This is a genomic window from Proteiniphilum sp., from assembly GCF_034927365.1.
Classification (GTDB): domain Bacteria; phylum Bacteroidota; class Bacteroidia; order Bacteroidales; family Dysgonomonadaceae; genus Proteiniphilum.
The window spans coordinates 1-103,001 of sequence record NZ_JAYFQD010000021.1 but is presented as its reverse complement, the minus strand read 5'-3'; the positions used below and the strand labels follow the sequence as shown (position 1 = coordinate 103,001).

92 protein-coding genes, 1 tRNA gene and 1 pseudogene are annotated in these 103,001 nt (G+C 43.5%); 30 read left to right on the top strand and 64 right to left on the bottom strand.

Features of this window, described 5'->3' with window-relative positions; genetic code table 11:
- Positions 1-311 precede the first annotated feature (311 nt).
- From VB073_RS13655 to VB073_RS13575, 17 genes are all read right to left on the bottom strand, one after another.
- Positions 312-701 (bottom strand): WbuC family cupin fold metalloprotein, encoded by a 390-nt coding sequence (locus tag VB073_RS13655; protein ID WP_323404744.1) that lies wholly within the window; start codon positions 699-701, stop codon positions 312-314.
- A gap of 13 nt (positions 702-714) precedes the next feature.
- Positions 715-1,668 (bottom strand): glycosyltransferase family 4 protein, encoded by a 954-nt coding sequence (locus VB073_RS13650; RefSeq protein WP_323404743.1) that lies wholly within the window; start codon positions 1,666-1,668, stop codon positions 715-717.
- Between the two features lie 23 nt (positions 1,669-1,691).
- On the bottom strand, positions 1,692-2,636 hold the full coding sequence (locus VB073_RS13645; RefSeq protein WP_323404742.1) for an NAD-dependent epimerase/dehydratase family protein: 945 nt from the start codon (positions 2,634-2,636) through the stop codon (positions 1,692-1,694).
- A 262-nt stretch (positions 2,637-2,898) separates the two neighbouring features.
- A complete protein-coding gene (locus VB073_RS13640; protein WP_323404741.1) occupies positions 2,899-3,789 on the bottom strand; it encodes a hypothetical protein in 891 nt (296 codons plus the stop codon).
- 1 nt (position 3,790) lies between these two features.
- On the bottom strand, positions 3,791-4,828 hold the full coding sequence (locus VB073_RS13635) for a Gfo/Idh/MocA family oxidoreductase (RefSeq protein ID WP_323404740.1): 1,038 nt from the start codon (positions 4,826-4,828) through the stop codon (positions 3,791-3,793).
- Positions 4,825-5,832: a glycosyltransferase family 4 protein gene (locus tag VB073_RS13630; protein ID WP_323404739.1), complete on the bottom strand. Its 1,008-nt coding sequence runs from the start codon at positions 5,830-5,832 to the stop codon at positions 4,825-4,827. The genes VB073_RS13635 and VB073_RS13630 overlap by 4 nt, the downstream gene beginning before the upstream one ends.
- Entirely contained in the window at positions 5,829-6,911 is a 1,083-nt protein-coding gene (locus VB073_RS13625) for a glycosyltransferase (RefSeq protein WP_323404738.1), read from the bottom strand. The genes VB073_RS13630 and VB073_RS13625 overlap by 4 nt, the downstream gene beginning before the upstream one ends.
- A gap of 49 nt (positions 6,912-6,960) precedes the next feature.
- Positions 6,961-8,085 (bottom strand): O-antigen ligase family protein, encoded by a 1,125-nt coding sequence (locus tag VB073_RS13620; protein WP_323404737.1) that lies wholly within the window; start codon positions 8,083-8,085, stop codon positions 6,961-6,963.
- Complete coding sequence (locus tag VB073_RS13615) at positions 8,069-9,265, bottom strand: polysaccharide deacetylase family protein (RefSeq protein ID WP_323404736.1); 1,197 nt, start codon at positions 9,263-9,265, stop codon at positions 8,069-8,071. Before VB073_RS13615 ends, VB073_RS13620 begins: the two co-directional genes overlap by 17 nt.
- Positions 9,262-10,347: a glycosyltransferase family 4 protein gene (locus tag VB073_RS13610; RefSeq protein WP_323404735.1), complete on the bottom strand. Its 1,086-nt coding sequence runs from the start codon at positions 10,345-10,347 to the stop codon at positions 9,262-9,264. The genes VB073_RS13615 and VB073_RS13610 overlap by 4 nt, the downstream gene beginning before the upstream one ends.
- A 2-nt stretch (positions 10,348-10,349) precedes the next feature.
- Positions 10,350-11,675, bottom strand: coding sequence for a hypothetical protein (locus VB073_RS13605; protein WP_323404734.1), 1,326 nt, complete (start codon positions 11,673-11,675; stop codon positions 10,350-10,352).
- Between the two features lie 236 nt (positions 11,676-11,911).
- A complete protein-coding gene (locus VB073_RS13600; RefSeq protein WP_323404733.1) occupies positions 11,912-13,369 on the bottom strand; it encodes a lipopolysaccharide biosynthesis protein in 1,458 nt (485 codons plus the stop codon).
- Between the two features lie 6 nt (positions 13,370-13,375).
- Positions 13,376-14,353 carry a nitroreductase family protein gene (locus VB073_RS13595; protein WP_323404732.1) on the bottom strand — a complete coding sequence of 326 codons (978 nt, stop codon included), beginning with the start codon at positions 14,351-14,353 and terminating at the stop codon, positions 13,376-13,378.
- A complete protein-coding gene (locus tag VB073_RS13590) occupies positions 14,340-15,644 on the bottom strand; it encodes a polysaccharide pyruvyl transferase family protein (protein WP_323404731.1) in 1,305 nt (434 codons plus the stop codon). The genes VB073_RS13595 and VB073_RS13590 overlap by 14 nt, the downstream gene beginning before the upstream one ends.
- A gap of 310 nt (positions 15,645-15,954) precedes the next feature.
- Positions 15,955-17,238 carry a nucleotide sugar dehydrogenase gene (locus tag VB073_RS13585; protein ID WP_323404730.1) on the bottom strand — a complete coding sequence of 428 codons (1,284 nt, stop codon included), beginning with the start codon at positions 17,236-17,238 and terminating at the stop codon, positions 15,955-15,957.
- Between the two features lie 74 nt (positions 17,239-17,312).
- Positions 17,313-18,284, bottom strand: coding sequence for an SDR family oxidoreductase (locus VB073_RS13580; RefSeq protein ID WP_323404729.1), 972 nt, complete (start codon positions 18,282-18,284; stop codon positions 17,313-17,315).
- A gap of 213 nt (positions 18,285-18,497) precedes the next feature.
- A complete protein-coding gene (locus VB073_RS13575) occupies positions 18,498-19,172 on the bottom strand; it encodes a DUF6266 family protein (protein ID WP_323404728.1) in 675 nt (224 codons plus the stop codon).
- 324 nt (positions 19,173-19,496) lie between these two features.
- On the opposite strand from VB073_RS13575, the gene VB073_RS13570 reads away from it, so the two are divergent.
- From VB073_RS13570 to VB073_RS13545, 6 genes are all read left to right on the top strand, one after another.
- Positions 19,497-20,417 carry a hypothetical protein gene (locus VB073_RS13570; RefSeq protein ID WP_323404727.1) on the top strand — a complete coding sequence of 307 codons (921 nt, stop codon included), beginning with the start codon at positions 19,497-19,499 and terminating at the stop codon, positions 20,415-20,417.
- Between the two features lie 111 nt (positions 20,418-20,528).
- Positions 20,529-21,176 (top strand): DUF6266 family protein, encoded by a 648-nt coding sequence (locus tag VB073_RS13565; RefSeq protein ID WP_323404726.1) that lies wholly within the window; start codon positions 20,529-20,531, stop codon positions 21,174-21,176.
- A gap of 72 nt (positions 21,177-21,248) precedes the next feature.
- Positions 21,249-21,644, top strand: coding sequence for a hypothetical protein (locus tag VB073_RS13560; protein ID WP_323404725.1), 396 nt, complete (start codon positions 21,249-21,251; stop codon positions 21,642-21,644).
- Positions 21,637-22,755 carry a hypothetical protein gene (locus tag VB073_RS13555; RefSeq protein WP_323404724.1) on the top strand — a complete coding sequence of 373 codons (1,119 nt, stop codon included), beginning with the start codon at positions 21,637-21,639 and terminating at the stop codon, positions 22,753-22,755. Before VB073_RS13560 ends, VB073_RS13555 begins: the two co-directional genes overlap by 8 nt.
- 171 nt (positions 22,756-22,926) lie before the next feature.
- On the top strand, positions 22,927-23,724 hold the full coding sequence (locus VB073_RS13550; RefSeq protein WP_323404723.1) for a polysaccharide biosynthesis/export family protein: 798 nt from the start codon (positions 22,927-22,929) through the stop codon (positions 23,722-23,724).
- A 13-nt stretch (positions 23,725-23,737) separates the two neighbouring features.
- Complete coding sequence (locus tag VB073_RS13545) at positions 23,738-26,116, top strand: GumC family protein (RefSeq protein ID WP_323404722.1); 2,379 nt, start codon at positions 23,738-23,740, stop codon at positions 26,114-26,116.
- Positions 26,117-26,234: 118 nt separating this feature from the next.
- Here VB073_RS13545 and VB073_RS13540 read toward each other — a convergent pair whose 3' ends face one another.
- Positions 26,235-26,657, bottom strand: a complete 423-nt coding sequence (locus tag VB073_RS13540; RefSeq protein ID WP_323404721.1) for a BT0820 family HAD-type phosphatase — start codon at positions 26,655-26,657, stop codon at positions 26,235-26,237.
- A gap of 554 nt (positions 26,658-27,211) precedes the next feature.
- On the bottom strand, positions 27,212-27,736 hold the full coding sequence (locus VB073_RS13535; RefSeq protein WP_323404720.1) for a UpxY family transcription antiterminator: 525 nt from the start codon (positions 27,734-27,736) through the stop codon (positions 27,212-27,214).
- A gap of 183 nt (positions 27,737-27,919) precedes the next feature.
- On the opposite strand from VB073_RS13535, the gene VB073_RS13530 reads away from it, so the two are divergent.
- The 4 genes from VB073_RS13530 (at position 27,920) to VB073_RS13515 (ending at position 32,206) form a co-directional block, all read left to right on the top strand.
- On the top strand, positions 27,920-29,371 hold the full coding sequence (locus tag VB073_RS13530) for a glycoside hydrolase family 10 protein (RefSeq protein ID WP_323404719.1): 1,452 nt from the start codon (positions 27,920-27,922) through the stop codon (positions 29,369-29,371).
- 127 nt (positions 29,372-29,498) lie between these two features.
- On the top strand, positions 29,499-30,044 hold the full coding sequence (locus VB073_RS13525; RefSeq protein ID WP_323404718.1) for a transcriptional repressor: 546 nt from the start codon (positions 29,499-29,501) through the stop codon (positions 30,042-30,044).
- The gene (locus tag VB073_RS13520; RefSeq protein WP_323404717.1) at positions 30,041-31,300 is read left to right on the top strand and encodes an adenylosuccinate synthase; all 1,260 of its coding nucleotides are present in this window, start codon (positions 30,041-30,043) and stop codon (positions 31,298-31,300) included. The genes VB073_RS13525 and VB073_RS13520 overlap by 4 nt, the downstream gene beginning before the upstream one ends.
- A 228-nt stretch (positions 31,301-31,528) precedes the next feature.
- On the top strand, positions 31,529-32,206 hold the full coding sequence (locus VB073_RS13515) for a zinc metallopeptidase (RefSeq protein ID WP_323404716.1): 678 nt from the start codon (positions 31,529-31,531) through the stop codon (positions 32,204-32,206).
- Between the two features lie 19 nt (positions 32,207-32,225).
- Here VB073_RS13515 and VB073_RS13510 read toward each other — a convergent pair whose 3' ends face one another.
- Positions 32,226-32,945, bottom strand: coding sequence for a pirin family protein (locus VB073_RS13510; protein ID WP_323404715.1), 720 nt, complete (start codon positions 32,943-32,945; stop codon positions 32,226-32,228).
- A 173-nt stretch (positions 32,946-33,118) separates the two neighbouring features.
- Between VB073_RS13510 and VB073_RS13505 the strand changes: the two genes are divergently transcribed.
- Both VB073_RS13505 and VB073_RS13500 read left to right on the top strand, forming a co-directional pair.
- Positions 33,119-34,057 (top strand): TIGR01777 family oxidoreductase, encoded by a 939-nt coding sequence (locus tag VB073_RS13505; protein ID WP_323404714.1) that lies wholly within the window; start codon positions 33,119-33,121, stop codon positions 34,055-34,057.
- 52 nt (positions 34,058-34,109) lie between these two features.
- Entirely contained in the window at positions 34,110-34,538 is a 429-nt protein-coding gene (locus tag VB073_RS13500) for a VOC family protein (RefSeq protein ID WP_323404713.1), read from the top strand.
- Here VB073_RS13500 and VB073_RS13495 read toward each other — a convergent pair.
- The 3 genes and pseudogenes from VB073_RS13495 to VB073_RS13485 form a co-directional block, all read right to left on the bottom strand.
- The gene (locus tag VB073_RS13495; protein WP_323404712.1) at positions 34,515-35,750 is read right to left on the bottom strand and encodes a PQQ-dependent sugar dehydrogenase; all 1,236 of its coding nucleotides are present in this window, start codon (positions 35,748-35,750) and stop codon (positions 34,515-34,517) included. The genes VB073_RS13500 and VB073_RS13495 overlap by 24 nt on opposite strands.
- A gap of 102 nt (positions 35,751-35,852) precedes the next feature.
- On the bottom strand, positions 35,853-36,710 hold the full coding sequence (locus tag VB073_RS13490) for a KilA-N domain-containing protein (RefSeq protein ID WP_323404711.1): 858 nt from the start codon (positions 36,708-36,710) through the stop codon (positions 35,853-35,855).
- 14 nt (positions 36,711-36,724) lie between these two features.
- Positions 36,725-37,584, bottom strand: a pseudogene (locus tag VB073_RS13485) (site-specific integrase); the annotation flags it as partial.
- Positions 37,585-38,042: 458 nt separating this feature from the next.
- Between VB073_RS13485 and nhaA the strand changes: the two are divergent.
- A complete protein-coding gene (gene nhaA / locus VB073_RS13480; protein WP_323404710.1) occupies positions 38,043-39,362 on the top strand; it encodes a Na+/H+ antiporter NhaA in 1,320 nt (439 codons plus the stop codon).
- A 270-nt stretch (positions 39,363-39,632) separates the two neighbouring features.
- Here nhaA and VB073_RS13475 read toward each other — a convergent pair whose 3' ends face one another.
- A complete protein-coding gene (locus tag VB073_RS13475; RefSeq protein WP_323404709.1) occupies positions 39,633-41,513 on the bottom strand; it encodes a CotH kinase family protein in 1,881 nt (626 codons plus the stop codon).
- A 12-nt stretch (positions 41,514-41,525) separates the two neighbouring features.
- The gene (locus VB073_RS13470; protein WP_323404708.1) at positions 41,526-44,816 is read right to left on the bottom strand and encodes a S41 family peptidase; all 3,291 of its coding nucleotides are present in this window, start codon (positions 44,814-44,816) and stop codon (positions 41,526-41,528) included.
- A gap of 273 nt (positions 44,817-45,089) precedes the next feature.
- On the opposite strand from VB073_RS13470, the gene VB073_RS13465 reads away from it, so the two are divergent.
- The 6 genes from VB073_RS13465 to ovoA all read left to right on the top strand — a co-directional run bounded on the left by VB073_RS13465 (position 45,090) and on the right by ovoA (position 52,614).
- Positions 45,090-47,006, top strand: a complete 1,917-nt coding sequence (locus VB073_RS13465) for a biotin/lipoyl-containing protein (RefSeq protein WP_323404707.1) — start codon at positions 45,090-45,092, stop codon at positions 47,004-47,006.
- Between the two features lie 90 nt (positions 47,007-47,096).
- Positions 47,097-48,608 (top strand): DUF1538 domain-containing protein, encoded by a 1,512-nt coding sequence (locus tag VB073_RS13460; protein ID WP_323404706.1) that lies wholly within the window; start codon positions 47,097-47,099, stop codon positions 48,606-48,608.
- Positions 48,609-48,616: 8 nt separating this feature from the next.
- Positions 48,617-49,627, top strand: coding sequence for a hypothetical protein (locus VB073_RS13455; protein ID WP_323404705.1), 1,011 nt, complete (start codon positions 48,617-48,619; stop codon positions 49,625-49,627).
- Positions 49,628-49,629: 2 nt separating this feature from the next.
- Positions 49,630-49,767: a hypothetical protein gene (locus VB073_RS13450; protein ID WP_323404704.1), complete on the top strand. Its 138-nt coding sequence runs from the start codon at positions 49,630-49,632 to the stop codon at positions 49,765-49,767.
- Positions 49,768-49,880: 113 nt separating this feature from the next.
- A complete protein-coding gene (locus tag VB073_RS13445) occupies positions 49,881-50,423 on the top strand; it encodes a GNAT family N-acetyltransferase (RefSeq protein WP_323404703.1) in 543 nt (180 codons plus the stop codon).
- A gap of 85 nt (positions 50,424-50,508) precedes the next feature.
- Positions 50,509-52,614, top strand: a complete 2,106-nt coding sequence (gene ovoA / locus VB073_RS13440; RefSeq protein ID WP_323404702.1) for a 5-histidylcysteine sulfoxide synthase — start codon at positions 50,509-50,511, stop codon at positions 52,612-52,614.
- 100 nt (positions 52,615-52,714) lie between these two features.
- Here the strand turns inward: ovoA and VB073_RS13435 are convergent, their stop codons facing one another.
- Entirely contained in the window at positions 52,715-53,665 is a 951-nt protein-coding gene (locus tag VB073_RS13435) for a diacylglycerol kinase family protein (protein WP_323404701.1), read from the bottom strand.
- A 217-nt stretch (positions 53,666-53,882) separates the two neighbouring features.
- On the opposite strand from VB073_RS13435, the gene VB073_RS13430 reads away from it, so the two are divergent.
- Positions 53,883-55,340 (top strand): sodium:solute symporter, encoded by a 1,458-nt coding sequence (locus VB073_RS13430; RefSeq protein ID WP_323404700.1) that lies wholly within the window; start codon positions 53,883-53,885, stop codon positions 55,338-55,340.
- A gap of 293 nt (positions 55,341-55,633) precedes the next feature.
- Positions 55,634-56,230 carry a ribosome biogenesis GTP-binding protein YihA/YsxC gene (gene yihA, locus VB073_RS13425; RefSeq protein ID WP_323404699.1) on the top strand — a complete coding sequence of 199 codons (597 nt, stop codon included), beginning with the start codon at positions 55,634-55,636 and terminating at the stop codon, positions 56,228-56,230.
- A gap of 93 nt (positions 56,231-56,323) precedes the next feature.
- Here the strand turns inward: yihA and atpG are convergent, their stop codons facing one another.
- From atpG to VB073_RS13270, 32 genes are all read right to left on the bottom strand, one after another.
- The gene (atpG, locus tag VB073_RS13420; protein ID WP_323404698.1) at positions 56,324-57,190 is read right to left on the bottom strand and encodes an ATP synthase F1 subunit gamma; all 867 of its coding nucleotides are present in this window, start codon (positions 57,188-57,190) and stop codon (positions 56,324-56,326) included.
- A complete protein-coding gene (atpA, locus tag VB073_RS13415) occupies positions 57,168-58,784 on the bottom strand; it encodes a F0F1 ATP synthase subunit alpha (protein WP_323404697.1) in 1,617 nt (538 codons plus the stop codon). Before atpA ends, atpG begins: the two co-directional genes overlap by 23 nt.
- 61 nt (positions 58,785-58,845) lie before the next feature.
- A complete protein-coding gene (locus VB073_RS13410; RefSeq protein WP_323404696.1) occupies positions 58,846-59,385 on the bottom strand; it encodes a F0F1 ATP synthase subunit delta in 540 nt (179 codons plus the stop codon).
- A gap of 7 nt (positions 59,386-59,392) precedes the next feature.
- Positions 59,393-59,893 (bottom strand): F0F1 ATP synthase subunit B, encoded by a 501-nt coding sequence (gene atpF, locus VB073_RS13405; RefSeq protein ID WP_323404695.1) that lies wholly within the window; start codon positions 59,891-59,893, stop codon positions 59,393-59,395.
- A 15-nt stretch (positions 59,894-59,908) separates the two neighbouring features.
- Complete coding sequence (gene atpE / locus VB073_RS13400) at positions 59,909-60,178, bottom strand: ATP synthase F0 subunit C (protein ID WP_323404694.1); 270 nt, start codon at positions 60,176-60,178, stop codon at positions 59,909-59,911.
- Positions 60,179-60,216: 38 nt separating this feature from the next.
- Positions 60,217-61,905, bottom strand: a complete 1,689-nt coding sequence (locus tag VB073_RS13395; RefSeq protein WP_323404693.1) for a tetratricopeptide repeat protein — start codon at positions 61,903-61,905, stop codon at positions 60,217-60,219.
- 33 nt (positions 61,906-61,938) lie between these two features.
- Positions 61,939-62,973, bottom strand: a complete 1,035-nt coding sequence (locus tag VB073_RS13390) for a substrate-binding domain-containing protein (RefSeq protein ID WP_323404692.1) — start codon at positions 62,971-62,973, stop codon at positions 61,939-61,941.
- The gene (locus VB073_RS13385; RefSeq protein WP_323404691.1) at positions 62,958-63,173 is read right to left on the bottom strand and encodes a hypothetical protein; all 216 of its coding nucleotides are present in this window, start codon (positions 63,171-63,173) and stop codon (positions 62,958-62,960) included. Before VB073_RS13385 ends, VB073_RS13390 begins: the two co-directional genes overlap by 16 nt.
- A gap of 179 nt (positions 63,174-63,352) precedes the next feature.
- Positions 63,353-64,183, bottom strand: a complete 831-nt coding sequence (locus tag VB073_RS13380) for a TonB family protein (protein ID WP_323404690.1) — start codon at positions 64,181-64,183, stop codon at positions 63,353-63,355.
- 12 nt (positions 64,184-64,195) lie between these two features.
- Positions 64,196-64,876 carry a biopolymer transporter ExbD gene (locus tag VB073_RS13375; protein ID WP_323404689.1) on the bottom strand — a complete coding sequence of 227 codons (681 nt, stop codon included), beginning with the start codon at positions 64,874-64,876 and terminating at the stop codon, positions 64,196-64,198.
- Positions 64,877-64,895: 19 nt separating this feature from the next.
- Entirely contained in the window at positions 64,896-65,498 is a 603-nt protein-coding gene (locus tag VB073_RS13370) for a biopolymer transporter ExbD (protein ID WP_323404688.1), read from the bottom strand.
- A gap of 39 nt (positions 65,499-65,537) precedes the next feature.
- Positions 65,538-66,344: a MotA/TolQ/ExbB proton channel family protein gene (locus VB073_RS13365; RefSeq protein WP_323404687.1), complete on the bottom strand. Its 807-nt coding sequence runs from the start codon at positions 66,342-66,344 to the stop codon at positions 65,538-65,540.
- Between the two features lie 59 nt (positions 66,345-66,403).
- Positions 66,404-67,459 carry a TerC/Alx family metal homeostasis membrane protein gene (locus tag VB073_RS13360; RefSeq protein WP_323404686.1) on the bottom strand — a complete coding sequence of 352 codons (1,056 nt, stop codon included), beginning with the start codon at positions 67,457-67,459 and terminating at the stop codon, positions 66,404-66,406.
- 456 nt (positions 67,460-67,915) lie between these two features.
- The gene (locus VB073_RS13355) at positions 67,916-69,340 is read right to left on the bottom strand and encodes an NADH-quinone oxidoreductase subunit N (RefSeq protein WP_323404685.1); all 1,425 of its coding nucleotides are present in this window, start codon (positions 69,338-69,340) and stop codon (positions 67,916-67,918) included.
- Positions 69,341-69,358: 18 nt separating this feature from the next.
- The gene (locus tag VB073_RS13350; protein WP_323404684.1) at positions 69,359-70,816 is read right to left on the bottom strand and encodes an NADH-quinone oxidoreductase subunit M; all 1,458 of its coding nucleotides are present in this window, start codon (positions 70,814-70,816) and stop codon (positions 69,359-69,361) included.
- An 85-nt stretch (positions 70,817-70,901) separates the two neighbouring features.
- A complete protein-coding gene (gene nuoL, locus VB073_RS13345) occupies positions 70,902-72,821 on the bottom strand; it encodes an NADH-quinone oxidoreductase subunit L (protein ID WP_323404683.1) in 1,920 nt (639 codons plus the stop codon).
- 5 nt (positions 72,822-72,826) lie between these two features.
- Positions 72,827-73,168 (bottom strand): NADH-quinone oxidoreductase subunit NuoK, encoded by a 342-nt coding sequence (nuoK, locus tag VB073_RS13340; protein ID WP_323404682.1) that lies wholly within the window; start codon positions 73,166-73,168, stop codon positions 72,827-72,829.
- A gap of 3 nt (positions 73,169-73,171) precedes the next feature.
- Entirely contained in the window at positions 73,172-73,714 is a 543-nt protein-coding gene (locus VB073_RS13335) for an NADH-quinone oxidoreductase subunit J (protein ID WP_323404681.1), read from the bottom strand.
- 2 nt (positions 73,715-73,716) lie between these two features.
- Positions 73,717-74,190 (bottom strand): 4Fe-4S binding protein, encoded by a 474-nt coding sequence (locus VB073_RS13330; RefSeq protein ID WP_323404680.1) that lies wholly within the window; start codon positions 74,188-74,190, stop codon positions 73,717-73,719.
- Between the two features lie 93 nt (positions 74,191-74,283).
- Complete coding sequence (gene nuoH / locus VB073_RS13325; protein ID WP_323404679.1) at positions 74,284-75,405, bottom strand: NADH-quinone oxidoreductase subunit NuoH; 1,122 nt, start codon at positions 75,403-75,405, stop codon at positions 74,284-74,286.
- Positions 75,406-75,431: 26 nt separating this feature from the next.
- Positions 75,432-77,063, bottom strand: coding sequence for an NADH-quinone oxidoreductase subunit C (locus VB073_RS13320; protein WP_323404678.1), 1,632 nt, complete (start codon positions 77,061-77,063; stop codon positions 75,432-75,434).
- A 10-nt stretch (positions 77,064-77,073) separates the two neighbouring features.
- Positions 77,074-77,190 carry a hypothetical protein gene (locus VB073_RS17500; protein WP_416349547.1) on the bottom strand — a complete coding sequence of 39 codons (117 nt, stop codon included), beginning with the start codon at positions 77,188-77,190 and terminating at the stop codon, positions 77,074-77,076.
- Positions 77,191-77,229: 39 nt separating this feature from the next.
- Positions 77,230-77,862 (bottom strand): NADH-quinone oxidoreductase subunit B, encoded by a 633-nt coding sequence (locus VB073_RS13315; protein WP_323404677.1) that lies wholly within the window; start codon positions 77,860-77,862, stop codon positions 77,230-77,232.
- On the bottom strand, positions 77,853-78,206 hold the full coding sequence (locus VB073_RS13310) for an NADH-quinone oxidoreductase subunit A (RefSeq protein ID WP_323404676.1): 354 nt from the start codon (positions 78,204-78,206) through the stop codon (positions 77,853-77,855). Before VB073_RS13310 ends, VB073_RS13315 begins: the two co-directional genes overlap by 10 nt.
- Positions 78,207-78,421: 215 nt before the next feature.
- Positions 78,422-79,519, bottom strand: coding sequence for a F0F1 ATP synthase subunit A (gene atpB / locus VB073_RS13305; protein ID WP_323404675.1), 1,098 nt, complete (start codon positions 79,517-79,519; stop codon positions 78,422-78,424).
- A complete protein-coding gene (locus VB073_RS13300; RefSeq protein WP_323404674.1) occupies positions 79,516-79,947 on the bottom strand; it encodes a hypothetical protein in 432 nt (143 codons plus the stop codon). Before VB073_RS13300 ends, atpB begins: the two co-directional genes overlap by 4 nt.
- 2 nt (positions 79,948-79,949) lie before the next feature.
- Positions 79,950-80,192 (bottom strand): F0F1 ATP synthase subunit epsilon, encoded by a 243-nt coding sequence (locus tag VB073_RS13295; RefSeq protein WP_323404673.1) that lies wholly within the window; start codon positions 80,190-80,192, stop codon positions 79,950-79,952.
- Positions 80,193-80,309: 117 nt separating this feature from the next.
- Positions 80,310-81,827, bottom strand: coding sequence for a F0F1 ATP synthase subunit beta (gene atpD, locus VB073_RS13290; RefSeq protein ID WP_323404672.1), 1,518 nt, complete (start codon positions 81,825-81,827; stop codon positions 80,310-80,312).
- Between the two features lie 143 nt (positions 81,828-81,970).
- A tRNA-Thr gene (locus VB073_RS13285) sits at positions 81,971-82,043 on the bottom strand.
- 109 nt (positions 82,044-82,152) lie between these two features.
- On the bottom strand, positions 82,153-85,080 hold the full coding sequence (secDF, locus tag VB073_RS13280) for a protein translocase subunit SecDF (RefSeq protein ID WP_323404671.1): 2,928 nt from the start codon (positions 85,078-85,080) through the stop codon (positions 82,153-82,155).
- A 216-nt stretch (positions 85,081-85,296) separates the two neighbouring features.
- A complete protein-coding gene (locus VB073_RS13275) occupies positions 85,297-87,417 on the bottom strand; it encodes a M3 family metallopeptidase (protein WP_323404670.1) in 2,121 nt (706 codons plus the stop codon).
- Positions 87,418-87,592: 175 nt separating this feature from the next.
- Complete coding sequence (locus tag VB073_RS13270; RefSeq protein WP_323404669.1) at positions 87,593-89,467, bottom strand: SLC13 family permease; 1,875 nt, start codon at positions 89,465-89,467, stop codon at positions 87,593-87,595.
- Positions 89,468-89,650: 183 nt separating this feature from the next.
- Between VB073_RS13270 and VB073_RS13265 the strand changes: the two genes are divergently transcribed.
- The 4 genes from VB073_RS13265 to VB073_RS13250 all read left to right on the top strand — a co-directional run bounded on the left by VB073_RS13265 (position 89,651) and on the right by VB073_RS13250 (position 93,464).
- A complete protein-coding gene (locus tag VB073_RS13265) occupies positions 89,651-90,595 on the top strand; it encodes an SPFH domain-containing protein (RefSeq protein ID WP_323404668.1) in 945 nt (314 codons plus the stop codon).
- A 108-nt stretch (positions 90,596-90,703) separates the two neighbouring features.
- The gene (locus tag VB073_RS13260; RefSeq protein WP_323404667.1) at positions 90,704-90,865 is read left to right on the top strand and encodes an Arc family DNA-binding protein; all 162 of its coding nucleotides are present in this window, start codon (positions 90,704-90,706) and stop codon (positions 90,863-90,865) included.
- 287 nt (positions 90,866-91,152) lie between these two features.
- Positions 91,153-91,521, top strand: a complete 369-nt coding sequence (locus VB073_RS13255; protein ID WP_323404666.1) for a BlaI/MecI/CopY family transcriptional regulator — start codon at positions 91,153-91,155, stop codon at positions 91,519-91,521.
- A 5-nt stretch (positions 91,522-91,526) separates the two neighbouring features.
- Positions 91,527-93,464 carry a TonB-dependent receptor plug domain-containing protein gene (locus VB073_RS13250; RefSeq protein ID WP_323404665.1) on the top strand — a complete coding sequence of 646 codons (1,938 nt, stop codon included), beginning with the start codon at positions 91,527-91,529 and terminating at the stop codon, positions 93,462-93,464.
- On the opposite strand, the gene VB073_RS13245 is transcribed toward VB073_RS13250, so the two are convergent.
- From VB073_RS13245 to VB073_RS13225, 5 genes are all read right to left on the bottom strand, one after another.
- Complete coding sequence (locus VB073_RS13245; RefSeq protein WP_323404664.1) at positions 93,459-94,241, bottom strand: MBL fold metallo-hydrolase; 783 nt, start codon at positions 94,239-94,241, stop codon at positions 93,459-93,461. The two genes, VB073_RS13250 and VB073_RS13245, sit on opposite strands and share 6 nt — an antisense overlap.
- Before the next feature lie 274 nt (positions 94,242-94,515).
- Positions 94,516-95,427 carry a hypothetical protein gene (locus tag VB073_RS13240; RefSeq protein WP_323404663.1) on the bottom strand — a complete coding sequence of 304 codons (912 nt, stop codon included), beginning with the start codon at positions 95,425-95,427 and terminating at the stop codon, positions 94,516-94,518.
- Between the two features lie 271 nt (positions 95,428-95,698).
- Positions 95,699-96,154: a DUF6108 family protein gene (locus VB073_RS13235; protein WP_323404662.1), complete on the bottom strand. Its 456-nt coding sequence runs from the start codon at positions 96,152-96,154 to the stop codon at positions 95,699-95,701.
- Between the two features lie 44 nt (positions 96,155-96,198).
- The gene (locus tag VB073_RS13230) at positions 96,199-96,648 is read right to left on the bottom strand and encodes a hypothetical protein (RefSeq protein WP_323404661.1); all 450 of its coding nucleotides are present in this window, start codon (positions 96,646-96,648) and stop codon (positions 96,199-96,201) included.
- On the bottom strand, positions 96,645-97,160 hold the full coding sequence (locus VB073_RS13225; RefSeq protein WP_323404660.1) for a sigma-70 family RNA polymerase sigma factor: 516 nt from the start codon (positions 97,158-97,160) through the stop codon (positions 96,645-96,647). Before VB073_RS13225 ends, VB073_RS13230 begins: the two co-directional genes overlap by 4 nt.
- Before the next feature lie 267 nt (positions 97,161-97,427).
- Here VB073_RS13225 and VB073_RS13220 point away from each other — a divergent pair, with 267 nt between their 5' ends.
- From VB073_RS13220 to VB073_RS13210, 3 genes are all read left to right on the top strand, one after another.
- Positions 97,428-97,955, top strand: coding sequence for a DUF4924 family protein (locus tag VB073_RS13220; RefSeq protein WP_323404746.1), 528 nt, complete (start codon positions 97,428-97,430; stop codon positions 97,953-97,955).
- Positions 97,956-98,186: 231 nt separating this feature from the next.
- Positions 98,187-99,146 carry a dTDP-4-dehydrorhamnose reductase gene (gene rfbD / locus VB073_RS13215; protein ID WP_323404659.1) on the top strand — a complete coding sequence of 320 codons (960 nt, stop codon included), beginning with the start codon at positions 98,187-98,189 and terminating at the stop codon, positions 99,144-99,146.
- A gap of 37 nt (positions 99,147-99,183) precedes the next feature.
- On the top strand, positions 99,184-100,758 hold the full coding sequence (locus VB073_RS13210) for a peptide chain release factor 3 (protein WP_323404658.1): 1,575 nt from the start codon (positions 99,184-99,186) through the stop codon (positions 100,756-100,758).
- Between the two features lie 60 nt (positions 100,759-100,818).
- On the opposite strand, the gene VB073_RS13205 is transcribed toward VB073_RS13210, so the two are convergent.
- Positions 100,819-101,742: a mechanosensitive ion channel family protein gene (locus tag VB073_RS13205; protein WP_323404657.1), complete on the bottom strand. Its 924-nt coding sequence runs from the start codon at positions 101,740-101,742 to the stop codon at positions 100,819-100,821.
- Positions 101,743-102,163: 421 nt separating this feature from the next.
- Here VB073_RS13205 and VB073_RS13200 point away from each other — a divergent pair, with 421 nt between their 5' ends.
- The gene (locus VB073_RS13200) at positions 102,164-102,388 is read left to right on the top strand and encodes a dihydrofolate reductase family protein (protein ID WP_323404745.1); all 225 of its coding nucleotides are present in this window, start codon (positions 102,164-102,166) and stop codon (positions 102,386-102,388) included.
- 107 nt (positions 102,389-102,495) lie between these two features.
- On the top strand, positions 102,496-102,858 hold the full coding sequence (locus VB073_RS13195) for a hypothetical protein (RefSeq protein WP_323404656.1): 363 nt from the start codon (positions 102,496-102,498) through the stop codon (positions 102,856-102,858).
- The last annotated feature ends 143 nt before the right edge of the window (positions 102,859-103,001 follow it).

Here is a 103,001-nt window from a genome sequence, read left to right as displayed (position 1 = left end):
GTGTTTACTTCTTCTTATGTTATGTGCTTTTGTTCCGAAAAAACGGAATGAAAAATACCTTTGGGAATTTGCCAATTATTATACATTCTAATATGATCCGTTTTTAAAAGATAGTTTTTGCACAGTCTGTCGGGGGCTTACGTATAGCACCTCTATATAATCAGATGCAAAATTATAAAAAAAAAACAGTAAAATGTCGTTTTTTGGACAAAAAAAGACAAATAATAGATAAAATTATTTGTCTGAAATGTAATAAAATGGAAAGTAACAGGTTCTGTGGAATAGGAATATGTATGAGGAATATTATCTGTTCAGAGTATATCCTCTTTACTGAATGGGGTATAGGGTCCATCTTTCACTTCGAAGATCATGGTGCCGGATTCCAGTGCTTCCAGCGTGTGCCATTGACCGATGGGGATATGGATTCCATATTCATTGTTTTTAGGGTCGATGGTGAATTCTTTGATCAATTCTTTCTTCTCGTTATAAAATAATATGCGGATGCTTCCGCGGAGTACAATATATGTCTCCGCGGTATTCCGGTGCCTGTGTATCGGCAGTACCGTTCCCGGTTCCAACGCATTCAACAGGCGTTGTGCTTTGGCATCTAAACTGTCGTGCAGGTTAAAATTCATTCTCAGGCGTTCACTTGTTTTCGCCTTGGCGGTTACTTCATCCAGTAATTGTTCGTTGATCAGCATGACAATGGTATATTTAATTGGGAGCTGTTTTCATTAAGCGGAATTTCATTGAATAGAAGGTGAGTAATGTAACCGCCAGTATCACGAATATCCACCAGCCTATAACCGGATACAAGGCGATGATCAATCCGGAGCAAACCAGTTGTGCTAAAAAGTACATAAGGGAAATTTCCCTGTGATCCATTTTACGTTCATTGGCCAGTATCTGGTAGAAATGCAGGCGATGGGCCTCCATTATATTTTGTTTCAGGTAGATCCTGTGTACGATCGTACAAACTGCATCCACTCCGTACACCATCAGGAAACCAATCCATATCAGGTTCTGTGTTTTAATGATCAGTAGGAGTAAGAGGGTCACTACCCAAAAAGCGACACTCACGCTTCCCACGTCACCGGCGAAACATTTCGCACGCTTCCTGAAATTAAAGAAGAGAAATACGATGGATGCCAGTAGCGGGAAGATCAGGAAATCATTTTCGGTGAAAGCCAGCTTGTAATTGTTTACGTAAATCATAGGCAATAGCACAGCCAACGTATATAATCCCGTGATACCGTTTATTCCGTCCATGAAGTTATAGGCGTTCACAATGCCGATAAATACGACATAGCCTATTAAGATTGCCCACCAGGGGTAAATCCCGAATATGTTTGCCAGGTAAAAGGCGCAGGTCATGGCCACTAGGTGATACAGCAACCTGATCTTTTGTCCTAGGCCGTTTATATCGTCCCACAGGCTTACCGAAGCCATCAGGGTGATTCCTCCCAGGAACCACCAGCCGGTCTCCGAAGGGTTGAGCAGCGCATAGAGCAGGGCGGTCACCCAATAGATGATACCTCCTCCCCGCAGTGTGATCCGGGTATGCGAGCTCCGCTCGTTCGGCTTATCGATAATATTATATTTGTCGGCAATGCGGAAATAGACAAGTTCCGCGATGAATAACAAGACAATAACAAGCAGGTATATCATTTTCTCCTTTTTCCTATAAGTGATTACCGGAAACTATCTAGCGTTTTGCGCATCCCTTCACGTGCCGGCACCGGCATCCGGTCGATAGCCAACGCCTGTTTGATTTTTTTGTTGCTCACCACGTAATTCTCGGTTAGTTTTTGTAACCGTTGTTTGTTAAGCGGTAAATGCAGGGCGCCTCCCACACCCGCCATTGCGTTCATCCATCCTTTCGGGAGTTTCCAGATATGCGGTTTTTTGCCTACCGATTCACTGATCAGGCCAATCAGTTCGTTGGTCGATAACGGTTCGTCGTCGCCTACATGGTAAATCCCGCTTTCGATGTTGTCCCTTACGACCAGTTGTTCCACCACATAAGCGATGTTACTGATCGAGCAGAACGATCGGCGGTTGTCGAATGCCCCCAACGGCCATGGGATCCCTTTCTTCACCACATTGTACAACAGGTTCAGGTTTCCCTTATTGCTCGGCCCATGGATCATGCAGGGGCGAAGGATATAAATATTCTTCGTCTTGGCTCTTGGATCCTGGCTTTTGACCCTTAAGATATACTCCTCCGCTCTGATCTTCGACTCACCGTAAGGGCCGACAGGGTGGGGGACGATCTCTTCAGTCAGGATGTCACTCGGGACGCTGTCGGCCGCCGCTTTGACCGAACTGAAAAAGATAAATGTTTGAGCATCCGATTGTAGGAAGTAATCGAAAATCCGTTGAGTCAATCCCGTGTTGATATCGAAATACGACTGTGCCTCGCTTTGATTTTTTGTATCGTGTGCTTTACCGGCAAGATGTACGATAGCGTTCACTGGTGGTATTTTTTCCAGTTCTTCCCACGAATAAATATGTTCCACACCTTTTTTCTGAGGTTGGAGAATATCTAATCCGTATAGCGTATAATTTTTACACCAACTGTTCGTAAAGTTTGTACCGACAAATCCGTTAATTCCAGTGATAAGGATTTTATTCATAATGAAAAAAGTCTTTTATTACGAGTTCGTTTTTTATAACTCACTCATGTTGATATGTTTAATTCGTCTCGTATTAAACGAAGAAGACTGCCGCAGCAGTCCATCTTCTTCATGTTTTCAACAGTACCTCTCTACGATGTGAATATCTAGTTCATTGCTAACAGAGATTGATTTTTTTTTAATCATAAGTTGTAAACTTTGTACTACTACTTGTATTCAGTTTGATATAATGATTAAATGATCTGTTTTAGAATAAGTTCGGCTATTTCTCTTTTTTCAGATCAATCAACTGGACAGTTTCTTCAATATGTTTTTTACTTGATGCCCCAAAAACAACCGATTGAATGTTTTGCTGATTGATAAAATCGTATGCTTCTTTAGCAGGTATTGCTCCGGAAGCAAGAGTAGACATAGCCATCAGTTGATAATCATCCGGATTGTTGGTATCTGATGCTTCTATGTAACTTGATACATCAGGAGACATTAAATATCCGATTTTATTGTATGAAGAACAGATTACTACATTCTTAATATTCCATTCTTTGAGTTTAGACAACAGATAGGGCATATTTTGTGTAATCAATCCAGGGGTTGCTCTGTATGCATTTCTGATGTATTCGCAATATTCGGCAAAAATCTCCTTAACTCCATAACCTAAAATAAGATCGGTAATTATATTTTGAAGAAAGACAACTTTAATGTTCAGTCCTTTAAAAATTTTCATTTCTACATCAATCAACATCTGCATGATTTTAATGGCATCTTTACTCAAAACAGCTTTTCCTCCTTTGGCCATCATCCCAAGCACACCGAGTGCTGAATTATCTTTAAACAACACCTCGTTTATTGCCGGGAAAATTCCCTTTTCGGCAACCATGTTCGCATATTTATGCGGATATGGTATTGAAGGATACCAATTGATTGAGTCATACTTGTTTTTATTATCCCTGAAATAATTGCATATTTCTCTTGCACGATCGTTGCTATTTAGCATAACCGCATTTATACCACACTCAAAAGCAATGTCATATACTTTGTATATATTGTTTATGTCAAAGAATTTTTCAGAAAGTTGCTGTGCTTTTTCTTGTGACATGTGATTGATCCCAAAAAACTGGTTATCACCAAATATTATTTTGTCTATCTTTTCCATCTTAAAACTTTGCATTCAATTCGTAATCAGAGAATATCTTATCAATCACTTCCAACGTATTTGCACCGTCATTAAAGGAGCATCTATTAGATACTGTTTTATCCTGGATACATTCAATAAAATGATATAATTGGCTTGTAAATTCATTACCTCTCACATAGAAAGGTACTGAATTGAAAATATCAGTAATGTAAAAAGTATTCCACCCTTCTCTAAGTTGAAATTCTTTATTTGCTTTATTCATATAAATCTTTAAAGAGTGTTGGTCTGCCATAATGCGCCCTCCATCACCAAATATTTCAATTTTATTGGTCGGTTTACGATAACTGGGATCACTCCAGTTTATATAGATTGTACCGCTGATGCCATTTTCATATAACAATGTAGTTGACATCGCATCTTCTACTGTCTTGGAATAGATATGGGTAAGGGACGAACCTGTAATTCTATCGGGTTTACCGATTAAAAAATTGACCAGATCAATTGCATGAGATGCTATTTCAAACACGGCGCCTCCTCCACTTTCCCGTGAAGCGCGCCATCCGGAGCCATCATCAGATTTGGTAATGGTACAGCTGAACATTTCTGATTTAAATCGTATGACTTTACCGATAACACCCTTTTCTACAAATTCTTTTGTTTTTACAAAAACATCATTAAAGCGATTTACATAACCCACTTGGTTTATCAGATCGGAGTCTTTGAAAAGATTATTCAATCGGGATGCATCTTCATATTTGGTAGTAAAAGGTTTTTCAGCAAAAACATGAATCCTTTTTTGTGCAGCCTTTTCAATTACGTCGTAATGAAGATGTGGAGGAGTACAAACTAAAACAGCATCGGGTTTTGAAGTTTCGAATAATTCGTTATAGTCTTTGTAGGTCTTGACAGGAAGATACTTCTTCATCATTGTCAAGATGATTGCTGATGAGTCTGCAACAGATTCTATCTCTACATTTGGGTGACTATTGATGATAGAATAGTGTGTTATACCCATTCTACCAAAACCAATAATTGCAAATCTTATATTGTTATTCATAAAAGTGATTTATATATTTCATTGTATTCTTTTATCATTCTTTCAATTGAAAAATTGATCTTTACATGTTTCCTATTTTCCGTTCCATTAATATTGTTAGACAATCCACTGAGACTAAATGAATGGGTATTTAAATAAATAATAGATGGAAAATTCAATACTTTGTGCTGGGGTATGTCAGAAAGTATCAATTTGAGTCCACAAGAAGCTGCTTCCAACACAGACATTGGTAAGCCCTCAGAAACCGATGGATAGATAAATGTTTCATATTTGTTAAGAGTTGAAAGTACTTCCGAATATTTTACGGAACCCTTCCAAACGGCATATTCTGATTTGCTAAGTGCATTTTTTACCAATTCATTAAATGCTGGTCTTCTTTCATCAAATGCACCATATATGTGTAAATTCACTTTGGCTTTATTTGCCTCATCGATTAATCGAAGTAAATTTTTTTCTGGACTTATTCTACCTAGATAAACAATGCTCTTTTCCTTACTCTCATGATATAATAAGTTTAGGTCAGGTATTTCAACACCATTTGGTACATAATATAATTTTCTAAAAGGGACAAACTTACTAAATTTATTTTTATCCACTTCACTACAGAAAACCAATCGAGGGAGAATCATTGCTCCAACAAAATCAAAAAATAATATAAAAAACCTTTGAATGAAATTGTATTTAGGGTTTGTAAAATGACAGCCATGAATTGTTACTACATTTCTTTTATTAATAAAACTAAACAATATGGCAAGAGGAATATATGTTTCATTATGAAAGTGTATAATATCTATGTCCTTAGTTTTGACATAATCAGCAATAAAACCCAATTTCTTTAAATACGGCTTTGGCAAAATCTTTATATTAGCATGTTCCTCTTGTGGAAAATCTACCATTATATGGCTCTCGATATCCTCACTACCGGATACAATATTATATACAACCCTTTCTGTTCCTCCATGCGATGGAGGATAGTTCTTAGGACCAACATGTAATACTTTCATTTTCCTTCAATTAATTCAATATAGCTATTCTCGAATTTTTCATATGAATAGTTTTCTTTTAAAATTACATTGCTCTCAATCCCCAATTTTATTCTGGATTCATAATTGTTTATCAAAATCAACAAACTATTAGAAATATTCTTATAATCTCCTGTATCATGTAGATAACCACTTTTACCTTGGTGTACAAGTCTATTATTGTCACCTACATTCGTTGCAACAATTGGTAAAGAAGCATTCATAGCCTCCATTATTGAATTACTCGTACCTTCATATTTTGAAGTGGAAAGATAAATGTCAGCTTTATCTAATAACTCAGAAATATTTGAAGGGTTAATTAGTAGTTCAATTTTATCATTAAGATTAAACTCGTTAATCCACTCTTTAATAGTTGGTTCTAGTTTACCATAACCAATAATTTGATACTTTAAATTGGAATATTTCTCTACTGCTAAACCAACAGCCCTGATTGCTGTCACATAATCTTTAGACTCATGAAATCTCCCAACAGAAATAATAGTAATATTTTGTTTTTGAGGTCGAATCGTCACTTTTTTGACAAAGGGAAAACAATTGGGAATAACAATCGATTTTTTCGCTTTTAATTCTTTTGAGAACTTATCTTCAGCTAAAAAACTATTAAAGATTGTCCCGGAAGTAAAAAAACGCATTATCATTTTTTCTAGTATACTTTTCCATATAGGAAATTTTGTGCTTCTTATTCCGCCAAATATTTCTTTTACACCGGCCAATTTACCAATAATTCCACCTAAAAAATTTGGTTTTGTAAGATATGTAAAGAGAATACTTACTCTATTATTTTTAAGAATATTATACAATATTCTCACCTTGTATAGGCCATTCCCTCTCAATTTCACCAATTGATAGTTATTGCTATCAATTAATTTTAGCATATTTTCATCAATAAGATCTCCATGGAATATGATAAATATAGTTTTATACTTATTTTTCAATACATTGAAGAGAAATACACTTTGTTTCTCTGTGCCACCGCTTTGTAGTGAATTAACCAACAACGCTACTGTCGGCTCTGAAAGATTATAATGAGAGTCAAGCATGATCTGTCTTAGATAAAATTACAGAGTATAACGCATTTTTATTGAATGATTAGTGTTGGTTTTGGAACCTTAACAAAGCTGTATATCTTTGCAATAAAACTAAGAATATCCAAATGTGTAAAGTATAAATCCATGATAACGTAAAAAAAGAAAATAGTAAAACACAAAATAATAATATAGGTGTTTTGCTATGTTTTATAATCCTTCGCATATTAACCAATAGATGAACTAGCATTAGTAAAAAAAGAGATATTCCAACAATGCCTAGTTCAAATAGAATTTTTAAAAATACGTTATGAGCATTTGCTCCAAACAGTTTTTTATCAAGTTCAGTAGAAAAGGTATCAATCCCAAAACCAAATATTTTCTTATCACTTTCTTTAAATATCTCAAAACCAGTCGACCATATCAAATCTCTACCACTTAAATCTAACTTACCTGTAGGTGTCAAAAATTGCAAGCCACCGTTGTGAGCAGGTTTTTCTAAATTTGATAATATAAATAGAAATCCAATAATCAAAAAAGATATCGCAGCATATTTCTTTATACCCTTTAATTTAAACCAAGCATAGAAGAGAATAATAAATAAAAGTGAAATTACGCCGGTTCTTGAAAAAGTTAAAATAATCGCATAAATAACGAATAACTGACTGAATAAAATGAATTTCTTTTTTGTCAGATTGTACAAGTAAAGACCAATTACAAAACCAACACTCAATAATATTGAAGATTCATTACTATCTATTCCCAGTATATTAGCTCTTCCTTCAACAATTAAAGATTGAGGAGCAAAGAAAAAAACATATATGATTTGAAAAGCTGCAAAAATAACTCCTAAATAGTAACCCTTGAAAAAAGTGTATAAATTAGAGTAATTATTGAAATAAAAACTAAAACTTACTGTGACGAGCAATAGTGTTAATAATCTAAAAATCCAAATTCCTTTATCATTATTTTCGGAAAGTATAATTGTAAATAATGCGTAAATTAGAAATAAAGAAGGATAAAGTATAGTTTTTCCGTTAATCAAGTGTTTTTTGCTCACTACAAAATGTAAAATATAAATAATTAATATTATACCAAAACCATATTTAGCATTACCCCAATATTCTAAAGATATTTGAGGTATAATAAATATAAACAATAGAAACAGTAGATTAAATATTTTTCTCATGCCATATCTTATAATTAAGCTGGATTAAACGAAATAATAATTTTATTATTCCCCGATACTTATCACTTAAAATTTGTAAATAAAAGATTATACCTGATGAATATTTTATTTTAGAATCGAAATTTTCTTTACCGTTAAAATAGAATACCGGTGCAAAACGAGAAACTCTATTAGAAAAATTCTTATATGAATTTCTTAGTTTACGACGTTCTTTTAACGTTAAATCCTTTGCCGAATTGAAAAATTTGTATCCAATTTTTTTGGCGATCTCTAATCCTAATTTAGAGCCACTGCCTCCAGGCCAGCAGAGAAAGGTCACTGTTTTATTTAATCTCTTTTCAATTTCATTTTTAGTATACTCCAATTCAAAGGAAATTCGACTTTTATATTCTTCAAAACTTTCATACCTGCCTATATTAGGATTATCAGCAATAAAATCACTAGAAATATTATCTAAAATCAATTTCCAATTATTTTTTTTAAAAAAGTCTTGTCCTCCATTATTTTTTACGTAGTCTGTTAATAAATTATCTAAAGTAGGATCAGGTATATACTTTCTAGAAAGAAGACTTTTCTCGTATTCATAAACTGGCTGACCATATTTCATCAGAGTTGGGTTCTCAATCTGTAAAAATGGTTTATTATCTGGGGTATCGTTCCATGTCATCCATATATAATTATCACCGGGATGTCTATAGTCGACAATAGTATTGTTAATAGGATACCATGTATGTGTCAATGCATGACTTTCGGCAAAAATAACATTATTATCTTCCATAATTTTAATTTCATCCCAGGAAAGAAATCCCTCTATCTGTAATTCTGATATATCATCAACTTGATCCAATCTCTTTCGCACAATATTTCTCTTCTCGACAAAATCAGGATTAACAAATACTGTGGCACAAAATTCATATTTCTTTAATAATGGATATGCAAAAACCCAATTATCCAAATAACCGTCATCAAAAGTAATAACAATAGATTTTTTAGGCAATTTTTTGCCATGCATCATATAATTGTATAGCTCAGTTAAGGAAACTGTTCTATATGATAGTTTTTTTAATATTGAAAGTTGATTCTCGAACACCTGATACGGGCAGGTTAAGTAGTTCCAATGCCATTTAGGATTAACAATTCCAACTGAATGATACATTAGACATGGGACATTGTTCTTCATAAGAAAATAGCTGTTTTTATCTTGTTAATTGTATCTTTAAAAGAATAATTATCTATATATGTACTATGTGCATTTTTGCTCAAAGTTTTTGCGAAATCAGGATTTGAAATGATTTGTTTTAATAATTTTGATAATTCCTCTACATTATTATTATCAAACAGTACTCCATTCCAATTATTAATGATAATATCATTTATCCCTTGAGAATTTGAAGCTAAGATCGTTACCTTATTATACATTGCTTCAAGCATTGATATAGGAGTCCCCTCATAATCTGAGCTTATAATATAATGGTCTGCTATTTTATACAAATCTGGCACATTATTTCTTTCAACATTCCCTATCAATTTTATATATTTACATAATTTATATTGGTTTACCCTGTCCACTAAATCTTGGTACATCGGTCCGTTGCCTGCAATGATCATTATAACATTCTCTTTTTCTAAATATTTGTCGCCAAGATAATTAAAAGCTTCTATAATTATTTCAGGCCTTTTTAATTTCTTCAGACTTCCAACATATAAAAAAACCTGCGAAAAATTCTGTATTGAATAATTGAGTCTCAAATTTTCTTTAGACAGATTAGATTGTTTAAAAGGAATTACAGGTGGTAAATATTCAATTTGTAATTTATAAACTCTGCTATATTCTTCACATATAACTTGAGAGACACCAAATAATTTCATGGATCTCTTAAATAAATTATTATAGATTACGCCTTTCTTTAGACCTGTCAGACCACCTCCATGAATAATTATTACATATCTTGTATTCAATAAAATATTTAAAATTGGGAAAATTGCCCAATAAAATATATTTGAACGAGAGAAGCTTAAAATAAATACTCTTCTTTTGATGCTTAGAATTGTAATCAAAAAAATAAAATGAAAATATTTTAGATACTTGCTTCTAATTAGCCTAAAGTGTTTTAATGTATTATTATCTTCTAACTTGTCATAACTGACATATTCTAATGAACATTCTTTTGAAAGCTCCTTCAGAAGATAATAATTAAATACCTCAACACCACCAATATAGAATGGATAAAGTTGGGGTGAAATAAGAGCAATTTTTCTCATCTTCAACTGTTTTTTAGTTTTGAAATTATCCAATTGTATTTCCCGTTTGCCCCTGGTTTGATATTATCGACTATTAATATCTCAACGGTTATATTTGAGCCCAACTTTTCTTTTGTTTTATTGATCAATTTAAATTTTTCATTTTCATTAAATTCAGAATTGACAACAATATTGAATCTGATTTCCGATTTGCTTAATTGTATTAATTGAAATTGACTTATTCCCTTGATTTGATATCTCATCAAAAGGGTCCAAAAAGTACCGGAAACTCTATTACCGTTTAATCCCTCTATGATTTCAAAACTTCTCCCTCTGATGTTTTTAATTAAAGGCAATGTGGATCCACAATCGCAAAATTGTTTATAATCAAGATATTCCCCCATATCTCCAATTTTATAACGAATTAAAGGAAAAACGTGATTATCTAAATCTGTAATAACAATTTCACCAATCTCTCCCGGTTTACAAGAATTACCATTCTTGTCAAGAAGTTCTATAATTAAATGATCAGAATTATAATGCAATCCTTCATGAATTTTGCATTCGTTGGCAATATGCCCTACTTCTCTACATCCATATCTATTAAAAATTTTTGTATTAAAAACTTTTTCAATACTCTCTCGCTGGAAATCATGTAATGTTTCCCCTGCAGAAACGATCCCATTGACCTGATGAGTAAATGTGAGTTTTCTTTCTGCTAATATCTGAGCTATTTTGTATAGAGCAGAGGGGTAACCTACAATTATTTTCGGTTTGAATTTCTCAATAAATGAGTGATATTTAATGATATTTTGATCATCTAAGTAATATGAGGATAAAACAACTTCTTTTTGAAAAACTCTTTTTAATATAGCTCTCAGACCTTTATTTATATCTCTTTCAGCACCCCAAATAATTAATTTTTTTTCTCCAAATTTCCACCCCGCCATTTCATCTCCTCTCATGGCGACAGCCAATGAATAAGTATCTGATTTATCACTATAAAAATAAAGAGATTTGCCTGATGACCCACTTGTAGAGTTCTTGATAAAGCGACTTTTGTTGATGTTAGTAGCTTTTAATTGTTCAAATTGGTCATTAATTACTTCTTTGGTAAGAACGGGTAATTTATTTAAATCTTCTATTGAGTGAATGTTTCTAATTTCATTAAATTGCTTGTAATAGGGTACGTTTGATTTAACATGCTCTATTAGACGAAGAAATTTTTTTTCACGTTCTAAATCTTGGTATGATGCTGTCTCCATTTCATACCTTTTTGCTACCCGATAATTCGATAAAAAATTATAGTGCTTGATATTCATCAAAAATAAAAATATGTTTTTTTTCATTATTGAACTATTTTGGAAACGATATTATCATACTCAATCTATTAGCCCTCCGTATAATAGAATCCAATTTCTTTCAAAAAAGTGAGTTCTCTCAGATCTCTCTTCATTTAGAAATATTAACCAGCTTGAGATGAAAAACAAATCCTAAATATTTAAATTGTTAATATTCAAATTTGCTATTTCATGTATTAACATTATAAACCTTCAATGTATAGCCAGTACTAGAGAAGTTTGTCTTAGCTTTTTTTGTAGATTTTGGCAATTAATAGATTCCGAACCACCTTAATATCTTCTATCACAAACATATGGAGCTTTATCTGAATAAAAAAAATTATTCCTAAATAAACTATAGATGAAATAAAAATTTTAACTATCATATTAGAAAAAATATGTGATACTAACGTCAGTAATCCAATACCAGCAATAGAAATAATCATATGAACTACTATGTCTCTTATCGGAAGAAATTCCTTTATCGTTTTGGAAAGAAGCTTTCGCTCACTATTTAGAATAATCACAGTCGGTATTAATAAACTTATAACCGAGCTAACAATGGCACCATATGAAGAGAACAACTTAATTAGCATAACTGTGGTAGGTATAGTTATCAGTGAGCTGTAAAGGTATATTCTCATTGTACTTCTTGTTTTACCTGCGGCTCTAAGGATCAATCCCGGACAAAACATTAGCAAAAAAATTGTAATAAGATAAACTTGAAAGAAAACTATTGCGTCCAAATATTCATTTGTAAAAATCACGGCAATAATGTCACTTGACAGAAAATAAACTAGGAAAAGAAGCGGAATTGTAATTGACGCCGTTTTTGCAATAAGTTTTTTATATAATTTATGAGCTTCATCAACTTCACTACTGTGCAGTAGTTCAGATAGCCTTATTATCAGGACCCTACTAAATGAATCAAATAATATTGTAATACCGGGGATACCAAAAAAAGCAACAGAATAACTTGCATATGCTGAAGCTGAAACGCTATTTATCAAGATTAGTTTGTCAAGTCTTTGTGTGAGAGTCTTTATTGAAACTGCTATTCCAAAGGGTATTCCATATTCTAATTGCTCTCTTATGTATTCAAATCGAATGCTCTTCAATGTTAAATCTTTTGCCACAAGAATAAAAGAAAAGAGAAGTTTAAGTAGAGAGTAAAAAAGAAAACCATAAGCAACAGAAATAACGTTCTTATTGAAAATGTAAAAACCAACGATAGAAATTACTTTTAAAATATTCTCAAATGGAGGGTAGAATAAATTTAGAAAAGTTTTATTTTTAACTACAATGAACGAGTCTATGATATTTGTTGGAATCAAGAGCACTATACAAGAAACCAAGAGAAACTGCATGTTTCTATCTTCTAATTCACCAAGAAATATTCTCTTTATATAAGGGATAAAAAATAAAAATAAAGTTAAAATAGCGATGAGGAAAAGGATTATAAATACAGATGAGATGTATATTTTTCTTTTTTCTGAGTCCTTTGCAATTGGGTAAAAATAATAAAGGTTAGAATGAATTCCCAGACCAAAAAAAGAGACTGAGAACAACATGATAGTATAGAATATCTGATAAACCCCATATTCAGATTTTGGCATTATTCTTGTCAAAATGAGAGGAATTAAAAAAGTGCAGATCATTGCTACAATTCTTCCCAAAAAGACCGCAATTATTTGTTTTCTCATAATGTCTCAATGCCAAACTAAAATTTCGTCCGGTTTTCTCTTTAATGATTTAGGTACCTTAAAATTTTTAGGATAACTTCCTACTGCTATTCTTACGACTATAGTTTCTCTCTTTGGTATTCCCAACAAATTATATGTTTGCTTATCTGTTTTTGGATCAGAAGCCCAATTAAGGATAACGGCTCCAACCCCTAATGAATGGAGAGCAAGCAATAAATTCATCGCAAATACTCCGCCATCTACATAATGCTGATTTCGCTCTTTATAATAGATACTTGTCCGTAAATCAGCTGTCACAATAATTAATTTGTCTATTGACTCGACAAATCCATTCGTCCCCCCCTGCAATTTTCCAAGCTCTATTATATCAGACTTATTCTTCAAAACATGAATCTTAACCGGTTGCCGATTGCATGCACTAGGAGAATATATAGAAATTTCAACTGACTTTTTAATAACCTCATCTGGTATTCGCTCTGGACCAAAGTTCCTTAAACTAAATCGGCTCTTCACAAATGCCGAATAATTAAATGAATGAATTTCAGGCTTAAAATCCCTATATGTAACTGTTCCTCCAGTCAATGACTCATTGCACTTTTCCTTTAGTTCAAACCTAATCCCTTCAAATATAGACAGACATTTATTATTATTTGAATTATAACTAATCCATTCATTAAGAACATCTATAACATTATCCGTAAGATCATCTTTTCCGAACTTATCAAAATAAAAATTTAAGAGTCTAATTAATTCGGTGGCCGCTTTCACCCCAAAACCAGGTCTGGGTTCTTTTAAACTTAATCCTCTTTCCAGATCATGATAAGAGATGGTAATTTTGGATTGTAGCTGTTTTCTTTCATAGCAATTTAGAGGATTATTTGAATACTTACTAAAACGATAAAAATCATAAATGAATATTCTTAAATTTCTAAATAGGCCAAGCCCATATGATATATTCTTCCTTATCTTTTCAAAGTATTTCATCTCTTACTTGTATTAATCTTTGTTTTAACACGTTGCTTTTGTGAATCAATTTATGATGTAATTCTCCCCGATTGTTTATTAATATAGAAATATCATCTATCAATACCTGTCTATCTTTTTCAATATTCAATAACATTTCCTTGCAATCACCCACTTCTCCTATTATTGAATAGCTCCTATGATCATGGATGTTAGTTAACATACCAAAGGGGGTTGCAACAGAGAGTGCTCCTATAATAGAATGGGTTCTTTCTCCTAATAAAAAATCAGCCCATTTAATTATTGCTTTAAGAAATCTAGCATCTAAATCATCCGTAATAACCACAGCCTCACTTTTATATTGCATTAAATCCAAAACCTCGCTTGAAATTAAAACATCATTTCCTCTTCCCTCATCTTTTGTATGAGGTAAAAACACAATAAAAGCTTGATAACGTACTATTAATTTATCCAGCAAATATGCTATTAAACGATTATGAATATTTGTTTTTTCTTCTCTATTCTCAGCTTGCAAGAAAGATTGCTTAAACACTACAGAATTCTCACAAACTGTTACGACAACAATGAGTTTATTAGCATCTTTCGAAGCTCGAATAATTGGATACCCTTCACTAAAAAACTTATCAACTAAGTCCAAGGACTCATACTTCATCCCAAAAGCAGGATCAGGTGTTATTTTAACGAGAGGATTGTTTAAAGATAAACTTTTCATGTATTGAAAAGCCTTTGTCTCACGGAAAAAAGCAAAATGTGCTAAACTTATAGCTTTTCTATAAGCCACCCTTTCAATTAATCCTCTTAATCCTTTTGTTATCGGATTAAATCCAGATCCAAGTATCCCTGTTTTTGCTTTAAAATATCTTCTACATACAATGAAAACAGGGACACTTGATATACCCCATGCTCCATCATGCCCAAAAAAGACATAATCACAGCCTTCAATATATTCTCTCAATTCCTTGTATCCTAAATTATTCTTTCTTAATAGTTGATTTGCAGATCCATAGTCTCCCCATAAAAAAGAAAATAAATTATAATACTTTCTAATTTTGTCAAAGAACGACAAATCAGGTAAATTCATGACTTGGGTTCGCATAGGTCTATGGAAAGGATATAATAAAGTTATGGGAAAAACTTTGATATCATTAAAATAAGTTGAATTATCTACGAAGTCCATAACAGCAATTTCAACCTTCTCATTCTCAAATAAGAAATCAGCAATACCTCTAACAATAGCTTCTTCTCCTCTGTTTTGTAGTGGGACTCCTTCTGCAATTAATATTCTCTTCATATTTTAAGTTTTATGATATGAATGTAAATTGAATTTACATGGAAATAATTTTCCTTCTTTTAAATAACAACCAGTTTAAAAATCATAGCTGAATCAATTTACTTTGTTAATTTTCAAAATATTTGCCATACAGAATCTTTCTGAATGACTATGTATAAATATATCAGAACAAATGTCTATTTAGTGATTATTTCCCAATCATAAATAAATTGAACATCAGCACCTAAAAAACGTATTATAAATTCGCGAAAGAGCCTAACATTTTGCATTTGAGAGCAATAAACGGCATCGTATTTATCAGCGTTACATTTTACAATCTCCCATCAATATACAATGGGTTTAGAATCCCTTTCACATCATACACAATACTTTCTCCATTGGTTATTTGGTTTAAATCCAAATAACGAAATTCATTGTGTGCAACGGCTAAAATGACCGCATCAAATTCCCCTTTCGGCATAACTTTCTGCAGCTCTACTCCATATTCATGTTTTGCAATGGTGGGGTCTGCCCAGGGATCATGAATGATTACATTGGCATTGTACTCTTCCAACATTTTGATGATATCGATCACCTTAGTATTGCGTACATCGGGACAGTTTTCCTTGAAAGTAAAACCAAGCACCAATATTTTTGATTCCAATACCTGAATCCCTTTCTTCAGCATCAACTTTACGACCTGGTCGGCGACATACTCTCCCATCCCATCGTTCATCCGTCGACCGGCAAGAATAATCTCGGGATTGTAGCCGTACCGTTGTGCAGCTTGTGCCAGGTAGTAGGGATCCACACCAATACAGTGCCCGCCTACTAAACCCGGTTTAAAGGGAAGGAAGTTCCACTTGGTACCAGCTGCTTCCAACACATCCCGGGTATCGATACCCATTTTATTGAAGATCTTGGCCAGCTCATTTACAAAGGCAATGTTGATATCTCTCTGTGAGTTCTCGATTACCTTGGCTGCTTCGGCTACCTTTATGGTGGGTGCCAAATGGGTGCCAGCGGTAATTACAGAGGCATATACTTCATCGACGATCTTGCCAATCTCGGGGGTACTGCCAGATGTGACTTTTTTGATCTTTTCTACAGTATGCTCCTTGTCACCGGGATTGATCCGTTCAGGACTGTAGCCGGCAAAGAATTCTTCATTGTATTTTAAACCGCTGACTTTTTCAACCACCGGGATGCACTCATCTTCTGTAACTCCAGGGTAGACAGTGGACTCATAGACCACGATGTCTCCTTTGGAGATTACTTTACCCACTGTTTCACTGGCTCCATAAAGGGGACGTAGATCGGGATTATTGTTCTTATCCACCGGAGTAGGAACCGCGACAATATAAAAATTGCAGTCGCGGATCTGTTCGATATCAGTGGTACAGGTGAAACCATTTTGAATTGCTTCCTGCAATAACTTGTCGTACACCTCAAGCGTACTGTCATGGCCACTTAGCAATTCATCGACACGTGACTGGCTTAGGTCGAAGCCTACCGTTTGAAATTGGGTGCTCATCAGCCTGGCCAATGGCAGACCTACATATCCGAGACCGATTACGCAAATACGAGGGTTGAAATAGGAAATTTTTTCTTCCATTTGAATCATATTATAAAACATCTTTCTTGAAGTTGGGGTCCTGGGTTCGAGCCCCAGGCGGATCACATCAAAAATTACAGATTTTCCCAATACCAATTGACAGCTTCTTTGAGCCCGGCCTTCATAGAAAACTCCGGATTATATCCCAATAAACTTTTTGCTTTATCAATATTAGCCAACGAATGCGGTATATCACCAACTCGGTTAGGGCCATGTAAAATCTCCACTTTGGCAATTTCAGGATCAAATTCCGAAACAAACTCTTTCAGATAACCCACCAGTTGATTGAGGGTGGTTCGCTCGCCATAAGCGGTATTATATACCGTATTAATAGCCTCGGGATTGGCTGTATCCATTGCCAGCAGATTCATTTGGATCACATTATCGATGTAGGTGAAATCACGGCTATACTCACCATCGCCATTGATCACTGGCGATTCATGGTTCATCAACTTCCTCATGAAGAGAGGAATGACTGCTGCGTACGCCCCGTTGGGATCTTGCTTCCGACCAAAGACGTTGAAATAGCGGAGCCCGATGCATTCTATCCCGTAGGTACGGGCGAATACATCGGCATACAATTCATTTACATATTTGGTAATGGCATAGGGAGACAGAGGCTTGCCAATCACCTCTTCCACTTTGGGAAGAGATTTACTATCACCATACGTGGAGGAACTGGCAGCATAGATAAACCGTTTCACGCCTGCATCACGGCTAGCAACCAACATATTCAGGAAACCAGACACATTGACTTCGTTGGATGTGATTGGGTCTTTGATGGAGCGAGGTACAGAACCCAATGCTGCTTCGTGAAATACATATTCAATGCCTTCCGTAGCTTTTCGGCAGTCGTCCAAGTTACGGATATCTCCCACAATGAGGTTGAGTTGCTCAGGGTATTTTTCCAATAGCGGCAGCAGATTCTCGATCTTTCCTGTAGCAAAATTATCCAGTACGGTTATCTTATCTCCCCGCTTTAGTAAGGCCTCGGTGAGATTAGACCCAATAAAACCGGCTCCTCCGGTTACTACTATATTGCGCATTCGATTCCTATTTTGTACCAATGTTGTATCCTTCCGGGCGCACTTCGTGGCTACCTGTCACAAGAACAGATAATCCGGCGCACTTTGGTCTGCAAAAATACAATAAAAAACTGTATTTTCTCCTTTTGGGGAAGAAAAAGCAGAGTGGACTCTGGAACCGTTTGTCCATGGGGTTATTGGCGCTTTATCCACTATTTGTTTTCTCTTCTGATATTAAGTTTTTGTTACATTGGTCGGATTATTCGCATCGGATGGCGGATCGCAGGCGAGATATATACTGTTGGAATTATCTTGCAGGTCGTGGGAAGTAAAATAGATCCAGAAATGGGTAATATCCGGTTGTCGCTCCCCGGAGAGTTCGACTGAAGCTTCACTGTCAGCCCGGGTCCCCCGGCTGAACGTTTTTACTTCCAGGGGATTGCCGGTGTTGAAATAAACGATATGTACCCTGTCGTTATCGCTTCCCGGCTGGGATGGCCAGGCAAGATGCGGATTCCAGGAGAAAGTGGCCATGCCGGAGAGGCGATCGAACCGGAGGCGGATGTCGGCGGGCAATTGAAGTTTACCCACCGCAATTTGAATTTTGCTGAAATCGACGGAGAAATGTGGATAGTCTCCCGTTACTGCTTCGCGGAAAGCCTTGCTGATCAAGGTTCTGTAGGCATTCTTATCGTGGCGGTAGCCCCGCTTGATCACATTATTCAGGGGAGAAAGCGCTCTATTGACGAGAGCGAATTTTGCACGGTGCTCCACCTGTTTAGGCGAACGGGGGTTGTTGGGCTTGACGTAGACCCTGAATGCCTGTTTACCACCTTTTGTGATATAAGTAACTATTGGTCCTATCCTGCCTGAAAGCCCCGTTAATTTGGATAAATCTATTGTTCCCATGATTATCTGTTTTACGGTCGTTCAATTTTGCAATATTAATAAATATCAGCCACAAAACCAAACATTTGCCGCACCAAAGCCGGTGCCTCCCTATAATTTTATAGTGTGGATACAGAGAGGAAATAGAGTGGGAATAGAGTGGTATCGGAGAAGAACCACCCTTGGTATGCACTTGATATAGTTTTTAAACCTTCGGAAAATCCGATAGTGATCGTTCGGATGCGTTAAAAATCAGCTTTTTATATCGAAATTACGGGGAAATAATTATTTTTGTTAGCAATGTGTGAAGAATCCATAGCGTAGGGGTGTTTTCAATGGTTTGATATGAGAGCGAAAGAATACCTTGCACTTCGTAAGAAGGAACTCTATTATTACGATATCGTTGAAAAAACGATTCGCGAGTTGCACCCGTTGCGATTTGACAAAGTCGGGACGGAGGAGTATTTTAACAGATATCTCTTTGCCGATGCCCGGTGTCGAGTCGATAAAAATTTTGTATTGCAGGAGGGAGAAGTTGACCCCACGATCGCACTCGCGGTAAGGATCGAATTATGCCATGTGATTGCCGGGGACGATTCTTTCGTGTACGCCTACAATATTATCGTGCAGGGTAAAAACAAGTTTTGTCATTCCGTTGCAATGAGATTGTATGACCTGAAAGAGGAAAATATCCCCACGCTGCAGGAAATGAGGGAGCTGTACTATAATTGTAAGGAGGACTTGCAACACGCAGTAGAGGGTATTCTCCGGTGCCTGCTTGACCAATCCGACTTTCATTTGAGCAATGTGCCGCTGGACAGGATAGACTTGCTCTGGGAATTTATCCGGGAATTTTATATGACTTTCTGTCGGACCTCCAAGTATAGAAAAGAGATGGAGGAATTGAAAACTGCCCTTGCCCGGAAGGAGCAGGAAGTTGCCACGCTGGAGGAATCACTCCTTACCCTTAGAAATCAGTTGTCAACATATAGTAAAGGAGGGATGACGGTTGCCGAAACGGCATTGACCTTTTATTACCTCTTCGATGAATTGGGAGTGGATTTCTCCAATTCCGATAAAACACAATGGGCACGGTTTATCCACCGGTTGACCGGCAAAAGTTACCAGCGTGTCCGCGAAGCATTATATTTTGACTTTGACCAGAAAAGCACCCGGAAAAATCTCCGGAATGTGGCCTCGCTCTTCTCTGAGTTGTTCCCGCGTATCGAGACAAAAATAAAAAACGATATGGAACCCCTCCGGTAACGGGGGGTGCCACTTACAACACCCGCTACACCCCTTTCCCTCCTATCTAAATTTGTGCCGCCACCCCTGAAGGGTGGGGGTGGTTTTATGTCAAACAACTAAACCGTTTAGATGATGGGAACAATTAAAAAAGGAATCCTGGGAGGTTTCTCAGGGAAAGTAGGGAACGTGGTAGGCGCCTCGTGGAAGAGTATCGCTTACATCCGCAGTTTACCCTCCAGCGTGAGGAATCCGCGGACAAGAAAGCAGATGTCGCAACGGAACCGGTTTGCGTTGATCGGGAAATTCATGAAGACGATTATCCCGGTGGTACAGGTGGGGTTTAAAAACAGCGCCGGCGCGGGTAACAGCGCTTTTGGCGCGGCCGTGTCGTACAACATCAACCATGCGGTGAAAGGGGAGTACCCCGATTTCGGGATCGATTTCGCGAAAGCGGCGGTAGCAAAAGGTAGTTTATATACTACGAACCAGGTGACGGTAGCTTGTGCCGCCGGGAGCCTGACTGTCGACTGGGATGCAACCGTGATCAACAATGCTTCGGCCACGGACCGGGTGATGATCATCGCTTACAACCCGTCCAAGGGGGAAGCGGTGTATGATATGGAAGCCGCCACAAGGAATGAGGCCCATGCTTCATTAGCTTTGCCGCCTGCATGGGATGGCGATGAGGTGGAGACTTTCATGCTGTTTGTCTCGGAAGATGGTGCCTTGGCGTCTAACTCTATTTACACGGGCAGCCATGAAGTAACGGTTGGCTGATGTTTTTGTTTTATCGGGAGCCGCGCCATCGTGGCGCGGCTTTTTTCACAATCTATTTAAATCTTACAGGTGATGATTGATATATTCCAAATAAAGAGTGATTTGATCTCCACCCTTGGCTCGTTTATCGGTGGTGGAGCGCTGGGCGGATTGATCTCCACGGTATTCAACCGTAAGGAGAACAAACGTATCAAGAGGAGCGAGGCCATCCAGTCGGAGGCGGCCGCCAAAAAGGAAGATGCCTCCGCAGCAGCGGAGATGATGGGTTTGCTGGAACGCGCGGTAGCACATATGGAACTGCTGCAGTCGCAGCGGACGGAGGATTACCGGCGGATTAACGCCCTGGAGAAAATGATGGAGCAGGAGTTGGCGTGGCGCAAGGATGGCGATTACCACTATTGCGAAGTGGAAGAGTGCAGGCAGCGGAAGCCGCCCATAGGAACCTTTAAAAGAGTGCGTCATGGATAAGCAGTTATTTTACAAGGAAATCGGGCAGTCGCTTTTCAACGGGCGGCTCTCTCCCGCCCAGCGAGACGGGATGGAGGTGAAGCTGGAAGCTTTCGACCGGCATGGTATTACCGACAAGCGGTGGCGCGCCTATATGCTGGCGACCTCCTACCACGAGACGGCACGCACCATGCAGCCGATAGAGGAGTTCGGGAAAGGAAAGGGGAGGCCCTACGGGCAGAAACGAAAGTGCGACGGCACTCCTTACACTCATCCCGATAAGCTATATTACGGTCGGGGAGACGTGCAACTCACCTGGTACGAGAATTACCACAGGATGGGGAAGCTGATGGGGATACCCCTGTTGACCTGTCCTGAGCTGGCGCTGGATCCCGATATATCGGCAAGCATCATGGTAGAGGGAATGACAAGGGGCAATTCCAACCGGGGTGATTTCACCGGGGTGTCGCTGGAGGATTTTTTCAACGACCGGGTGGATGATCCGGTAAAGGCGCGCAAAATTGTGAACGGCTTGGATCAGGCGCAACGTATCGCGGGATTCTATCAAAAGTTTTTAGCCGCCTTGCAGATAATCATGGTGGTAGTCTTGTTGATGATGGTGGGATGTAAGCCGCACCAGGTGGTCGCTGAAAGGATAGTGACCCGCACCGACAGCACCGCTCTGCGGGAGTTGACGGATAGCCTGTTATGGCAAGAAAGAGAGACCTCTTTTCTCCAAACGGATGTAAACCGGGCACGGGAAGAGATAATCCATCTCGGTAGCGTGACGCGCCAACACCGGATACAGTACGATACCACCCTTCCCGTAGACAGCACCACCGGCAGGCCGCCCGTGGCCAGCGAGGTTATTACAACCATGCAGAGCCGTCTTGAAAAGATGATCGAGGATGAGGAAACAGGGCACGGAGAGCGGTCAGGGGTACGGGAAAGCATTGCCCGTGAGCGGCGACATCGGACGCTTACCGTGGAGAAGCAGGCCCATGAGGAAAAGGTGAGGCTGGAGAAAACACCCACTCTCCTGCGGAAGCCTTCGCTTTTGTGGGCAACCGCGGTGGTGTGTATCGCTCTTCTTGTTTTGACGGTCCGTTTTTTTTGGAGAAAAAAGGTGTAAATACGCTTTTTTTGTGGCGTATGGCTTGGGGTTTAAGGGAAAAGTGCTACTTTTGCGTTTTGAAATTAGAAACTCGATTTGTATGAAACGAGCATCATCATTGTTCTCACACATGAGCATGGATTAAAAGCGAGTTCCATATGATACGATTGAAAAAAAAGTTTTAATCATATGAAAAAACAGTCTGTTCTCGTGACGCTGTCCATCCTGGCAATATGGTTGACCGGGTGTACCGCTTCCAAAAATGTGGCTTATATACAGGGTGCGGGGGAAGAGGATATGGATGCCTTTGTGCAGTCAACTCCCTTGTACGATGCACGCATATTGCCGAAAGACCTGCTGACTATTACCGTAACAGCCACAGACCCGGAAGCGGCACAACCATTTAATCTGACCGTACCTACTCGGACAACCGGTTTGTCTACCTATTCCCAACCTCAATTGCAACCCTATTTGGTAGACAATAGTGGCCAGATTAATTTCCCTGAATTGGGGATGATTACCTTGAGTGGCCTGACTAAGCGGGAAGCAGAACTGAAGATCACCGACCTGCTGGGGAAATTCCTGAAAGAGCCGCCGGTAGTAACCGTCAGTTTCGTGAACTACAAGATATCGGTATTGGGTGAGGTTGCCCGTCCCAACACCTTTACTATCAGTAATGAAAAGGTGAATATTTTCGAGGCGTTGGCCATGGCGGGCGATATGACTATCTGGGGGCGACGGGATAACGTGAAGATCATTCGTGAGGATGCCCAGGGAAACCAGCGCGTAATCCTGATGGACCTGAAAGACAGAAATATCATTTATTCGCCCTACTATTACCTGCAGCAGAACGACGTGTTGTATGTGGAGCCCAATAAAACCAAGGCGCGTAACTCCGAGATCGGCAGTGCCACAGGTATCTGGCTGTCGGCCACTTCGGTGATGATTTCGGTGGCGACCCTTTTAGTGAATGTATTGAAAAAATAGAGGATAGAAAGAGATGATGAATATAAACTCGACGACACAACCGCAGAGATTGACGGATGAACAGAAGGAAGAAACAATTTCCCTCATAGAGATACTGCTTCGTTTCGTGCGGTATTGGAAATGGTTCGTGATAGGGATTGCCGTGGCGTTGGCGCTGGCTTTCCTCTACCTGCGGTACACCACACCGGTTTATAATGTGACTTCCAGTATTATCCTGAAGGAATCGAAGAACCAGCGCTTCCAGCAGTCCCTCATGGGAGGTATGGATGGTTTGCAGTTGGGCGGATTGGGTGCCGTGGCTAATCTGGAAAACGAGATCTATGTCTTGCAGAGCCGCTCCATCATCCGTAACGTGGTTAACCGGCTGAACCTGCATACTTCTTATATTGTGGAGGGACGTATCAAAAGTATCGATCTCTATAAGAAGAGCCCGGTAATCGTGAGCATGGCGCAAAGCAAACTCGACAGCCTGCAACAGAATATCGAATTCCAGATGCAGATGGATGACCAGGCCGGTACCATCTCGGTATCGGGTTTGATTGGCGGTGTACAGGTGGATACCATCTTTACCGTCTTGCCTGCACTCCTGCGTACGGCGCAGGGAGATATCAGTTTTACCCGCCGCCCCGGGGTGGAAAGTGGCAACAAACCATTGAATGTCGTGATCCAGCGTCCTGAATCGGTACTCAAGCAATACAGGAATAGCCTCTCTGTGCAGCAAGCATCGAAACAGGCGTCGGTACTCGATCTCTCCATCAATACCCCTTATCCCGAAAAGGGAAAGGATTTCCTGAGTATGTTAGTGGAGGTCTATAACAACGAGACCATCGAAGACAACAAGATGGAGGCGTTCAACACCCAGACATTTATCAATGACCGTATCGCCATTATTGATGGGGAACTGGGACAGGCTGAAAGGGAAGTGGAAGATTACAAGCGCCGCCAGGGGTTGACCGACTTGCAGGCGGACCTGCAGCGCAATATGCAGATGGGCAGCCAGTATGAACGGCAGTTGGTAGAGGTGGAGACACAACTCAACGTGGTGAGTTCACTCAACCAATATATCAATAACCCTGCAAATGTAAATAAGACTTTGCCTACCAATGTGGGGGTGGAGGATCCCACGCTGGCGGCTACCACGAGCGAGTATAACCGATTGGTTCTCGAACGGGAAAGACTCTCCCAGAGTATGACCAACGACAACCCTGCCATGCGGAGGCTGGAGGAACAGATCTCCGGCTTACGACAGAGTATCAACTCCTCCATCCAGAGTGTAGAGCAGGGATTGAGTATCCAGCGGCGCGACGCACGCAACCAGGCCAATATTTACGGGGGACGTATCGGCAGTGTACCCACACAGGAGCGTGAATTTATGGAGCTCTCCCGTGAACAGCAGATCAAGGCAAGCCTCTTCCTTATGCTACTCCAAAAACGGGAAGAGAATGCGCTGGAATTGGCGGCTACCGCCAACAGTGCCAAGGTGCTGGACGAGGCAGTGCTTGCCGGTAAAGTATCGCCCCGTTCCATGATATTGTTGCTGGCAGCGTTGATGTTGGGTGTATTAATCCCGGCGGGAATTATCTACCTGATGGATATACTGCAATACAAGATCCGTACCCGTGCCGATGTGGACAAGATTACCAGAGTTCCGGTATTGGGTGAGATCCCGAAACATGATGAGTCGGATAACGTGGCGGTACAGGAGAACGAAACAAGGCCCATCGACGAGGCCTTCCGTATGGCGCGTACCAACCTGATGCTCACGCTGGGAGCCGACAACAAGGTGGTGGTATTTACCTCTACCATCTCGGGTGAAGGGAAATCGTTTGTCGCCATCAACATGGCGATCAGTACGGCACTGCTCGACAAGAAAGTGTTGCTGATAGGAATGGACTTGCGTATTCCACGTCTGAAAGAATATATGAAGCTGGATACCCATAACGGGATCACCAGTTACCTCTCCGGCTTCGAAAAGGATATCGACAGTCTGGTTGCTCCATCGGGTATCCATCCCAACCTCTATGTGCTTCCGGCAGGCCCTATTCCTCCCAATCCGGCAGAGTTGCTCTCGCGACCGACATTGGACAGTGCTATTGCCAAACTGAAGGAAGAGTTCGACTATATCTATATCGATTCGGCTCCTTCGGCACAGGTGACCGACACTCTGATCCTGAGCCGGGTAACCGATGCTACGGTGTATGTTTGCCGTGCAGATTACTCCAGCAAGGGTAATCTCCGTTTTGCCAACAGCCTGATGGAACAGAATAAACTGAAGAATATGGTGTTGGTGGTGAACGAGGTGGGAGAATTCCACCGGGGCTACGGCTACGGTTACGGTTACGGATATGGTTATGGCTATGGCCATAAGAAGGGTGAAAAGAAGAGAAAGTGAACAGGTAGACAGTGGATAGGTGGAAAGGCGGTTAGGTGCCTGAGTGAAAAATGAACCCCGGGAGTTGTTTGGTACGGCTTCCGGGGTTTATTGTTAGGTTATTGAGGGGATTTTTTGCTTAGAACCAGCGCTTTTTCTTTTTGGGTTCGGGCATGGCTGATTGTCCTGCCATGATTTGTATCGCATTGCCACCCGAGGCCGTTACCTTGACGGCGTTGTAGATAACGCCCCAGTCGGGAAGACCTCCCAAGTTGCGGTCGTCGATAAACAGGTCGACACTTAGCTTGCGGGAGAGCTCTTCTCCCTTCTCCCGGGTTTCACCCCGGTAATTCTCGTTCTCGGCGAAAAAATAAAGCCCCCGTTGGGAACAGTAATCGATGGCATCCTGTAATAATTGACCGCGGCGTACCGTCCAAAGAATCAGTTTGTGTCCATCTTTCTGCATCTGCAGGAGCGTGTCGATCGCGAAAGGGATAGGCTTACCAATCTGTGGATAGGCATGTTCCACGATGGTTCCGTCGAAATCTATGGCTATAATCATAATTCAGTAGGGTTGTTTCAATTATATTCGTGTCGTATTTGATATACAAAGGTACGAAAAAAACGAAACAACCCGTCACGGATACCTTAAAAATAGGAATTACCCCATCTGAAGCACACCTTCAATAATCTCTTCCCTCCTCAACCTCTTCAGGATTTGATAATCTTTGTTAGTCCTCGCCCTTTTGCCGTGGGCCAGCCGATATACGCGAAACGCTCCGACATGGTTTTCACGAGCAATGGCCCGATAAACAGCCTTGTTTTCCGAAAAAAACAAGAATTTAATAAAATCGAACATGATACAAGTTTTAATTGTGTAAATTGAGACTATTCTTTTTCCAACCAAATAATACAATCTCTTTTAAAGAGAATAAATACCGTGGTGGTTCCGAAAACTTTTTTTTTCTTTTCCAATATCCTACATGTTCTATCTTCTCGTGAGGCTGTATATCGGAACCACCTAACTCTGAGTACAAATATAAGGTAATAATTAGAATATTAATTCATTTTTATAGGAAAAATATTATAGAAAAAATTGATTTTTTTAATAAATGTTTACTGCGACAGGTCGGAGGATACTTTTTTTTCTACCATGGAAGCACTCATCTCCACCACGGCACAACCCAACTGATGGATGCGGATGGCGATCCGGGATTTGCCTTCGATGGTCATCAATTCTCCCTCGAGTCCGGAAAGAGGGCCTTTGATCACCCGCACTTTTTCACCGGGTTGTAAATCGTCGGTATTGAAGTTCACTTCGCTATCGGAATAGTCGAGCATGAAACGGAAACGATCCATCTGTTCTTCGGGTATCTCTGCCGGCCGGTGTTCTCCGCGTAGTGTCAGATAATGCAGTATTGACGGGAGGGTTATGACTTCACGTTGTTCCGCCATATCGACATGTACGAAAATCATCATCGGGATGAGTACCCGCTCTACCTTTTTCTTCCGGTCGCTCCACTGACGCAGTTCCACCTGCACCGGCAGGAAGCTCTCAATGCCCATCGCCGTGAGCCGGTCGCGCACCTTCTTCTCGTGATGCATCTTCACATAGGCTGCCAGCCATCTCTTTTCGTTCATACTTGATTTTTAGTTCATCGTTTTATGTTCCCGAAAATAGTACTTTTTTCATTAATATGCAAGCCGGGGGATATTGATGAATAAAGTAGATCCAAGTTTGGCTTTTCTCCCAGCTTTCACTATATTTGTGCCCGGAAAATAGTAAAACTGCCTGCTAACGACTATTGGGTACTCAAACTTTCTATGCATAAGATATTTTTCCTGCTGATTTTACTTATGACCGGGATAACCGGGCTATTTGCGTCCGAGCCGCCGGCAACAGAGGTGAGGGCAGTCTGGTTGACTACCAACTACGGCCTGGATTGGCCGCGTAACCGCACCAGCCTTGAAGTGCAGAAGAGGGAGCTGATTGAGATATTGGATAGCCTGAAAAGCCATAACTTCAATACAGTGTTATTTCAGGTGAGGGGCAGGGGAGAGGTGCTTTACCGTTCCCGTATCGAGCCGATGATGTCGCTCATCGCCCCTGCCGGGCCGGGACAGCCGCCGTTCGATCCACTGGCCTTTGTAGTGGAAGAATGTCACAAACGGGGATTGGCATGCCATGCCTGGGTGGTCACCTATCCATTGGGAAATAACACTCATGTGCGTAGCCTGGGAGCTCAGTCGGTCACGAAGAAAAATCCATCCATCACCAAACAATTCCAGAAGGAGTGGTTCCTCGACCCGGGAAATCCGCGTACCGACGACTACCTGGTTTCGATCGTACAAGAGATCGTGACGGGCTATGATGTGGACGGGATCCATTTCGACTATATCCGTTATCCCGACAACCGGGGACGTTTTCCCGACGATGGGATGTACAGGCTGTACGGCAAAGGCAAAACGAGGGATGAGTGGCGCAGGGATAATATAACCCGTTTCGTAACAAGGATTTACGACATTGTGAAGTCGGTGAAGCCGTGGGTACAGGTGAGCAGCGCCCCGCTCGGACGGTATCGGACATTGGCAGGCAATGGTGTAGGGTGGACCGCACTGGAGACAGTATCGCAGGATGCCGGCAAGTGGATGATGATGGGTAAGCATGACGCCATCTACCCGATGATGTATTATAAGGAGAGACTCTTTTATCCTTTTGTCGACGATTGGTTGAATCATAACAACGGACGGATCGTGGTGCCCGGGTTGGGCGCTTACCAGATGATCGAACTGGGCTGGTCGCACCGTGATATCCTGAACCAGGTGGATTATACCCGTGACAAGGAGGTGCACGGACAGGCCTATTTCCGCGCGGAGAACGTGCTCTCCAATACGAAAGGGATCCTGCGGGAATTGGGTAGCTATTACAGATATCCCGCGAAATTACCCCCCATGACATGGTTAAGTGATACCATTCCCGATAGTCCGAACGACTTGAGGGCGGAAAAGAATGAAGAGGGCTTGTTTGAACTCTCCTGGGAAGGGAAAGGATCGGCCAGAGTGACTTATAATGTCTACCGGAGCGAGACCGATACGCTTAGTCTCGACCGGGCCGAAAAGCTGATAGCGGTAGGATTACGTGAACCGCAGTTCCGCTATAGGGCAGAGGAGAACGATAAGGCGTACTACTACTACATTACCACCTCGGATGCCTACCGGAACGAAAGTGTGCCGTGTGTGCCTGTCTTTTTTTATCATTCGGCTATTGAGAAGTGATTGGGTGGATAGGTGGATAGGTGGACAGGTGTGGGAAAGTGGGAAAGTGGGAAAGTGGGAAGGTGGAATTCCGAATTTATAATAAAAAAGAAGCGGAAATCAGAAAAAAAAGAATAATTTTGTAGCTATGGATGCCGCTCAAAAATTGAAGCAACAGGTAAAAACCGAGTTTATGGAGTATCTCACACTTCATAAGCACAGAAAAACACCCGAACGGTTCGCAATTCTGGATCATATTTATTCTTCACGAGGACATTTCGATATGGATTCACTCTATAATTCCATGATCGAGGTGAATTTCCGGGTGAGCCGCGCCACACTATATAACACCATTCAATTGTTGCTCGACTGCGGGTTGGTGGTGAAACACCAGTTCGGAGCCAATATATCGAAGTATGAGAGGGCTTACGGTAACGAGAACCACGATCACCTTATCTGCACCACCTGCGGAGAGGTACGCGAGATGACGGGTGACCTGCTGACGACGGCACAGCTCAAGAAGATCAGGAAGTTCAAAGTGAGCTATTACAGTACTTATATCTACGGTACTTGCAGCAAGTGTATCCATGCCAAGCGTATGGAATTGAAGAAGCTGGAACACAAGAATGAAGCCAAGCAGCAAAAAAGAGTGGTAAACGGGATAAAAAATAACTTAACTGACGATATAAAATGAAGGTTGATGTACTCTTAGGGCTCCAATGGGGCGACGAAGGCAAAGGAAAAGTGGTAGATGTGCTTACTCCGCAATATGAGGTGGTAGCACGGTTTCAGGGTGGCCCCAACGCCGGGCATACACTGGAATTTGAAGGTGAAAAATATGTCCTGAAATCGATCCCGTCGGGTATCTTTCAGGAAGGTAAGGTAAATATTATCGGGAACGGGGTGGTGATCGATCCCGCGCTCTTTAAACTGGAGGTCGAAGCCTTGGAGGCTTCCGGACATACTCTCACCGACAGGCTCTTCATCTCCAAGAAAGCGCACCTGATCCTGCCCACGCACCGGTTGCTGGACGCAGCTTCGGAAAAGGCCATGGGCAATGCCAGGATCGGTACGACGGGACGCGGAATAGGCCCCACTTATACCGATAAGATCGGCCGCCATGGCTTGAGGGTGGGCGACCTGTTCCATAACTTCGAGGAAAAATACCGCAACGCGGTGCTGCGCCACAAGGAACAACTCGACCATTACCAGTTTGAATATGATCTGGCTGCACTCGAAAAGCAATGGTTTGATGGGGTTGAAAAGATGAAGGAGTTCACAATTATCGACAGTGAACATTTCATCAACAAGCACCTGGCGTCGGGAGGCTCGGTACTGGCCGAAGGGGCGCAGGGATCGCTGCTGGATATCGACTTCGGCTCCTATCCTTTTGTCACTTCGTCCAACACCATCTGTGCCGGAGCCTGCAGTGGTCTGGGGGTGGCCCCTGGTAAGATCGGCGAGGTATACGGTATCTTCAAGGCCTATTGTACCCGTGTGGGCAGCGGCCCTTTCCCCACGGAACTGTTCGATGCCGACGGCCAGTTACTCCGCGATAACGGGAATGAATATGGTTCGGTGACAGGAAGGCCGCGCCGCTGCGGATGGATCGACCTGGTGGCGTTGCGTTACACGATCATGCTGAACGGAGTCACCAAGCTGGTGATGATGAAAAGTGATGTGTTGGATAGTTTCGAGACGATCAAGGCCTGTGTCGCCTATAAGGTGAACGGTGTGGAGACAGAAGATCTGCCTTATGACATCGCCGATGGAGTTGAGCCGGTTTATGTGGAACTTCCCGGATGGCAGACCAATATGACAAAGATGCAGTCGGAAGACGAATTCCCCGAAGAATTCAATAACTATCTCTCCTTTTTGGAAACAGAACTGGAAGTACCCGTTACTATTGTCTCTCTCGGTCCCGACCGTGCACAGACGATCATCAGATAATCCGTTCCTTTACCGGAAATTTCATAAGAGCGCCTTTCCCGGGCGCTTTTTTATTGCTTATTTATTTCTCAATTTTATGATTTTATCCGATTTAGGCATGGTTTTTGTTTGTAATAAGAGAAGAGTTTACTCGATGGGTTGTGTTCTCCTGTGAACTTTTGATTGAGTTGGGATGTTTTAAGCCTACAATGTAAACTGATAACAAGAAAAGATTTCATACAATAACTAATGGCAACAATCTGGATTATATTTATTGCAATTGCAGTGGCCGGCTGGATCGTACAGGGCATGCTGCAGGGTCGATTTAAGAAGTATTCAAAAATTCCCCTCCGTAATGGAATGACCGGGAAAGAGGTGGCGGAGAAGATGCTGCACGATAACGGGATCTACGACGTGCAGGTGATCTCGGTGAGAGGGCAGTTGACCGACCACTATAACCCGCTGAACAAGACTATCAATTTAAGTGAGCCGGTGTATGGCTCATATAGTGTGGCCGCCGCCGCGGTAGCAGCACACGAAACGGGACATGCCATTCAGCACGCCACTGAATATGCACCGTTGAAAATGCGGTCGGCACTGGTGCCGATTGTCTCATCCACCTCCAAATGGGTGATGTGGGTGATCCTGCTGGGTATTATCATGGTACAGACGTTCCCGATGCTTCTTTGGTTCGGGATTGCGATGTTCGCCCTTTCCACACTCTTCAGCTTTATCACCCTGCCGGTGGAAAAGGATGCTACCAACCGTGCACTGCGTTGGCTTAGCAGTGCCGGAATTACCGACTCCAGCAACCATAATCAGGCGGTAGACGCCCTGAGGTGGGCGGGATACACTTACGTGGTAGCTGCGGTTGGCTCTCTGGCGACACTGCTTTACTACATCATGATCGCGATGAACAGGAGGTGACCTGTCTCATATGAAAATTTTACTTCGGGAGTTCCATTGGAATCTCCATTAAGAGAATTTCCGAATTTTCTAATGCTTCGAGAGGGAAATGGTTGGTATCCCAGATACCATAACCATCCCTCTCGTTCAGTATCTGTCCGCCTACCTTTGCTTTTCCCCGAATGACGAATATATAGACGCCGTTTCCCTGTTCCTTGAGATTGTATTCTTTTGATACGCTTTTGTCGAAATGTGCCAGATGGAACCAGGCATCCTGATGAATCCATAGCCCCTCCTCACCCTGGTAAGGCGAAATAATTTGCTGGAAATCGTTGGGCCTGGCAAAATCGGCTATATGCATTTGCTCGTAACGAGGCGTAACCCCTGTCTCACGGGGGATAACCCATATCTGTAACAGCTCGACAGGGCGATCGCCATTCGCATTGAACTCACTGTGGGTTACTCCTCTCCCGGCAGACATTACCTGTATATCGCCATCCCGGATTATACCCCCGTTACCCATACTATCGCGATGTTCCAAATCGCCCTTCAGCGGTATGGTAATAATTTCCATGTCGTTGTGGGGGTGTGTGCCGAAACCTTCCCCTCCTTCTATATAATCATCATTGATTACACGAAGTACGCCAAAATGCATCCGCGCACGATTGAAATAATTGGCAAAACTGAATGTATGTGCGGTACGTAGCCAGCCATGATCGGCATAACCGCGGGAACTGGCAGAGTGATAAATAGTTTGCATAACTATGTCTGTTATATTAATATTATTTATTGAATAACAGTTGCAGCGCATGAATTGTTTAAATAGATTATGTTCGATTGTATCAAGGGGAGGGCAACAATTGTTTTCCTTTTTTGTTTATATACTGAAGTGTGATTTTTCTATTTTCAATGATTCTCAATGAATAGCAACCAATGAAGACGATTTTGATTACAGGCGGATCGGGAATGGTGAGTAGAAGGTTAACGGATTTGCTCATCGAGAAGGGATATAAGGTTATTTGGTTGAGCCGTGAACGGTTTGTGAAAGCGCAGATCCCCCGCTATCGATGGGATTACCGGAAAGGTGAGATCGACAAGGAGGCACTTGAACAGGCTGATGTGATTATTCATCTGGCGGGGTCGAATCTGGGCGAGGGCTCCTGGACGCGGTTGAAGAAACAGAAGATTGTCGAGAGCCGGGTGCAGACGGCCAGGTTGCTGTTGGAGACGTTGAAAGGAATGGACAAAAAGCCGGAAGCATTCATCTCGGCTTCGGCGATCGGATTCTATGGACTGGAGACGTGGGAGAGGATATTTTTGGAGGAGGATAATCCCGGACAGAATGATTTTTTGAGTCGTACCTGTCGTAAATGGGAAGCCGAAGCTTTCAGGTTCCAGGATGAGTTGGGTGTGCGTACGGCAGTGATGCGTACTGCATTTGTGATCTCTAAAGAGAGTGAGGCTTTCACTAGAATGATGTTGCCCACACGTTTCGGATTGGGAGCACCACTCGGTTCCGGCAGACAGTATCTGAGTTGGATCCATATTGACGATCTTTGCCGCCTTTATGTAAGAGCGGTTGAGGAGAGTTCGATGCAGGGTGTATACAACGCAGTCGCTCCTGAATTCACAACCAATGCAGAGTTTATGAGAAGGCTGGCAAGAGAGATGAAGCGGCCTTTCTTTCTGCCGCCTATCCCGGCATTCCTGCTCCGGCTCTTTGTGGGCCAGGCGGCCGATATGATCCTTTATGGCAGCCGCATCTCATCCCAAAAAGTGATTGATGCAGGCTATGAATTTGTTTACCCCACAGCGAAAGAAGCAATAAATGCGGCTCTTCAGGCAATGCGATTGAAGCAGAAGAGTTATTGAACAGGTTAATCCCTGGAATTGAGAAATTAATAACAAAAAACATTTAAAAATCATGGTTAAATTAGATCCGTACCTCAATTTTGACGGTACATGCGAAGAGGCTTTTAATTTTTACAAATCCGTATTTGGCGGGGAGTTGAATGGAGTCATGCGAATGGGAGATATGGAAGGGATGGATGTGCCCGAGGCTTATAAGGACTATGTAATGCATGTTTCATTGCAACTGGGCAATAATCTCCTGATGGGATCGGATGTGATTCCCGGTATGGGCAATCCTTTTCAGCAGGGTAATAGCAACTATATCTACATCACAGCCGACAGTCGTGAAGAAGCAGATAAGCTGTTCAATGGACTGTCGGCTGGTGGTGAGATAGAAATGCCGATGGAGGATATGTTCTGGGGTGATTACTTCGGAAGTTTTAAAGACCGGTTCGGCATTTACTGGATGATCGGCTACTCATTTCGCTCCGATACGGTATAACCGCCCCTCATCGGTTACGGCATAGAGCGCACCGTCTTTTCCGTCGGCCACATCGCGGAAACGTTGCCCTTCATTGGCGAGCAGTCGCTCTTCACCTACAACTTTATTGTCTTTGATGACAAGCCGGACAATGTGTTTGCTGTTAAGCCCGCCAATAAAGAGGTTGTTTTGCCATTCGGGGATCGCATTGGAGCTATAGAATGCCATGCCGCTGGGGGAGAAAACAGGATCCCAGTAGTAGACCGGTTGTTCCATACCCTCTTTTTGGGTGATCCCTTCACCGACAATATTACCATTGTACTCGATGCCATAGGTGATGGTCGGCCAGCCGTAGTTTTTACCCGGTTTGACGAGGTTGACCTCATCGCCGCCACGTGGACCCATCTCACTGAGCCAGAGTTCACCGGTGGCAGGATGGATATCGAGGCCTTGCGGGTTACGGTGTCCATAGCTGTAGATCTCAGGCAGCACTCCTTCGGTACCGATAAAAGGGTTACCCGGCACGGGTTCACCTTCGGTAGTGATATGTATCACCTTACCGTGGGCGGTATTGAGTTTTTGTGCATTGGGGCGGGTGGCCAGGTCGGACCGTTCACCGGTGGTGACGAATATATGGCCGTTCTCATCGAACAGGAGGCGGCTGCCGAAGTGCATGCTGTTGTCGAAATAGGGGATAGCACGGTAGATGATACGGAAATCCTCTATTTTGGTTTCATCGCCGGAGAGCCTTCCTTTGCCCACGGCAGTGAGAGAACCTTGCGGAGTACGTTCGGCAAAGGAGAAGTAAAGCATCCTGCTACTGCCAAAATCAGGGGCGGGCGCCACATCCAGTAATCCTCCCTGGCTCCGGTCGTCCACGGCAGGAAAGCCGGTGATAGGGTTGCTTACTGTACCGTCAGTAGTGGCGATACGCAGGGTACCCCCTTTCTCGGTGATGGCCAGCCGGCCGTCGGGTAGTACAGTCACTCCCCAGGGCTTATTTAATCCGTCGGCGATAACACTCGCTTCGTAGGGAGTGGTGGTTTTTACGCCACCAACGCGGGTCTGTCCCTCGAATGCCGGTTTGAAGTCGGGGTTGTTGGGTTGATTGGTCTCTACCGGCGGTAGTGTTCCCACCTGCGGTTCTTCTTCAGTAACTTTCTGTGCTTCACAGGAAGCAGACATCAGCACAAAGGCCGACAAAAAAAGGGTTGTAAATTTCAGATAGTTCATAGAGCTGTGATTTGTTGATCGTGCCGCTACCGTTGCGGAGCGGTTCTTTTCCCTTTAACAACCCGTAAATTACAATTGTTCAGTCAAATAATTGGTGATAAACTATTTTAGATTATCATCGGTTTGACTTAACCGATTGAAAAATAAACCTTTAGCAGAGTTTTTGAATTTTAGAGGTAACGAGTTAGTAACCGTGCTATTTTCAGCGTTTTGCGGTGCTATACTGTCAAATAACTCATTGCCAAAAGTAAGTAATATTTTTGAAACTCCACATCCTTTTTCTGCGTCTATGGCATTGAGGCGTGTCAGTTGCCGCTCTGCCATTTCGTGCAGACAGGTGTATCGGGTAGATTTGTCCATATCACGTTTCAAAAGTTCTGCGTTAAACGATTCAAGATTTGCCAAGACAACCAATTCGTTAATACTTGCCGTATCACGTATATTCAAACCTTTCTTTGCGTTTTCGGGATTTGCCTCCCGCCATTGCTTTGCTGTACAAGCCCATAAAGCGAGGTTTAGCATATCGGCTTCATCTGCGTAGGCGTATGCCTTCTCATGTTCAACATCAATTTTTGGAATGATAAAATCACGGACAGCATCAGTGTGAAGCGTATAATTCACTTTACTAAGCACCCGTTTTACATTCCATTCGCCGAGCATCGGATTGTTTTCAACCTCTTTAAGCCGCTGATATTCGGTAATCAAATAGAGTTTAAACACCGGGCTGAGCCACGACCCGAATTCAAACGCAATATCTTTGTGGGCGTAAGTTCCACCGTTTCGCCCCGCTTGGGAAATCACACTAATGGCATCGGTCGCCTCAATCCATTTGCGGGGTGTCATATTAAAACGGTTGGCTCCAGCCTCGTGCAAAAAGGTGTCGAATTCGACACCTTTAAAGGCGGGGTTGTGCAACATCTCCCAAGCACCAAGAAACTCAAGGGTATTGCGATTACGCATCCAGTTGCGGATATGGTCTTCTGCCTACGGGTAATAATCCATAGGTTACCATCGAAGAATGTTTGCAGATTGTCTGTTGTAAGGTTTTTCACGTCCGCATACGACAAGCCCGTAAAAATCGAAAACACGAAAAGGTCGCGCACCAGTTCGTATGTTTTGTTTTTCACTGGAGCCTCTATTAGCGTTTGGATTTCTTCTGCTGTAAGATAACCCTGTCCACGCTTTCGGGACTGTTGATATATCCCGCAAAGGGGTTGAACGGCAGTAAACCCGTGTTCCGTGCTACGGAAATGATATGTTTCAGCACAATCATATATCCCCATACGGTATTGGTACGGCATTTCTTCTCTTCCCGCAGGAAGTATTCGAAATCGTTGATAAATGTCAGGTTCAGCTCTTTGAGCGGTATATCTTCCCTGTGATAGGTGAGGGAGAGGAAATCTCGGACGTGCTTATAGACAGTGCGGTAGCGGGAGAATGTGCCTTGCGCCCGACTGTAACCTACTTTCTTCTGAAATTCGGCGTTGTGCTGTTCGAACAACTTTAATAGCGTTTCCTGTTTTACCCCGATGCCAAGGTAGGCGTTTTTCAACTTGGCGGCGGTAACATAGCCGTCCGTCTGCATTAGTTCCTGATAGCGGCAGTTGACTTCTACCCTAATTCTATCGACTGTAACGTTGATTTTCTGCGCTTCGACACTCTTTCCCGATGCACGATTATTCTTCACATCCCACAGCTGGAGCGGAATATTCATTTTGCAGCTGAACTGTTTTGCTTCGCCGTCTACCGTAAGACAGCACATCAAAGGCAGGTTCCCGTTGGGCTTCTCGCTCCCTTTCTTCACGTAAAATAAGACCTTGAATGTTGACCTCATAACTCAATGTTTTTTCTGGTTACAAAATTAGTTATCATTGAGTTATTCGACACTATGAAAAAATACGCAATGCGCTGAATAAGAACCGGATAATGGTCTATTTGCTTCCATTATCTGGTAACGGGATAGTAACTGAACTCCTGCGCTGTTCCTCTTAAATTTGCTTTTTGATCTGTTGCCAAACAAATCAAAACAGAGTGTAACGAACGCTCTGCCAGCCAATTCGCTACACTCTGCTTAATTCTGCTTTTTAGTTAGAAGTTTATTTTAGATTATCATCGGTTTGACTTAACCGAACAAAATGCCCTTGAAAATAATGAAAAATATTTTTTGAAGAGCAATTATTACCATCTCTTTCAAATAATATCACAGATATTTACGAAGGCAATAAATATATGTTTTTAAAAAAAATCTTCTATTTTCCGTACCTTTGTCTGCTTATTATTTAATCGGTAATTATGAATAGTCAATATAAAAACAGGGTAAACAATCAAGTTATAATGCATGTGCAAAGATTTATCCGACATGAAAAATCGGGAGGAATCGTTCTTGGCATTAGTGTTATTATTGCTCTCTTTTTGGCAAACTCGCCTTGGGCTGCACAATATTTTTATTTCTTCGAGCAAAAAATCGGATTTACCGTAAACGATAAATCGTATCTGAATTTTGATCTTTATCATTGGATAAATGACGGACTGATGGCGATGTTTTTCTTTGTGGTCGGGTTGGAGCTAAAAAGAGAATTTATAGCAGGCGAATTATCCAACATCCGCAAAGCAATTTTACCGATTGGTGCAGCTATTGGCGGAATGGTCGTGCCCGCATTGATTTATTTGTTTTTTAACTCTGCCGAGCCAGCAGCTAAAGGATGGGGTATTCCAATGGCTACTGACATAGCTTTTGCACTCGGCGTATTATATCTATTGGGAAATAAAGTACCTCTTTCTATTAAAGTTTTTCTTACCGCTTTAGCTATTGTCGATGATTTAGGGGCGGTATTGGTGATAGCTTTTTTTTACACATCCGACATATCTATTTTGAGCCTTGTAATAGGATTGGGCTTTGTTTTGGCTATGTTCATTACAAATAAAATGGGCGTGAAAAATGTAATATTCTATGCCGTGTTGGGAATCGGTGGCGTATGGATGGCATTTCTACTCTCTGGAGTTCACGCTACCATCGCTGCGGTATTGGCTGCCTTTATGATTCCTGCCGATTCCCGCATAAATGAAAACACTTACATCGCTCGTATTAGTAAGCTGCTAAGGCGTTTCAAAGAAGCAGATCCCAATGATAACCGCACATTGGAAAATGAGCAAGTACATATTCTTGACCGCATAAAGGAGGATACTAATTCGGCTATTCCTCCGCTTCAAAGATTGGAACATGCTATGCACCCGCTCGTCGCTTTTATAATCATGCCTATATTCGCTTTAGCCAATGCCGGAGTATCGTTTGGCGATGTTAATTTTGCTGTTTTATTCTCTACAAATGTGGCATTAGGCGTAGCATTGGGGCTATTGCTCGGTAAAGTGATCGGAGTGGTTGGGACTTCAATCGTACTAATCAAGTTGAAAATAGCCACGCCACCAATCGGCATGACAAAAAGAAAGTTGTTAGGTATCGGATTCCTTGCAGCTATCGGGTTTACAATGTCTATGTTTATTACAACTCTCGCTTTTACTGATCCGACACTTTTGATTCAGGCTAAAATTGGTATCTTTACCGCATCGATTATAGGCGGAGTGGTTGGATATTGTTTGCTGAAAAAAAAGTAACTTTTCTCGCAAACACATACTATTTATAGGTGCTCAAAAGAGAGTATCCTATCGTGTGTTTGCCAAACTAAGCAAAACAGAGCGTAATGAACGCTATATCTGCTAATTCGTTACGAGGCAGTGGAATTATATATCGATGAATTGACAGACCGCGGAGAACCAATACCGGACGATAGTCATACCCTTGAACTTTCTATACATGTAGAAGCAGTATGAATTTAAGTCCCAAATATCTTATTGATTTACTGGAACAAACATGATATGAATTGTTCAGAGATTGCCGATAAGACGGTCTAAAGTGCTGATACGTTGTTCGTATGCATCCCTTAAACGTTTTACCGCATCGTCGAAAAACATCTGTTCGTCTCCGTTCACATTTTGGGTGATGGGCCACATGTTATTGCTTACGATGGCTGATTGACGGATGTATGCCGCCTGCTCGTCGATAAAGGGTAATATCGTTTGAAATCCGGGTTTTAAGGAGGTCCATCGTTCCTTTACCCTTGCTTTGAAAGCAGGATCTTCAAAGAGCATATCATACCAGATCGATTTGTTTGCCTTGAAGCTGTTGGAGCCTGGTGTAAATGTGCCCCAGTCGAAATCCCATATGGGTCCAGCCTTTAATTTCCCGTTACGGTCCTTATGCATATAACTGCTTTTGGGATGGTTCGGTTCTCCGTTGCCTGTCAATTCATGTACCAACCACCAGTCGATAAAACTATCGGTGTCTATATAATCCTTATAAGTTGATAACTCGTTTGAGGCATAGAGAATGTCTTCTATCTTATTGAAATAATTTTCAATGTAGCTCTTTTGCTGGCTATTCAAAACTTCTTCATCCGGTTCTTTGATGTTGACCGGTAGTTTTTTGCGGGCAGTCCTGAATTTATTAATCTCATCGTAATAGGTGTCCAATTCCACCAGATAACCGCCGGTTATTTCCGGTTCCTGTGTCTGTGTCTTCTTCATTTCGGTAATGTTAACCCTTTCCTGGTCGATTTTGATCTGCTCACAGAGATAATAATTACCCAGGTATGTTCCGTTTAATACGACCTCCACGAAAGTACCCCTTGGGGTATATGCCAGGCCGGTTTTTCTTGCCACTTCAAAAGCGACACTGTTTCGTAATAGGGTTCTGTCCATCCAGTTTGCGAGCAGTACCCAACGCTTATGTGCCGGCATACCAAGGATCTCCGCCTTCTTGTCCAATTTAATGGCGTAAGGCTTTTTGGGATAACTCCAGGTGGAGTTACCCCTCCCCCTTAAGGAAACGTCGGAGAAATGGAGAATATCTTCTCCTTCGGAGTTTTTGAGATCTATGATACAATCTGCCATCCAATCATCCTTACTGGTAATCGGTTTGCCACCGGGAGTTGTAAGGTAGAGCATCGGTAATCCGCCCGAGGTTACTTCAAACAGTTCGGAGGAGTATTGTACGGGTTTCCCCGTTTTATCTTTCGTGGTCAATACCAACGCTACCTTTTCATTGTAAGTCCTGAGTGATCCATTATCCTGAATATAGGCAACATATTGCCCTGCTTTTGTCTTACCTTCTTTATCGGTAGCGGGTTCTATTCTTCTCAGCTTATACAATTCAGGAGTAGTAACGTATGAATCGGCCACGCTTCGGGTCGATTTTATCAGGTCCAACTGGATGGCCGCATCTTTACCTTCCGTGTTATAGCTGAATACCGCATTGGAAGGGTTTACCCTAAATTCCAGGCTATAGATGGAATTGGGGGATAGCGTGATCTTGTTATCCAGCACAACTATCCCTGTAGGGCGGATCATCTCCATGTCGAAAGTGAACAATGTCCCATCCGGCATAGTGATGGTGATGACTTTTGTTTTTTCGTCTTGCTTGATCGAGATGGTGTCCTCCAGACGGATTGTGGTTCCATCTGTAAAGATTAAGCTCCATCCCTGTGCATCGGTCAGCTTTTTTACTTCTTTGATGGTCTTGGATGCCTCCTGGGCTTTCTTCAGTTCACTGACGGCCTCCTTTAGCGTGTTTACTTCTGTCTTTAATTGATTGACATCGTCTTCCAGGTTGGAACAGGCGATGGTCATCCCGATGAATACCAGTGCGAACAGTTGAATGAAGTGTTTTAAAATGCGGTCGTGTGTCATATTGTTATTGATAATTGTCATTACAGAAGAAACTTATTTGATTTCCACCTCAATCCATTTGGATCTGTCGGGTGGCGCGGGTGGGGTGACCTGTGGACGGGGATTGGCTTTGAGTTCTTCGAGGAGCAGCTCTACTGCTTTTTCGATAGAGGGATCATTTCCTTTGGCCAGTTCCTCGGGACGGTCCACCACCTCAATGTCGGGATATACCCCGATCCCTTCGATAATCCATTCACCGTTCTGGTCGTAGATGCCGAAGCGGGGAACGGAGATATAACCGCCATCCACTAAGCGGGCGTTACCGGAGATGCCGACCAGTCCGCCCCAAGTGCGGGTACCGATCAACTTGCCTTCACCGGTCTTGCGGAAGAAGTAGGGGAAAGCATCGCCTCCGGAGGAGGAATAGCCATTGATAAGCATTGCTTTGGGACCGTCGTGGGCGATACCCGGTGATTTCATCGGCTGGGTCAACCCGTTACGGTGCCAGTAGGCCAGGGTGCGGCGGTTCAGCAGGTCGATCATCCTGTCGGGGATAAAGCCGCCACCGTTATACCGGTCGTCGATGATAAGTGCTTCTTTATGATGGTAGGCATACATGCCCCTGAAGAGCTCGCGGTTTCCTTCTACTGCGGTGTTAGGCACGTGGATATAGCCGATTCTACCGCCGGAGAGCCGGTCCACCATTTCCCTGCGTTGGTTCACCCAGTCCATATATCGTAGCTCCTGTTCACTGGTGATCGTTTTCACGTTGTAGCTCTTCGCTCCCGAACCGGAGGGACTGCTATTGACTGTCAGCTCGATATAACGGTCACCCAGATTCTCGAGCAGTTCATAAGGATTTTGGGCAGTGGTCAATTCCTGTCCGTTAATGCGGATGATATAGTCGCCTTCCTTCACATTGACCCCGCTTTCGGTAAGGGGAGAGCGGCGGCTTTCGTTCCAGTTTTCACCCGGGTATATTTTCCTTATCTTGTAACGTTTGGCGGAAAGGTCGGCTTCCAGTTCTGCTCCGAGGAGTCCTCCGTTGATACGGTCCACCCGGGCGATATCACCCCAATCGACATATGAATGCCCGGTATTGGTCTCACTGACTATCTCGTTGAGGATATAGTCGAGGTCGAACCGGCTGGGTACGTAGGGGAGCAGTGCGCCATAGTTTTTCCGGATGGCTTTCCAGTCGACGCCATGAAGATTGTTCACGTAGAAGTAGTCGCGGAAGATGCGGAAAGCATCGGCGTAGATCTGGTTCCACTCTGCACGGGGATCTATCCTCATATTGAGGTTGTCGAGGTTGATAGTGCCGGTGCCGGCCGGTTGTCCCGTTTGGTTTTTAGCCACACCCCAATTATTGCCACTGCGGTAGATAAATGATTTTCTGTCGGCCGCGAGGATACCCCAGCCTGTGCCGTCGAGAATCTCTTCGGTTTTCGCTTCGTTGATATTATAACGCATGATCTTGTTGCCGGCAGAGTAGAGTAGTCCTTCTTCCACGGCTCCGACGATGCTGTAGTTGCCTGACTGAAGAGGCAGCGCCTGGATACGATTTGAGGCGTTTTCGATATCGATCGTCACTTTTTTCTCTCCGGAAGATGATTGGGTATCATTATCCTTGCTGTCTTCCTTCTCTGTATTATCTTTCTCTTTTTTCCGGGTATTATCTTCCTTTTCATCATTATAGGGTTCCCTGTCTTCTTTGTAGGGAGAGAGGGTGGTACCGTCGTCACGCAGTGGAAGGGCGTAGATACGGGTGGCGTTGTTGTAGAGGTAATCGAATTCGAAACTGCTGAAGGCCAGATTGAAGTCGCGGTTGGAAAGGAAGAAGAGGAATTTTCCATCACGGCTGAATACCGGATCGCTGTCGGAGAAAGTGTCGTCGGTAAGCTGGTATTTACGGCCGGATGAGATTTGATAGACCCAGAGGGCGGACTGGTCATTGGGTGACGATTTGCTATAGGCTATCCAGTCGCCGTCGGGAGAGAATGAATAGTCACTGATCTCTTCGGCGGTCGCTTCATCGATTGCGGTCTGCTTGTTTGAGGATATATCTACTAACCACAGTTTCATGGTACGGTCGCTATAAACCAGGTGGGTACTGCGAGGAGACCACTCGGCAGTATGCTTCCATGCCGCAGAGCCGCGGGTGACCTGTCGGGGTGTGGCACCCTCTTTATTTTCGAGCAGGTAGAGTTCATATTCACCCGTCGCGTCGGAGTAGTACGCGATCTGTTTGCCGTCGGGTGACCAGACGGGAGAGATCTCGCGTACGCCCTGGGTATTGGTGAGGTTTTGTATCTCACCTTTTTCGACCGGAACACTGTAGATATCGCCACGTGCTTCGAAGAGTGCCCGTTTGCCGGAGGGAGAGAGGCTGAAGCTGCTTATATAATTCTTCACGTTGCGGAAGTAGGGTTGCAGGTTTGGATTGTCGTAGTGGATGGCAACGGTGATCTTGTGGCTGTCGCCCGATGCCAGGTCGAGCAGGTAGAGATAGCCGCCGTTTTCATAGACCAGCTTGCCGTTTCTTCCGGAGGGCCACATCACATCGAAATCGCCGTGGCGCGTGATTTGTTCATTTTCTCCGGTGCTTATGTCATATCGCCAGATATTGAGACGGGAGTCGCGGTCGGAGGCATAGAAGATATGATTGCCATGCCATACCGGCCACTGGTCGGATCCGGCCCATTGTGTGATCTGTTTTGAACGGTTGTTTGCCAGGTCATAAGTCCACAGTTCGGTGGCCCGACCTCCTTTATAGCGTTTCCAGGTGCGGAACTCACGATCCACCGGCGTGAAACAGAGTTGTTTGCCGTCGGGAGAGAAAGTGGCGAATCCTCCGTTGACGATGGGAAGAGGTTCCTCGAAACCACCCTCGAGAGCGACAGTGAAGTAACGTCCGTTACGATCGCCGAAGCTTGTGCGGTTAGCCCGGAAGAGGATCCGCTTGCTGTCGGGTGTCCAGTCGAGTACCACATTGTCGAATCCTCCCCGTGGCGGCATCACTCCCACGGAGTTGTAGAAAGTGAGTTGCCGTGCCGTACCTCCTTCGGAGGGCATCACCCATATCTGTCGGCTGCCGGAGTATTCGGCAGAGAAAGCGATCCACTTGCCGTCGGGTGAAATCTTGGGGAATAGTTCGGTTCCCGGATGGGAGGTGACTCTCCTGGCGGTACCGCCAGTGGCGTTTACCGTCCATATATCGCCGGCATAGACAAATGCGATCAGGTTACCATTGATATCGGGATAACGCATCATTCGTGCGTCATCCATTGCCGAGGCCTTTAGGAAAAGGAGGCTCGCAAAGAGGAGAAGTACCAGTTTTTTCATTTTTTTATTTTTGAACGTTTTCATTAAGCTAAATGAGCAGAAGACAAGTTCGCCTGAATGATGTCGTAACGAGAGTTGACGATCGAGGTACAGGGCGACCCAAAAGGTCTACTGAAATTGGATGTCAAAATTACTTTTTTTTTCCAAGGTAATCATCATTTAGGAGACTGTAATTATTTTTATAAAATATTCGTAGATTAAATTGGATGTAAGTTGTTATTATTCTACATTTGTATGTGGAAGATCTAATAATTAATTAAAGGCCACTTAGGTATGACAAGGAAACTTTTGATCAGAGACCTCACTTTAAGGGACGGTCAGCAATCGGCTTTTGCCACCCGTATGAATCAATCGCAGGTGGACAGAGTATTGCCTTATTACAAGGATGCAAATTTTTATGCCCTGGAAGTGTGGGGAGGAGCAGTTCCCGACTCGGTAATGCGTTTTTTGAATGAAAACCCATGGGACAGGTTGGAAAAAATTCACCATGCTATTGGAAGTGTATCAAAATTGACCGCTCTTTCCCGTGGGCGCAATCTATACGGTTATGCTCCTTATCCCGATGAGATTATCGACGGATTCTTTAAGAATGCCGTTGCTTCGGGATTGGATATCATGCGTATTTTTGATGCTTTGAATGATGTGGATAATATCAAGTCGAGTGTAATATCCATCAAAAAACAGGGAGGGATGGCCGATTGTGCCGTTTGTTATACGGTGGATCCGAAATATGACGAGGAACCCTCCAGCGGAAGCAAGAAAGGAGGGTTGTTCGGCCTGTTTTCCAAAAAGAAAGGAGCCGAAAAACCTGCCCATCAGCCTGTTTTTACCGATGAATACTTTCTGGATAAAGCGAAAGAGATGCTTGCTTTGGGAGCCGACATGATCACAATCAAGGATATGAGCGGTTTGATACCGCCCTCCCGTGTGGCGCGGCTGGTTTCTCTGTTCAAGCAGCAGTTGAACGTGCCGATTGATTTCCATACACACTGTACACCCGGGTTCGGACTGGGTGCCGTACTCTCTGCTATTGTTCATGGAGCGGATATCGTGGATACCGTAATCTGGAATTTTGCCGGTGGCCCTGCTGCTCCGGCATTGGAACTGATCTATATTTTCTGCAAGAAAATGGGGGTTGAACTGGATGTGAATATGGAGGCGGTAGCCAGAATTAATGAGGAATTATTGGGAATACGCCGTGAACTGGATGCTTTTGATGCTGTGAAGCAGTTCCCCAACCCGTTCAATCCGCTCACAGATACTCTTCCTGCCGGGATCGACAGAGAATTCGACCTGGCTATTGAAGCAGCGAAACGTGATGACGAAGCGGCGTTATTGAAATCCTGCCATGCCATCGAGGCTTATTTCAATTTCCCTGCGCCGGACGAAAGGGTGAAGAATGCTGAAATACCGGGAGGGATGTACACCAATATGGTTGCACAGTTGAAGCAATTCAACGCTCTTGATATTCTACCCGAGGCAATGAAATTGATTCCCAGTGTACGTATGGATTCGGGACTACCTCCTTTGGTAACGCCTACCAGCCAGATCGTGGGAGCACAAGCAGTGGCTTCAGCTTTGAACCTGAAGAACGGACGGCCCAAATATGCCAATCCATCCAACCAGTTTGTGTCGCTTGTAAAAGGAGAATACGGCAAAACTCCTGTACCTGTGAATCCCGAGTTCCGGTTAGAGATCGCCGGTACAAGAGAAGAAGTGCCGTATGATACTTCTACCTATAAACGTCAGGAAAATCCTGTATTGGATGAGTTTGGAGGTGTACGTCTGGCAAAGGATGAGAAAGAGGAACTCCTGCTCGAATTGTTCCCTTCGGTTGCTGCTAATTTCTTGAAGGGTATACGCCAAAAAGAGTGGGAAAACAAAAAAGCTGAAGAAAAGATTTCTCAACAAGCGTTACAGCAGGAACGAAAGACAATCGATCCTCCATTGCAGGGCAAGGAAAAAGAGAGGCCAAAAGGGCATATAGTAGAAAGCCCCATGCCCGGTAATATTCTTCAAATCAATGTGAAAGAGGGGGATACCGTACAAAAAGGAGAGATAGTCCTTATCCTCGAAGCGATGAAGATGGAAAATGATATTACGACTGAAGTTTCCGGCAAGGTATACCGTATTTTTGTGCAGGAGGGCGAGATTGTAAAGGAAGGAGTCCCGCTTGTGGAGATTGTCTGATCCAATTATCCGGATAGTATGTTTTAAGTAGGGGACTCCGGCAGAAAGAGATTTGTCGGAGTCTTTTCAGATATATAAAAAAGGAGGATTATGCAGTTCGTATTAGAGAAATTTAAAGAGATATTCATATCGGTTATCCCAATTGTTCTCATTGTTTTGTTGTTGCATTTCTTTGTGGCACCGCTGGATACCGTTGTATTGAATAAGTTTCTTATCGGCTCGTTCTTCATCCTTTTGGGTATGCCGGTTTTTTTAATCGGGGTAGATATCAGTATCACCCCGATGGGAGAAAAGATAAGCGGCAGTTTGCTCAGTCTGAATAAGCTCTGGTGGATTATATTGGGCGGGATAGTAATCGGGTTTATTGTAACCATCGCCGAGCCCGATTTGCATATCCTTTCTGCCCAGGTGCGCGATGTCACCTCCGGGGGTGTCAATTCACGGCTGATGCTTATTCTTGTGTCAGGCGGTGTGGGCTTTTTGGTCGCCGTAGCGTTGGTACGTGTGCTCAGGATCATTCCGCTCAACAGGTTGATGACCTTTATTTATCTTATTATCTTTATACTGGCGATTTTTTCGGATTCTGACTTTTTGGCGATTGCTTTTGATGCATCGGGTTCCACCACAGGATCCGTTTCCGTTCCTTTTCTGTTGGCGTTATCTATCGGCGCATCTAATATTACGCGTGGTAGGGGAAATGAGGAAACGGATAGCTTCGGTATGCTGGGTATAGCGTCCACGGGTGCGATCATAGCGGTGTTATTACAGGGTGTCTTCAGTAATACCAACCTCAGCGGTACTCTCGATCTGGAGGTCGTGGCCGGCGAGAGGGCTTTTCAAACCGTTCTCTCCGAGATCCCCTCCGTTGCCTTCGAATCGTTCCTCAGTCTGTTTCCGGTGTTGATACTCTTCTTAATAGTCAACTTTATTCAATTAAAGGAGTCGAAAAAGACATTGCGAAATATTTTTATCGGTACAATTTATACCTATTTAGGCCTTATACTCTTTCTCACGGGTGTTAACGGAGGTTTTATCGAAGCCAGCCGGCAGGTAGGATTTCAGTTAGCCTCGCTCGAGATGCCCTGGCTGCTGTTGCTGATGGGTGTTATCTTCGGAATTGTGACAATCCCGGCTGAACCGTCGGTACACATCCTCACCAGCCAGATAGAAAATGAAACTGCCGGCGCCATCAAGTCCCGGACGGTACTCGTAGCCCTTAGTATAGGGGTGGGACTGGCTGTCGGCTTCTCCATACTCCGTATTCTAATTCCGGCATTGGAACTGTGGCATATATTATTACCCGGTATGGCGATCGTTATCATATTATCCTATTTTATCTCTGACATTTTCGTCGGGATAGCATATGATTCCGGGGGAGTGGCTGCCGGCACAATGACGGCTACTTTTTTGTTGCCCTATGCCCAGGGAACGGCACAATACATGCCCACGGCCAGCGTGGTGACCGATGGTTTCGGGGTGATCACCATCGTGGCGCTGATCCCGCTGTTGACGGTGGAGATCCTGGGATTGATTTATAAAATATCATTAAAGAGACAGCAGCGGAAGACTGCATTACAAAATGTAGGAGATAGTGACTTATGATACATTATATGACCAATTCATCAACTGAACAGGTTGATTATTGTTTACTCGCAGTAGTAGTGAATAGGGGTAAAGCGGAGAAGGTGCTTCAGTTGGCCCGTAAAAAAGGACTCACCAAAGCGAATTGTATATTCGCGCAGGGGAGAAGTGCTGCCCCCAACCCATTCCTGGAATGGCTGGCACTGGGCGAGGTGGATAAGGAAGTGGTCTTGCTGGGGATCAAAAAACAGGATGAGGAGGAGTTTATCTCGTTGCTGGATGATAAACTACATCTCTGTAGGCCGCACAGAGGGATCGCCTTCACTATCCCGATCATTTATCCCTGTGGCTCTGCCGGTTTCTACAAGTCGGAAAGCCCTTACCGTTGCGCTATGATCATCCTGAATGAGGATGTTGCGGATGAATTCGGTGATTTTATCCGTGAGAAGGGATATGCGGGATTGACCACCATCAAGGCGAAAGGGGCAGCTTCATTTATGCATCCGTTGATGGATATGAAAGTGGAACCCGCCAAGGCGTTGATGTTGATGATTGTGCATCGTAATAAGACAGATCGGTTGATAGAGTTGGTTACGGAACGATTCAACCTGAATGCTGAAAATACAGGTGTGCTGGCTGTGCTGCCCATCAACAGGATAACGGGTAGCATATTGGAGAAAGAGAGACGGCCAGGGCAGGAAAAAGAAGAAGAATTACCCGTTATGCAGCATATGGTTATTGCCACTGTACCTCATACCAGCGCGGAAGAGTATATGCATAGCGTCAAAAAATTAGGTGTGTCGGGGAGTACCATTATCCACTCCCGTTTTATCTATCTCTTACCATCCACAGATATTCTACTGCCTTTCCATGCGGATGCAGAAGAAAAGATGGTTATTACCCTGGCCAGCAGGTCCCTTGCTCGGGATATACGCCACCAATTGCCGTTGATTGAATTCAAGGACCAGGTGGAGAAACCCTATGCTATTTCCTTGCCTGTGATACAAACGCAGGGTGTGAGGGAGGAATCGGGTGGATAGATGTGGGAAAGTGGGAAGGTGTGGGAAAGTGGGAAGGTGTGGGAAAGTGGGAAGGTGTGGGAAAGTGGGAAAGTGGGAAAGTGGGAAAGTGGGACTGGTTGATAGGTGAGAAGGACGGTTTTGAACATCCTCCGGTTTGATTTGTTTAGTAGTTTCAGGCGTTTTGAGTCGCTTGCATTTTCGGTTATCAGATAAGTTTGTCTTCTGCTCGTAATGTTTAACAAAATAATTAATAAAACCGAATGAAAGTATTATGGAGACTCTCAGGTTTTATAAATTGGACAAGATCAATTATCCCGGATTCAGGGACAGACTTATAGACCTTTATATGCATGCCTTCACTACCGGAAGGTATGCCCAATTCATTACCCCGGAAGCAGTCAGTGATACGTTTGACGGGATATTGTCGGAGGGAACCGTCAATATGGCCGTGGTAGAGGACAGGCCGGTGGGAATGATTGCAGCTTTTCCCCTGAAAGAAGAACCTGATTTTCCCGCGGGAGAGTGCCCGGATATTCCTGTTGGTCAGGCGTTGTATATTGCCGAAGTGATGGTGCATGCCGATTATCGGGGCAGAGGTGTTGCCTCGCAGATGCTGGAAAGCCAACTGCAAGAGGCGTCAAAATTCTATTCACATGTGGTGATCCGGGTGTGGGAGGAGAATAAACCTGCCCTGGAACTTTACCGAAAATTGGGATTCGTTCCGGTCGCCGGAATTTCGCAAATGAAGCGAAAGAGTGACGGAGGCCTATTTGAAATGAAAAAAGTTTATTTGTGCAAAATCCTGAAGATATGAAACGAGCATGATAATCATTATCACACAAGAACATGATTAAAAGCGAGTTCCATACGATACATTTAAAAATAAAAGTTTTAATCGTATGAAAAATTTACTTACCAAAACAATTGATCTGCGATCCGGTTCGGCAGATGAGAAAAGGCAGGAGATCCGGGATTATTTCCTGAAGACATGGGCAATTGACGAGCTACTATATACACAGTTGAAGTCGGATGATGTGTTTTATAGGCGGGGTGATCCCCTGCGTCATATCATTCTCTTTTATCTGGGACATACGGCTGTCTTTTTTATCAATAAGCTTTACCTTGCCAAGATCATCGACCGGCGTATCAATCCCAGGTTTGAATCGATCTTCGCTATCGGTGTGGATGAGATGAGCTGGGATGATCTGGATAACAACCATTACGACTGGCCGCCGGTATCGGAGGTGCGAGTCTATCGTGATAAGGCAAAGGAGTTGATCCTTAGTGTGATCGATAATACACCGCTGCACCTTCCGATCGATTGGGAGAGCCCCTTCTGGATCGTGATGATGGGGATCGAACATGAACGGATCCACCTGGAGACTTCGTCGGTGTTGATCCGGCAGTTACCGTTGGATCAGGTAGTGGAGGGCCGTTTCGGTGAACGGTGCAGTGCAAACGGTGAGGCGCCGGAGAATACACTTATACCGGTTGCCGGTGCTACGATGAAATTAGGAAAACCGGCAGATCACCCGCTCTACGGTTGGGATAACGAATATGGAGCCTATGAGGAGAAGGTCGCCGACTTTTCCGCATCGAAATACCTGGTATCCAACGGAGAATATCTGGAATTTATTCAGGATGAAGGGTATGAAACAGAGGATTATTGGACCGAAGAGGGGTGGAACTGGCGGAATTTCAGGCAGGCGCAGATGCCTCTCTTCTGGCGAAAGGATGAGAACGGTTACCGGTTGAGATTGGTGGCCGAGGAGATACCGATGCCGTGGAACTGGCCGGCAGAGGTGAATTATCTGGAGGCAAAAGCTTTCTGTAACTGGAAGAGCGCGAAGAGTGGCCGAAACTACAGGCTACCGACCGAAGCAGAATGGTATCGCCTCCATGAGATTGCAGGATTGGCCGAAGTAACGCAGTGGAAGGATGCGCCGGGCAATATCAACCTTGAATATTTCACCTCACCATGTCCCGTGGATATGTTCAAACAGGGAGATTTCTTCGATCTGTTGGGAAATGTATGGCAGTGGACCGAAACGCCGATCACCGGTTTTCCGGGTTTTAAAGTCCATCCGATGTACGACGATTTCTCGACGCCTACCTTCGACGGTAAGCATAACCTGATAAAGGGTGGTTCCTGGATTTCGACGGGTAACGAAGCAACAATCCATTCGCGGTATGCTTTCCGCCGACATTTCTATCAGCATGCCGGATTCCGGTATGTGGAGTCGGACACTCCGCTGGTGATACAACAAGCCGATTATGAAACCGACGAGGAGGTGACGCTCTCTTGCGACAATAGCTGGGGGGATGCATACTCCAATCAACCGGTCTTTACCATCCGGTTGGTGGAACTGGTGAATGACCTGCTGAGAGGCAATGCCGGAGCCCGTATCCTGGACCTGAATGCCGATACCGGACGGCTGGCTTTTGAACTGGCACGGAAATATAAAGATGTGACGGCCCTCGACTTTACCGCCAGGATGATAAGAATCCCTATCCAACTGCAGGAACAGGGTTATGTGCGATATACCGTCAAAGATGAAGGTGAACTGGTGTTCTATCGGGATGTGGTATTGGCTGATTTCGGGTTGACAGAAGCGAAGGAAAATATCCTGTTCATGCAGGCTGATGCGATGAATCTGAAACCCAACTATACGGGTTATGACCTGATTATTATACCGGCATTGCTGGAAGAGTTGAGTGATCCGCTCCTGTTCCTGTCACATATCCATGAACGATTGAACGATAACGGTTGGCTACTCCTGGCGTCGGACTATGAATGGGATCCGGCAAGAACCCCAAGGGATAAATGGCCGGGAGGGTTTAAGAAAGATGGTGAACCGGTGACGTCGCTCGACGGCATCAAGGCAGCGTTGGAACCGCAGTTCGACCTTGTTTCGGATCCGCAGGAAATCAACAGGACGATAAAACGATCGTCTCGCCGGACGGAAAACCGTTTGTTAGAGATTACCATCTGGAAGAAGAAGTAGTTCTACCCTTTTTTATGCTCACCACGAGCTATGGGTTCTCATAAACATCTGACGATCTCCGCTTTAGTCAACCGTCATACCACTTAAGAAAGCTGAGAATTTAATTAAACCAGCGGGTAAGGGAGTTGAAGATATTTTCGCTCTCTTTCCGCTTTTTTTCGCGAAGTTCGTTGTCGGGAGCAAGTACTTTTAGCCCCTTGTGAATGGTTTCCACCTTGATCTCATGACCGGTACTCACCGGTTCCCCATCCACATGCATCACGCCGGCATGTGATCGTTTGATCTGCAGGTTACGGGTGAGCAGCGAAGTCATCTTACTGTTCTTATCGATATTATTGGTGAAGAGTTGAAGGGTAGTCTGGGGTATCTCGATGGCGTTCAGCGGTTTCAGGATGGAGACATTCATCATGCCGTCATCCATACTGGCACCCGGGGCTATATGGGCGTCATTACCGTATTGAGATGCATTGGCGCAGGTAAGGATAAAGGCACGTTCCTTGATCGTTCCTTCGTCGGAAGTGATCTCATACTCTTCCGAACTGAAATCGACCACACTCTCCAATATATTCCGTACATACCCCAGTGGCCCCCGCTTCTTGCCTTCGGCAAACCGGTCGCTGATAAAAGCATCGAATCCGAATCCGCAGGTGCAGAAAAAGATATGCCCGTTGGCTACACCGTAATCGATGGTACGGGTTTGTTCCTTCAGGATGATGTCAATGGCTTTTTCCGTATCCATGGGAATACCCAATTCCCTGGCCAGGCCGTTTCCCGAACCGGACGGAATGATACCCAGTGTGGTGTGGGTGTGTACCAGTACTTTAGCAACTTCGTTTACCGTGCCATCGCCCCCGGCGACAAGTACGTATTTGTAATTCTTTTTTGCTGCTTTACGGGCTATCTCCGTCGCATGGTCGGGATAACCGGTAATACGGATGATGATGTCATATTTTCGTTGATCGAATGCAGCCGCCACCTCTACGGGAATGTTTTTCTTGGATTCCGTACCCGAAATAGGGTTGATAATGAGGCATACTTTTTCTTTTGCCATGTTAACGTCTCATTTGTGTTGTTACATACTTATAAACAACCTTCTCATCTTTTTGTTTTATCTTTTCTCATTTGACTTTTCTCGTGCCTTTCATCATATTTCCATAATATAGGATGCGCCTCGGAAAAGCTCAAACAAGTTTGGCTTTTCACTCGGCTTTCACTATATTTGCACTCAATTTATCGAATTATTCATCCCGGAACTACACGAAATTGTTATGCAATCCATTTTTATTCTGCTTGTAATTGTCGTTTATTTTGGCCTGTTGATGTTGATTTCCTGGCTTACCAGCCGGAAAGGATCGGGCAATGACGCTTTCTTTCGTGCCAATAAGTCATCCAAATGGTATATAGTAGCCATTGCGATGGTGGGTACTTCGATATCGGGAGTGACTTTCGTTTCGGTGCCGGGGATGGTACGAAATCTGGATATGTCATACATGCAGATGGTATTCGGATTTTTCTTCGGTTACATAGTGATTGCCTATGTGTTACTGCCGCTCTATTACCGGTTGAACCTGACTACCATCTATGGTTACCTGGATCAGCGGTATGGTCCGAAATCGTATAAGACCGGCGCCTGGTTTTTCCTTATCTCGAAGATCGTAGGGGCTGCAGCACGACTCTATCTGGTGGCTTTTATCCTGCAAACACTGGTATTTGACGCTTGGGGAATTCCTTTTGTGGTAACGGTGATAGGGATTATCCTGATCATCTGGCTCTATAGTCATAAGAGCGGGATCAAAACGATTATCTGGACCGATTTGCTACAGGCTATCTTATTTATTACCGCACTGGTATTGATCGTCTGGCAGGTGGCATTGCGACTGGATCTGAATATCGGAGGGGTGGTGTCGACAATCATTGAGAGCCCCCATTCACGTATTTTTGTGTTCGACGACTGGTCGAGTACGCAGAATTTCTTTAAACAGTTTTTCAGCGGTATGTTTATCACGATCGTGATGACGGGCCTTGATCAGGATATGATGCAAAAAAACCTGACGATCCGCACGCTGAAAGATGCGCAGAAGAACGTGGTATCGTACGGGCTGGCATTCGCTCCGATTAACCTCCTGTTCCTGTCTTTGGGAGTATTGTTACTGGTTTTTGCCGAACAGAACGGCATATCACTGCCGGCAGTATCGGACAATATTTTACCGGTGATCGCGAGTGAACATCTGGGAAGCATGGTGCTGGGTATCTTTATCGTAGGGATAGTCGCTGCGGCTTTCTCAAGTGCAGACTCTGCGTTGACAGCGCTGACGACTTCGTTCTGTGTGGATATCCTGGACATGAAGCCGGTATCGCAGACAAAGGCGCAGGAGCAGAGAGATATCCGTACCCGAAGAATGGTACATGTGGGTGTGAGCGCCGCTTTTGTGCTGATTATACTGCTTATCGAGGCGATCGGGTCGGATAGTATCATTACCGCTATCTATAAGCTTGCTTCCTACACCTACGGACCATTACTCGGCCTCTATGTCTTTGGGCTCTACAGCAAAGTGAAGCCGGTGGATAAATGGGTGCCCTACGTGGCGATTGCAGCTCCGATACTCTGTTTTATCATTGAGATATTGATGCAAAAACTGTACGGTTACCGGGTAGGGTATGAACTGCTGCTGTTGAACGGGCTATTGACCGGACTGGGACTCTGGGCAGTCTCGAGACGTGGATAGGTGGATAGGTGTGGGAAGGTGGGAAAGTGGGAAAGTGGGAAGGTGGGAAAGTGAGAAAGTGGGACTGGTTGTATCGTCCTAAAATTAGTTTACAGTTTACTTGTTAAATACTGATTATAGTTTACAAAAAATAGTTTTAATCCTGACATGGGTTTACAGCAAAGGTGGATAGGTGGATGGGATGTTATTGGTTCTAATAATCTGACAGTCTTGATTCTAACAATCTAAATGTCTTGGCTCTAATAATCTAAATGTCTTGGCTCTAACAGTCTTGGCTCTTGATTCTAAAAGATATGAATATAAAAAGTGCAGAGTTTGTAATAAGTAACAGCGACTACCGGAAATGTCCGCAGGACGGGAAGGCGGAGTATGCCTTTATTGGCCGGTCGAATGTGGGTAAGTCGTCACTCATCAATATGCTGACCAACCGGAAAGGGTTGGCGATGACCTCATCCACGCCGGGGAAGACGATGCTTATCAATCATTTCCTGATTAATGACGAGTGGTATCTGGTAGATCTTCCGGGATATGGATATGCACGCCGGGGCAAAGAGGGACGGGATAAACTCCGTAAGATCATCGAGGATTATGTATTGGAGCGGGAAGCGATGACTAACCTGTTTGTACTGGTAGACTCGCGCCACGAGCCACAGAAAATCGACCTGGAGTTCATGGAGTGGCTGGGTGAGAATGGTGTACCGTTCGCTATCGTCTTTACCAAAGCGGATAAATTGGGCTCAGGACGCCTCCAGCTGAATATCACTGCCTATAAGGAAAAACTATTGGAGAGTTGGGACGAATTACCGCCTATCTTCGTTACTTCCTCCGAGAAAGGGCAGGGTAGGGAAGAGCTACTCAGTTATATCGACAGCATCAACCGGACGTTATAAGCCCGTGTAAAAGTTATTAGCCCTGACAGGGGTGATAAGCATGGACAGACCTCAGAGGATATAAGCCCGGAGTTTTTTTGCAAGAAAATTGAGTTATTGGCTGTCGAATGAACCGCCGACAAGATCGAGCAATTCGTTGGTGATGGATTGCTGCCGCAGTTTGTTGTATTCCAGCGTGAGTTCTTCGGTGAGATCTTCGGCGTTATCGGTAGCTATCCGCATTGCCGTCGTGCGGGCTGCATGCTCTGACGTGACAGAGTCAAGATGCGCGGTGTAGAATTTTACTTTCAGTATTTTGGGGATGAGTTGCGTCAGGATCGTTTTCCTGTCGGGCTCCACTATATAATTTGGAGCAAATTTTTCCCCCTCGGGTATTCTCGGTTCAATGGGAAGAAAGGGTTCGTTGACAACTATTTGGGTGCCTCTGGTGACAAAATGGTGATAGATGAGTTCCACCCGGTCTATTTCACCTTTCAGGTACATCTGCATCAGTTCTCCGGCAATCTGCTGCGCACTGTTATATGACGGGTTTCCACTGATTGCATTGTAATCTCCGCGGGATTGAAATCCCATAGCCCGTACTGCTTTAGCTACTTTTTCGCCAATGGGATAGAGAAGGATATTCTCTTTCCCAAGCGATCTGTAACTCTGTATCACCTCCTTCAGTTTGTCGGCTATATTGTCGTTGAACCTTCCCGCCAGTCCGGTATTGGAGGCAAATGCCACAATAGCGATCCGTTTGACGGGACGTGTATGAAAGAACGGAGAGTCGATACCCTCTTCCTGACTGGCCAGTAACTGCAACATCCGGTACAGATTCTGCTCGTAAGGATAGAGATTCCGGATGGAGCGCTGACTTTTTTGTAGCCGTGCGGAAGCGATCATCATCATGGCCGATGTGATCTTTTGAGTGGAACGTACCGACTGTATCCGATTTTTAATCTCTTTCAGTTGTGCCATCGCTTCCGGAATTTATTTTTTTCACGGTATCTGCCGCCACCGATTCGATGATTTTACCGATCTGATCATCTATCTGACCCTGTTTCAGGGGTTCGAGCACATCGTGTTGATGATCCATCTCCAGCAAGGTGAGGAATTCCCGTTCAAATTTATCCACCTTCTCCAGCGGGATGTCTTTAAGCAGGCCGTGGGTTCCGCAGTAGAGGATCGCGATCTGTTGTTCTACGGCCATGGGTTGGTGTACAGGTTGTACAAGGAGCTGCTCATTCTTCCGGCCCTTATCGATGGTCATGGCTGTCACTGCATCCATATCCCCTCCGAATTTACTGAAGGCCGCCAATTCCTGATACTGTGCCTGGTCGATTTTCAGCGTACCTGCCACCTTTTTCATTGCCTTGATCTGCGCATTACCTCCAACCCGGGAGACGGAGATTCCCACATTGATAGCAGGGCGGATTCCCCTGTGAAAGAGATTGGCTTCGAGAAATATCTGACCGTCGGTGATAGAAATGACGTTGGTGGGGATGTATGCCGATACGTCGCCAGCCTGTGTTTCGATGATAGGCAGTGCGGTGAGTGAACCGCCTCCCTTGACTTTTCCCTTCAGGCTTGGAGGGAGATCGTTCATCTGCATGGCTACTTCTTCCTGGGAGATGATTCGCGCCGCTCTTTCCAGAAGTCGGGAGTGGAGGTAGAAGATATCTCCCGGGTATGCTTCACGTCCGGAGGGCCGACGCAGGATCAACGACACTTCACGGTAGGCTACCGCCTGCTTGGAGAGGTCATCGTAAACTACTAAAGCATGTCTGCCCGTATCCCTGAAATACTCACCTATTGCAGCACCGGTGAAAGGAGCGATATATCGCATGGCAGCGGGATCTGATCCGTTGGACGTGATTACCACGGTGTAGCTCATGGCTCCTCCGTCGGTAAGGGTTTTCACGATGGAGGCCACCGAAGATCCTTTTTGACCTACTGCCACATAAATACAATAGACCGGGTCGCCGTTTTCAAAATTTTTCCGTTGATTGAGGATCGTATCGATAGCGATACTGGTTTTACCGGTCTGCCGGTCGCCGATGATCAACTCGCGCTGACCGCGTCCGATCGGGATCATAGCGTCGACTGCCTTCAAGCCGGTTTGCAAGGGGGTATTTACCGGTTGGCGGTATACTACACCCGGTGCTTTGCGCTCCATGGGCATCTCAGTCAACTCCCCAATTATCGGTCCTTTACCGTCCACCGGTTCTCCTGTGGGAGAGATTACACGACCAAGCAAGCCCTCTCCTGCAAAGACAGAGGATACACGACCTGTCCGTTTCACAGTGAATCCTTCCTTGATCTCACTGGAACTACCCAGCAGGATGGCTCCTACGTTGTCCTCCTCGAGGTTCATCACGATAGCCTGCATGCCGTTATCGAACTCCAGCAACTCGTTTGCTTCCGCATTACGAAGACCGAAAATACGCACAACTCCATCACTCACCGTGATGACGGTACCTGTTTCATTGAATTGAATGCCGGTATCGATCCCTTCGAGCTGCATTCGCAGCACCTCTGAGATTTCGCTTACCCTGATATTATTATTGGGCATGGAAATTAAAAGTGAAAAATTAAAAACTAACTAAAAACTAAAAACTGAATTTTAATCACAGTCACCTCTTCAGAAATTGATCCCTGATACGGGTCAGTTCACCCGATATGCTTGCATCCCACCTGAAATCGCCCATATTGAGTACAAATCCTCCAATGATTCCGGGATCGACCACCGATTCCATCTCAACTTCAGAGTTTACCATTTCCTTGATCCGGGTGAGCAGTCGCTGTTCCGTTTCCGGGTCGATTGCTACAGCAGTAGTTAATTTTCCCCGCTGAATATTGAACTCATCCCTGTAAATGTCGATGAAGCGAAGGGCGATATATTGCATGGCCTCAATCCTTTCATTCGTGAGGATGAGGTCAATCATCTTGGAGAGCGATGAAGGTACACTACCTCCACTAGCGGTGACAAGAAGCTTCTTTTTATCCTGTGCAGAAATAGAGGGATTCATGATCGCGCTACGCAGTTGCGGCATTTTCATGAACATCTCCGAAAGCAATTTTATGTTTTCATATACTTCTTCCTGTTGTCCCAGGCTTACAGCATATTGTAACAGGGAGTTCGCGTATCTGGAAGAAATGAGTCCGGTGTTCATATTATAGTTACGATCTTGAAATATCCATTTCGTTGAACAGTCGTTCGATCATTTTCTTTTGTTCCTGTTCAGTCCCCAACTTTTCCCGTAAAATTCTTTCAGCGATGGTCAGCGAGAGCGTGGCAGCCTCTTTCCGGATTGAAAGAAGCGCCTCTTCCTTTTCAGCAAGGATTTGCTGACGGGCGGAAGCGATCAGTTTCTCCGATTCAATCCGGGCCTCTTCACGGGCTCTTTCTATCATTATCCCCTGTTTCAGGGAAGCCTCCTTCAGGATGTCGGTTTGTTCCTTGCGGGCTTCAGTCAGAATGGCTTCACCGGTCTCCTTTATGTTGGCCAGTTGCTCATATGCTTTACGGGCGGCAACGATTGATTCGTCGATATAGTTTTTCCGCTTCTCAACCGATTTAAGTATTGCGGGAAATCCGAATTTTGCCAGCACGAACACTGTGATACCGAAAGAAATCAGCATCCAGAACAGCAGGCCTGGTTCGGGTGTAAGTAATGACATGTCTTATTACATTGATTAGAGAATAAAACCGCAGACAACCACTGCGAAGAGGGCTACACCTTCGATAAGCGCCGCAGCAATGATCATATTCATCCTGATATCGGAAGTAGATTCCGGTTGACGGGAGATACCTTCCATTGCGGAAGCACCAATCTTACCGATTCCATATCCTGCACCGATGGCTGCAAGACCGATACCAATAGCTGCACCTAAAGACCCTAAGCCATCGGCACTTGCCTGGAGCAAAGTGCCGACTGTCTGTAATAAAACTGTAAGAAGTACCATAATATTTATTATTTATTTGTTTATAATAGCGAGTTTGTTCAGTTCTTCAGCGCTTCCAATATTTTCTTTGAAGTCTCGTCATCGGCTTTCAATTCCAATACCTTATTGGCATATTCCAGAGCTTTATTCTTATCTGCAGCTTGTTTACTGGTGTCGAATTGATATAAATAGTAAATAGAGAAATAGCGATAAGCTTCAACCAGTTTACTCTGATTTTCTGTATCATTGTTTGATATCAGTATGTCGATCATTTTTTGATAATAATCATTGGCCAGACCCTTCGACAAATCAGGATCTAACAATGTATTGACGTTAGCGCGCCAATAGTATCCCTGATAGCTGTCGGGAGCTAATTCAATTACTTTGTCGAAAGCTTCGTCGGCTTTGATTATATATTGAGTCATACTATCCCTGAGAGCTACAGGATTGACATCCGTAACTGTCTCCCCGGCTGCCAGGCTCTTTTCAGCAGCAGCAGCCTTTGATGATAATCCGGTTGCAGTCCGGTAATTGTAGAGACCCAATTGCAGATAATCGGAAGCTTCCTCACTTGATTCGGCTTCTATATACTTTTGGTAAAAAACGGCGGCGTCGGCTGTCCTGTTGGCACTGGCAAGCCTGCTGGCAACTTCCTTGCTGAGTGTCCCATCTTCAGGGGCGAAGGTAATAGCTTTTTCGTATGCTTTGATGGCCTCATCTATTTCTCCTTTGGCCATTAATGCATCGGCGTATGCCGTATAATCGGTTACCAGATAGTTGAAAGTATCCCCGCTACCCGGCAGACTGAAAAACTTTTTGCCGAGAGCGATGCCTTCATCATAGTTTTTCAATTTATCGTGGGTGTACATCAGCAACCGGGTTACTACAGGATGATTGGGTTCATTGGCTGCAATCTTGTTAAGTGCGGTTAATGCTTCGTTGTATTTTCCGGAGAAGTAAAGACTTGCCGCATAGTTCCTTGCAGCCTCCGGTTGCAATTCACCTTCACCTTGCAACGCTTCATATTCGCCAATCGCCTGTTCGTAGAATCCCTGTTTATAATAATTTGTAGCCAGGAAACTTCTGATCAATGAATTGCCGGGATTAGCTTCTAATCCGGCTTTCAATGTATTGATAGCGGTGCTTGGCGTGCTGGATTCGTAGATCATTGAATTTTTTATGTAGGCGACAACGCTTTTCGGGTCGAAATTGATTGCCTGTTCATATTGAGCGGCAGCATTACCCGATTCTCCTTTTTCCTTCAACCGATCTCCCTCGAAGATATAAATATAGGGATATGACTTGTTTGCACTGCGTGCCATGGACAACATACCTGATACCTCTCCGGGTAAATTACTGTCGAGGTAAGCTTGTGCAGCAGCCAGGATTACGGGCGCTTTCTTCTTGTTCTTATTGGTAATGGCCTTCAGGCTTTTTTTGAGTTCAGCCGGATTGGATTTCAAATCAAGTTTCAATTTACCTATCCGGGAGAAAACAGCATCTCCGTCAGCCAGAATTCCTTTTTCATAATAGTTGGCTGCCTCAGTGGGATTATTTTTACGAAGCGCGATCTCGCCTAAATAGTAATACGATATATCCGGCTCCTGGCTTACAGATTGTTCGAAAGTCTTTTGGGCTTCATCGTAGTATCCCAAAAGAAATTGATCGATTCCCTTGTTGACCTGACTCCATGCGTTCAGGCTTATAAAAAGAGAAAAAATGGTGATAAATAAGAGACTTCTTTTCATTTTTTTAGTGGGTTTATATTCAAATAATTATTTTTAATTCTCAGTTACATGTACTAATCTTACGGGCCGGTTTGCCGGCAGGATCCCCGATTTCAATATGATTCGTTGCCCCCGGTCTCCGGCTATAAAGTTGAAAAATCCGGAGGGTAGGCCACCGGGTGAATCAGTGATGATAATATATATATCGCGTATAAGCGGGTATCCCCCGGCAGGAAATTCCCTCGGTGATTCCCGATGGGCCAGTTCCAATGCCAATTGGTAGGGTAGGGGTTTGTAGCTGTTGCCGGGAGTGGCCTCCGGAGCAGCACTCACCGATATAACGTTTATGTTGTCAACAAAACTGAGGTTTGTTGTATCGACTGGGTTTGATATCCAATTCAAGCCAACAAAGCCCACTGCATTGGGGTGAGAGGCTACATATTCAACTACTTTGTTATGAGAGTTTACCCGGGTTATATCAACAACTGTTGAAGTGTCGGGAGAAAGAGCTCTCACATTTTTTCCAAGTGGAAGACTGTTACAAAGAGAATCCTGGATGTAGCGAACCATGCTCGATGAGGGTGAGTCAAACATGACGATGAGACTATCCAGGGGAGAATTGGGGTTTATCTGCTTCCAACTTGTTATCTTGCCTAACACAATATCCCTAATATTGTTTGTAGTTAATAGTGTGTCGTTATTTTCTTTATGTATGATCAAGGCAACTCCGTCAATCGCTATTTTCTGGCTACGGACACGTTGTTTGCGTTCCCCGATTAAGGCTAGCTCCTGTTCCGTCAATAAACGGGTTCCAATTAACAGGCGTATACTGTCTTTCATTAGTAAATCATACGCGTTCTTCTCGGTAGTATAGACCGGAATCATTGTCGCTTCGTTGTTGATTGATTCGAACACATTGATCTCGGCTTCTATGATCGGGGCAAAACTGGCATCTACTGCTAATTGTGCAATTCCCGAAGTAGGTGTATCGGATCTGGTAATTCTTTCATGACAGGATGATAGAAAAAATAGACCGATAATTGTAAAAAATAAAAAAGTCCTGTCTTTATAATTTATTGTTCTTTCCATAACCTGTATCCTCTTAATACTCCATAAACACTGAATATTACTCCAAAAGAAATCCTTATCCATGAGGGAATGTTTTCCCTGAAAAGCGGGGTAAATACCAATAAATAGGCAACTGATACGTAGATAATGACCATCATTATTCCCCATATCAGTTTAAAACCTTTTTTCAAGTCGGGTTGTCTATTAATCCTTCTGTTCATGCTAATATCATGAAACATCCCATTAGTGACAAAATCTGTCAACTTTGTCTTTAATGTATGTAAACGAAATGGAAGAGAAAGAGAGTGTAGGGGATTGGTTCCTTATACATCTCTCTTTTTCTCTTCTTGAATTTTGTTTCTGTTTACGTGATTTTACTTGCGTAAATCACAATTTAAAATTAGTTCTTCAACTGGAATGCAACCGGAAGAGTGAAATAAACAGGTACCGGCTTTCCTCGCTGTCGTCCGGGAATCCATTTTGGCATTCCTTTTACCACCTTGACGGCTTCCCTGTCGAGAGAGGGGTCAACTCCACGCAGTACCTCTATATCGGAGATCTCTCCAGTTTTAGAAACTACGAATCTTAAGATAACCTTACCTTGAATACCGTTTTCCTGAGCAATAACCGGATAAATCAGGTTCGCCCTCAGGTATTTGTTCAGTTCTTCCATTCCACCGGGGAAGGAAGCCTGTTGCTCTACGATTTCAAACGGTTTTTCATCTTCCACTTCTTCTACGATCACCTTGTTCTTTTCCAACTCGGCAATGTCGATTCCATGCTCTTCGTCTGTACCTACTATGTCGGCTACCGAGACCTGAAGGTCGGATTCCAATATGTCATCCTGAGTTTTCATCTGGTTGTCCGTCACTTCTTCATCATCCACTACTTTGGGAATTGTAAACTGAATAGTAGACTTCAAAGGTGGGGGCGGTGGAGCTATTTCCTCTTTTATAATATTCTCTTCAGGAATTTGCTCTTCAATTTCGAGATCTTCCAACTGGACAACTTCCTGGATGGGACCTAGATTTCTTTTTGCCAGATTCTCCACTACCCCGTACAACTGGGGTAGTACAGTGACTAAAGCTGTAAAAGCCACCATTAGAATAAATGCGACAATGTATCTTTTAGAAGAAGTCTGACGCAACTTATATGCCCCATAACTCTTGTTCCTCCCTTCGAATACCAGGTCACACCATTCGGCGGAGTTTAAATTTATGAATTTATCCATATCTTTATTCTTTTATTTACTTGGAGTTGTGTGTGCAGCTCCAAAAGCTCCTTTGGTCTTATAGTTCTCGACGAGGTAGAGGTCTCCATCGGTTACTTCCGCAATGGTATATTTCCCGATGCTGCATATTTGCATTTCATCGAAGGCATCTACCATATTTTTATAGGTTGACTCCTGCATCGGCTTGATAACTACCGTGAGTGCGTCTATGTCACCTTTTATTTCCTTGGAACGTTCCTTGAATTCCTCTTCTGTCATTTTACCTCCCTTATCAGCCTTTTCGATTTTCAGATCGCGCATTTTGATTACCGCGTCGGAATTCCGTTCGAGAAGGATGCTCCTGAGTCCCTCATTGGAGGTGTTCGTCGAATAAGTGGTTTCCTTTATAGTGTTCCAATCACTATATGCACTTTCATCGAGCTTACCGGTGTAGTAATACACCTTGTCATCTTCACCTAACAAAAGGGTAATTGCTCTCGATTCTTTCACTTTTGGGGTCTGATCTTCCTCAAGTTTTTGGTCGGTAGGCATCGCAATTTCCATTACTTGTGGTTTCGAAAGCGTTGTAACGAGCATGAAGAAGGTAATAAGTAACATGTTCATATCCACCATGGGGGTGAAATCCACACGTATCGTCTCCTTCTTGGGTTTGCCTTTTTGTACTTCGCCTCCGCCTGTATCTATACTTGCCATATTCTATCAATTAAAATCGTTAAAACCCTTCCGGTGTGCCTCTGAGCACAGTTATCAAACTAAAACGGTTGGCCTTGATCTTCACCAGATCTTTCATCACACCCTCAACCAGCGGATAGGGGGTGGTCTGATCGGCCTTTAACGTTATTTTCATATCACTGTCAACTTCCCTAGCTCTCTGTATCCAGCTTATAAACTGATTATTGGTGCTATCTTTAGGAATGCCATACTGCCTCATAGCCTCGTCACGTTCCGATAAGGGAAGGTCCAGAAAGGCGGGCATTCGATTCATCGGCACACCAATAAATTCCTGGTTTGCGAAAGCTTTCTTCTGATTGTCGTTCAGAGTGACTCCATATTCGGCGGCCATTTTCTCCAATGCTGCCAATCGTACTTCGGGTCGGTCTATGTTCATAAAGACTTTTCCGTCGAGATCTACCAGGATATTGATCACATTGTAATCAGGCACTTTATATTCCAAAACGGATGCCGGTGCTGTGACCCTGACAGGTTCAAGAGGTAGAAAGGTGGCAGTAAGCATAAAGAATGTAAGCAGTAGAACCGTTACATCACTCATTGCGGTCATGTCTATGAAGACCTCATGTTTTTTTACTTTAGCCATTTTTTCTTGAATTAACTTTAATCTGATTCAATGTTATTGTTATTTAGCCAGACCGCCGTGACGTTTGATAAATGATTGTCCGATAGCGAATCCGATTTCGTCAATAGCATTGGTCATTGTGGTTATCCTACCGTTGAAATAGGTGTAGGTAATAATAGCCAATGCACCAGTACCGATACCCAAAGCGGTGTTCATAAGAGCTTCCGAGATACCTACGGCGAGTGCTGTAGAGTCGGGAGCACCTTCATGTCCCATAGCCGAGAATGCGCGGATCATACCCAATACTGTACCGAACAATCCGAACAGTGTACCTAATGTAGAAATAGCAGCTATGATGTTGAGATTCTTTTCGAGATATGGTAATTCCAATGTAGTAGCTTCATCGATCTCTTTCTGGATCAATTCAGCCTTATCTGAATTGGTGATATTGGGGATGTCTTCCACATCGTCATAACGTACAAGTCCTTCCCGAACGATATTGGCGATAGAGCCTTTTTGTTCGTCGCTAAGTTGAATTGCTCCGGCGATATCACCTGCATCGATTTTTTGCTTTACAGCTACAACAAATTTTTCGTTTTTAGCTTTGCCACTTGCCCTGTTGAGTGCAAATAAACGTTCGATAGAGAGGGTAAGTACTGTCAGTAACAGCGTGATAACCATAGGAATTACATATCCCCCCTGATAGAGGATACCGAAAAAGTCGCCCTGTATCGGATGCCCTTTGTCATCGAAGTGGCTATCGTGTCCACAAACTCCGAAAAAGAAAACTGCCGCAACAATTGCACTTCCCAAGATGATCCAACCGGCTGAAATACCTTTACTTTTTGATTGTTTTTTTGTCTCCATAATGAATTCTTTTTTAATTTAAATTTGTTTTTAAGTTATTAAATGTTTTTTATATGACTTTAATTTTCTGATTTTTCTGCTGATTCGTCCTTTACGTGTTGGTGGATGAGCTCAGGTTCCTTTTTCTCTGCAATCAAAATTGACAAGAGAATGGACATAACTAGAATACCACCAATCATGGCCAGTGAGAACCATGAATTGCGAGCAAAGAACTCACTTACCGGTTCCACGGCACCCAATAACATCTTGAGACCGATGAAAAGAAGAATAAAACTAACGCCTGTTTTCAGATAGCGAAACATACCCATGATACCTTTCAAGGCAAAGAAGAGAGAGATCAATCCCATCACAGCAAAGAGATTGGACGAGATGGCGATGAAATTTTCTTCGGCCAGCGTAAGCACACCCGTCATTCCTTCCTTTATCACTCCGATAATAGCTGGAATGGAATCTATCGCGAACAGGATGTCGGTAGAACCGATCACGAGCAGTGCCAGAAAGATATTGGTGATATGGAATTTCCCATCTATCCGGGTGAAAAATTTGGATGAATGCACATCCGGATCGATATGGAAAAATCGGGATGCCAACTTATAGAGGATATTTGATTCCGGATTCACATTGTCTTCCTCTTTCGAAAAGGCCATTTTGTAAGCTGTCCAGATTAGAATGGCTCCAAAAACGTAAATGATCCAGTGGAACCGTTCCACCAGTTCCATTCCTACGATGATAAACAGGATACGCAGAATGATAGAGATCAAGATCCCTATTTTCAATAATTTAGGTTGATTCTTGGGGTGAATTCCCATCATTGAAAAGATGAGGATAAAGACAAAAAGATTATCTATCGACAATGAATATTCGGTAAAATAACCTGCGATGAATTTAGTCATCATCATCGGTCCAGTATGTATTGTGCTATCCGGATGCTGGGGGAAGAAAAAATAGAGAGATACACCGAAAAGCAATGCTATCGTAACCCATACTCCGACCCAGCTTAAAGATGCTTTTAAACTTACAGGCCCTCTTTTATGGGAGGTAACATACAAATCGATCATATAGACGATGATGAAAATCGCAATAAACGCAAACCAATACAATGTGATTGCACTCATACCAACATTTTTTTTAATCTGATATTCTTAATGGATGGATAATCATATATAAACTCCGTCACCATTTTTCTTATTATGACTCTATTTATGACAGCAGGTTTATTTCGTTTGTAAAAATGAAAATAGTGATTATTTAACGGACTAAAATGACAACTATGCAAAGATTCCGGTCTGTTTCCTAATAATATTAACCCCGTCTCATCATAAATATTCAATCGTTCCAAAATGTTTTATCTACTCCTACTAAATGTTTTTTAGATTTGACTCTTACACCTAAAAATGACGGACAGAGCCGTCACTTTATTTGCGACAAAGTTAATGAAACAATTTGTTTTTGAAATATAGACCTCTACCTCTTTTGTATTTTTAACGCCATTTTTCGTTAAATAACAAAGATCGGAATAGAATGCTTATACCAAAGCGCTCTTTGCAAAAGCTTTCTCAGAGGACTTTTTACTATTGCATCGAGAAACTGAAGATATCAATTCTTTCCATAAAGAAGCTGAAGATACCTACAAGAAGAATACCCAGTGTGCAGAATATCAGGCTGGTCTTGTTATAAATATCTGTCCTTAAAACCGGAATTGGAGTTTCATTTTTGTCGATAAACATCGCCTTTACTACCAGCAGATAATAATAGAGCGATATAATGGTGTTGATGACAGCAATGAGTACCAGCACATAGAATCCCTGTTCCATTGCTGCAGCAAAAATAAAGAATTTACTGAAAAATCCGGCGAACGGAGGGATGCCTCCCAGTGAGAACATGGAGAGCATCATGACAAAGCTCAGCATCGGATTGGTGCTATATAATCCTTTGTAGTCGGGAATATTCACCTTACCGGTACGGTTTTCGATAACCGATATCACTCCGAAAGCAGCCAGATTGGAGAAGAGGTATACGAATATATAATATACCAAAGTAGTCATTCCGTATGTTGTCCCTCCGATAATACCCAATACAATATATCCCGCCTGGGAAATAGAAGAGAATGCAAGGAATCGTTTTATATTTTTTTGTCGGATGGCAAACAGGTTCGCCAGCGTGATACTGATGATGATCAGTCCGTAAAGTATTCCCTGCCATTGTTCCACCAGATTCCCGAACACCTTGTATAACAGCATCGCCAGAGCAAAAGCTGCCGCCCCTTTGGAGACCACCGAGAGATAAGAGGTAACATTGGTAGGAGCTCCTTCATATACATCGGGTGTCCACATGTGAAAGGGCACCAGCGATATTTTAAAGAACATCCCCGCGATAAAGAAGACGAAAGCCATTATTTGAATCGCGTTTGCGCTGATCAGCGAAGGCATATCGGCGAAATAAAGGGTACCGGTAGTACCGTAAAGGTATGAGATACCAAACAGCATTACCGCTGAAGAGAATGCAGCCAGCAGCACATACTTGGCACCGGACTCGGCTGATTTTTTACTCTGTTTGTCCATGGCCGCAAGGGTAGCCAGGGGGATAGAAGCCATTTCCAGCCCGATATAGAACAACAGGAAGTGGCCGCTGGAGATCATAAAATAGAATCCCAGAAGGGTAATGAGTGTCAGGAAGTAATACTCTCCCCGTTTATTGCTCATTCTGTCGGTATTGAACACTTCCGCCTGAAGGAATATGATAAGAGTTGCTATATTGAGGATAGTTTTCACCACTCCGGTCATGGGGAGATAGGTGTACATTCCTCCGAAAGCGGTACCGGCTTCGTGGGGTAATATATGTAATATGGTATGTATGGTCAAAAGGGCAATTGCCACCGGTTGAAAGTATTTCATTCCTTTCTTTCCCGCTATCAAATCATACAGCAGTAGGAAGACGATGACAGCCAGTAGCGATACTTCGCTACGCATGAATAAAAAATTACTAAAATTCTCCATTTCCTTTGTATGTGGTTTTTATTTTATCAATACCAAACTTTCATTCAACATATCCGATAATCCCAATGGGAACATGCCGATATAGGCGATTCCTGCGATGAGAATCACTACCGCCACTCTCTCATACCAGACAGCATCGGTAAGTTCGTTGTGGTGCGGATCCTGTATGGGTCCATAGAGGAACTTGCCTACCATCCGCAGGATGTAAACCGCTGTAACGACGATCGACGATATAGCGATCACCGTCAATACTCTCCTGAAAAGGTCGGCATGCTCGAATGAACCGATAAAAATGGTCATTTCCGATACAAAACCGCTGAGTCCGGGTAATCCCAATGATGCCAACCCGGCAATCACGAATGCTGCTCCAAGGAAGGGGATAATCTTTATCAAGCCACCCATTTCGGTGATCATACGGGTATGAGTGCGTCCGTAAATGGAACCTATCAGTGCGAAGAAGAGGGCCGTCATCAATCCGTGAGAAAGCATCTGCAACACGGCGCCCGTCATGGCCGTAGTGGTAAGCATTAAAATGGCAAAGAGCACCAGGTTACAGTGGCTGACGGATGAGTAGGCGTTAATATATTTCAAATCGCGTTGGTGTATAGCTGCCAGGGCTCCGTAGATAACGCCTGTGGCGGTGAGTACGAGAAACACGGGGGCAAGTATTTCTGCTGCATCGGGCATCAAGTAGATGGATACACGGAAGCATCCGTATCCTCCCAACTTCATCAATACGCCGGCATGGAGCATTGATACGGCGGTCGGTGCTGAAGCGTGACCGTCGGGAGACCATGTATGGAACGGGAAGAGGGCTCCCAGCACTCCAAATCCCATGAAAGTGAGGATGAAGAAGAAAATCTGCTTATCCAACGGGAGGTGAATGTTGGCAATATCGAGTATGTTCATACTGGTGGCTCCGGCGGTGAAGTAAATCCCCAGGATCCCGACGAGTAATAAGGCAGAAGCTCCCATCAGCATCAGCGTCAGTTTCATAGCCGAATATTCTTTCTTTCCGCTACCCCAGATGCCGATCAACAGATACATCGGGATGAGCGCCACTTCGTAGAACATGAACATGGTAAACAGGTCGGTGGTGATGAAGAAGCCGAATACTCCCAGTGAAAGGAGGCAGAACCACATGAAAAATTCTTTGGTGAGCGGTTCGATGTTCCAGGAGATGAATGTCCCGGTTAATACGATGATAGAAGAGAGGCCCAACATGGCCACCGATACCCCGTCTACACCCAGCGAAAAGGCTATGTTCAAGGGTTTGTACCACATATATGACGATGTGAAGAGCATTTCTCCTCCGCTTCCGGCCCCTACATATCGGATTACCAGATAGGCTGATGCTGCTAATAGCGCCACACTACCGATTACCATTACTGTGAGCACCTGTTTGCGGGTTTTGGTGGCAAACAGGGAGAGCAACATCAATACCGGGATCAGTACAAATATAAGTAGGAAGTTCATAATCTGTTATTTTAATGTGCCAATAAGTCAATATGACAATGTGCCAATGTGACTAATATGCCAATGTGACTAATGTGCCAATAATTTATAGAATTGCCAAAATAGTGATTAATAATGTGCCGAAAAGGAATACCCAGGCGTACCATTGTACACTTCCCGACTGGAAGCCTTTGACTGCTTCGGAGCCCCGGGTGGTGAGCCATCCCAGTCCGTTCATCGCTCCATCGATCACGTGACGGTCGAACCATGCGAAAGGACGGGATATGCCGTTGAGGATAATCTTCTGGGTGATGAACTGATATACTTCATCTATATAAAACCTGTTGTAGGCTGCCTTATAGAGACCTTTCATACTGTCTGCAAGCTGAGTTGGCCGTGCATTTTCTTTCCTGTAGAGGAAAGTGGCTATTCCGATACCCAGCAACGCCACTACCACACTGATAATGGCTATGGTGGCGTTTAAATGAATGCTATATTGTGTATGGTCGGCGGTGACGAGTTTTCCGAAAGGAATAAATCCGCCTACGATAGTGAGCAGCGCCAGGAAGAGCAGCGGGTAGCTCATCGATTTCGGGCTTTCATGCGGAGTGTGATTGCCATGTGGCTTGTATGCATTTCCCCAGAAGATACGATAATAGAGGCGGAACATATAAAATGCCGTTAATCCTGCCGTGATGGTCATCCAAACTCCCATTCCCGTGCTGAAGCCATAAGCGGCTGTCATAATTTCATCCTTACTCACAAATCCCGAGAAAGGAGGAATACCGGCAATGGCAAGGCAAGCGATCAGGAAGGTGATATGGGTGATCGGCATATACTTTCTCAAACCACCCATATCCTTCATCTCGTTGCTATGTACCGCATGGATGATAGAACCGGCGCCGAGGAAGAGGAGAGACTTGAACATGGCGTGGGTGAAGAGGTGGAACATGGAGGCCATATAGCCTAAACCACCATGATCGTGTCCGCCCAGTTTCATACTGGTCGACACACCGAGCGCCACCATCATAAATCCGATCTGGGAGATGGTAGAGAAGGCGAGTACCCGTTTGATATCGGTCTGTACGATGGCAATCACTGCGGCAAACATGGCAGTAAAAGCACCTACATAGGCAATCCCATGTAGTACTTCGGGGGTGAAGCCGATATAAATGGGGAACATACGGGCTACCAGGTAGACACCGGCGACCACCATGGTGGCGGCGTGTATCAATGCCGATACCGGAGTAGGACCTTCCATTGCATCCGGCAACCAGATATGAAGAGGGAACATCGCCGATTTACCGGCACCTCCGATAAATATCAAAGCCATGGCCCACGTGAGGGCAGATGCACCCATAAATGTTGAACCCATGGCGCTACCGAGGATGGAACCGTCGCCGCCCATCAGGGTGTTGAAATCGAATGTCTGGGTGAAGAAAGAGAGTACCAGTATGCCGATCAGGAAAAAGAGGTCGGCAAAGCGGGTAACGATAAATGCTTTCTTGGAAGCTGCCACTGCAGATGGTTTGGTGTAGTAGAATCCGATCAGGAGATACGATGAAACACCCACCAGTTCCCAGAATATATACATCTGGAAGATATTGGTAGACAACACCAACCCGAGCATGGAGAAGGTAAACAGGGACAAGTAGGCGAAATAACGCTGGAATCCCTTTTCTCCTTTCATATATCCCATACTGTAGATATGGACCATCAGTGAGACGGTGGAGATGACCACCAGCATCATCACCGAAATAGGATCGATGAGAATGCCCAGATCGATATGCAACTTCTCACCGACATGCAACCATGTGGCGTTATAGGGCGTGATGGTCTGCCATACACCGTTTACACTTTGGGTAGTGAAGTATTCAAAAGCAGTATAATAAGAGAGAATCGCAATCGCGGTGAGGGTAAGTGTACCGACTATTCCGGCGACTTTCGGTGTTAATTTTGTGGTGGATAAACCGATCACCAGAAATGAAAATATGGGTAGCAGCAGAATAAGTATTGTATAGTCCATATCCATTAGTTCTTCATTTGTTCTATATTATCGACTTCTGTGTTGCCAAACTTCCGGTACACATTGATGATGATGGCGATAGCAACCGCCGTTTCACATGCCGACATGGCAATCACGAACAACGCATAAAACAAACCCTCCATTTGATCAGGAAACAGGTAACGGTTGAATGCCGCGAAGTTGATGTCGACCGAATTGAGGATCAATTCGATGGAAATAAGGATCAGGATAAGGTTTTTACGTGTAAAAAAACCATAGACGCCTGCAAAAAACATGATCAGGCTTACGACAAGGTATGCCGCCAGGGGGATCCCAGCCCCGGTTGAGTTTACAATTAATTCTCCCATAGCTTATTTGTCTAAATCCTTATTATCGGTAGATTCCACATTCTTCTCTTTTCTCGCGATCATGATGGCTCCGATGATACAGGCAAGCAACAATATACTGATTGCTTCAAACGGAAGCAGGAACTGGTACTTACCGGTTCCCATCATTGCCAATCCGATATCCTGCATGTTCATTTCAAGTTCTTTCACATAGTGATAAGCCCGTGTAACATTATGAATAACGATATAACCGCAGAGTATCAATCCAGCCATGGAGAGGAGCATCGATGATTTTATTTTCCAGCTCATCCGCCGTCCTTCCACTTCTCCGGGGCGGTGAGTAAGAAATATCGCCATGATGAAAAGTATCATGATACCGCCGGCATAGACGGTAATCTGTACGGTAAAGAGGAAATGATAGTTGAGGATCAGGAATAATCCGGCTGTAGCGAGCAGTACAAACAGCAGATAAATTGCGGAACGTATGATCTGCTTGCTCGTCACGGCCAGCACCGAAAACAGGGCTATTACAATAGCCAAAATAAAAAATACAATTTGTCCTATCATAATTACTTCTTTTTATCTCTTAGTTTGGAACCCTCTTTATTCAGTTGGTGTACCAGCTTACTCCTGTCGAAGACGGCTCCTTCGAAGTCGTTATTGAAGATGATAGCATCGGAAGGGCAGGTGATGACGCAGAGGTTACAGAAAGTACAACTTCCGTAATCCCATACATGCTTGTCCAGTACTTTTTTCTTTTTCCCTTCTTCTGTCTCTACGGTGTAGGAGGTCACTTTAATGGTATCGTTCGGGCAATTTATCATACAGATGCCGCAGGCAGTACAGGCATGTTCATTGTTCTCGTCGTGCGGCATGATGAGTTCCGAGCGCCAACGGTCGGAGATGACCAATGTCTCCCTGTTTTCGGGATATTCCATGGTTACTTTCTTTGTCCAGAGCTCTTTCCATGTAACACCCATACCTTTCAACAGCGATTTGAGCGCCGTGAAAATACCGGAAATATATTGTGAAAATGATTGCATCTTGTTTATTTTAGAATTTAGAAATTAGAATTTAGAACTTGGAAGTCTTGGTTCTTGACTTTTGGTTCTTGGTTCTGATATTCACTGTCCATTTCAATTACCAAACAGGTTGGGAAACAGGTCCGACAGAGTCCATCCGGCCAGTACGATAATCACCATGATAATGATATTTACCAGGTTGATGGGGAGAAGATATTTCCATTCCAGATTGAGTAACAGGTCGATACGCAAACGGGGGAAGGACCAGCGCACCCATAAACTCAAGAATACCAGTACCGCTGTTTTCCCGAAAAACCATACATAGGAGGGGATGTACCACATGATCTGATTGAATGTCTCGAGCCCTTTTATCTGGATGGGCATCCATCCGCCCAAAAAGACGGTGGTGGCTATGGCCGCGATGATAAACATATTAAGGTATTCGGCAAGATAGAAGAAGCCGAATTGTATCCCTGAATATTCGGTATGGTAACCGGCTGTCAGTTCACCTTCGGCTTCCGGCAGGTCGAACGGTCCACGGTTGGTTTCGGCGTGTCCCGAGATCAGATAGATGACGAAGGCCACGATGGCGGGTAAATGTCCGTTGAAGAGATTCCATGCATAGCGTTGGCTTTCGACGATGGTGGATAGTTGCATGGTACCTGTCATCACCACGATGGTCATCAGCGCGAAGGCTGCCGACAATTCGTAACTGATAAACTGAGCACCGCTTCGCATGGCGCCGATCATGGAATATTTATTATTGCTCGACCATCCTGCCAATAGCACTCCAATGATTCCCAGCGAAGAGACAGCAAGCAGATAAACAATACCTATATTAAAATCGACTGCCTGTAATCCCTGTCCGAACGGAATGGCGCCAAAAGCCAGCAATGAAGAAACTATTACAAAAAAAGGAGCTGCATAGAACAAAAACCTGTCAATTCTGTTAATATGAATAATCTCCTTGATCAATATTTTGATCATGTCGGCGATACTTTGGATGGAACCATATTTTCCCAAACGATTGGGGCCTAACCGCGCCTGGAAAAAGCCGGTTATTTTTCGTTCTGCATAAATCAGGATCAACGCGATAACGGCATATGCTACTAAAAGAGCGATGAGCACCAGTATGCCTTCTATCAATGAAGCCCAAAAAGGAGGCAGATTACCCCTTAAGAATGTGTCAAGCAACGAGAGCAGTCTTGTCAGTTCTAATGGCTGATTATAGTTCATACGATTGTTTAGTTTTTTCTTGAGTATTACCTGTCTATATCGGGTATCACATAATCCATCGACCCGCCGATACCGATGAAGTCGGAGAGAAGTTCATTCTTACAGATCAGCGGCATCACCGAGACGGCTGCCATGGAGGGTGAACGGAATTTCACCCGGTAAGGAGTCTTGTCGCCTTTACTTTCAATAAAGACGCCGAATTCACCTTTGCCGGTCTCCACGCTCTGGAAGTATTGTCCTTCGGGGATACGGATAACAGGTTTTACCGTCCCGAGTATATTTCCTTCGGGAATATTGTCGATCAACTGTTCGATGATATGCAGCGATTCTTCAATCTCATCCAACCGATTCATATAACGCGCATAGGAGTCGCCTTCAGTACGGATAATCTCTTTGAATTCTACCTGGTTATATAGAGAGTAGGGTTTGTATCTACGTACATCGCACGACCAGTTGGATCCCCGTCCGGCGGGACCGGTCACGCCATAGGTGATGGCATCTTCACGACTGAGGGTACCCACATCAACCATCCGGCGGAGTACAATGGGATTGTGCGAGAAGAAATCATCGTATTCCTTCAGTTTTTCGCGCATATAAGGGATGAAGGCGTTGACATCTTTCTGAAAATCGGGATAGATATCGAACATCACGCCTCCAACTACATCCTGGTTGATGATAAGGCGTCCTCCACAGGTCTTGTCGAAAATATCGAGGATATGTTCACGTTCACGCATGCCATAAATAAAGGCGGTAGTCGCTCCAAGATCGTTACAGTGTGCAGCGAATGCTAACAGGTGTGAACTGATTCGGTTCAACTCATCCATGATCACACGGATGTAATCAGCACGAGGTGGGACTTCAATGCCGGCTGCCTTCTCCACACACATGCAAAGTGCATGGCGGTTGATATTGGCCGAAAGATAGTCTAACCGATCGGTGAAATGCAATATCTGCGGGTAGGTGAGGCTTTCGCAAAGTTTTTCAATGCCACGGTGAATATATCCGCTGGTGACATCGATTTTCTTGACGATTTCGCCGTCGAGGGCCGTCCTGAAGTGCATCACCCCGTGGGTGGAGGGATGCTGTGGCCCGATATTGATGATATAATCATCATCTTCAAATATTTTGACCGTGCTTTCTACCAAATTCCCGTCGGTATCTTCCATGATATGGGGAGCGATATCCACGATCTCCTTATTTATCACGGTGAGGGGGTTGTGTACCGGGTCACCGTCATAGTCTTTACGAAGGGGAAACCCGTTCCAGTCGTCCGACAAAAGGAAACGGCGCATATCGGGATTGTTGATGAACCGGATACCGAACATGGCGTATACCTCCCGTTCATTGAGGTGTGCCGTTTCATACATATCGGTAATCGAGTATAAAAGAGGATTATCCCGATCTTCGGTGGCTGTAATCACCACAATCTCCCTGGTCAGGTCTTTCGACGGTGAGAGGAGGTAGATAACGCCGAGTCTGTCCCCCCAATCCATACCGATAAGGCTTATCAGGTAATCGTAAGGGAGTTCCTCATTGGTATAAAGTGCCTTGATCAGAGAGTGCAACTGTGCAGGTGCGACGGTGACGGTGAGTTTTTGTTTCTCTTCGATGACCGCGTCACTTACAGCGTCCAATACAATCTGTTGAATATCTTTCATATAGTTATAATTAGAGCCAAGAACCAAGATTTTTAGAACCAGGACTTATAGAACCAAGATTTATAGAGCCAAGACTTATAGAACCAAGATTTTTAGAGCCAGGACTATTTGATTGGCATATTGGCACATTAGTCACATTGGCACATTAGTCACATTGGCACATTAATCACGTTGTTTCCGGATCGATGGTTTCTCCGGTTTCCGGGTTGGTAAGCATCTCGGGGTTATAGGGTCGTATTCTGTGCTTATTGCCGAAGAATTTCTCGACCTTCACCTTACGCTGCAATTGCAGTAAGCCGTAGAAGAGTGATTCCGGGCGGGGTGGGCACCCGGGTACGTAAACATCCACCGGGATAATTTTATCTACGCCGTTGACCACATGGTATGAATTGACAAAGGGGCCACCTGAAATTGCACAGGCTCCCATGGCCACTACATATTTGGGTTCGGCCATCTGATCGTAGACCCGACGTATAAGCGGCACCATTTTATTAACAATAGTTCCTGCCACAATCATCAGGTCGGCCTGGCGGGGGCTGTTGCGTGTCACCTCCATCCCGAACCGGGCCAGGTCATAATGCGCGGAAGCAGCTGCCATAAATTCAATGCCGCAACAACTGGTAGCAAAAGCAAGAGGCCACAGGGAGTTGGCGCGGCCCCAGTTGATCATCTGATCGAGTTTGCCCACCATCACTTGTGTACCGGCAGCATTCAACTCGTCGATATATGATTGCAGCGTATCGCTATCTTTGAAGTCTTCGGCAGGAAAGCCTTTAATTTTTATGTCTTTTACGTCCATTTTAAAATACCTTTTTTCCAGGCGTAGGCGAGTCCCAGACCCAGGATTACGATAAAAATCAAAATATTTACCAGTCCGGCTATCCCAAGTTCACGTACTACTGTGGACCAGGGAAAGAGAAAAATGGTTTCTACGTCGAACATCAGGAAGAGAATGGCATAGAGATAATAGCCTACCCTGAATTGCATCCAGGATGTGCCATGTGTGGGGAGTCCGCATTCATAGGGTTCCCCTTTCTGAAAGTTGACTGATTTCGGGGAGATGAGCAAGGCGATGCCGATACCAGCTATAACCAAAGTAATGCCCGCCAGCAAAACCACCACGAAAAGTGATAAGTTATCCATTAAGTATTGTTTTATTATGATTATAAATTTTCCACTCTATGATAGAGTTCGTTTGTTTTATTACTGTCAACCCTGTGTTTCATTAAACTTGCCAGACAAGGATAGAGAGTGGCAGTATATTAACTAGACACACTTTTTGATTTCGCGTGCAAATGTAGTGAATTTATTTGATTAAACAAGGTCATATTACCAAATAAAGCCCCTCACATCTTATTTTAAGCTGCTTGTCCGGGTTTAGACATTTTCTCCTTGTGAGTGTGTGGTTCAATCCGTGCGAGACCTATGAATACTGCCGAGAGGAGTGTAAATACATAAGCCTGGATATAGGCAATCAGTAGTTCGACTACATCAATGAAGACAGTGAAGATGACCGACAGCACAGTCATGGTGGAATTCAGGGTCGGCCCCAGGCTCACCGTGATGAAAATAAGCATGGTCAGTCCCAATACGATAGAATGCCCGGCCATCATATTTGCGAAAAGACGGATCATTAACGCGAAAGGTTTGGTGAGTGTCCCCACGATCTCTACTATAGGCATCAGTGGGATAGGGATCTTTAGCCAGGTAGGTACGTCAGGCCAGAATATTTCTTTATAATATTCTTTTGTTCCCGTTAAATTGACTATCAGGAAGGTGATAATGGCAAGGACGAATGTGACGGCTATATTTCCCGTGACATTGGCACCTCCCGGAAAGATAGGGATTATCCCCAGCAGGTTGTTCGTAAAAATGAAGAAGAAAACAGTCAGCAGATAAGGGGTGTATCTTTCGTAATCCTTTCCGATAGACGGTTTTACTACTCCATCGCTAATCGACAGTACGAGCATCTCAATCATTCCGGGGAAGCCTTTTCGGGGCTTCATCGGGTCTTGCTTCATCAGGCGGGCTACACCCATAATAATCAGGATAAGCAATAACGAAGCAAACAGCAGAGAGGTGGCATTCTTGGTAAGCGAGATATCTAATGGGCGGGAGATATTGCCGTTGGTATCGGTTTCAACGATCTTACCTTTGTATTTACCCTCGGAAGCAATCTCAAATTTATTGTAAGAGGCTGATCCGTGGTGGAAATGAGATGAAGAGAACAGATGCCATCCTGAGGTTTTACTATAGAGTATAACCGGAAGGGGCACAGCTATATGTGTATTGCCGTTACTCACGATATGCCATTCATAGGAATCTGCCAGGTGTTCGGAGATTAACTCTTTTGCATTCAGTTCCTGCGAGTCGCTTCCCGGATTACTTGCAGATACCGTAGAAGCTGTTAGAAAAAGAATGGCTAAAAGACCTGCTATGTGCAATTTTTGTTTCATTGATCGATAGTCTTTTGGGGAGAGTGGAGCTCATCGCTCTTGTGCTTAAGATAGAGTTCCATTCTCATATAGATATATGTTTCCCAAATCAGGTTGATGAGATAGAAAACAACGAAAATAATTGCAAAATTACGAATATTGGGTTTATCAATCAGCCAATAAAGAAGAATGATCATAAATGACAAAAATATTTTGATCATTCGCATCAGCATATAGAGGTTGACCATTTTTTTTGGTTGGTCAATAGGGGTACGTCTGAGCCTTAAGATATAAATGATACCAATCAGATAGAAAAAGAGAGGGATAATATAGTAATGCTCTATCATGATCGAAGGAAAAAACTTATTTAGAATGAACCATACACCGAATCCCATGATCAACAACATGGCTGTATGCATAATGATAAAATATATGGTGAGTTTTTTCATCTTCAAAGAATTTCATCGATGCAGATAGTGACTTTATTATTATGCATTTCCACCAAGCCGTCCACTACTTCTATCTGCCGGATTTCTCCGTTTACGGAGAATGAAAGCGTACCTTTGGTAAGCGATGAAATGATTGGGGCGTGGTGATTCAGTATCTGGAATGATCCCGACGTACCGGGCAGGGTGACGGAGTCTGCATCACCACTATAGAAAACCGATTCGGGGGTGTAGATATTCAGTTGCATTTCTTTTTATTAGAATCAAGATCCAAGAACCAAGATTCAAGACTATTGGGAAATTATTACATTATTCGTATTATTCTCATTGGCATATTGGCACATTATGCATATTGGCACATTGTATTACGCCTTCCTGCTCTGTTCCAGTAACCTGTCGCCTTTCTCCATGGCTTCTTCAATGGTTCCCACACTCATGAATGCCGCTTCGGGGTAGTGGTCGAGACTACCATCGAGAATCATTTTGAATCCTTTGATGGTATCTTCAATGGAGACCATCACACCGGGTTGTCCGGTATACTGTTCGGCCATAAAGAATGGTTGAGAGAGGAAGCGTTGTATCTTACGGGCACGATTCACCGTGAGACGGTCTTCATCCGAAAGTTCTTCCATACCCAATATGGAGATAATGTCCTGCAACTCTTTATATCGTTGTAGAATTTGCTTTACCTGCATTGCCGTATTGTAATGATCTTCACCCACGATATGGGGATCGAGGATACGCGACGACGATTCCAACGGATCTACCGCAGGATAGATCCCCAGCGAGGCGATCTTACGATCAAGCACCGTGGTGGCATCGAGGTAGCTGAATGTGGTAGCGGGTGCCGGGTCAGTAAGGTCGTCAGCGGGTACATAAACAGCCTGAATGGAAGTGATGGAGCCATATTTTGTGGAGGCGATGCGTTCTTGCAATGTCCCCATTTCAGAAGCCAGAGTAGGTTGGTAACCCACAGCTGAAGGCATGCGTCCTAACAATGCTGATACTTCAGATCCTGCTTGTACGAAGCGGAAGATATTGTCTATAAAGAAAAGGATGTCGTTGCCTTCTCCTCCGGTATCCCGGAACGATTCTGCTACAGCCAATCCGGTAAGGGCTACCGAAGCACGTGCACCGGGGGGTTCGTTCATTTGTCCGAAAACGAGCGTAGTCTGTGATTTTTTGACTTCTTCATAGTCGACTTTGCTCAAATCCCATTTACCCTCTTCCATTTCTTTTTTGAAAGTATCTCCATATCTGATAACACCCGAACTGATCATTTCCCGAAGAAGATCATTTCCTTCACGAGTACGTTCACCTACACCAGCAAAGACGGAGTAGCCATTATATCCTTTGGCAATATTGTTGATCAGTTCCATGATCACTACCGTCTTTCCAACACCGGCTCCGCCAAATAGTCCTATCTTTCCTCCTTTGAGGTAGGGTTGGAGCAGATCGATCACTTTGATACCGGTAAAGAGTATTTCTTCGGAGGTGATGAGATCTTCGAATCTGGGTGCGGGTCGATGGATGGGATACTGGTTCTCACGATTGAGATCGGACAATCCGTCGATTGGGCTACCGATTACATTGAGTAACCGTCCTTTTATCTGTTCTCCTATAGGAACACTGATGGGATGTCCCAATACTCTCACCGGAAGTCCACGGCTTAATCCGTCGGTGCTATCCATCGCTACAGTACGCACAATGTTTTCACCGATATGGTGTTGTACTTCCAGATAAACTACCTGACCGTCGGGGCGTTCTACATAGAGCGCATCGTCGATGGCGGGCAGTTTTGCCTCTGTAGAGCCGGAGAATTCAAAACGGACATCTACAACCGGCCCAATGATTTGGGATATATGTGCTTTTAATGCTGACATAATTATATAGATATAGCTGTATAATTAGCAAATGCTTGACTAATGCAAAGGTACAAAATAAACCGGACGGACAAATAAATTTAAATTATATTTGTAGAAACGGGTTTCCAATATAAACTTAAGAGATTACCTTTCGGGGGGAGAGCCACAAGCGAGACTTGAACTCGCGACCGACGCGTTACGAATGCGTTACTCTACCAACTGAGCTATTGTGGCTTGTTTTGATTTTAAGACTGCAAAAGTATAAAAAATATTTTTATTGCACAATAAAAAAACGGATGACCTGTGCATTACAGACCATCCGTTTTCTAAACCAATAAAAGGACTATGCTTTTATTAGGTTCTTTTTCTTTTCCCTATCGGTTATGATCTTATAGGCTACCGGAGCAGCTACGAATAAACTGGTCACTGTACCCACCACCACACCGATGAGCATTGCGAAAACGAAACTTCTCACTGCATCACCACCGAAGAAGAGAATACAGATAATTACGAGTATCGTACTTAACCCGGTGTTGATCGTACGTGCCAGAGTAGCGTTCATTGAGTCGTTAAAGAGGTCTCTCCATCCGCGTTTAGGATAGAGTTGCTTGAACTCACGCACACGGTCGAATACCACCACCTTGTCGTTGATAGAGTATCCTACTACCGTTAGGATGGCAGCTACGAATGTCTGATCCATTTCCATCGAGAAGGGCATCACTTTCCAAAGCAGTGAATAGAGACCTATTACAGCGAACGCGTCGACTGAAAGTGCGGCAATAGTACCGGCGGAAAATCCCCAACTCCGGAAACGGGACAGGATGTAGATACCCATACATAAAAGGGCAATAAAGAGAGCCAGGAAAGCATTCTTTATCATATCCTCGGCAATACTTGGTCCCACTTTCTGAGAACTTTGTATATGATCGTCGATGGTCTTACCCGGAGTCATGAATTCCTTCAACCCCTGACCGAGCATAACACGCAATTGTTCTTCCACTCCGTTGCTATCGTCTTCAATCATATAGTTGGTAGAAATACGTACCTGATTGCTGGATCCGATAGTGATCGCGCGTACCGACTCACCGAGGTAAGGACTCAGTGCATCTTCCACATCACCTACACGGACAGGTTGTTCGAAACGAACGATATAGTTACGTCCTCCGGTGAAATCAATACCAGAATTCAATCCGAGGGTAAAGAGCGAGATGATGCTGACAGCAATGAAAACGCCAATAATGATGAGTATTTTTTTGCTGTTATGGATAAAATCGAAATTATATTCCTTGAAGATTGCTTTAGAGAATCCTGTGTTGAAAGTGAGATTCAGCCATTTGTCTTTTGCGAAACGGTTTTCGTACAATAACCGGGTGAGGTACACGGCGGTGAGGAACGAAACGGCAATACCTATAATAAGGGTAATGGCAAATCCCCTGATAGCACCCACACCGAAGATGGCAAGGATGATACCGGTAATGATACTGGTAAGGTTCGAGTCGAAAATAGCCGAGAATGCATTTTTATATCCATCTTCCACAGCCCTGCGTAACGTCTTGCCATTGGCAAGTTCTTCCTTGATACGCTCATTGATAAGTACGTTGGCATCCACCGCCATAGCAAGCGAGAGGATCATACCGGCGATACCCGGCAGTGTGAGGACGGCCTGAAATGCCGCAAGGGCTCCCAGCGTGAAGAAGAAGTTGAGGAGCAGCGCCCCGTTGATTACCATGCCCGGGATAAATCCATAGAGCATACAGGTAAAGATGAACAGTACGAGGAGAGCGATAAAGAAAGATACCAATCCGTCGTAGATGGCTTCCTGGCCCAGTGAAGGACCCACCACATCTTCCTGTACGATACGAACGCCGGCTTGCATTTTACCTGATTTCAACACGTTCTCCAAGTCCTGTGCTTCCTGTGCAGAGAAATTACCGGTGATCTGAGAGCTTCCTCCGTCGATACGACCATTTACGGTGGGAGCTGAATACACGTAGCCGTCGAGCACGATAGCGATGGATTTACCGATTTCAGCACCGGTGATAGTTGCCCAGCGGCTTGCACCACTTGAGTTCATTGTCATACTTACTTCCCAAGCTGATCCGGTACGTCCCTGGTCGGCACGTGCATTGGTTATTACATCACCTTCCAAAGCGGGACCACGCTTGCTACCGTCGCCTTTGAGAGCGTATAACTGGAAGTGGGTATCGCGTTCGTCGACGGCTTTGAAGGCCCATTTAAACCGCACATCGGCAGGGAAAATATCCTTGTATTTGCTCAACAGGAAGTTTACTTTGGCTGTATCGAGTTTCGATACGGTTCCTACTGTCGGTCCCGGAGCTCCACTCATCGCAAAGTAAGGTTCCTTAAAATACTCTACGAAACTTTTGTTAATGACGATTTTCTCCTTCTCATCATCAAAAAGAGGTAATGAAAGTTCTTCGGCTTGTGCCACAGAGTCTCCAACGGTGATATTTATGGTATCGTTAATGGTCTGACCCGATCTTTGTGCCATGGCATACTCACTCGAGCGGGCATTCAACTCGTTGAAGTAAACACTTAATTCGCTTACGTTATAAGTTTTCCAAAACTCAAGATTGGCGCTTCCCTGTAACAGGTTACGTACACGTTCCGGTTCTGTAATCCCCGGAAGTTCTACCAGAATGCGTTCAGCACGATCCAGTTTTTGAATGTTGGGAGCTACCACCCCGAAACGGTCGATACGAGTCGCTAACACGTTAAAGGAGTTATTGGCAACGCTAGCCAACTCATGACGCAATACGGTGATTACCTCATCGTTGCTGGCTGTGGGGCGTACCCTGTCACTCATGGTGACACTGTAGATGTTGGCCAACCGTCCTTCCGGTGCTATCCGTTCATAGTTTTGGCGGAACAGCGAGATGAAATCGGATGAACTACCACGGCGATTCTGGATTACAGTCTCTTTCAATGCCTGATTGAATTGCGGGTCATCGGTATTGGCCAAAGAGGCGATTACCTGTCCCGCATCCACTTCCAGAATAACGTTCATCCCTCCCTTCAGGTCGAGACCCAAGCCAATCTCTTTCGCCCGAACCTGCTTAAGTGTATAGTTCAGGTAAACTTTCACGGTTGAGAGGGAATCGAGATACTGATTCTTCAGTGCTAAGTCTCCATTGGCGTATTGATCCGCTTTCTTGTTGTATTGTCTCCCCACTATTGTAAAAGAGAGATAAAACAAACTGATAAGTGTCAGGATAATACTGAAAACTTTAATGAATCCTTTGTTTTGCATTTCAATATTACTTTTTGTTTTACTATTTATTTTGTTTTTTCGTCAGGTTACGAACTCTGTTTACATGAAAAATTAAGGCATATCCGATGCCTATTTTATTTTGAGCGTGCAAATATACGTTTTTTTATCTTTTTAAGAACAATATCACCGGATAATTTTTCTCTAAGATTATCCGGTGATGTGAAAAACGGGAAAACCCTCCTGCTCTTATTCGATTTATTCTACAAACCCTCTATTTTTTAACAGAAAGACCGGATTGGGTTCTGCACCACGGAATCTTTTGTATAGTTCCATAGGATCATCGGAGTTCCCTTTCGATAATACATTATCACGGAACCTGGCAGCTGTGGCTTTATCAAAAATACCATTCTCCACAAAAGCCTGGAAAGCATCCGCATCGAGCACTTCAGCCCAGAGGTATGCATAATATCCTGCAGAGTATCCGCCACTGAAGATATGGGAGAAATAGGTGCTGCGGTAACGTGGAATAATTTCATCGATCAGCCCGATCTTTTGCATCGATTTCTTTTCGAATTCACGTACATCGAATGTTTTTGCTGAGGTTTGTGTGTGATAGTCCATATCGAGCAGGGCCGCAGCGACAAATTCGGTGGTTGTAAAGCCCATATTGAATTTGGATGCAGCGTCGATCTTGGCAATCAACTCGTCGGGAATTACTTCTCCGGTTTGATAATGCTTGGCGTAGAGTTTAAGTACATCGGGGTGGAATGCCCAATGTTCCATTACCTGTGAAGGTAGTTCCACAAAATCGCGGGACACACTCGTGCCGGCAACACTGGCATAAGTGACATTCGACATCATGCCGTGAAGTGCGTGTCCGAATTCGTGGAAGAGGGTTTCCACTTCATCGAGCGTGAGTAAGGCCGGAGTGGTGGCGGTGGGGCGGGTGAAGTTACCCACGTTATGTATAAGAGGGCGGATATTTTCGCCGTTGAGTACTCTTTGTCCCCTGAAGCTGGTCATCCATGCACCAGCGCCCTTGCCCGGGCGAGGGAAATAATCGGTGTAAAAAACGGCCAAATGGGAACCATTCGCATTGAGTACTTCATAAGCTTCCACTTCGGGATGATATACCGGAACATTTTCCAGTTTCCTGAAATTGATTCCGTATAACCGGTTGGCTACTTCAAATACCCCCTCACGCACATTTTCCATTTTGAAGTATGGTTTGATCTCCTCCTCATTGAGCGAGTATTTCTGCTGACGTAGCTTTTCGGTATAATACCACCAGTCCCACGATGCCAGTTTGAAGTTGCCCCCTTCGGCATCGATCATTTTTTGCAGTTCAACTGCCTCTTTTTTTGCCTGGGGCAATGCATATGCCCAGACATCATTAAGCAGTTTGTAGACATTCTCCGGTGACTTGGCCATACTTTCTTCGAGCACAAAATCGGCATGAGTATTATATCCCAGCATTTGTGCCTTTTCGATACGCAGATTCACGATATCATTAATGATTTTTTTGTTATCATTATCGTTATCGTTGTCCCCACGCATGTACATGGCTTTGTAGAGTTTTTCGCGGAGTTCACGTTTTTCCGAATATTGCAGGAACGGTAACCAGCTTGGCTTTTGCAGGCCGAATACCCACTTCCCTTCTTCTTTGGCTTCCTTGGCCGCTTCCGCTGCTGCTGCGATGACACCTTCGGGGAGTCCGGCAAGATCTTCCTTATTGTCAATCACCAGTTTGTAACTGTTGGTTTCATTCAGCAGGTTATTGCCGAAGCTGAGTGTAAGTCCGGACAGCTCTTTGTTGATTTCACGCAGCCTGTTTTTTTTGCTTTCGTCCAGCAAAATACCGGACCGTACAAAGTTTTTGTAGTAATTATCCAGTACCCGGTACTGTTCTTTGTCGAGATCCATACCGGTAGTGTCGTCATGCAACACTTTGATACGGTTGAATAACTTTTCATTCAGATTGATGTTGTCGGAATGCTCTGACAAGAGAGGGGATAGTTCCACGGCCAACTTCTGTATGGAGTCGTTGGTCTCGGCACTTTTCAAAGCATAAAAGACACGGGATACACGAGTGAGCAGGAGCCCGCTATTTTCTATGGCGACGATGGTGTTTTCGAAAGTGGGTGTATCGGGATTGTTGGCGATGGCATCAATCTCCTTAGCCTGTTCTTCCATTCCTTTCAGGAATGCCGGTTTGTAATCTTCAAAAGTTATCCGGTCGAAAGGAGGCATATCGAACGGAGTGTTGTACTCGGAGTTAAAAATAGCTCCCGGTTCGCTGCTTTCTTTACCGGTATTGGCGTTATTGCATGCAAGTAATGTCATAACTGCTAATGGAATAAAAAGAAATTTTCTCATTCGACTATTCATTAAATATAATTTAAACGATCAGGAATACCAGAGTTAATCGGCACCTTTATAAAATTGTGACAAAGTTACGATTTTTACTTAAATATTCAAGTTTTACCGTTCATATACATATTTCAACGGATTAGATGATAGTTTGAATAGTTATTCGTTGATCATTTGTCTTTTAGAAGGGAAATAATAAGGGTAAAATAAAGATCATAATAATACCTACAATAAGTTGTAGGGGGAGTCCTACCTTTATATAATCAATAAATTTGTATCGTCCGGCAGACATTACCAATGCATTGGGAGGAGTTGCGAACGGGCTTGCAAAGCACATGCTGGCTGCTACAGTCACAGCAAACAAAAACGGGTATGGACTGATGCCGATCGTTACTGCCGATTGAAAGGCAATTGGTGCAAAGAGTACCGCAGTAGCCGTATTGCTTATAAACATTGTCAGTATGGATGTGGCAAGGTAAACGCCAGCCAATACCGATACCGGTCCGAATTGACTCAATCCGTTTACAATGGCATCGGCAATTAAGGAAGAAGCTCCGGTTTTTTCCATGGCAATCGCCAGTGGAAACATACCCGCGAAGAGAAAAGTACTTTCCCAGTTGATACTTTTGTAGGCCGATTCCACGTTACGGAAACATCCCAGAATAATCATCAGCAGCGCCGCCATCATGGTTGCAATCACGGTAGGTACTATGTTGAAAACCATTGCCACGATCATTAATACCATGATAGCCGCAGCGATCGGCGCTTTATGGTCGCGTGGGATTTTTAGTGCATTTTCCATGGGTTGTCCTACCACAACCCATTCCGATGTCTCCTGATTCAGTTTTTCTATATCCGACCATTTTCCCTGTACCAGTAATACGTCGCCCGAGAGCATTTTTTCATCCTTCACATCCTGGAGGATATATCCGGCTTTGCGTTGTATCCCCAGTATGTTTACATTATAAAGTTGTCGGAAATTTGATTCCTTCACACGTTTATTGATAAGTTTCGAAGTGGACATTAAAACTACTTCAGCAATACCGATTTCACTGAATTCGAATCCACCTGATCTGGAAACCGATCGGCCGTTATCGTTACCTTCCGTTTCATGGGTATCGATCATTTTCAAGCCGTTTCTATTGATGAGTACCGTTACATCATCGAAATTTCCGAAGACATATATTATATCGTCTTCTTTGAAAGTACTTGATGGTCCCGCCATCTTCATATCCACGGTTTTATGAAAACGGTTTCGGGAGTTAATTCTGCGTATCTCAAGAATGCTTACATTATAACTTTGGGTGATATTTAATTCCTGTAAAGATTTATCGATAAATGGCGAATTTTTTTCAACTTGTACCCTGTATAGATTCTCCGCCAATTGGTACTCGGATACCAATTGGTTGAGAGACTTGTTTTTCTTTACGGCAGAATTCTCTTTGTCCTTGCCAGCTACCAACATTTTGCTGAGAGGCCAGAGCAGGACGATGCCAAGTGTAAGAGTGATGAGTCCCACAGGTAAAAACGAGAAGAAGGATAATCCTTCGAAGCCTCCGCTGATTAACGCGTCGTTAATGATAAGGTTGGGAGGTGTACTGATGAGTGTGAGTAATCCTAAACTACTGGCAAAAGCCATGGGCATCAGAAAGCGCCGTGAATCGGTCTTTGCTTCGGACGCCAGACTCATCACGATGGGCAGCATCAACGCCACCGTACCTGTATTGCTGACAAACCCTCCAATACCTCCGGTGACCAGCATCACCAGGATAAATAGTTTAAATTGATTGCCTCCGGCCAAAGTGAGGATTTTTGTACTGATCATTTTGGCAAGTCCTGTCTGGAAAATCCCTCCTCCTACGATGAACAGGCTGACGATCATGATAACCACAGAATTGGAAAAACCCGATAATCCCTCTTCCGGTGTAATAATGCCAGTCAGTACCAATAATACGAGAGAAGATAAAGCGACAATATCCGACCGTATTTTTCCCCATACAAAGAAAGTAACCGTCAGAAGGATAACCCCAAAAACCATAAGAACGTTTATATCCATTTTAATAGGTAGTATGAAATAGTATAATGATAAGGATATTGCGAGGAAGATGGCGCTTGAATTCAAAACCTGATCATCACAACGGATACAAAGATACTATTTTTTTTTGAAAAAATTTTGGTTATCAAAAAAGTATTGATATATTTGTGATATTAAAATAATATCATTTTAAATTATATGATTATGGGAACAAAAGAATTCAGTTTTAAAGGTTTTAGAGCGAACGGCTTTTTGATGGTTTTTGTAATGCTGGTCATGTTGGCGGGGATTATGTGGCTTTTTCCTTTGGGGGAGTCATGGAGTGTCATCCTGGCGATAATATTGCTGGTTACGTGGATCATCATGTATCTGGGATATACAAAGCTGGAACCAAATGTGGCAGTCGTGATGATCTTTTTCGGAAAATATAAAGGGGTATTGAAGGAGAACGGATTCTTTTGGGTTAATCCCTTTATGACAAAGAAAAAGCTCTCCTTGCGTGCACGAAACCTGAATGTGGATCCTATCAAAGTAAATGATAAGGTGGGTAATCCAGTATTGATTGGTTTGGTATTGGTCTGGAAGTTGAAGGATACCTATAAGGCGATGTTCGAGATAGATGCACAGACGATGGCGGCATCGAGGCCGGGCAAGGACGGTACAATTACTTATACGGTAGGTAAGCAGATGGATGCTTTTGAGAATTTTGTAGCAGTACAGAGTGATGCTGCATTGCGGCAGGTTGCAGGGCTTTATGCCTACGATAATAATGTGATTTCGGACACCGAATTGACATTGCGGTCGGGAGGGGAGGAGATCAACGAAGATCTTTTGAGAGAATTAAATACTCGTTTGGAGATGGCAGGGATTGAAGTGGTGGAAGCACGTATCAATTATCTTGCGTATGCTCCGGAGATTGCAGCAGTGATGCTTCGCCGCCAGCAGGCCGAAGCCATTATTTCGGCACGTGAGAAGATCGTGGAAGGAGCAGTGACAATGGTGAAAATGGCGTTGGATAGGATTGACGACGAAAATATTGTTGAACTCGACAGCGACAAGAAAGCAGCAATGGTGAGTAACCTTCTCGTGGTGCTTTGTGCAGACGAATCGGCACAGCCGGTATTGAATACGGGAACGTTGTATCATTAGAGTGGATAGGTGATAGGTGGGATGGAAAAAAGGTTTTGATAGGGACCAATAAGCCTGATGATCTGAGGATGGTATTGTTGAAACTTGAAAAGATGGAGCAAATAAATAATGGCTAAAAAAGAAAAAACGACTAAGAATTTCGCTTTGCGATTGGATGCGGATACCATGGATGCGATCGAGAAATGGGCTGCCGACGAATTTCGCAGTGTGAACGGTCAAATTCAATGGATATTGGATCAGGCGCTCCGAAAAAATGGGCGGTTGAAGTGATATGAATCGTTGAATGATTTATTTTCCATTTTTGTAACTTGTAATAGTTCAATATTAAGCATAAAACCGATTGAAAATCAATCGGTTTTTCTTTGATTTAAAAAATTAACGAATAAGTATAGTTTATTTAACTAAATTGTTTCGTTTTGAAACGAATTGTTTTAGTTATATTTGCAGTGTGATTGATTTTATCAGGTTTTGTGGATCCAATAAGGATGAAACGTTTGAAAAAGTAGAGGATCACAAAACGTTCGGAATTGAAGTATAACAGTTTAATAATCGGAAATATGAAGGAGTTGACAGCCAGAGAGGAAGAGGTGATGCGTTTTTTTTGGGATGAGGGTTCCTTGTTTGTAAGGCAATTGGTTGAGAAATATCCCGATCCTAAACCTCATTTCAATACATTATCGACCTATGCACGTATGTTGGAAGAGAAAGGGTTTCTTTCGCACGAAGCATTTGGAAGTACTTACCGTTATTATCCGATCATCAGTGAAGAGGAATACCGGAATGGCACATTGAGAAGCGTGGTGAAGAAGTATTTCGATAATTCCTACCTGAGTGTAGTCTCGTCGCTGATAAAAGAACAGGATATCTCGGTGGAGGAGATACGGAGGTTATTGGATGAAGTGGAAAACCAGGACGATAAAAAATGATTGCCATGGAACTTTTTCTCTATTGGATACTGCGGGCATCTATCCTGATGGCCCTGTTTTATGGCTTATATAAGATCTTTTTTGCCAATAACACGTTTCATTCGGTGAATCGTTTTATGTTATTGTCTGTCTTGCCCGTGATATCGCTGCTTCCTCTTTTTCGATTCCATCTTATTCCGGAGAGGGTTTTGAAACCGGAAACGGTTACAACAACATTTACCATGGATCTCTCATACCTGCCCGTCACTGAACTGGTGGAGGTTGAACCGAGAATGGAAATTCCATGGATGGAGATTACGATGGTTTTGTTTGGCATTGGAGTTCTTTTCACCCTTATCCGTTATCTGACAGGGTTAAGCCAGATAATCACCCTTATCCGGAAATCGGAGAAAGAAATATTAGCTGATCATACTGTTTTGTGTGTGACTGATAGAAATATCTCACCATTCAGTTGGATGAAATATATTGTCATTTCCCGTAAAGATTTGTTTTCCGATGGAGAGGCAGTGATACGTCATGAAAAGGCGCATATATTCTTATACCATTCTATCGATATGATTTTTTTCGATCTTTTCAGCTGCATTTTCTGGTTCAATCCTTTCTCATGGTTGTTGCGCCGGGAAATCCAGTCGGTCCATGAATATCAGGCCGATCAGCAGGTCCTTAACAATGGAATTGATACAAAACAATACCAACTTTTATTAATCCGCAAAAGCGTAGGCGAATATAAATTTGCATTGGCGAATAATTTCCGTCAACGTGACTTGCACAAACGAATTACTATGATGAAGAAAAACAAGACAGACCGGCGAATGAAATGGAATTATCTGATGACACTTCCGGCAGTGTTGCTGGCTATGATCGCTCTTTCGGTACCGAAACTGAATGCAAGCATCCCGGAGAAGAAGAGCAATGAGGCGATAGAAAAAGGAGTGGTTGAGAGGGTGACTGATGCACAGGGAACAAAAGATTCTGTGATTATAACTGTTGAGGATGTGGATGTAAATGCTAATCCTCTTGATTTGGGAAAAGCAAAGATTACTCCGAAAGACTCAGTATTAACCATCCGTTTAAAAGAAGACGAAGGTTATTGGATAAGAGGAATGGATACTATTAACCATCCATTAATCTTTATAGATGATCAAAAAGCCAGTACTGATGCATTGAGTAAACTCGATCCGAATAATATCAAATCCTTCTCTGTCTTAAAAGATGCGACGGCCGTCGATATTTACGGAGTAGACGGCAAGCATGGAGTGGTGTTAGTTACTACAAAAGAATATAAAAAGGATGCCACGACAACAGAGGCAGCTACGGAAAAGCCTCTGCAGAGAGTAGAGAAGGAGGTAATAGCAGTGAGAGGTCGCAATCCTCTGGATTGGGATCAGATGAAAGAAAATCCTCCCCTGATTTTTGTCGACAGTGAAAAAATGCCGAAGGATTTCGATATTTCTTCTATTGATCCCAATGATATCGAGTCGTTCTCGGTACTGAAAGGTAAAGCATCCATTGACGCTTATGATGTAGAAGGGAAAAATGGAGCGATCCTGTTTACGACAAAGAATCCTAAAAAAAAGAAACAGCCATTGCAATATACGGCTGACAGTATAATTGTTTCGTCGTTTAAAAATAGTACAGATACAGTTTCAAGTCTGACTATCTCAACAACACCGACACCTTCCCTTACTTATATACCCTCTCAATTTAATTTTTCGGATCTTAAAGAATTTGTGAGGGATAGATTGAAGTTGAAAGTGGAAAATTCGGACAAAACTCTTCCTCTTATCATTGTCGATGGAGAAAAAAAGCCGAAAGATTTTGATCTGAATTCCATCCCGATGGATGGGATTAAATCTATATCTGTGAGACAAGGTGATTCTTCTTCCATTTATGGAGAAGAAGGAAAGAACGGAGTCGTTAATATTACGACAAAGAAATTATAACGGGGTCGAGACTGTATAGGCATCGTGATAAAAGATAAGCGTACGCTTATCTTTTTTTGCTTTGTCCATGAAACGTTTTTTTTCTTCCATGGCTATGGCGACGCTGTTGTCGTAGCCGGAAAGCCAACTCAGAGAGAGGTTGAGCGAGGTGGGTACCACATCTCCGGGAAAGGCGTAATTTCCTTCTTTGGTATTAAAAAGTACCACGATTTGTCCGGGCGTATGACCGTCGTAGAGTTCCAACCATATTTGGTCATCGAGTTGCATATCTTCCAGTACGAATTGTAATTGTCCCGCATCATATACCGGTTCAATGTTATCGGCAAAGAAAGAACCCTTCTCAAAGAGTGAGGGATTACGATAATTTTTCCACTGCGCGAGGCTTAGGTGGTAAGTCGCGTTAGGATAGGTGGGAACCGTTTCTTTCTTATCGTTGAAGACAGTACAACCGCCACAATGATCGAAATGGAGATGTGTGATAATTACATCGGTCACCTCTTCGGGTGTGTATCCGATTTTCCGGATTTCTTCAGCAATCTCTTTCTGGTGGAACGGTTGGAAGAATTTCAACCTTGAGTTGTGTTTATTGCCGATCCCCGCGTCAATCAGGATACGTCTTTTTTCTGTCTCGATAAAGAGGCAGCGAAGCGCCATCACACTCATATTCTTTTCGTCGGCCTTATATTTTGTCGACCAATATTTTTTTGGCACGGTACCAAACATCACTCCGCCATCGCCATGGAAATATCCCGATTCAATAATATGGAACTTGATCATACTGTTTTTATATTTCTGCAAAATTACCGCTTTTTACCGTATTCGGTATAGCGTATGCCTAAAAACATTGTTGAATGACCTCCAAAAAAGAAGTAGTTCTTTAACGGATTTGTTCATTGAGATCGCTATGCCCTGCACCGGAAAAGCAAGAATACCCGTTGTGAGAGTAGAGCATGCCATGAATTGAGAACCGGGAAAATATCTTTTTAAAGAAGATATAATCCCGGTCTGCTTATTGTAGAGTTTAAAATAGTGTATTACTAATTTTCCTGTGTCAGAAGTAGAGTTGTAGGCCAATGGTGGCCTGATTGGCTTTTGGCCCTTTGTTTTCATTGAAGAGGCTAAATGGTGAGTAGGAAACAAAGAAACCAAAGTCATTGAATCCTCCTTGCACCAACAGATCCATTGTAACGGGACGGATATTCAGCTCACCGGGGTGCTTGATTTTCTGTTTATTCCCTCTCTCATCATTCTTCCATATTTTGGATGACGAGGCTGTCTTCACTTTGGCAACCACTCCTGCGTTGATGAAGAAAAGTGAACTTCTGTTGGTCTCAATAAGAAAAGGAAAGGTGAGATAGGTATAGTGGAGGCGGGATCTTCTATATTCATTGCCCGGTTCGGTGGTGGTGATGATCGATTTGTAATCCTCTACTTCGATGGCTTTGTTGGTCTGCCAGTGAATGGCGTTGAACTGGATACCCATACCGATGATTCCGGTGAAGTTACTGTTGCCCAGTAATCTTGACTTTTCAATGAGATTGAGATTGTATTGTAATGAACGGCTCTGATTAGTGATTGAGGCCAGTTCTCCGTTGAAATCAAGACCTTCAGGCAAATTGGCAAATCCGATACCGAAACCTGCCCAGTGTGATGAGGCATCGACATTACGATTACGTTTGCTCTTCGGCTTGAGAATACTGGGTATGGCGATGTCGAAATGGTTCTGATATACCCGTTCGATACTTCTTCCTTCGGAAAAGATTCCCTCATAGACTTTCTGGCTTTGTACGGTATCTCCCTGCTCATTGCGATGGTATACCGAGATGTTCATTTCGTTGTTCTCTTCGGAAATTACGACTTTGCGATCGTTATAATGAAACGTAGTATCAGGAGGTAATACCGGAGAGGCCGTTACACATACTGCGACCAGCAAAAAAGCGATGATTGTTTCAATTTTTTTCATTGTCTTATATAGTTTAATGTTTATTTTTATTTTGAGATTTTCAGAACCAAGACTCTCAGAACCAAGATTTTTAGAACCAAGACTTTCAGAATCAAGACTTTCAGAACCAAGACTTTCAGAACCAATATTTTTAGAGCCAAGCATTGCAGAACGTTTTCTCCGTTCAAAAAATGCGTTGAAACATTTTGCTTCTTAAGAGAATCGAGAGCTCAGATTTTGTAAGTGAAAAATTTATTCTTGGATTTCTTAACTTCTCCACTCCTTAACTTTTTCACTTCTTAATAAACAACCTGTTAATCAACTCTTCCGATTCCTGTCCGCCTTCCATATAGATGAGCGTAGCAGTTCCGTCATTCCCAATTTTGAACAAGATGTACCGGTTCGTGTGATTTTTTTCTTCCGACAGTTGATAATATCCGGAGGAAATAATACCGTTACTGATGACTTCTTTTATCTGTCGTGCTTGTTTTTTGTCCACTTCCAGACATTGTTGTATGTCATTCAGAATGGCTTTATCATATTGCACGGTAATACTGCGATATTTATCAAGTTTGTAGTTATAAAGCTCCTTGCCTGAGGAAACGACCATCGTGGCCCCTTTTTGCTTGCCATACTTTTCAAAGATAGTATTGATCCTCAGGTTTTCCTGTGCATGTGCAGCTATCCCCGAGGTCGTCAACAACAGGAGAAGGATAAGCAGGCGAGGGAATGTCTTTTCTATTTTCATCGTGATAACGTGTTGATGTTATTATTTTAACTTTATTGCCAGTTTCACTCCAGCATGAAACGGAGTTGATCTTCAATAATATCAGTTTCGGGTTTTACTTTGCCGAAAGCCGACTCTGCATATTCGCGCACAGTGGAAGGATCGGTAATCTGTTGTCCATCTATCCAGACATAGTCTCCGTTCGAGGATCCGCTACCGGGTCGGGTAAGGATCAGGACAGCGACAATGAAGATGGCTGCCACAGCGGCGATTGACCGCAGTCTTTTGAAAAATAAAGAGTTGCGTCGGACGGGGGCACTGCTTTTCTGCTGTATCTCATTCAGCACAGCTAAGGCTGCTGCTTCGTCGTCGAGAAAGCGGAATAGTGAGGTGTATCCCTTCAACTCCTCGGGGATCTCCTTCTGTGCGAAATAGCGGCGGAGTATCTTTTCCTCTTCGGCAGAAGTTTCTCCTTCGAAATATTTATCTATAAGATGTCGAATATCTGTTGTCATTCTGTTGCTTGTTTGTGTTGATAATAGCTGAAGTACAATTCTCGAATCCGTTTGCGGGCCCGTGAGAGGTTGTTGCGCACTGATTCGGCTGTTATACCTGTCATTTCTGTAATCTCGCCGGTTTCATATCCTTCGATATCTTTCATCTGTAAGATCCGCTGTTGTAATGGCGGCAGCATTTCAATGATCCGGCGAATGGCATCTCGTTCCTCTTTTTCTTCAAGCACCGAATCGGGGAGTTGTTCTCCTGTTTCTTTGCCAAGTAGTTCCACTTCATCAGAGAATGGTTTCCGGCTTCGGATCTTGTCGATACTCAGGTTCCTGACCATTGTCGTACAGTATGCTTCCATATTTTCATATTGATCGAAACGGTCACGGTAGTGCCATATCTTGAGGCATACATCCTGCACCACATCCTCCGCATCTTCGGTATTTCCGGTGATGTGGCGGGCAACTGCGAGTAATGATGGGCGCAGTGCGACGACTATTTTTTTGTATTCAACAATGTCCATACTCATTTAATCCGACGAGAAAGGGTGTCAAAACGTATCATCGGAACAGAAAAATTTTTGAATATTTTTTTCAGGTACGATAAATATGTGGTTTGAAGACAATGTTTACCTGATTTCACAGTAGCAGGCAGTAGGTGTTGTAGAGGAAAATATCGAACTACTATGATGGAAAACTTGATCATTCGTTGTACTTTTGCACAAAAATAGCAAAAACTATGGTTATTAAACCTGTTCTCCTGAAAGGTGAGAAGGATATTAATCTGTATTATGTGGATAGCCCGGCAAAAGAAACAAGAAAATATCGCTGAATATATGCTCTATATGTGGCAATTGGAAGATATCTTACGCTCCTATGGGTTGGATATCGACAAGGTGCAGTATTCTCTGATCGACCCTGTGAATTCAACAGAGGAAGAAAAGAGAGAGGCATGCGACTGGTACGAGGGTCTGATCATGATGATGAAATCGGAGGGTGTACAGAAAGAAGGTCACTTGCAAATTAACAAGAACCTGATTATAGACCTTACTGATCTTCATCTGCGATTGTTGAAAGATCCTAAAGAGTCGGCATATATCGGTGTCTATTATAATACACTGCCTCATATTGTGGCTTTAAGAGCAAAGTCGGCAGACAAGGATGTTTCTGAAATAGAAACCTGCTTCACGGCTTTGTACGGATATCTGCTACTGAAACTACAGAAACGGGAAATTTCCGGAGAAACTCAGGCTGCCGTTGCACAGATTACCGGCCTGTTGCGTCTTCTCTCACAAAAATATAAAGAGATTGACGAGTAGTTCAATGTGCCAATATACCTAAATGGTTTAATTGTTTAAATGTTAAACTGTTGAACTGTAGATAGATTAATGGAGACTGATAAGGATCGAAGGAGATTAAATCTAAAATCCTATATCTAAAAGTCTTGGCTCTAACAATCTAACAGTCTTGGTTCTAAAAATCTTGGTTCTAAAAGTCTTGGTTCTAACAGTCTTGATTCTGAAAGTCTTGGTTCTAATTTAATTAAAAATATGCCCATAATTACAGGAATAACCAAACATTTGGGGGGAACAGAAAAAGAAACACCCAAACAACAGTTTTTTTACGGACTGGTACAGAAAAACGTGCTCGTCACGGGTGGCAGCGGACAATTGGGAAAGGAACTGGGAAGATTGACAGATCGTTTGAACCTGCCTTTCCGGTTTTTATTTACTGATGTGGATGATCTGGATGTGACGGACAGGGAGGAGCTTTCCCGGTTCGTGAAAGATTACCGTATCCTTTATATTATCAACTGTGCTGCTTATACAGCTGTAGATAAGGCGGAAGAAGATAGTGATAAGGCGTATCTGGTGAATGGAAAAGCAGTAGAGAATATTGCTATCGTATCAAAGCAAGAGGGTGTAAAGGTGATTCATATATCGACCGATTTCGTGTTTGACGGCCAGTCGGAGATTCCTTATACCGAAAATATGGAACCCCATCCACTCTCGGTTTACGGCCAGTCAAAACTGAAAGGAGAAGAAGCCCTGCAAGCCGTGGGTGGTGAGTGGATGATCATACGCACATCGTGGCTTTATTCCCAATACGGCAATAATTTTGTAAAAACAATGATCGGGCTGATGCAAGAGCGGGAAAGATTGACCATCGTGGATGACCAGTATGGAACTCCCACCTATGCTGCAGATCTGGCAGAACTGATTATACATATCCTGCAGTTCTCCGAAGAAACAGAATGGAAAAGGGGTATTTATCATTTCTCGAACAAGGGTGAGACTACCTGGTTCCGCTTTGCAGAAGAGATTAAAAGAATAACAGGTATTGGCGGTTGTGAATTGATCCCCGTCAAGACCCACGAATACGGAGCCGCCGCTCCTCGCCCGGCATACAGTGTGATGGATCTATCCAAAGTATGCAGTACATTTCGTGTAGAAATTCCCAAGTGGGAAGAGGCGCTAAAAAGATGTGTTGATGCGCTGATTAACGATTAAACAATTCAACGCTTCCACGATTAAACAATAAGAAAGAATGACATTAACAGAAGAGATACAACGTCGGCGTACGTTCGCTGTAATCAGTCACCCTGATGCGGGAAAAACCACACTTACGGAGAAGCTGCTACTCTTTGGAGGGGCTATTCATGTGGCGGGCGCCGTGAAATCGAATAAAATCAAGAAGACAGCGACATCAGACTGGATGGAGATCGAGAAGCAACGCGGTATTTCGGTTGCAACCTCTGTAATGGGATTTGAATATGGACATCATAAGATCAATATTCTGGATACCCCCGGCCACCAGGATTTTGCGGAAGATACATACCGTACGCTCACGGCGGTAGACAGCGTGATTGTGGTAGTGGACGTGGCAAAAGGGGTGGAGGCCCAGACTCGTAAGTTGATGGAGGTCTGCCGTATGCGGCATACACCTGTGATGATTTTTGTCAATAAACTCGACCGGGAAGGAAGAGATCCGTTCGAGATCCTCGACGAGTTGGAGGAAGAACTGAAAGTGAGTGTGCGCCCGTTGAGCTGGCCAATTGATATGGGAGAACGGTTCCGGGGAGTATATAACCTTTATAAGAACAGCCTTGATCTTTATCAACCCAGTAAACAGATGGTGACAGAATCACTAAGGCTCGATATCCACTCCTCCGAGTTGGAGAATCATATTGGTGACCGCTTATCGAAGAAATTGCGTGACGATGTGGAACTGATTACTGAAGTTTATCCTACATTCGACCGTGACGAGTATCTTGCGGGCAGGTTGGCGCCTGTGTTTTTCGGATCGGCTCTCAATAATTTCGGGGTGAAAGAGTTGCTGGATTGCTTTGTGGAGACAGCCCCCTCGCCTCGAGAAGTACAGACTGAGGAGCGGATCGTGGATCCGTATGAGGAGAGTTTCTCCGGATTTGTCTTCAAGATACATGCCAATATGGATCCGAATCACCGTTCCTGTATCGCCTTTGTGAAAGTCTGTTCCGGTAAGTTCGAGCGGAATGTGAACTACAAGCATGTCCGTTTTAACCGGATGATGAAATTTTCATCACCTACCGCTTTTATGGCGCAGAAGAAAGAGATCATGGATGAGGCGTATGCCGGCGATATCGTAGGGTTGCCCGATAATGGTAACTTCAAGATCGGCGATACCCTTACAGCGGGTGAAGATCTGCATTTCAAAGGATTGCCGAGTTTCTCTCCTGAGATGTTCAAGTATATCGAAAATGCCGATCCGATGAAATCGAAGCAACTCCAAAAGGGAGTAGAGCAGCTGATGGACGAAGGAGTGGCACAGCTCTTCACCAATCAGTTCAACGGACGAAGGATCATCGGGACAGTGGGGCAGCTTCAGTTTGAAGTGATACAATACCGGTTGTTGCATGAATATGGAGCACAGTGCCGTTGGGAGCCAATCAGCCTATATAAGGCCTGCTGGATCGAGAGCGATGATGCCGTGCAACTGGCTGATTTCAAAAAACGGAAGTATCAGTATATGGCATACGACAAGGAGGGTCGGGATGTATTTCTGGCCGAATCGAACTATATCTTAATGATGGCACAGCAGGATTTTAAAAATATCCGCTTCCACTTTAGTTCCGAGTATTGACGATCTTTACTGATCGACAGGAGCAGGAGGCTCGTCCCGTAATAATGGTTTTTTCCGTTTTTATGATGGCGAGTCTTCTTCTTTCTTGAGGCAGACCGACATGCGTTGCATCGAGCCAATCATCCCTCTTTCATAGAGCTGCTTGTAAACAGCCTCACTCAAATCGTGATTTACCTCTGACTCGTCCCCCTTCTTTGCCCATACCCTGAAAACGAATTCGAGAGAGTTGGGATTGATCTTTGCCATCCTGGCAAAAGGAGCAGGCTTTTTTAATACTTTTGGATGTTGAGCGGCTGTTTGTAATAGCAACTCTTTTACCTCGTCCACATTACAACCGTAATCTACACTGAAAATAATTTCCGAGCGGAGCATACCATTGAGGCTGTTATTGTTGATGATGCTACCGGTCGATAAAGGTCCGTTGGGAATATAGATCGTCTTATTATCTCCGGTCCTTAATATGGTATGCATAATGCCAATTCGTTCTACTGTGCCTTCCAGATTCTGGGCCTTGATGGTGTCACCGCTTTTAAACGGTTTGCTCAAAAGAATCATTACCCCGCCTGCAAAATTGGAGAGGTTATCCTTCATGGCCAGCCCTATCGCCAGACCTACCGTACCGATAATGGCCGCGATAGATATGGTTTTTACACCCACCGAATTAATGATGATCATGAACAATACAATAAAAAGAAATGTCTGCAGTACACTACTGATAAATCCTTTCAAGGTATTGTCGAGCGAACTTTTCCGCAGTAACCTTGCCACTAAATTATCGACTTTGGTGATAAGAAAACGGCCGATAACAAAGAGTACAACGGCTATAACTATGTTGGCAAGCAGATCGATCCCCCATGCAAGTATATTATCCAGAATGTGATCGTATCTCCCCTCCTTGATCAGTTGACCGAAAGAGGGATCATTGGCCGACCGTGGCACAAAAATGCTATCGGTAGGAAACGTTATTTGAAGAGGTGTCATCATTTCAGTTTTTAAACAGTGTTACATCCCAAAAGTTCAAAAAATTTCGCAGATTTTAGAAGAATCCGGTGAAACAAAGTAAGTACTTTATACCCCGAATAGTTTAAAGGGAATCACTATCTTTGCATTAGGTTAGTATGAAAGTACGGCGGGGCTTACCTCGTTTATATATAACATGATATTCGCTGAACCCTGTCGCGAAAACTGGAAATTTACAAGACAAGAGGAATACAGCAATATTCATGCTATTCCCAACGGTATGGCGTGGGCTTGCTTCTATTTCCTCTTGGGTATTCCAGTACCTCGCGGCGGGATGGTTGTAAGTTCCACGCTTTTTTGCGTGTACTCAACAACCGAAATTGGAGCCTATCCGAATCAGCAAACTTATGTTGTGTCGCGCTATGAATAGAGCGTAAAAGAAAACATACCGTTTATTACGGAAAATGTCATTGAAACCATATCTACTCTGCGTAATGAGCAAGGTAAAGACATTTTGATTGATGAAATGCAAATTTGCTACGTTCCTGTTATTTTAGGTAAAGGAATTCCCTTGTTTCCCGAACAACCTAAAGAATCGAAATGGACACTGAGAAGCAGCAAGGTTTATGATTCAGGGATTTTAAGAGCCGATTACCAAGGAAAAAATTAAAAACTTTCATTCCCCTAAAATATTTCTCATTCTCATTTGTCAGCATAAGTGTAGAGAGCAATCTCGAAAATAAAACTAAAAAAAAATAATTCAAAAATTAAGATTTTATGATGACAAGAGATTTTGGAATGGGATTCTTTGGAAGAATACCTTTCGGACAAGATGTAAGAAAAGAACTTTTTGAAAAATGGTCAACCATGACTGACCAAGAAAAGTTGGAATTTATGAACAAACATATGGAAGCGATGAACGACCGTGAACAGGAGAAACGCGAATTTAGCGTTGCCGCCATCGACCAACGTTGCGAAGAATGGATGAAGAAAACGCCCGAAGAAAAAGAAGCATTCATCAAGGATCGGAAAGAAATGATGGAAAAATTCCACAAACACGCCGGATTCTTCGGACATGGAAGAGGATTCGGATTCGGTTGCCACGAAGAAAATGCGAAGCAGGGAACAGATGCGAAATAATAGTTAAAGCGCCCGACTTGTTTTACGGAAAAGAAAAAACTTTTCCGTAAAATATTTTTTCCGTTCATTTGTCTTCAATAGTAGAGAGTCATTTAAATAATAAGAGATATGAAAAAAATGAGATTTCTGATGCCGTTAGGCTT

Bases quoted from the DNA above. Each gene is read 5' to 3' on its own strand.
- VB073_RS13655 (WP_323404744.1), bottom strand. From the start codon at position 701: ATGCTGATCAACGAACAATTACTGGATGAAGTAACCGCCAAGGCGAAA.
- VB073_RS13650 (WP_323404743.1), bottom strand. From the start codon at position 1,668: ATGATATACCTGCTTGTTATTGTCTTGTTATTCATCGCGGAACTTGTC.
- VB073_RS13645 (WP_323404742.1), bottom strand. From the start codon at position 2,636: ATGAATAAAATCCTTATCACTGGAATTAACGGATTTGTCGGTACAAAC.
- VB073_RS13640 (WP_323404741.1), bottom strand. From the start codon at position 3,789: ATGGAAAAGATAGACAAAATAATATTTGGTGATAACCAGTTTTTTGGG.
- VB073_RS13635 (WP_323404740.1), bottom strand. From the start codon at position 4,828: ATGAATAACAATATAAGATTTGCAATTATTGGTTTTGGTAGAATGGGT.
- VB073_RS13630 (WP_323404739.1), bottom strand. From the start codon at position 5,832: ATGAAAGTATTACATGTTGGTCCTAAGAACTATCCTCCATCGCATGGA.
- VB073_RS13625 (WP_323404738.1), bottom strand. From the start codon at position 6,911: ATGCTTGACTCTCATTATAATCTTTCAGAGCCGACAGTAGCGTTGTTG.
- VB073_RS13620 (WP_323404737.1), bottom strand. From the start codon at position 8,085: ATGAGAAAAATATTTAATCTACTGTTTCTATTGTTTATATTTATTATA.
- VB073_RS13615 (WP_323404736.1), bottom strand. From the start codon at position 9,265: ATGAAGAACAATGTCCCATGTCTAATGTATCATTCAGTTGGAATTGTT.
- VB073_RS13610 (WP_323404735.1), bottom strand. From the start codon at position 10,347: ATGAGAAAAATTGCTCTTATTTCACCCCAACTTTATCCATTCTATATT.
- VB073_RS13605 (WP_323404734.1), bottom strand. From the start codon at position 11,675: ATGAAAAAAAACATATTTTTATTTTTGATGAATATCAAGCACTATAAT.
- VB073_RS13600 (WP_323404733.1), bottom strand. From the start codon at position 13,369: ATGAGAAAACAAATAATTGCGGTCTTTTTGGGAAGAATTGTAGCAATG.
- VB073_RS13595 (WP_323404732.1), bottom strand. From the start codon at position 14,353: ATGAAATACTTTGAAAAGATAAGGAAGAATATATCATATGGGCTTGGC.
- VB073_RS13590 (WP_323404731.1), bottom strand. From the start codon at position 15,644: ATGAAGAGAATATTAATTGCAGAAGGAGTCCCACTACAAAACAGAGGA.
- VB073_RS13585 (WP_323404730.1), bottom strand. From the start codon at position 17,238: ATGGAAGAAAAAATTTCCTATTTCAACCCTCGTATTTGCGTAATCGGT.
- VB073_RS13580 (WP_323404729.1), bottom strand. From the start codon at position 18,284: ATGCGCAATATAGTAGTAACCGGAGGAGCCGGTTTTATTGGGTCTAAT.
- VB073_RS13575 (WP_323404728.1), bottom strand. From the start codon at position 19,172: ATGGGAACAATAGATTTATCCAAATTAACGGGGCTTTCAGGCAGGATA.
- VB073_RS13570 (WP_323404727.1), top strand. From the start codon at position 19,497: ATGAGAGCGAAAGAATACCTTGCACTTCGTAAGAAGGAACTCTATTAT.
- VB073_RS13565 (WP_323404726.1), top strand. From the start codon at position 20,529: ATGATGGGAACAATTAAAAAAGGAATCCTGGGAGGTTTCTCAGGGAAA.
- VB073_RS13560 (WP_323404725.1), top strand. From the start codon at position 21,249: ATGATTGATATATTCCAAATAAAGAGTGATTTGATCTCCACCCTTGGC.
- VB073_RS13555 (WP_323404724.1), top strand. From the start codon at position 21,637: ATGGATAAGCAGTTATTTTACAAGGAAATCGGGCAGTCGCTTTTCAAC.
- VB073_RS13550 (WP_323404723.1), top strand. From the start codon at position 22,927: ATGAAAAAACAGTCTGTTCTCGTGACGCTGTCCATCCTGGCAATATGG.
- VB073_RS13545 (WP_323404722.1), top strand. From the start codon at position 23,738: ATGATGAATATAAACTCGACGACACAACCGCAGAGATTGACGGATGAA.
- VB073_RS13540 (WP_323404721.1), bottom strand. From the start codon at position 26,657: ATGATTATAGCCATAGATTTCGACGGAACCATCGTGGAACATGCCTAT.
- VB073_RS13535 (WP_323404720.1), bottom strand. From the start codon at position 27,736: ATGAACGAAAAGAGATGGCTGGCAGCCTATGTGAAGATGCATCACGAG.
- VB073_RS13530 (WP_323404719.1), top strand. From the start codon at position 27,920: ATGCATAAGATATTTTTCCTGCTGATTTTACTTATGACCGGGATAACC.
- VB073_RS13525 (WP_323404718.1), top strand. From the start codon at position 29,499: ATGGATGCCGCTCAAAAATTGAAGCAACAGGTAAAAACCGAGTTTATG.
- VB073_RS13520 (WP_323404717.1), top strand. From the start codon at position 30,041: ATGAAGGTTGATGTACTCTTAGGGCTCCAATGGGGCGACGAAGGCAAA.
- VB073_RS13515 (WP_323404716.1), top strand. From the start codon at position 31,529: ATGGCAACAATCTGGATTATATTTATTGCAATTGCAGTGGCCGGCTGG.
- VB073_RS13510 (WP_323404715.1), bottom strand. From the start codon at position 32,945: ATGCAAACTATTTATCACTCTGCCAGTTCCCGCGGTTATGCCGATCAT.
- VB073_RS13505 (WP_323404714.1), top strand. From the start codon at position 33,119: ATGAAGACGATTTTGATTACAGGCGGATCGGGAATGGTGAGTAGAAGG.
- VB073_RS13500 (WP_323404713.1), top strand. From the start codon at position 34,110: ATGGTTAAATTAGATCCGTACCTCAATTTTGACGGTACATGCGAAGAG.
- VB073_RS13495 (WP_323404712.1), bottom strand. From the start codon at position 35,750: ATGAACTATCTGAAATTTACAACCCTTTTTTTGTCGGCCTTTGTGCTG.
- VB073_RS13490 (WP_323404711.1), bottom strand. From the start codon at position 36,710: ATGCGTAATCGCAATACCCTTGAGTTTCTTGGTGCTTGGGAGATGTTG.
- nhaA (WP_323404710.1), top strand. From the start codon at position 38,043: ATGAATAGTCAATATAAAAACAGGGTAAACAATCAAGTTATAATGCAT.
- VB073_RS13475 (WP_323404709.1), bottom strand. From the start codon at position 41,513: ATGACAATTATCAATAACAATATGACACACGACCGCATTTTAAAACAC.
- VB073_RS13470 (WP_323404708.1), bottom strand. From the start codon at position 44,816: ATGAAAAAACTGGTACTTCTCCTCTTTGCGAGCCTCCTTTTCCTAAAG.
- VB073_RS13465 (WP_323404707.1), top strand. From the start codon at position 45,090: ATGACAAGGAAACTTTTGATCAGAGACCTCACTTTAAGGGACGGTCAG.
- VB073_RS13460 (WP_323404706.1), top strand. From the start codon at position 47,097: ATGCAGTTCGTATTAGAGAAATTTAAAGAGATATTCATATCGGTTATC.
- VB073_RS13455 (WP_323404705.1), top strand. From the start codon at position 48,617: ATGACCAATTCATCAACTGAACAGGTTGATTATTGTTTACTCGCAGTA.
- VB073_RS13445 (WP_323404703.1), top strand. From the start codon at position 49,881: ATGGAGACTCTCAGGTTTTATAAATTGGACAAGATCAATTATCCCGGA.
- ovoA (WP_323404702.1), top strand. From the start codon at position 50,509: ATGAAAAATTTACTTACCAAAACAATTGATCTGCGATCCGGTTCGGCA.
- VB073_RS13435 (WP_323404701.1), bottom strand. From the start codon at position 53,665: ATGGCAAAAGAAAAAGTATGCCTCATTATCAACCCTATTTCGGGTACG.
- VB073_RS13430 (WP_323404700.1), top strand. From the start codon at position 53,883: ATGCAATCCATTTTTATTCTGCTTGTAATTGTCGTTTATTTTGGCCTG.
- yihA (WP_323404699.1), top strand. From the start codon at position 55,634: ATGAATATAAAAAGTGCAGAGTTTGTAATAAGTAACAGCGACTACCGG.
- atpG (WP_323404698.1), bottom strand. From the start codon at position 57,190: ATGGCACAACTGAAAGAGATTAAAAATCGGATACAGTCGGTACGTTCC.
- atpA (WP_323404697.1), bottom strand. From the start codon at position 58,784: ATGCCCAATAATAATATCAGGGTAAGCGAAATCTCAGAGGTGCTGCGA.
- VB073_RS13410 (WP_323404696.1), bottom strand. From the start codon at position 59,385: ATGAACACCGGACTCATTTCTTCCAGATACGCGAACTCCCTGTTACAA.
- atpF (WP_323404695.1), bottom strand. From the start codon at position 59,893: ATGTCATTACTTACACCCGAACCAGGCCTGCTGTTCTGGATGCTGATT.
- atpE (WP_323404694.1), bottom strand. From the start codon at position 60,178: ATGGTACTTCTTACAGTTTTATTACAGACAGTCGGCACTTTGCTCCAG.
- VB073_RS13395 (WP_323404693.1), bottom strand. From the start codon at position 61,905: ATGAAAAGAAGTCTCTTATTTATCACCATTTTTTCTCTTTTTATAAGC.
- VB073_RS13390 (WP_323404692.1), bottom strand. From the start codon at position 62,973: ATGGAAAGAACAATAAATTATAAAGACAGGACTTTTTTATTTTTTACA.
- VB073_RS13385 (WP_323404691.1), bottom strand. From the start codon at position 63,173: ATGAACAGAAGGATTAATAGACAACCCGACTTGAAAAAAGGTTTTAAA.
- VB073_RS13380 (WP_323404690.1), bottom strand. From the start codon at position 64,183: ATGGATAAATTCATAAATTTAAACTCCGCCGAATGGTGTGACCTGGTA.
- VB073_RS13375 (WP_323404689.1), bottom strand. From the start codon at position 64,876: ATGGCAAGTATAGATACAGGCGGAGGCGAAGTACAAAAAGGCAAACCC.
- VB073_RS13370 (WP_323404688.1), bottom strand. From the start codon at position 65,498: ATGGCTAAAGTAAAAAAACATGAGGTCTTCATAGACATGACCGCAATG.
- VB073_RS13365 (WP_323404687.1), bottom strand. From the start codon at position 66,344: ATGGAGACAAAAAAACAATCAAAAAGTAAAGGTATTTCAGCCGGTTGG.
- VB073_RS13360 (WP_323404686.1), bottom strand. From the start codon at position 67,459: ATGAGTGCAATCACATTGTATTGGTTTGCGTTTATTGCGATTTTCATC.
- VB073_RS13355 (WP_323404685.1), bottom strand. From the start codon at position 69,340: ATGGAGAATTTTAGTAATTTTTTATTCATGCGTAGCGAAGTATCGCTA.
- VB073_RS13350 (WP_323404684.1), bottom strand. From the start codon at position 70,816: ATGAACTTCCTACTTATATTTGTACTGATCCCGGTATTGATGTTGCTC.
- nuoL (WP_323404683.1), bottom strand. From the start codon at position 72,821: ATGGACTATACAATACTTATTCTGCTGCTACCCATATTTTCATTTCTG.
- nuoK (WP_323404682.1), bottom strand. From the start codon at position 73,168: ATGGGAGAATTAATTGTAAACTCAACCGGGGCTGGGATCCCCCTGGCG.
- VB073_RS13335 (WP_323404681.1), bottom strand. From the start codon at position 73,714: ATGATAGGACAAATTGTATTTTTTATTTTGGCTATTGTAATAGCCCTG.
- VB073_RS13330 (WP_323404680.1), bottom strand. From the start codon at position 74,190: ATGCAATCATTTTCACAATATATTTCCGGTATTTTCACGGCGCTCAAA.
- nuoH (WP_323404679.1), bottom strand. From the start codon at position 75,405: ATGAACTATAATCAGCCATTAGAACTGACAAGACTGCTCTCGTTGCTT.
- VB073_RS13320 (WP_323404678.1), bottom strand. From the start codon at position 77,063: ATGAAAGATATTCAACAGATTGTATTGGACGCTGTAAGTGACGCGGTC.
- VB073_RS13315 (WP_323404677.1), bottom strand. From the start codon at position 77,862: ATGGACGTAAAAGACATAAAAATTAAAGGCTTTCCTGCCGAAGACTTC.
- VB073_RS13310 (WP_323404676.1), bottom strand. From the start codon at position 78,206: ATGGATAACTTATCACTTTTCGTGGTGGTTTTGCTGGCGGGCATTACT.
- atpB (WP_323404675.1), bottom strand. From the start codon at position 79,519: ATGAAACAAAAATTGCACATAGCAGGTCTTTTAGCCATTCTTTTTCTA.
- VB073_RS13300 (WP_323404674.1), bottom strand. From the start codon at position 79,947: ATGAAAAAACTCACCATATATTTTATCATTATGCATACAGCCATGTTG.
- VB073_RS13295 (WP_323404673.1), bottom strand. From the start codon at position 80,192: ATGCAACTGAATATCTACACCCCCGAATCGGTTTTCTATAGTGGTGAT.
- atpD (WP_323404672.1), bottom strand. From the start codon at position 81,827: ATGTCAGCATTAAAAGCACATATATCCCAAATCATTGGGCCGGTTGTA.
- secDF (WP_323404671.1), bottom strand. From the start codon at position 85,080: ATGCAAAACAAAGGATTCATTAAAGTTTTCAGTATTATCCTGACACTT.
- VB073_RS13275 (WP_323404670.1), bottom strand. From the start codon at position 87,417: ATGAGAAAATTTCTTTTTATTCCATTAGCAGTTATGACATTACTTGCA.
- VB073_RS13270 (WP_323404669.1), bottom strand. From the start codon at position 89,467: ATGGATATAAACGTTCTTATGGTTTTTGGGGTTATCCTTCTGACGGTT.
- VB073_RS13265 (WP_323404668.1), top strand. From the start codon at position 89,651: ATGGGAACAAAAGAATTCAGTTTTAAAGGTTTTAGAGCGAACGGCTTT.
- VB073_RS13260 (WP_323404667.1), top strand. From the start codon at position 90,704: ATGGCTAAAAAAGAAAAAACGACTAAGAATTTCGCTTTGCGATTGGAT.
- VB073_RS13255 (WP_323404666.1), top strand. From the start codon at position 91,153: ATGAAGGAGTTGACAGCCAGAGAGGAAGAGGTGATGCGTTTTTTTTGG.
- VB073_RS13250 (WP_323404665.1), top strand. From the start codon at position 91,527: ATGGAACTTTTTCTCTATTGGATACTGCGGGCATCTATCCTGATGGCC.
- VB073_RS13245 (WP_323404664.1), bottom strand. From the start codon at position 94,241: ATGATCAAGTTCCATATTATTGAATCGGGATATTTCCATGGCGATGGC.
- VB073_RS13240 (WP_323404663.1), bottom strand. From the start codon at position 95,427: ATGAAAAAAATTGAAACAATCATCGCTTTTTTGCTGGTCGCAGTATGT.
- VB073_RS13235 (WP_323404662.1), bottom strand. From the start codon at position 96,154: ATGAAAATAGAAAAGACATTCCCTCGCCTGCTTATCCTTCTCCTGTTG.
- VB073_RS13230 (WP_323404661.1), bottom strand. From the start codon at position 96,648: ATGACAACAGATATTCGACATCTTATAGATAAATATTTCGAAGGAGAA.
- VB073_RS13225 (WP_323404660.1), bottom strand. From the start codon at position 97,160: ATGGACATTGTTGAATACAAAAAAATAGTCGTCGCACTGCGCCCATCA.
- VB073_RS13220 (WP_323404746.1), top strand. From the start codon at position 97,428: ATGTGGATAGCCCGGCAAAAGAAACAAGAAAATATCGCTGAATATATG.
- rfbD (WP_323404659.1), top strand. From the start codon at position 98,187: ATGCCCATAATTACAGGAATAACCAAACATTTGGGGGGAACAGAAAAA.
- VB073_RS13210 (WP_323404658.1), top strand. From the start codon at position 99,184: ATGACATTAACAGAAGAGATACAACGTCGGCGTACGTTCGCTGTAATC.
- VB073_RS13205 (WP_323404657.1), bottom strand. From the start codon at position 101,742: ATGATGACACCTCTTCAAATAACGTTTCCTACCGATAGCATTTTTGTG.
- VB073_RS13195 (WP_323404656.1), top strand. From the start codon at position 102,496: ATGATGACAAGAGATTTTGGAATGGGATTCTTTGGAAGAATACCTTTC.